The following is a 115343-nucleotide window of genomic DNA, read 5'->3' as shown; positions in this document are numbered from 1 at the left end:
CGCGCAGAGCGCTCGCGAACACGCCGGTGCCGCCGAGGCTCGAGAGCGGCTCGGTCGAGGTGTCGCCGTGCGTGGTGACGCGCACGATTTCGACCTCGACACCGGCCGAAGCCGCGATGCGGTTGACGATGGTCTGGGTCTGCGCGAGCGCCAGGGCGCTCGCGCGGGTGCCCACGCGGATCACGGTCATGGCGCCATTCCGGCGACGGCCGGCTTGAAGCCGAGGCGCACGTTCTCACAGCAACCGGGGCGACAAACGTCGTACCAGGGTCCGAGAGTGGTCTCGGCCGGGCGGTCTTCCACCGGGGTGTCGTTCAGGCGTTCCTCGATCAGGTCGACGAGGCCGCTGACGAAGTCGGGCGACACACCGGGGGTCGGCACACGCACCGCCGTGATGCCGAACTTCTCGCTCGTCTCCATCGCCTCGTTATCGAGGTCCCACATAACTTCCATGTGGTCGCTCACGAAACCGAGCGGCACGATGATGACGGCACGGATGCCGCGGGCCGGCAGCAGGGCGATCGCGTCGTTGATGTCGGGTTCGAGCCACGGCATGCTGGGCGGGCCGCTGCGGGACTGGTAGACAAGCTGCCACTGCGTCTTGAGCGGCACCGAGGAATCGTCCGGTTCCACGAGGGAGTCCATGACGACCTGGGCAACGGCGCGGTGCTGGGCCTCGTAGGCACCGCCCTCGCTGAAGCCGCGCTCGGGCGGGCCACTCTTGTTCGCATCGGTCATCGGGATGGAGTGGGTCGAGAACAGGATCTCGACCTCGGTGTCGACGTTTATGCCGGGGACAGCTGCCACGACGTCAGCCAGTCCCTGGGTCACGCCGGTGATGAACGGGGTCACGAAACCAGGGTGGTCGAAGAACTGGCGGATCTTGTCGATGTGCACCGTGTCGTTCAGGCCCTTGTCGGTCAGCGCGGCGGCGAAGTCTTCACGGTACTGGCGGCATCCGCTGTAGGAACTGTACGCACTGGTCGCGATGGCGAGCAGGCGATTCTGGCCGGCCTCGTGCGCCTCACTGATCGTGTCTTTCAAGTACGGCGCCCAGTTGCGGTTGCCCCAGATCACGGGCAGGTCGATGCCGCGCCGGTCGAGCTCCACCTGCAGTGCCGCCTTGAGCACGCGGTTCTGGTCGTTGATCGGGCTGATGCCGCCGAAGTGGCGATAGTGCGTGGCGACCTCTTCGAGGCGTTCCTCGGGGATGCCGCGGCCTCCGGTCACGTTGCGGAGGAATGGGATAACGTCGTCCTGCCCTTCGGGTCCGCCGAAACCGGCCAGCAGGACGGCGTCGTACTGTGCCATTACTGCAGCACCTCGACGAGCTCTGCGGTCGAGATTCGGCGTCCGGTGAAGAACGGGATCTCCTCCCGCACGTGGCGGCGGGCTTCAGTGTCGCGCAGGCCGCGCATCAGGTCGACGAGCTCGGTGAGTTCGTCGCTCTCGATCGGCAGCAGCCATTCGTAGTCGCCGAGGGCGAAGGCCGAGACAGTGTTGGCGATGGCTCCGCGGTAGGCGGCACCCTTGCGGCCGTGGTCGGCAAGCATGCGACTGCGGTCTTCCTCGGGAAGCAGGTACCACTCGAAGCTGCGCACGAAGGGATAGATGGTGAGCCAGGCCTTCGGCTCGATGCCGCGCAGAAAGCCGGGCACGTGGCTCTTGTTGAATTCGGCGTCGCGGTGCACGCCCATGGCATTCCAGGTGGGCAGCAGGCTCTTGAGCAGGCGGCTGCGGCGCAGTTCGCGGTTGGCCCATTGCAGGGTTTCAGCCTCGGGCGCATGGGTCCAGATCATGACGTCAGCGTCGGCCTTGAGGCCGGAGACATCGTAGAAGCCGCGCACGGTGACGCCCTCGGCTTCGATCAGGGCCAGCACATCGTCGAGCTCGTTCACGGCGTGCGGTACATCGCGGCCGTCGAGGTCGTCGGGATTGTGCGGATCTTTTCGCAGAACGGTAAAGAGGGTGAAGCCTTGCGGCGAAGCCGCGGGTACCTCGGAATCGGTGGGGGTGGTGGGCTGAACGCTGGGTACTGCCTCTCCGGCAGCCGGGTGAGTCATGGCTCTAGTTTGCTCTGTATTGCGCCCGGCACCAAAATGAGCCCACCGGTTCCTGTGAACCGACCGAGCGGGCCTGGTGGGAACTAGCGGTTCTTGGCCACCGCTGAGGCTCCGAACCAGACGATAACGCCCACGACGGTCGCCGCTCCGACGGCAATGCCCACGAGAGCGGCCGGACTGTCTTCGCCGAGCTGGCGCAGGGCGTGGGAGAGCTGACGCCGTTTGATGCGCAGCTGTTTGGGCAAGTTGAACTTGTACTCGATCGCGTCGAGCGTCGAGGCGAGTTCGGCCCGCGCGTGCCGCGCTTCGGCACGAAGATCGCCGATGCCGTGCTTCTCGGTTTGCGTGCCGCTATTTGGTGTCATATTCGCCAACTCCCTTGAATGCATCTGCGTCCAGGCGGATGCTCGCGTGCACGCCCTCGGGGTCTGGTTTCGTGGCTGCCTTCACCCGATTGACACCGATGAGCACGAGGATGACGGCGAGCAGCACGAGCGCCACCGCCACGATGAGGGTGGCCAGCCAGAGCGGCAACACCAGAGCCAGCGCGATCACCGCGAGGGCGACGAACACTCCGAGTGCAAAAAAGAGGATGGCTCCGGCCACGATGAAGAGGGCAGCACCAACCCCGAAGTTCTTGGCCTTCGTGGCGAACTCGGCCTTGAAGGCATCCAGTTCGGCTTTGACGAGGGCACTGATCTGGCCGGGCAGCTCCCCGATCAGGGCGAGCAACGGGCGTTTGCTCTTCGGGTTGAATCCACTGCTAGTCACGGATTGCCTTCCCTAGGTTCGGGTGTCGGTGTTTCGGGTGTCTGAGAATTCTACGAGTTACCGTCGGGCTTACTGCGCGTCGGAATCGTCTTCGACGGGCTTGGCTTTAGGGGTCGCTTTCGGCTTCGGCTTTGCGGCGGCCGTTCGACTCGTGGTCGTGCTCGCCTTGGCGGCTGGGGTGGTCACGGCGGGGGTGGAAGCCTGCTTTTTCTTCGCGACCGCCTGGTTGACCGCTTTCTTGCCGGCCTTATACAGGGTGGAGGGAACGTCTCCAACCAGATCGAGGGCGGCATCGCGCACCTCGGTCACCCGGCGCTGCACAGGTTTGGCGTTCCAGAGATCATTGGCAGCGGCGGCGATCTGGTCGTAGCGTTTGCGGCCGGCGCGTGCACCGAGCACGTAGCCGACGAGTCCGCCCGTGATGAACAGAAGCTTTCCGCGCATTGAGTCTCCACTTTCGTAAGGTCTCCCCAGAGTAACCCGGTTCGCCGTTTCGGTCTCGGGTGCGCCCGGGTATGTCACACCGCGCTCGTATCAATACAGGAAGTGCACAGTTTCGGCGTCCGCTAGAGGTCAGGGGCGGTGATGGTCAGGCCGAGGGCGGCGTGCCGAATGCGGTCGCCGGCCTCGAGGGCGTGCGGGATGACCGAGGCGAGGCCGGTTCCGGCCAGCCAAGCACCGGTGATCTCCAGTGCGGGCGTCGCGGCCACGGCCTCGTGCACCAGCTGGGCGCGTTCGGGCGCACCGAGAGTGGCCGGTGACAGCGCGTCACGCCACTCGGTGCGGGCGAAGGCGCGCACGCAGCCGGCCGGAAGCGGCACACCGAGCAGGGTGGCAGCATCGTGCAGGGCGAGCGCCTGCAGTTCAACATCGCTGAGGTCATCGGTCGGGTTGGGGTGACCCGCCCGGCCATAGGACAGCCGCACGACATGCCGGCCGGGGCCGGCCGCGTCGGCGACCCAGGCCCACTTTGCGGTGACGTGCGTGAGCGCCTTCGCGGTGACATCGGGGGCGTCGATCGAGACGAGCACGCCGGTGCCGCGCGGGTGAGCGTCGAGGGCGGGCGCATCGAGCACGAGCGAGGTGAGGGTCACCGCGGTCGGGGCCGGCCAGTCGAGTTCGGCGAGCGCATCGAACCGGGCGCCGAGCGGATTGACCAGTCGCAGCGCCTGGGCTCCCTGAGTCGCGATGATGACGTAGCGGGCGGTGATGGTCTGGGTCGTGGTGCCGACGTCGGCGGGGTCAGCTGAGTCGATCGGGTCAGCCGGGTCGGCGGGCGCGGCATCCGCGGGGCGCGTGACGGTGACGGACCAGGTCGGCGCATCGTCGGTACCGGAGCGAGCCAGGGTTTCGGCCGTCGTGCCGGTGAGGATGCTCACGTTGTGGCGCTCGAGGGCGGTCACGATGGCTGCGGGCAGGCTGGCCATGCCGCCGAGCAGCCCGCCGACGTTGGAGCCGGCGGGCGCGCCGGACCGCAGGGCTGAGACGGCGCCGGAGAGCGAGCCGGCGGTGGTGAGGGCGCGGTTGAGTCCGGGGGCGACGACGTCGATTTCGAGGTCGACGGCGCTCGTCGTGTAGACGCCGGAGGCAACCGGTTCGACCAGGCGGTCGAGTACTCGCGCGCCCATGCGCTTTTTCACGAGGTCGCCGAGGCTGTGCTCCCGGCCGATGGTGAGCACCGGCATGAGCCGGTCGAGGTAGGCGCGGAGCGACCCCTTCCAGCCGATCACGCGGCGCACGTCGTCGGCGAGTGGGGAACCGGGAATTCCGAGAACGCCGGCCTTGGGGAGCGGAACGCTCACCGAGGCATCCGCTGACGGGCGTTGCAGGGCGGTTCCGGCGGCGACCTTCTTTGCGCGGGCGCGGGCGCGGGCGCGGGACAGCGAGCCGGAGTCGAGCGCGGGCAGGTGCAGCCAGGCGCCGGCCACGTTGGGGGCGACGATTTGGTCGGTGAGGCCGAGGTCCTCGACGAAAGCGGCGACGGTTCCGCCGCGCACGGCGAAGCTCTCGGCTCCGCTGTCAAGACTGAGCCCGTCGAGAACGTGGCCGGCGACCGGGCCGCCGACGGCATCCGTTGCCTCGATGATGGTGACGGCCAGACCAACCTGAGCGCATTCACGGGCGGCCACCAGACCGGCTACTCCCCCGCCGATCACGAGAACGTCGATCATTCTGTTGCTCCTACTCGGCCGCGCTCACGTCGTGCACGAGGCTGACCAGGCGGGTCAGCACGTCGGGGTCGGTGTCGGGCGGAACGCCGTGGCCGAGGTTGAGTACGTGGGAGGGTGCGCTGCGGCCGCGTTCGAGTACGTCGCGCACGTGCGCTTCGAGCACCGGCCAGGGAGCTGCGAGCAGGGCCGGGTCGACGTTGCCCTGCACCGGAACCGCGCCGCCGAGCCGGCGGTTGGCCTCGTCGAGCGGTACGCGGTAGTCAACGCCAACGACGTCGGCTCCGATGTTGTGCATCTCTTTCAGTAGTTCGCCGGTGCCGACGCCGAAGTGCACGATCGGCACGTTGCGATCAACCGAGACGTCGTCGGCGCCGGGCACCGTGTAGGTGAGATCGCGCACGTGGGCGATCGCCGCAGCCGAGGCTGGAGCAACGGATGCCGCATAGTCGGCCAGCGAGAGCGCTCCGGCCCACGAGTCGAACAGTTGGGCCGCGCTCGCGCCGGCGACCACCTGGGCACGCAGGAACCGGCCGGTGACATCGGCGGTCCAGGCCATGAGCTTTGCCCAGGCCTCAGGCTCGGAGTGCATCAGGGTTCGTGCGTGGATGTGGTCTTTGGAGGGACCGCCCTCGACCAGGTAGGCGGCGAGGGTGAACGGGGCACCGGCGAAGCCGATCAGCGGGGTCGACCCGAGCTGCGAGACCGCCAGGGCCACGGCGCCCCGAATCGGCGCGAGGGCCTCCTCCAGAGTGGCGGGGTCGAGGGAGGTGAGTTCGTCGACATCCGCTCTGGTGCGCACGGCCTTGCCGAGAACGGGACCCTTGCCGGCCACGATCGACACGTCGACCCCGACGAGCTTCAGGGGAACGACGATGTCGCTGAAGAAGATTGCCGCGTCGACGTTGTGGCGGCGCACCGGCTGCAGCGAGATCTCACTCGCCAGTTCGGGGTCGAGGCACACGTCGAGCATGCGCGTTCCGACCCGCAATTCGCGGTATTCGGGCAGCGATCGCCCGGCCTGGCGCATGAACCACACCGGGGTCACGGCGGGCCGGGTGCCCTGGTAGGCCTGGATCAGGCGGGAGTCGGCGGTGAGGCCGGAGGAGAGTGGATGCTGCGCGTCGAGGATCATCACACCCATTCTCTCAAATATCCCTGACGGCGCGCGACGGAAGCGTACAGCAAGAAGTCGTAGAATCGGCTAGTGCTCATTCTTCTTTCCGCCAGCCACAAAAACTCCACCTTCGATGTGCTGGAGAAATTGTCTGTGGGCGGGGGCTCTTCGGCCACCCGCATGGTTGAGCAGCATGGGCCACTCAGCGGTGCCGTCGTCGTCGCGACCTGCAACCGCTTCGAGGCCTACCTCGACCTGGATGAGCCCTACGGCGTGTCGCCGCTGCCCGCCGTCTACGCCGCGATTGAGGCCGTGAGCGCCTCGAGCGGCCTCGATATCGACGTTCTGCGCGACAATCTCACCCTCGTGCACGGCAATGGCGTGGCCGAGCACCTGTTCGCGGTGACCAGCGGGCTCGAATCCGTCGTCGTCGGCGAGGTCGAAATCGCCGGCCAAGTGCGCCGCGCGCTCGAGCAGGCTCGCGCCGACGGCACCACGAGCCCCGAGCTCGAGCGTCTGTTTCAGCGGGCCTCGCAGACCTCGCGCGGCGTGAAGAACCGCACCGGCATCGGATCGGCCGGCCGCTCGATCGTGCGCCTCGCCCTCGAGCTGGCCGAAAGCCGGGTCAGCGACTGGTCCAGCGCTCGCGTGCTTTTGGTCGGCACCGGACGCTATGCCGGCGCCTCGCTGGCCGCCCTGCGTGACCGCGGAGCCGAGAACGTGCGCGTGTACTCGCCCTCTGGCCGGGCCGTCGGATTCGCCACCTCGCACGACATTGACGCCGTACCCGCCGAGGATTTCGCCGCCGAGGTGGCCCGTGCCGACGTCGTCGTCACCTGCACTCTGCGCGACGACCACGTGATCGATGCCGCCCTGATCGCCCGTGGTCGTGCCGAGATCGGCACGGACCCGTTCGCCATTGCTGGCGCCACCGCCGACGCTCCCGCCCGGCTGTGCCCGGCCGACTCAGGACCCGAAGCACCGCCGCAGCTCATCATCGACCTCGGCCTGCCCCGCAACGTCGCCCCCGATGTCACCCTGGTTCCCGGCGTCGAGCTTCTCGACCTCGAGACCATCAGCATCCACGCCCCGCTCGAAGAGCTCAACGCCACGACCGAGGCCCGCGAAATCGTCGGCAAGGCGGCCCGCAAGTTCTCCGATGTTGCCGAAGAACAGAGCCTCACCCCGGCCGTCGTCGCCCTGCGCAGCTACGTGTTCGAGCTGCGCGACGCCGAGATCGCCCGGGCTCGCAGCCGCGGCGACTCGAGTGAGGCCACCGAGTCGGCCCTGCGTCACTTGGCCGGCGTGCTGCTGCACACCCCCATGGTGCGCGCCCGCGACCTGGCCCGCGCCGGCGAGCAAGACGCCTACCTGACCGGCCTCGACGCCCTGTTCGGCATCGACGTCACACTGCCCGTCGCCGGTACAGCGGATGCCGCCGGCTCCATAGCTTCCTAGCTGACCTCCCCGGTTCAAGGGGCCGAAGGTGGCAGCGCGCGACGGTCAGGGGCGGGCAACCTCGACTAGCGTGACGCCGGCCGGCGCGCCGGGCGTGGACATGGCAGCGAGGGCCGCCGGTGCTTCGGCCAGGGAAATGCGGCGGCTGATCAGGTCCGCGGGGCGCAGTCGGCCGCTCAGTACGAGGTCGAGCAGCGCCGGGTAGTCGTGGGCCGGCATTCCGTGGCTGCCGAGCACGGTCAGTTCCCGCGCGATCACCGTGCCCAGCGGCATCCGCGGGTCGTCGGCCAGCAGGCCGATCTGCACGTGCCGCCCGCGAGTAGCCAGCGAGCGGATGCTGATAGCCACGGTATTCTCCCGGCCAAGCGCCTCGAGACTCACCTGCGCGCCGTCCACGGTAAGCGCCCGAATGCGTGCGACCACCTCGGCATCGAAGAGCCCGGTCGAGTTGACCACGTGGGCCGCACCGGCCCGAGTCGCCGCGTCGAGCGCATCGGCACTGATGTCGACGGCGATCACCGTGGCTCCCAGCGCCTGCCCAATCATGATCGCGCTCAGGCCCACTCCGCCACAGCCGACGACCACGAGAGTTTCGCCCGCCTGGAGGCGGGCTTGGTGCACGAGCCCGCGATACGAGGTGGCGAACCGGCAGCCGAGCAGCGCTGCGGCGCCGGCGTCGAGGTCGTCCGGAATCGCGATGAGGTTCACGTCGGCGTGGTGCAGCGCGACCCGCTCGGCGTAGGAGCCCCAGTGAGTGAAACCGGGCTGGGTCTGGTTGCGGCAGACCTGGCCGTTTCCGGCGTCGCACTCCGGGCACTCGCCGCAAGCGCAGACGAAGGGCACGGTCACCCGCTGGCCCGCTCGGAACCGGCGCACGAGCGGCCCGACCTCATCGATCACGCCGACCAGTTCGTGCCCGGGAACGTGCGGCAGGGAGATGTCGGCGTCATGGCCGAGCCAGCCGTGCCAGTCGCTGCGGCAAAGGCCCGTGGCCTCCACCCGCACGATCACGCCGGCCGCACTCAAACGCGGCTCCGGCACTTCGCGCAGCATCGGAAGAACACCGAACTCTTCGAAATAGACCGCTTTCATGGTCTCAGTCTGCACGACGGATGCCGGTGCATCCGCTTTCGAGGCCGGCTGGCGTTGGGCCATGGCGGTCTCGACCAGCGGATGGTGGCGGCCGACTCGGCCACCACCATCCGTTCACACGCTACGCGCCGCGGAGGCGCACGGCCAGGTAGGCCTCGAGCTCGGCGAGCGGAACGCGCTCCTGCGCCATGGTGTCGCGGTCGCGCACAGTCACCGCCTGGTCGTCGAGCGAGTCGAAGTCGACCGTGATGCAGTACGGCGTGCCGATCTCGTCCTGACGACGGTAGCGACGACCGATGGCTCCGGCGTCGTCGAAATCCACGTTCCAGAGCTGGCGCAGGTTCGAGGCAAGCTCGCGGGCCATCGGCGACAGCTTCTCGTTGCGCGACAGCGGCAGAATGGCGGCCTTCACCGGCGACAGGCGTGGGTCGAGCTTGAGTACGGTGCGCTTGTCGACGCCGCCCTTATTATTCGGAACCTCTTCTTCGACGTAGGCGTCAACCAGGAAGGCCATCAGCGAGCGGGTCAGGCCGGCGGCGGGCTCGATCACCCAGGGCGTCCAGCGCTCGTTCTTAGTCTGGTCGAAGTACGAGAGGTCTTTACCGGACGCCTTAGCGTGCGTTGACAGGTCGAAGTCACCACGGTTCGCCACGCCCTCGAGCTCACCGAATTCGGTGCCGGTGAAGCCGAAACGGTACTCGATATCGACGGTGCGCTTGGAGTAGTGCGAGAGCTTCTCTGCCGGGTGCTCGAACAGGCGCAGGTTCTCGGGGTTGATGCCGAGGTCGGTGTACCACTTCATGCGGGTGTCGATCCAGTACTGGTGCCAGGTCTCGTCAGTGCCGGGTTCTACGAAGAATTCCATCTCCATCTGCTCGAACTCGCGGGTGCGAAAGATGAAGTTTCCGGGGGTGATCTCGTTGCGAAAGCTCTTGCCGATCTGGCCGATGCCGAACGGAGGCTTCAAGCGCGACGCCTGCAGCACGTTGGCGAAGTTCACGAAGATGCCCTGCGCCGTTTCGGGGCGCAGGTAGTGCATGCCGGCCTCGTCATCGACCGGGCCGAGGTAGGTCTTGAGCAGTCCGGAGAAGGCGCGCGGCTCGGTCCAGATGTGACGGTTGCCGCAGTTGGGGCAGGCGATGTCATCGAGTCCGTTTTCGGGCGGGCGGCCCTTCTTCTCCTCATACTGCTCTTCGAGGTGGTCGGCGCGAAAACGCTTGTGGCAGCTGGTGCACTCGATCAGCGGGTCGCTGAAAACCTCGACGTGACCGGATGCTTCCCAGACCTGGCGAGGCAAAATCACGCTCGAGTCGAGGCCGACGACGTCGTCGCGGCTGGTGACCATCGAACGCCACCACTGCTTCTTGATGTTCTCCTTGAGCTCGACGCCGAGGGGCCCGTAGTCCCAGGCCGAGCGGGAACCGCCGTAAATCTCACCGGCCTGAAAAACAAAACCGCGGTGGCGGGCGAGGGCGATGACGGAATCAAGATGAGTGGGCGTCGCCACGGTGGCTCCAATGGTCGAAGGCGCAGAATGCGGGCGAGTGCCCGGTTACCCATTTTACGCGCTCGATCCGACCCGAGTTCCCGCTCTGGTTCGGAGCCTTTCTCGCGCGGATGTAACGTTAGTAGGCAGATTCACAGAATTTGCCTTGGCTCAAGGAGGAGAAATGGGCGCTTCGTCCAGCACGACCGAAGAATCGACCGCTCTGAAACGAATTCCGCACGACCTCGCGGTCGCCCTGGATCCCGAGGAGCTTGACGCCCACGATCGTCAGTGGACGCCTCTCAAAATCATCATCTGGTCGGCTATTTCACTGCTCGGTGGCCTCAGCTGGGTCATGCTCGCCGTCGTGCGCGGTGAAACCGTCAACGCCATCTGGTTCGTGTTCGCCGCGATCTGCACCTATCTCATTGGCTACCGCTTCTACTCGAAGTTCATCGAGAAGCACATCATTCGCCCCGATGACCGCCGGGCCACCCCGGCCGAGTACAAGGCCGATGGCAAGGACTTCGCCGCCACCGATCGCCGCGTCCTGTTCGGTCACCACTTCGCTGCCATCGCCGGCGCCGGCCCCCTCGTCGGCCCCGTACTGGCCGCACAAATGGGCTACTTGCCCGGAACCATCTGGATCATCGTCGGCGTCGTACTCGCCGGCGCGGTGCAGGACTACCTGATTCTGCACTTCTCTATGCGCCGCGGCGGTCGCTCTCTCGGCCAGATGGCCCGCGACGAACTCGGCGTGATCGGCGGCACCGCTGCCCTCATCGCGACCCTCGTGATCATGGTCATCATCGTCGCCATCCTCGCTCTCGTCGTCACCAATGCTCTCGCCGAAAGCCCGTGGGGCGTGTTCTCGGTGGGCATGACCATCCCGATCGCCCTGTTCATGGGCTGCTATCTGCGCTTCTTCCGCCCGGGCAAGATCACCGAGATCTCCATCATCGGCTTCGTACTGCTGATCGCCGCCATCGTCGGCGGCGGCATGGTGGCCGGCACCGATTTCGGCCAGACCTACCTGCTCCTCGATAAGGTCACCATCGCCTGGGGCATCATCATCTACGGCTTCATCGCCGCTATTCTGCCGGTCTGGCTGCTGCTGGCCCCGCGCGACTACCTCTCGACGTTCATGAAGATCGGCACGATCGGCATGCTCGCCGTCGCGATCGTCATTATCCGCCCCGAGATCAGCGTGCCGGCCGTGAGTGACTTCGCCACGAGCGGCACCGGCCCCGTGGTTGCCGGAACCCTCTTTCCGTTCCTGTTTGTGACGATCGCCTGCGGCGCCCTCTCTGGGTTCCACGCGCTGATCGCCTCTGGCACGACGCCCAAACTCATTCAGAAGGAACGCCAGACCCGGTTCATCGGCTACGGCGGCATGCTCATGGAATCGCTCGTGGCAATCATGGCCCTGGTCGCCGCGCTGTCGATCGACCGCGGAATCTACTTCGCCATGAACGCCTCGCCCGCTCTCACCGGCGGCACCGTGCAGGGCGCGGTCGCTTTCGTGAACAGCCTCGGTCTGACCGGCGTCAACCTCACACCGAGCATGCTGACCGACATGGCCACCAACGTCGGCGAAGAGTCGATCGTCTCCCGTACCGGCGGCGCCCCGACGCTCGCCGTCGGCCTGTCCCACATCATGCAGCAGCTCGTCGGCGGCGCGTCGATGATGAGCTTCTGGTACCACTTCGCCATCATGTTCGAAGCCCTGTTCATTCTCACCGCAGTGGATGCCGGCACCCGCGTCGCCCGTTTCATGCTGCAGGACAGCCTCGGTAACTTCTTCCCGAAGTTCAAGAACACTTCCTGGCGCCCCGGAGCCTGGGCCGCCACGGCCATCATGGTCGCCGCCTGGGGAGCCGTGCTCCTCATGGGAGTGACGGATCCGCTCGGCGGCATCAACACGCTGTTCCCGCTGTTCGGCATCGCCAACCAGCTGCTCGCGGCGATCGCCCTGGCCGTGTGCATGGCCATCGTCGCCAAGCGGGGCCTGTTTAAGTACCTCTGGGTCGTTGCACTGCCGCTCGGTTTCGCCGCTGTCGTCACGATTTCAGCGTCGTTTCTGAAGATCTTCTCGACTACCCCAGCCATCGGCTACTTCGCGCAGAACCGCGCGTTCTCCGATGCCCTCGCCGCTGGCGAGACGAGCTTCGGCACCGCCCCGAACGTTCTCGCCATGGAGGCTGTCGTGCGCAACACGATGGTGCAGGGCGTTCTCTCGATCGTCTTCGTCGTGCTCGCGATCATCGTGATCCTCACTGCGATTCAGGCCACCTGGAACGCCTACCGCAAGAACTCCAGTGCCACGAGTGAAGACGATGCCGTGCAGTCGCAAATCTTCGCGCCGGCCGGGTTCATCATGACCCCGCCCGAAAAGGTACTACAGGCCGAGTGGGATGCCCTTCCGGTGGAGAAAAAAATCAAGGTCAAGGGTCACTGATGACCGTTCTGGCGGGCGTCCGCAAGGGCGCCCGCGGCGTGGTCTGGTTCCTTAAGGGGATTCTCGGCGAGGACGCCTACGAGAAGTATGTGGCGCACCACGCGAGTGAATGCGAAACGGATGCCGCGGGCGCAGGCCGCGCGCCGCATCCGCTCATGACCGAGCGCGAATTCTGGCGCGACCAGACGGACCGGCAGGACAAGAACCCGCAGGGACGCTGCTGCTGACAGCTAGTCTGGACCGATGACGATCGGGGGTGGGGCAGAGCGGCTGCGCGCGCTCCGCACCCGCCTCGGCCGACTGCCGCCGTGGGGACTCGTGCTGCTGATCTGGGGTCTGTCGCGGCTCGTCACGACGGCGCTGCTCGGCACGCTGTTCGCCGTCGCCTCGCGGGCTGGCTGGACCTTCGCGAGCTACCGGCGCGACCCTAACTTCTTCACCTTCTCAGGGTCGTGGGACAGCTCGTTCTACCGACAAATTGCGCTGCGCGGGTATCCGACCGAGCTGCCGACGGATGCCGCCGGACACGTCGAGCCAAACGCCTGGGCGTTTCTGCCGGTGTTTCCCTGGCTGTCTCGCGGTCTGGCGCAGCTGACCGGCCTCGACTTCTACGTGGCCGGCGTGCTCGTGGCGACCCTGTTCGGCGCCCTGGCCGTGCTCGCGCTTCACCGCCTGCTGGAACCGCGAGTCGGGAGCCATTCGGCGCTGTGGGCGGTGGCCCTGTTCTGTTTCGGGCCGCTGTCGTTCATTCTGCAGGTGGCCTACGCCGAGAGCCTGTTTCTGTTCCTGGTGTTCGCGAGCCTCTGGGCGATGATGGAGCGGCGCTACCTGCTGATGATTCCGCTCGCCGCGGTGGCCGCGTTCACCCGACCGGGCGTGCTCGCGCTGTCGCTGGCCCTCGCTTTCATGCTGCTGCTGCGCTGGCGGGAACGCGAGCTCTTCCCCTGGCGCGAGCGCTGGGCGATCGTGGCCGCCGGGCTGAGCATTGCCGCGGCCGGGCTGGCCTGGCCGCTCGTGGCCGGCGCCGTCACGGGCGTGCACGATGCCTATCTCGCCACGGAGTTGTCGTGGTGGACCGGCTTTGTGGGCCGGACGTCGTTCGTGCCGCTCACGCCGTGGTTCCTGATGGCCGGCCGTTACCTCGGCGTGGCAGGCATCGTGCTGGTTCTGCTGCTCGTGGCCGGGTTCGGGTGGTGGTTGTCGCGGCGGGCGCTGCATCCGCTTCGGCCGGACGTCATCGCGTATGCGGCGAGCTACGCGCTCTACCTCGTGGCCGTGTTCCTGCCGCAGCAGAGCCTGTTTCGTCTGCTGCTGCCGCTGGCACCGCTGCTCGGCGACCCAATGATCGCCCGGTCGAAGCCGCTGCGTCGCGGCCTGCTCGTGGGCTCGATCGCCCTGCAGCCCGTCGCGATCTGGCTGCTCTGGTTCATCGGGTACCCCTAGTGTCAAACCCCGTAGATCAAGCCGCGCTGCTCGGCGTAGCGGGCGCGCACGTCGACGGCCCAGTCCCGGGCGGCTGAGGGCGTGAGTTCGGTCGCGATCTCGCGCTTCCACTCGGGAAACTCGCCGTCAAGGGCCCAGGCGGCCTGCCGGGCGGCGCCGAGAGCCACGTATTCGCCGGGGGCTGGCAGAAGGACCGGCACGCCGAAGACATCCGCTGCGATCTTCTGCACGGCAGGCGATTGTGAGCCGCCGCCGATCAGAATGACCTGGCGCACGGGCACGCCCTGGCTGCGCAGCGAGTCGAGTGCGTCGGCGAGGCTGCAGACCAGTCCCAAAACGGATGCCTGGGCCAGGTTTTCGGGGCGCATATTGCCCCGTTGCATGCCGGTCAGCGAGCCGGTGGCATCCGGCAGGTTCGGGGTGCGTTCGCCGTCGAGGTAGGGCAGCATGAGCAGACCGTCGGCGTCGATCGGGGCGCTCAGAGCGAGCGCGCCGAAGCGTTCGATGTTCACGTCGAGCATGCCGGCCGTGGCCACGAGCGTGCGGGCGCCATTGATGGTGGCGAGCAGGGGAAGCTGACCGCCTACGGCGTCGGCGAACCCGGCGACCGAGCCGGAGGCATCCGCTATCTGGGCAGCGGTGCTGGCGAACACGGTGCCGCTCGTGCCGATAGACACGATCACGTCGCCTTCTTCGGCCCCGAGGCCGAGTGCGGCTGAGGCGTTGTCGCCGGCGCCGGCCGAGACGATGACGCCGCCGCTGGTGACCCCGGCCCGCTCCGACGGGCCGAGCACCCGCGGCACACTGGCTGCGCGGCCGAGGGCGGACTCGAGCAGATCGAGGCGGTACTCGTTGCTGTGCACCGAGAAGTATCCGGTGCCGGAGGCGTCGCTGCGATCAGTCGTGGCCTCAACGGGCCGGCCGAGAATGTTCCAGGTGAGCCAGTCGTGCGGCAGCAGCACCTGTTCGACGCGGGCGGCGAGCTCGGGCCGGTTCTCGTGCATCCAGGCCAGCTTCGTGATGGTGAACGACGCGACCGGCACGACGCCGACCTCATCGGCCCACATCGAGGCACCGTACTGCTCGGTGAGCGCTCTGGCCTGCGGGGCACTGCGAACATCGTTCCAGAGCAGGGCGTCGTGCACGGGCGTGCCGGTGTCATCGAGGGCGACCATGCCGTGCTGCTGCGCGCTCACACCAAGAGCGAGCACGTTGCCGGCGCCAGCGGCCGCGTCGGCGCCTCCGGCTTGCTCGAAGGCGTCCCACCAACGCGCAGGGTTGATGCTCGTGCCGTCGGGGTGGGGTGCGCTCTGCAGCTGCAAAAGCTCACCGGTGTCGGCGTCGACGCTCACGACCTTGCAACTCTGGGTCGAGGAATCGACTCCGACCACCACTCGACGTTTCAGTGCCAACGCATCTCCTTTGAAACCTAGTTGTGATCAGCCTAATCGAGGGACTTCAGGAGATGTTCGAGGGTGCAACGGGCTCCGACCGTGTGCAGCAGGCCAAGCGCATGGTCGTAAGCCGCCACGAAGGCGTCGTCGTCGATCAGGTCACCGAACAGGTCCCGGTCGCGCAGGAAGGAGTGCGGGTCGCTCGCGTAACCGGTGGCGTTCTGCATGACGGTGCCTTTGACGCGGTCGACGACGTCGATCGGTTCACCGTGCTCGTCAATGCCCTCGGCGTAGCGGGCCCAGCTCGCCACGATCGCGGCGGAGAGGGCGAGCTCGCCGCCCCGGGCGGACTGCTCGCGGATCACCGGCAGCAGCCACTTGGGAATGCGGTCGCTCGACTCGGCGGCCAGGCGGGCAACGGTGTCGCGCACCCCCGGGTTGCTGAACCGTTCGATGAGCTGCGTCTTGTAGTCCTCGAGGTCGATGCCGGGTACCGGCTTGAGCGTCAATGATCCCTCGCGGTCCATGTAGGCGCGCAGGAACCCGGCGATGAGCGGGTCGGCCGCGGCGTCGTGCACGAGGCGGTAGCCCATCAAATGCGCAAAGTAGGCAAGCCCCTGGTGGCTCGCATTGAGCAGGCGCAGCTTCATGAGCTCGTACGGTTCGACGTCGCTCACGAGCTGGGCGGCCGACTTCTCGTACGGCGGGCGGCCGTCGGTGAACGCATCTTCGAGCACCCACTGCAGGAACGGCTCGCAGACGACGGGCCAGCGGTCGGCGAGACCGAAGGCCTTCGCGATCTGGGCTCGGTCGTCGTCGGTTGTGACCGGGGTGATGCGGTCGACCATAGAGTTCGGAAAGCTCACGGAGGCGTCAATCCAGGCGCCGAGGTCTGCGTCCTTGGCCGTGGCGAAGGCCACGAAGGAGCGGCGGGCGACGCGGCCGTTGTCCTGTAGGTTGTCGCAGGACATGACGGTGAACGGCGGGGTCGAGCGTTCGCGGCGACGACGCAGGGCCTCGACGACAAGGCCGAAGACCGTCGTGGGGGCGGCATCCGCTTGCAGGTCGGCGGCGACCTGCGGGTTGCTGAGGTCGAACCGGCCGCTGACCGGGTGGATGTTATAGCCGCCCTCGGTGACGGTGAGGGAGACGATTTTCACCTCGGGGCTCGCGAGGCGTTCGATCACGGCCTCGACGTCGTCGGGGGCGAACAAGTAGTCGATGATCGACCCGATCACGCGGGCGTCGAGCGTGCCGTCCGGGTGTTTCACGACGAGCGTGTACAGGCCGTCCTGCTCGAGCAGGGCGTCGCGCATGCGGGCGTCGGAGGGCATGACGCCGACACCGCAGATGGCATAGTTGCGGGCGAGGCCCTGCTCGAGCAGGTCGTCGATCATGAGGGCCTGGTGCGCGCGGTGAAAACCGCCAACGCCGAAGTGCACGATGCCGGCCGTGAGACCAGCGCGGTCGTAGCTGGGAACCTGCACGGTCGCGGGCAGCGACGACAGTGTCGCGTTGCGCAGCGGGGCCAGGGCGGGAGTCGTGGTGTCGGTCATGCGTTCCTCATTCATTCGGTGGGCGATTGCGTCGGTGCAGCGTAGGCAGGGTCGGCGCGCAACTGCACTGCGCCGCCCAGATACAGCTGGGTGCCGTCAAAGCGGATGCCGCCCAGGTCTGCTAAAACGAGGGTCGCCCTGGTGTCCAGTCCGCGCACGCCGATGCCGACGGTGAGGCCGATCTGGGCGGCCTGCGCCGACTCCACGCCGGCGTCGGCGTCTTCAAACACGACGGCTCGGCGCGGGTCGATGCCGAGCCGCTGCACCCCCAGGCGATACGGGTCAGGGGCGGGTTTGCCGCGCGTCACATCGTCGAAGGTGACGAGGCCCACCGGGCAGGGCAGCCCAGCAGCCCGCAGCCGGGCGCGGGCCACGACGGCCACGGCGCTCGTCACGATGGTGAACCGGGCGCTAGGCAGCGCCAGCAGCAGGTCGCGGGCGCCGGGCAGGGCTCGCACGAGCGGGGCCGTTTCGACCTCTTTCAGCATGAGCGCGTGGTCCGCGCGGTGCACGTCGACGGCCGGCACGAGTTCGGCGATTGTCTCCCTGGCCGGTCGGCCGTGGATGATGTCGCGGTTAAAGTCGAAGCCGGGAGCATACTCGACGGCCCATTCGTTCCAGGCTACGGCGGCGGCTTCGTCGGAGTTGACGAGCACCCCATCGCAGTCGAACAGCAGGCCGTCGATCGGGTAGCTGCCGATCTCCGACGCCAGGCTGGCCGCCGTCACTGTGTAATCTCCGATTCGAGCGCGCTCGCACGCAACACGGGCACACCGGCCTCGGCGGCCAGGGCGAGGATCGCGTCATTCACTTCCCCGTCGACGACGAGGTGGTCGACCTCGTCGAGCTGAGCGAACTTCACCAGGCCGTGCGCTTGGAACTGGTCATGGTCGGCGACGAGTACGACGGTGGTGGCGGCATCCATTGCGGCGCGCTTGATGCGGGCGGCTTTCGGGTTTGCAGCGAGCAGCTGGCCGCTCGGGGTGAGGCCGCTCACGCTGATGAACGCGAGGTCGATGCGAATGTGCTCGAGCGATTCTCGGGCCCACTGGCCGGATTGCGAGTCGTCGACCGGATCGACGGCACCGCCGAGGTTGTAGACCGAGAGTTCGGAGTTGCGGCTTGCCACGAGGGCCACCGGAATCGAGGTCGTCACCACCTGCAGCGCGGCGGAGTTCGGCAGGCACACCGACAGCGCCTCGGCAATCGGCCCGGCATCGAGAAAGAGGATGCCGCGCTCCGGCAGCAGGGTCGCCGCCAGGGTGGCGACCGGGTGGGCGACCGGCTCGGGCACCGTCAGCCGGTCGAGGTCGTTGACCGGGTCGGCGACGCTGATCGCACCGCCGTGGGCTCGACGCAGCCGTCCGTCGTCTTCGAGGGTGCGCAGGTCGCGGCGAATAGTCTCCTCCGCAACGGCGAGCGACTCGGCGAGCTCGTTCACCTCGACCCGGCCGGCACCGGCGAGCGCGAGCAGAATGCTCGCGCGACGGTCATCGGCGCTGCGACTGGTTGGATCCGGTTTCATCTGGGCTCCCCTGGTGTTCTCGACGACAGGTGTTCTTACAACTACTTGATCGCGCCCATGGCGAGGCCCGTGACGAGGCGCTTCTGCGCCAGCCAGCCAGCCAGGACCACGGGAAGAACCGCGAGAGTCGATGCTGCCGAGAGTACCGCGAGAAACTGCCCGCGCCCGTCGACGAAGCTGCCGAGGAACGGGGGAGTGGTGCGTGCCATGGTGGAGGTGAGCAGGCTGGCCAGGAAGTACTCGTTCCAGGCGAAGATGAAGCAGATCAGCGCGGCCGCAGCGATGCCGGGGGCGACGATGGGCATGACCACGCGCACGAGCTCGGTGAAGAAGTTGGCACCGTCGATCTGGGCCGCTTCGACGATCTCGAGCGGCACCTCGCTGAAGAACGAGCGCATCATCCACACCGCGAGCGGCAGGTTCATGCCCACGTAGAGAACGCTCAGGGCCGTGATGTTGTCGAGCATTCCGAGTCCCTGCAGCAGCAGATAGATGGGAATGATCGCGGCCGCGATCGGCATGAACCGGGTGGAAATGAAGAAGAACAGCGCGTCGGTCGACTTGATGATCGGGCGTATGGAGAGGCCGTACGCCGCCGGAATTGCCAGCAGCAGCACGATGACGGTGCTCATGACGCTCGCGGTGAGCGAGTTGAGCAGGTAGACGCCGAACCCGCGGTCGAGCACTTCACTAAAGCGGTCGAGGGAGAGTGCGGTGAAGATGGTCGGAGTTCGGGTCGCCGCCGCGGACTCGGTCTTGAAGGCGGTGAAGACCATCCAGGCCACCGGAAAGAAGAATCCGAGCGTGACGATCCACGTGAAAATGGTGAGCGCCGTGCTGGTAGCGCGGTGGCGCATCCGCTTGGCACGGCGGTGCGACGGGGCCGGGGCGCTTGCGCGAGGTACGGTGCCGGGCTTGGTGGCGGTGGCGGTACTCATGATTTGGCTCCTTCACTGGAGAAGATCTTGAAGAGAAGGCGAAGGGCGACGCTCGCCACGATGATGGTGAGCAGAACGGTGATCACGCCATAGGCGGCCGCTTCGCCGATTTCGAGGCCCACGAAGGCGCGTTCGTAAAGCAGGTAGGAAAGGGTCTTGGTGCCGCCCGTGCCGCGAGTCATGATGGCGATCGGGTCGAAGACCTGCAGCAGCATGATGCCGCCGAGCAGCACGGCCAGCTCGATGTACTGGCGCAGGTGCGGGAGGGTCATGTGCAGAAAGCTGCGAACTGGGCCGGCTCCATCAACGGATGCCGCCTCCAGCGTCTCCTTGCTCTGGCTCTGCAGCCCGGCGAGCAGGATGAGCATCATGAACGGCGTGTACTGCCAGGTGAGCACCATGATCACGGTGAGGGCGGGAAAGTCGGTGTTCCACTGCACGGGGTCGACGCCGAGCACCGAGAGGCCCCAGTTGACCATGCCGACGTTCGCGTCGAGCATGGACCATTTGAAGATGAGGGCTGCGGCGGCAGGCATCATGAGGAACGGCGTAATGACGAGGGTGCGGGCCAGGCCCTGGCCGAAGAACTTGCGGTTGAGCAGCAGGGCGATGCCGAGGCCGAAGAGAACGGAGAGCACGATCGACGAACCGGTGATGACCACGGTCGCCGACAGTGATTGCATGAACGCGCCGCCGGTGAAAACGGTCACGTAGTTGTCGAAGCCGGCGAAGCCGCGCGAGCCGGGACGCATCAGGTTCCAGTTTTGGAACGAGTAGTAGATGGTGACGAGGAAGGGAATCTGCGTCACGAGAATGGCGACGACGATGGCCGGCCAGACCAAGGTGCGTGCCAGGCGGAGGGCCTTCTTCTGGCCGGCGCTCAGCTCCGGCGTCGAGGGGCGGCGAAGCGTGCGTGATGCGGCGGGGGCCGGGTCGTGCGCGGGTTCAGCCACGATCAAATCTGGCGCGGTCATCTCTGAGTTCCTTCTCGTTCTCGGCGTTGAACTGACGAGGTTTGGGCGGCGCCTGATCGACGCCGCCCGCGTTTGTGTGCTGGTTACTTCTGGGCGTCTCCGGCTTGCTGGGCCAGCTCCTGGCCCTTGTTGAGAACGTTCTCAACGGTGTCGCGGCCGGCGAAGACGTCGGCGATGTCCTGCGAGACTTGGTTGCCGAGGTCCTGGAACTCCGGCACGGTGACGTACTGGATGCCGACCCACGGCTGCGGGTTCACTCCGGGCTGCGTCGGGTTGACCCCGAGCATGATGTCCTTGGTGATCGGTGCGAACGCCGAGGCTGCGGCGAGGTAGTCGGCGTTCTCGTAGGTCGAGGTGCGGGATCCCGGGGGAACGCGCTCCCAGCCGAGAGTGGTGCCGACGAGGTTGATGTACTCGGTGCTGGTCGCCCAGCTCACGAACTCCCACGCGGCGTCCTGGTTGTTGCTGGTCTTCGGAATGGCGAGGTTCCAGGCCCAGAGCCAGCCGGATTCCTCGGTTTCCTTGACCGGGGCGTGCACGTAGCCGATCTTGCCGGCGACGGCGGAACCATCGGCCTCGATGGGGCCGGCAGCGCTCGTGGCGTCGTACCACATGGCCGCGTTGCCCTGCGAGAACAGGTTGAGGCACTCGGTGAAGCCGGTCGAGACGGGGTCGGCTTCGCCGGCATCCTTCACGAGGTCGGTGTAGAACTGTACGGCTTCGGTGAACTCGGGCGAGTTGACCTCGGCGTTCCAGTCCTCATCGAACCAGCTGCCGCCGAAGGTCTGCACGACAGTGGTCAGCGGGGCGAACAGCTCGCCCCAGCCGGGCTTGCCGCGCAGGCAGATGCCGGCCACGTCGTCGGACTTGAGGGTGCGGGCGAAGCCGGCAACCTCGTCCCAGGTGGGGTTGGTCGGCATTTCGAGGCCGGCCGCGGCGAACATGTCCTTGTTGTACATCAGGAAGGACGACTCGCCGTAGAACGGAACGGCAAAGAGGCTGTCGTCGACGGTGAGGGCTTCGCGCACGGGCGGCAGCAGGTCGTTGACGTTGTAGGCGGTGTCGGCTTCGGCGAGCGGGCCGAGGTCGACGAGCCAGTCGTTCTGGCCCCAGATCGGCACCTCGTAGCTGCCGACGGTGACGATGTCGTACTGGCCGCCCTGGGTGGCGACGTCCTTGGTGACGGCGTCACGCAGGTCGTTTTCTTCCATCGCGACGAAGTTCACCGTGATGTCGGGGTGGGAATCTTCGAAGGCGCCCTTGAGCTCCTCCATGTCCTTCATCTGCGGGTTGTTCACCGTAGCCAGGGTCAGTGTCACCGGGCCGTCGGCCTGCTGTGCGCCGCCTCCGGCTCCGCTGCATCCGGCCAAAAGCACACCCACCGAAGAGAAGGCGATTGCGCTGAGGGCAAGCCTTTTCTTCATGGAATAAGACTTCGTCATCTCAAACCTCTTCATCGTCGACACGTCCTTGTGGACTGGTATGTAGTTACTGTGACCCGATTGAGTGGAAAACGCAACTTAAATTGTGGTTTTGTGATGTTTTTGTGACGACGAATTGCCCGAGTCTGCATTATTTTTGCTGCGAAACCACAAAAACGGATGCCATCGGCCGGCTTCCGCCCGTCGGATTGCTAGTCTGAGGCGACGGCTGCGCGCCGTCGACTGCGAGGAGGCAGGCATGTATCCAGCGGAACGACAGGCCGCAATCATCGCGCTCGCGCAGGGTGGCACCGGCGAGATCTCCGTGGCCGCTGCGAGCGTCGCGCTCGAGGTCACCGCCGAGACCATTCGCCGCGACCTCGTGGTGCTCGAACGCCAGGGCGTCATCCGGCGCCAGCACGGCGGTGCCCGCCTGGTGCAGAGCACGCCGTTCGAGATTGCCCTCGCGCAGCGGCGGTTGGAGAACGCGCCACAGAAACATCGCATCGCCCAGCGTGTGCTGCAGGAATTGCCGGAGGATGGCGTTGTGCTGCTGGATTCCGGCGCACTCACGCTGGTGATCGCATCCGTTTTTCCGGAGGACCGGCGATTGATCGTTGTGACCAACAATCTGCCCGCTGTGCGGCTGCTTTCGCGTAAACCGCTGCTCACGGTGCTCGCGCTGCCCGGTCGGGTGCGCAGTGTGTCGCAGGGAGCGGTCGACGAGTGGACTCGGGCACGCATCAGCCAGCTCAACGTGGACGTCGCGTTCGTCGGCGGCAACGGCCTGACCGCCGAGGCCGGGCTCACGACGACCATTCCCGACGAGGCCGAGGTGAAGCGTGCCATGATGCTGTCGGGGCGGCGGCGAGTGCTCGCCATGACCTCGAGCAAGATCGGTCAGAACTCGTTCTGCCACGTCGCCGACGCCAATGAGTTCGACCTCATCATCACCGACGACGGAATCGACCCGCGCCAGGCCCGCAAGCTGAGCGCCGCCGGGCCGGAGCTCGCGATCGTCTGAGCTGCGACCTAGCGCGCAACCGGCTCGCCGAACAGCGCGAACAGCCAGATCACGATCGATGCCATCACCATCGACCAGGTGACCAGGCCCAGAAATAGGCGGGTTGCGAGCGAGGGGCGTGATGCCGGCGTGACGCCCGGGTCGATGATGGGATCCTCCCGCAGGGAATGGCGTGCCTGGCTCCAGATCGCCGGAACGAGCACGAGCAGCGCCGAAATGATCACGACGGCCAGCGCGGGAACCGTGAAGAGAGTAGCAGCGGAGTCGATCGCGAGGTTCAGCCCGATGGGGAGGGCCAAGCCCAGCAGGACGGCGACCACGAACATCCAGGCCCGCGGGCGCACCCGCGCGAGCGACCGCAGGAACGTGGGCATCAGTACGGCGCCGACGATCACGATGACGAACATGGTGATGGTGGGCAGATCGACGCGCACCGCCTCCCCCTGCACGAGCGGCAGCGCCGACACCGTGAACCCGATGAGCCCCAGCACACCGAGACCGGCCCGCAGGCCCACCCCGTTCACCGCGCGTTGCGGCATGGTCGCCAGGCCGAGCTCGGCCGCGTAGTTCCTGGGGCTGCCGAAGCACTCTTCGGCGCTCGTTCCGGAGTCGGCCAGAAACTCCCGCGCACTGGCCAGCGCATCGCCGATGTCGATGCCCGGCACCGCGAGCAGTCGCAATTCGATCGTGAACTCGTCGAACCAGGTTGCGTCGTCCAGCTTCGCCGAGCGGATGTCCGCGCTGCCGTTTTCGAGATCACGCGGGTTGGTCGTCATGATTCGGCCCCTCTTGTTGGATCGGACATCAATTACTCGGGTAGAGGGCGAAGGTGAGCACGAAGCTGATGGCACCGTAGACGACCATGATCCAGTTGGCACCCACGGCCAGAAGGCGCACCCCGCGGGACGGGAGGGTCGCGGCACCGGTGCCCGGCTCGATGATGAGATCCTTTTGCAGGTTCTGACGCACCTGGTTCCAGATGGCCGGCGCCAGAAGCAGGATTCCGGCCCCGATGGCGACCGGCAATGCCGGAATGCTCAGTAGCACGGCCTGCCCCCACCACACGCTGAGCAGAACGGGACCGATACCGCCGAACGATACCCCTGCCACGATCAACCCCACCGTCAGCGGGCGGTTCCGCGCGCGCACGAGGACGGAAACGACTCTCGGCATCAGCCCCAACAGGAGCAGCGTCACCCCCAGGGACACGACCATCCACAGTCGCACGGCCAGACCGTCGTCACCGCCCGCGAGGGGGTAGGACGTTTGGCCGAGCACTACCAGCCCGATCAACCCGATTCCGTTGGTCAGCAGGACCTCCCGATTCGATGACTTGTCCTCGGGAAGGGTCGGCAAATCGAGCTCGACGGCGTAGCGGGCGGCGCTGCCAAACGACTCCTCGGCACGGGCACCGGAGTCGGAGAGAAACTCGCGGGCGCTGGCCACGGCATCGCCGATGGCGGCGCCGGGCACCTCGAGCAGGCGCAGTTCGATCGTGAAATCGTCGAGCCAGGCCGCGTTGTCGGTCTCCCGTGCGGCCTCAGCCAAGCGGATGCCGGCCGTATCGGAATCGCTGCTGTCGTGATCGATCGGGTTGCTGGTCATCATGATTCGGCCGGCCCTTTCTGCAGGTGGTCGTGCACGGTGGTGGAGAAAAGTTGCCAGTGGGCAGACTGGTCCGCAAGTTCCTGCTGCCCGTCATCGGTGAGCGAGAAGTACTTGCGCCCGGGTCCCCCGGCGCCCGGTCGCCATTCGGCGGCGATCCAGCCGGCCGCCTCAAAGCGGGTGAGCAGCGGATAGAGCGTGCCACCCTTGATGGCGCCGAACCCCGCCGCTTCGAGCGCGGTCGCGATCGCATACCCGTAGGTCGGGCCGGGCGCGAGCGTGCGAAGCACGCACAGGCTGAGGGCCGCGCGCATCCAATCGGCCGGCCAGGGTTTCGGTTGCATGACTACATAGTCTCACTAGTTAGTCAGACTGTCTACTTGAGCAGGGACCAGCGCGGGACTTCGCAGGGCTGCGAACCGGGCACGTCGAGCCGACCCGTAGCTTTTAATGACCGAGGTGTGAGTTTCAGGCGCTTGAAACGTTTAAATCGGATTCGAAACTCACACCTCAGCACGCGCAACTCAGTGCACGTACTCCAGGAGGTCCGCCCCGACGGCGCGCATACCAGCGAGCACCGCGAGCCGGGTCATCAGCTGGGCGTCGTCGAACACCATCGACACCGCGTAGGTCACGCCGGCACGCGGACCCCGCAGGACTCCCACCTCGCAGCGCACCCCCGCAGCCGTCCCGGTCTTGTTGACCATGAGCAGGCCGTGATCGCTCTCCCGGTGGGCCAGCGGATCAAGTCCGAATGCACTGGCCACGAGCGACAGGTCGGTGTTGAGCGATAGCCAGCCGATCACCCGCGCGCTCGTCTCGGCGTCGACGATCTCGCCGCGGGCGAGCGCGGTGAGCAGCCAGGTGAGTTCCTTGGCGCTGCCCACGGACAGCTGTGGGGCGTCGTCCGGGCCGCGCTTGTCACGCACCAGGTCGAGCAGCGCCGTGCGGCTGAGCCCGAGTTGCTCGGTGCGGGCGCGTACCGAGTGCAGCCCGACGGCGCGAATAAGCACGTTTGTCGCGAGGTTGTCGCTCGTCGCGCCGACCAGCGCGGCGAGATCAGCGACGCCGAGTCGTGAAATCTGCAGGTGCTGCCAGACACCGGAATCGCTCACGGCATCCGCGCCGGACCGCTCGAGCATCGTGGCCAGGCCGAATTCGGCGTCGTTCAGGCGTACAGCCACCTCGATCAGCAGCAGCACCTTGCCAACGCTCGCCGTCGGCATCGACACGTGATCGTCGACCGAGAACAGCACCCGTCCGGTCGCGAGGTCGGTCGCGCGCGCCGAGACCTGCACCCCGTTGAGGGCGAGATCTCCGAGAAACGCGAAGCCGCGGGTGAAATCCTCAGGCTTGTCCGCCGTGCGGTGCTTGCCACCGGAGAGCGCGGCGTGGCGGGAACGGGCCGGGACAGCATCCGCTCGGCTGGAGGTAGCGCTGTCGCCATCGCGCCTGGAATAGACCACTGGGTCGATCCTCTCTTCGGCAAACGCCCCGCGCTGGCCTCATCCCCGGCTCAGAAGAACCTGCTCCACACTAACCCCCGACAGGGGCCACCGGGCTACCAGATGGTGACGCGCTTCTCGGGAGCGAGGTAAAGGGCATCCGCTTCGCCCACCTGGAACGCCTCGTAGAACGCGGGAATGTTGCTGACGATCTGGTTGCAGCGAAACTCGTTCGGCGAGTGCGGGTCGATCGCCAGCAAGCGGATGGCCTCAGCGTCGCGTAATTTCATCTGCCACGCCTGGGCCCAGGAGAGGAAGAAGCGTTCAGCGCCGGTGAAGCCATCGATAACCGGCGATTCTTCACCGTTCAGCGAGAGCAGGTAGGCCTTCCAGGCGATGGAGAGCCCGCCGAGGTCGCCGATGTTTTCACCGATCGTGAGCGCGCCGTTGACGGTGTTGCCCGGGATGGCCAGCGGCGTAAGACCCTCGAACTGCGCGATGAGCGCGGTCGTGCGCAGCTCGAACGCGGCCTTGTCCTCGGCGGTCCACCAGTCGGTGAGCCGGCCGTCGCCGTCGTACTTGGAGCCCTGATCGTCGAAGCCGTGACCGATCTCGTGGCCGATGACCGCACCGATCGCACCGTAGTTGGCGGCTGGGTCGCGCGCGTCGTCGAAGAAGGGAAACTGCAAAATGGCAGCCGGAAAAACGATCTCGTTGAATCCGGGGTTGTAATAGGCGTTGATGGTCTGCGGGGTCATGAACCATTCGTCGCGGTCGAGCGGCTTGCCGATCTTGCCGAGCTCACGCTGAAACTCGAACTCGCCAGCGGCCTTGACGTTGCTGATCAGGTCGTCTGCGGTGATCTGGAGGCTGGAATAGTTGCGCCATTTCACGGGATAACCGATCTTCGGCGTGAACTTGCTGAGCTTCTCGAGCGCCCTGGTGCGGGTCTCTTCGGTCATCCACTCGAGGGTGCTGATGCTGTTCTCGTAGGCCGCGACGAGGTTGGCCACGAGCACGTCCATGCTCTCCTTGGCGCTCGGCTTGAAGTGGCGTTCCACGTAGATGCGGCCGACGGCCTCGCCGAGGGCGCCCTCCACGAGCGAGACGCCGCGCTTCCAGCGGTCGCGCAGCTGCGGGGTGCCGCTCAGGGTGCGGCCGTAGAAGTCGAAATTCGCCTCCACGAATTCACCAGACAGATACGCAGCACTCGAGCGGATGACCTGCCAGCGCAGCCAGTCCTGCCACGACTGAAGGCGGTCTTCGGTGAGGGTGGTGGCGAGGCCGGCGATGTAGCTGGGCTCCCGCACGACGACCTCTTCGAGAGCGCCGGCCGGGGCGTCGAGGCCCTCCAGCCAGAGGTCAACGTCCGCGCCGGCAGCGAGCGCGGAGACCTGGCCCCAGGTGCGCAGGTTGTAGGTCTTCTCGCTGTCGCGGGTTTCGACCTTGTCCCAGTGATGCGAGGCGAGTTCGGTTTCCAGGGCGAAAACGCGCGCTGCGCGGTCGGCGGCGTCTGCGAAGCCGGCGAGGGTGAACATCCGCTCGAGGAACTCGAGGTACTTGGCCCGAATGTCGGCGAACTTCTCTTCGCGGTAGTACGACTCGTCGGGCAGGCCGATGCCGCCCTGGGCGATGAAGACGAGGTAACGTTCGGGGTTGCCCGGGTCGTTGTCGACGTAGAGGTGGAAGGCGCCGGCGACGCCGCCCCGCTCGAGGCGGCCGAGGGTCGCGAGCAGTTCGGAAATGGTGGTGACGGCGTCAACCGCCTTCAGGTCACTCTCCAGCGGGGTGGCGCCGAGCGCTTCGATGCGTTCTTCGTCGAGGAAGCTCGTGTAGAGGTCGCCGAACTTGCGCTCGAGGGTGCCGGCGGGGGCGGTCTGTGCCTCGACGATGATCTCGCGCACGGCCTTCTCGGCGTCTTCGGCAAGCATCATGAACGAGCCCCAGCGGGCCTTGTCGGAGGGGATCTCGCTGCGCGCGATCCATTTGCCGTTGACGTGCCGAAAGAGGTCGTCTTGCGGGCGCACCTCCGGGTCAAGTTCGTGTCTGTTGATTCCGGATGCAGTCGCCAGTGAGGTCATGGGTTCAGCCTATCTGGGGCAGGTGACAGGTGGCCCAACGAGCGAGATGCGAGCGGCCGCTGTCCTGGTTTGGAGCAAGACCTCAGCAATAGGTGGGTGACGTCGTTCGAGAATCTGACCGTCTTCAGTCCTTGACGCACAACGACGACTCTCCCGGCTCCCGGGGCGCTGCATCTACTGCGATTCCAACGCTGTGCTGAGAGCACAGTCGGCCCAATTGTTCGCTGTCAGCGGGTACCTTAGGCTGCACGACGAAAGGTGCGTGATACCGCGAGATGGACGCCCTAACACCCCACGAAGTCGAGCAACTTGTCTCACTCAGACTGGCGCTGGAGAACGCTCTCCTGCAATGCAATCGAGCCACGAAATACCGGCGCGGAACGGCGCTGGTAGCACTAGATACGGTCGTTGAGCGGGCCAGCGCCATCGTGGCCGTCACCAGCGGTGTACCCGTGCCGAAAAGCGGCAATCTCGATGACCTGATTAGCAAACTAAAGGAGTCACTTGGCGAACGTTGGGTTCCCGGCGTCTTGCCGGACATCAGGCAGCTCAGGCGCCCTCGGAACGCGGCCCAGCACGAGGGCCTGGAACCGGATAGGGAGCAGATCCCGTCCTGGGCTAGTGCGGTTGCTGTCTACGTAACGACACTCATCGATACACAATGTGCTCGGCATCACCCCGTACTTTCTGTCGAAGACCTCGAACAAACGCTGCGCGACGTTGACCCAGTAGTGACAGAACAACTGGTAATTCAAACAGAGACAAGGATCGACGTCTCCTTCTGACGACGGTCGCACGAGACGTAGAAACCACGCTCGACAAATTAGCTGAAACCAAGTCAAATTAGACTCGGCCAAATGCTGCCCGACTTGAGTTGTCATCCAGGATCTATACGTCGTCGGTCACGAAGGGGATCATGACGGCGAGCGGATGCTGTACACAGTCAAACCGCGGTTCTGCGGCATCAGCATTGGAAAGTTCCGCTTCTTCAATCCGGCCTACCGCGCAGGACCGCTGCTTTTTTACGGGGTCGGCGTGGTTTTTTTCCGTCGTTGTGGGGCGGGAACGTCCAACGTCGGAACAGCCCGCAACATGAATTGGTCAAAGTCGGGGACAGTGAACGCGGCGTAGCCATGTTCCGGTGTATACAGGAGGCCCATTTCTATCAACTCCGCCCGAGTCGGACCGACCTGTGTCGATTCTCGTCCCATGATTCGCGCAACATCTGACGCCTTTTGTGCGCCCGGCCCCAGTTCAGCCATCGCCCTCATGTATGCAGCCTGAAGGGGCGTTGACCGATCGAGTCGGACTCGGAAGAAGGATCCGTCAAGCTTGGAATCGTAGGCTTCCTTTGCAATCGCAACATCGTCACGGGTGATCCGATGCGCGTTCGCCACCGTCCAGACCTGATACCCGAGCTCCTGGATGAAGTAGGGATACCCCCGAGTCATCTCCATTGCAAGGTCGACGGCATCCTCGTTAAAAATTGCGCCCTCATTGGCTGCGGGCTCGGTGAGCGCCTTTCGCGCGTCGTCGCCTTCGAGCGATCCAATCTTCGGAAATTTGAAGAGCCGTTCAGCATACGACTTGGCATCGCCCGCTAGTTCTGTGATTTGAGGAAGACCGGCCCCGACGAAAGTGACGGGCAACTTCTTCTGCACCGTCTTGTGTACGGCCTGAATCAGGGCTTCGAGTTGAGGGCTTCCCAGGAATTGCACTTCGTCAATTAGGATTACCAATCCCTTTTCTTGCTCCTTCGCGGCTTCACCAATCGCAACAAGTACGTCGGTCAGATCCATGCCAAGATCGCCATGGTCGGCAAAGCCTTCTGCTGGTGGAACATCCCACGAGAGTGACCTTGCGCCTTGGCCATCCACTGACACCGCGAATGCGCTAAGCACCTCGGCAGCGCGCTTGCCTCGAGCAGTCCATCGAGCTCTCGGTGCCAGCCGAAGTAGTGCGGACTTTAGCTGCGAGAACATTGCCTGACGAAAATGAGTGTTGTTGTGTTTGCTCGCCTCGAGCTCGATCACTTCCCATTTTGAAGCGATGGCTATTTCGACGAATCGATTGAGCAGTACCGTCTTGCCAACCCCCCGGAGCCCAGTGATAATCATCGATTGCTCGGACCTGCCGCGGGAAAGTCGCTTGAGCAGCGTCTCGAAGGCCTCCGTCTGAGCGTCTCGCCCGATGAGGATCTCAGGTGCGGCGCCGGCATTCGGTGTGTACGGGTTGTCAATGTTTTCCACGTGGACAGTTTAGGCACTTTAGTTTGGTTTATCTATTTTTCCTAAAGTTACCTAATCTCCCAAATCGGACATGTCGGAGCCGGCCACGCACCCTCTGGTCCCTAGACCGATCACGCGACACCGGCCACCCGGCGAGGCTTACCGCAACCGGGTAGCGCGCACCCGATACGGGTGGGCGCTACGGTAACGGGCGTAGCGACCACCGGTATCAGGCGCGGTCGTGCAACAAGAACGCTTACAGCGCCTTGAGCTCCTCGGTCACCTGGGCAACGGACTTCTTGGCGTCGCCGAAGAGCATGGTGGTGTTGGTCGCGAAGAACAGAGGGTTTTCGATGCCGGCGAAGCCCGAGCTCATCGAGCGTTTGAGCACGATCACCGACCGGGACTCGGTCACGTTCAGCACGGGCATGCCGAAGATGGGCGAGTTGGGGTCGTTGCGGGCCGCGGGGTTGGTGACATCGTTGGCGCCGATGACGATGGTGACGTCCGTGCGTGAGAACTCGCCGTTGATGTCGTCCATTTCCTTCATGGCGTCGTAGGAGACGTCGGCCTCGGCGAGGAGCACGTTCATGTGCCCCGGCATACGTCCGGCCACCGGGTGGATGGCGTACTTGACCTCGATGCCGCGGGCTTCGAGCACCTTGGCCATGTCTTTCACGGCGTGCTGGGCCTGGGCCACAGCCAGGCCGTAGCCGGGCACGACGATGACCTGGTTGGCGTAGGCGAGCTTGATCGCGGCATCCGCTGCTGAAGTGGACTTCGCGTGCTGGTCACCGGTGCTGGTTGCCGCAACGCCCGTGGAACCGCCGCCGAAGCCGCCGGCCACGATGGAAAGGATCGACCGGTTCATGGCCTTGGCCATGAGGTTGGTGAGGATCGTGCCCGACGCCCCGACGATCATACCGGCGACGATCATCGCGATGTTGTTCAGCGCGAGCCCGGCCGCTGCCGCCGAGAGACCGGTGAGCGCGTTGAGCAGGGAGATGACGACCGGCATGTCGGCGCCGCCGATCGGGAGCACGGTCATGACCCCGAGGATGCCGGCCAGGATCAGGATTACGCCGAACCAGATCGGATCTGCGCCGGTACTGGCCGAGCCGATCCCGACGATGACGGCCGCGAGCACGGAGCCGAGGAACAGGATCGCGTTGAGCGGCTGCTGCAGGCGGCCGACCGAGAGCGGATGCCCGGGCAAAATCTGCTGCAGTTTCATGAACGCCACGATCGAGCCCCAGAACGACAAGGAACCGATGATGGCCGCGAACAGGGAGGCGATGACGAGCGGAAGCACCGGGCCGGACGCGACGCGCAGGCCGGTGAAGCCGTCGCTTTCGATGAACTCGCCCCAAGCGATGAGGGCGACTGTTCCGCCGCCGACGCCGTTGAACAGGGCGACGAGCTGCGGCACCGCCGTCATCTTCACCTTGCGGGCGGGCGGGATGCCGACGATCACTCCCACCACGAGGGCGGCGATGATCACCAGCCAGCTGCTGGTTTCGCGGATGTGGATCAGGGTCGCGATGAATGCGACGCCCATGCCGGCCGCGGCGATCTTGTTGCCGCGCACGGCAGACCGGGGCGCGGTCAGCCCCGACAGCCCGAGAATGAACATGGCGAAGGCGACGATATAGAGGGCGTAGACGAGGATATCCATGGTCAGTTCTTCCCGTCGGTCGCGCCGCTGGTGGGGCGGGTTTTGAACATGGCGAGCATTCGGTCGGTCACGACGAAGCCGCCGATGACGTTGACGGTTCCGAACACGATCGCCACGAAGGAGATGATCTGCAGCGGAATGCTGGGGTTGTGCGCGGTGCCGAGAACGACCAGGGCGCCGAGCACGACGATGCCGTGGATGGCATTGGTGCCCGACATGAGCGGGGTGTGCAGGGTGTTGGGCACCTTGGAGATCACGGCGAAGCCGATGAAGCCCGAGAGTACGAGAATGGCGATATTCGCCAAAAAGCCGGTGTAGTCCATGGTCAGATCCTGTTCGAGACTGAAACGCGTGTGACGCAGGAGAGCGCCACCACGTCGTCGGAATAGTCCGGGTCGAGTCGGCCGTCACGCACGAGCAACTCGAGCAGCGCGGTGAGGTTCTTCGAGTACAGCTCGCTCGCATGCTCGGGCATTGTCGAGGGCAGGTTGAGCGGGGACGCAATCGTGACACCATTGATGACCACGGTCTCGCCGGGAACTGTGAGCTCGCAGTTGCCGCCGGTCTCGCCGGCCATGTCGATGACGACACTGCCCGGTTTCATACCGTGCACGGCCGCGGCGGTCACGAGCCGCGGCGCCGGACGCCCCGGAACAAGCGCGGTGGTGATCACGACATCGAAAGTGGAAATCGCAGTCTCGAGGGCGGTCTGCTGCTGGGCGCGCTCCCCGGCGGTAAGTTCGCGGGCATAGCCGCCGTCACCGGCCGCATCAATGCCAACGTCGAGCCACTGGGCTCCGACCGAATGCACCTGGTCGGCGACCTCCGGACGCACGTCATAGCCGGTGGCACGGCCGCCGAGCCTTTTGGCGGTCGCGAGCGCCTGCAGCCCCGCAACGCCGACACCGAGCACGAGCACGCTGGCCGGCTTGACCGTGCCCGCCGCGGTGGTGAGCATCGGGAAGAACCTGGTCGAGAGGGATGCGGCCAGGATGACGGACTTGTAGCCGGCGACGTTCGCCTGCGACGACAAGGCGTCCATGACCTGAGCCCGGGAGATGCGCGGGATCGCCTCGACCGCGTAACCGACGATGCCCGCGTTCTGCAGGGCGGCGATCTTGTTCTTGGTGTTTCGCGGTGCGAGGAACCCGATCAGCGTCGAGCCCGCCGTCAGCCGAGCGATCTCGGTGTCGGTGGGCGGAGCGACCTTGAGCACGATGTCCGCGCTCCAGGCGTCACCTATGGTGGCGCCGGCTGCGAGGTAGAGGTCGTCACCCATGAGGGCCTCCGCCCCCGCGCCGGACTCGACGACAACGTCAAGTCCCTTCGCAATGAGGGAGGCCACGGCGCGCGGCACGAGGGCGACGCGCCGCTCATCCGCCCCGCTCTCGCGGACGACGCCGATGCTCGGTGCCTCCTGGTGTGTTTGGTTATCAGGCACGGTGGAGCCTTTCGAAGCGGATGTTGGCACACTCGTCTGTGAGGCGGCAATCACCCTTGCGGATGGAAGGGGCACCTTGGGCCGGAATTGGTGTTGCCGGCGCAGCAGAGCGTGCCCGAAGCGTCCACGGTCGGCAGAAGCTTCTGCCACGAACCTATCCGGATGGGGCCAGCGATAGGCCGAATTCGCGTTCATCATTAGTGAAAGATTCGGCATTCTTAACAATTCCGCACGATGCTTGGCCTGACTGGAGCCGCCTTCGCACGGTGAGCCGTCGGCATCCGTTGTGCATTATTGGCATTCTTGGAAGCGGCCAGCGGATGACCGCGCCCGATACGGTAACGGGCATAGCGAGCACCGATATCGGGCGCGGCCGCGGGGGCGCGCGGTGCCGCCGTAGAGTCGAACCATCAACATTCTGCGGGCCCAGCCCATTGACCGGGACATTCTGCGCCTCGCCGTGCCCGCGCTCGGCGCCCTCGTGGCCGAACCGCTGTTTCTGCTGGCCGATTCGGCCATGGTCGGGCACCTCGGCACCACCCCGCTGGCCGGACTCGGCCTGGCCAGCGCGGTGCTGCAGACCATCATCGGCCTCATGGTCTTTCTGGCCTACAGCACCACCCCGGCGGTGGCCCGATGGCTCGGTGCCGGCGACACGCGCCGGGCCGTCTCGGTCGGCATCGACGGGCTCTGGCTCGCCCTCGGCCTCGGCGTCGTGCTCGCGGCCTTCGGCCTGCTCGCCACCCCGGCGCTGGTCGGCGCGTTCGGCGCCAAAACGACCGTGACAGCGGATGCCGCCACCTACCTCGGCATCTCCATGTTCGGCTTGCCCGCCATGCTGCTGGTGTTCGCGGCCACCGGACTGCTGCGCGGCCTGCAAGACACCCGCACCCCGCTCTACGTGGCCGGGATCGGTTTCGGCGCGAATATCGCGCTCAATTACGTGTTCATCTACCTGTTCGGCTGGGGCATCGCCGGCTCTGCCGTGGGCACCGTCGTGGCGCAGTGGGGCATGGTCGCCGTGTACCTCGTCGTGGTCGCCAGGCATGCCCGGCGCCACAGCGCGCCGCTACGTCCGCACCGAAAAGGCATGTTGATCGGCGTCCGAAGCGGCGGCTGGCTGTTCCTGCGCACCCTGAGCCTGCGCGCCGCCATGCTGCTCGCCGTGTTCGTTGCCGCCCAGCTCGGCTCCCCCGAACTCGCCGCTTTTCAGATCGCAATGACCCTGTTCGCGACGCTCGCCTTCGCCCTCGACGCCCTCGCGATCGCCGCCCAGGCCCTCGTCGGGCGCGGCCTCGGCGCCGGGGATGTGGCTCAGGTTCGCGCGGTGCTCCGCCGCTGCCTGGAGTGGGGCGTACTCGCCGGCCTCGTGCTCGCTGTCGTCGTCATCGGCACGAGCGGCGTGCTCGGACATGCGTTCACCAATGCCTCAGCCGTGACCTCCCTGCTGCCACTGACCCTGATCGTGCTGGGGGCGTCCGTTCCCCTCGGCGCAGTCGTATTCGTGCTCGACGGCGTGCTGATCGGAGCCGGCGATGCCCGCTATCTGGCACTGACCGGGCTGGTCAACCTCGCCGTGTTCGTGCCACTCGCCGGCGCGGTACTCGCCTGGGCGCCGGCGGGCGAGGCCGGGCTCGCGCTGCTCATGGCGGCGTTCGCGCTCGGCTACCTCGGTGCCCGCGCCGTGACACTGTCACTGCGAGCCCGCAGTATGGCCTGGATGGTCGTCGGCGCGCGCTGATCAGCTGAGCAGATGCGGTGCCGCATCCGTATCCGTTGCCGTTGCCGGTGCGTGGCTAGTGCGGATCGACCGGATGCTCAATGTAGCGCGGGCTCTTCGGGTTCATGACCGAGTTGCGGCGACCATAGAAGAAGTAGATGACCAGACCGATGACAAGCCAGATGCCGAAGCGCAGCCAGGTCTCCCAGTGCAGCTGCGTGATGAGGAAGGCAGAGGCGAGCACCCCGAACACGGGTACCCAGGGCATGAAAGGCAGCCTGAAGGTGCGCGGAACATCGGGGCGGGTGCGTCGCAGCACGATCACGGCGACGCAGACCACAACGAAGGCGGCAAGAATCCCGATGTTGGTGAGGTCTGCAATCAAACGGATCGGGAAGACCCCGGCCAGTACGGCCGCGGCCAGGCCGGCGATCCAAGTCACGCGGGCGGGGGTTCCCCTTTTATCGGTGCCGGAGAACCATTTCGGCAGCAAGCCATCGCGGCTCATCGAGAACCAGACCCGACTGACGCCGAGCAGGAAGGTCAGCATGACGGTGAGGATCGAGATGACAGCGAAGGCCGAGAGCACGGTCGCGACGACTGGAAGCCCAACGGACTGGAACGCGACGGCAAAGGCGGCGGTCGGGTCGATATCCTGCCAATTCTGCATGCCAGTGAGCACGAGAGTGGCGAGCACGTAGAGCACCATGGCGATGGCGAGCGAGAGCAAAATTGCCTTCGGCATGTGCTTCTTGCCATCTTTGGCCTCTTCGGCGGCGGTACTCATGGCGTCATAGCCGAAGACGGCGAAGAAGACAGTGGCTGCGCCGGTGAAGACCGCGCCGAACCCGTTCGGCAAGAATGGAACGTAATTCTGGGTGTTGATGTAGAAGAACCCCAGCGCGATGATGGCGAGGATCAACAGCACCTTGAGCCCTACGGCGACGAGCTCAAAGCGGCCGAAGGTCTGCGTTCCACGGCTGAGGATAAACGTCACGAGCACGCACACCACGATGGCGGGCAGGTTGATCAGGCCGCCGTCCAGGGTATCGGGGGTGCCCTGCATCCAGGTCGGAACGTCGATGCCGATGCCACTCATGAACTCGGTGAAGTACCCCGAGATGCCGATCGCGACGACGGCGACGATCGCGATGTACTCGAGCAGCAGATCCCAGCCGATGAACCAGCCGACGATCTCACCGAGGGCGACATAGCCGTAGGTGTACGCAGAGCCGGCGCGAGGAATCATTCCGGCGAACTCCGCGTAGCTGAGGGCCGCGGCGGCGCTCGCGAGTCCGGCGATCAAGAACGAGATAAGCACGGCCGGACCTGCGCCTTCGCCGTCCGGGCCGCCGTTCGCAACGAGTCCAGCGAGGGTGAAAATACCGATTCCAATGATGCCGCCGACGCCGATCGCGGTGAGCTGCCAGAGTCCGAGGCTCTTGAAGAGACCGTTCTTGGCGGCCTCATTGCCAATGTCGGTAATGGGTTTGCGCCTCATGACCGAATAGGGATTGCGCTCGTTCATCAGGCCTCCATTGGCTTGGCTACAACTGCATTAGGCGCGCGACCGAAACTTTATTTATTCCTAAGGGTGGCACATGCGCGAGCCGGCGCCGTGCGACTCTCTGAATGTGGGATTGTTCAGGTTTCCCGGTGTAGAGGTCAGCGGATGCGGCGGTGCACCGACTGCGGCACGAGATAGGCCTTCAGACCCTCCGGCCCGAACTCGGCGCCGAGGCCAGAATCGTGGCGCCCGGCGAACGGCGCCGCATGATTTGAGGCGAAGAAGCCGAGCCCCACCGAGCCGGTGTCGAGGCGCGAGGCGAGCGCGAACGCCCGGTCGGGGTCCGCGGAGAAGATCGTGCCGCCCAGCCCGAACGACGTGTTGTTGGCGAGCGCCACCCCCTCGTCGATCGAGGAGTAGCGCAGGATCGACAGCACCGGGCCGAAGATCTCCTCCCTGGCGATGCGCATGTCGGGCGTCACATCGGCGAACACCGTGGGCTTCACGAAGAATCCCTGATCAAAGTCGGATGGTACGTCGCCGCCGGTCGTTGCGCGGGCGCCTTCGGCCGCGCCGCTGCGCAGGTATTCGCGCACGGTCTGCTCCTGGGCGCGCGTGGCGGCCGGTCCGAAAACAGTGTCGGGCTGCATCGGATCGCCCTGTTTGGCGGCCGCGATGGTGGCGGTGACCATGTCGACGAGCTCGTCATAGCGCTCGGCCGGCGCGAGAATGCGGGTCGAGATGTAGCAGGTCTGCCCGGTGTTGCGCATGCAGGTGCGGATCAAAACTTTCGACAGCGCGTCGAGGTCGACGTCGGGCAGCACGAGCGCGGACGACTTTCCGCCCAGTTCGAGCGTGACCGGTCGCAGCAGTGTGCCGCAGGCCCCGGCGATCGTGCGCCCGACCGGGGTCGACCCGGTGAAGGCCACCTTGTCGATGCCGGGGTGCTTCACCAGCGCGTCGCCGAACGAGCCGGGCCCGGTGACGAGGTTGATCACCCCGGGCGGAATGCACGCGGCCACAGCTGCATCGACAATGAGCCGCACCGAGAGCGGGGTCGGCGAGGCCGGCTTGATCACGACGGTGCAGCCGGCCATCAGGGCCGGGGCGAGCTTGGCGACAACGAGGTTGATCGGAAAGTTCCACGGCGCGATCAGCGCACAGACGCCGATCGGGTCCTGCCGCACCACGGTCTCGCCCGACCCGTCGGGAAACGGGCGAACGTCCGGCGTTTCGAGCAGGCCGGCGAGCGAGGCGAAGTAGCGAAAGATCGAGGCGGCGTTGCCGGCGGCCCGGCTGGATTCCGCGACCGGCGACCCGTTCTCCCAGGTGTTGGTGTGCGAGATCGCCTCGGCGCGCTTCTCGACCTCGTCGGCCAGCCGCAGCAGAAAGCCAGCGCGGTCTGTGGGAGTCAGGGCACGCCATCCGCTGAAGGCATGACGCGCAGCCGCGACCGCCCGGTCAAGATCGGCGGCGGATGCCTGCGGCACCGACCCCCAGACCTCTTCCGTTGCCGGGTTGGTCACCAGGGTTCGACCGGTGCCGGTGGCCGGCGTCCAGTCGCCGTCAATGAACAGGTCGTCGGTGTGCCGGTAGGGCAGGTTGGCGGTCACCGGCTGAGCGTCAACCAGGCTGGTCACGCGCCGCTCCCGTCGAGGGCGGGCGCGTCGACGCCGCTGGCAAGGACATCCGTTTGCAGCAGGGCCTCGGCACGTTCGAGTTCGGCGAGCGCCATCTCATGAGCGGCCGCGGTGATCAGCTCGGGGATGATATCGGTGCGCAGGCGCCGGCAGTAAGCGGATGGCTCCTGGCCGAACCAACCCGAGGCGAGCGCGATTCCGGTGGTGGTGAAGCGCCACAGGCGGTCAGCGTCGCGCACCAGGGAATCCTCGATCGAATAGCTCTCCGGGCGGGTGTCGTGCCCGTCGATGATGTCGGTGACGCGGGCCACGAAGTCCAGGTCGTAGCCGAGGGCCGGCAGCACCTCGCGGGCGATCTCGCAGCCCTTGATCTCGTGCTCGTAGCGGATGTCCGCCTGCCGCCAGTTGGCGCCGAACCCCTCGGAGATGATTTTGGTCTCGTCCACCCGGGCCCAGCCGGTGTCATGCAGCAGGATGGCCACGCGCACTACGAGGGCATCCGCTTCGGGGTAGGCCAGGCAGAGACGCTCGGCGAACGCGAACGAGATGGGGATGTGGATGTCGTTCGAGCGTGAGCGCATTTCCGGCCGCACGGCCCTCCAGAGGGCGTTGAGGTCGATGGAGGTCACGCCGGCCGCGATGGGCGAGGTGTCGACGAGTTCTTCGGTCTGCAGTGTCATGGGGTCACTTTCCGATCAAAACGGGCACGGCAGGAAGGAACAGTTTCTTCAGCGGCAGCGACAGGTCGTCGGCGCGGTCTGCCGGCAGGTGCTGCCCCGAGTGCAGCATGGCGCGCACGGCGATGAAGTCGAGCGGCCGGTTCACGCAGTCGGCGGCGATGAGTTGCCCGGCGCGGTAGTACAGCACCGAGAACTTCTCCGTCTCGGGGTCACCGCGCAGTATGATCTGGTCGTGGCCGCCACTGAGGCCGGCGATCTGCAGTTTGAGGTCGGCCTGGTCGCTCCAGAACCACGGCACGGTGGAGTATTCGGCGGGCAGACCGAGCAGCGTCGCGGCGGCGACCTTGGCCTGTTCGACCGCGTTCTGCACGCTTTCCAGGCGCAGGCGCGGGATGCCGCCGGGCGTCAGCGAGGGGTTTGGCAGGTTGGCGCAGTCTCCCGCGGCGACGGTAAGGCCGTCGGAGCAGAGCGCGCTCGCGTCGACGACGACGCCGTTGTCGATGACGAGCCCGAGCTGTTCGGCGAGTTCGGTGCGTGGGATGACGCCGACGCCAATGAGTACGACGTCGGACGGGATCACGTCGCCGGAGCCCAGTTCAACCCCGGTCACCCGATCGTGCTGGCCGAGAAAGCGAACGACCTGGGCGTTCAACACCACCCGGGTGCCGCGCCGCCGATGCGCCGCGAGGTAGAACGCGCTCGTCGCTTCGGAGACGGCTCGGCCGACGAGTCGGGGAGCCGCCTCCAGCACGGTCACGGTCTTGCCTGCGGCGCGGACTCCGGCCGCTACCTCGAGGCCGATGAACCCGCCGCCGACCACGACCACGTCGGAAGCTGTGGCCAGTCTCTGTTCGAGCAGGGCGGCATCCGTTGCGGTGCGCAGGTAGCTGACGCCTTCGAGTTCGCTGCCCTCGAACGGAATCTGGCGCGGAACGGCGCCCGTGGTGAGCGCGAGCCGGGCGAATTCGAAACGGCGACCGGATTCGGCCGTGGCGACCCCGCCGGTCGCATCACGCTCGATCGACACGATGCGTTCCCGCGTGACAAGTTCAATGTTGTGCTCGGAGTAGAACTCGTGGGTGCGAAAGGTGAGCGAATCGGCCGTGGCCTCGCCCTTGAGGAACGCTTTCGACAGCGGCGGCCGCTGGTACGGCGCGTGCGGTTCTTCGCCGACGAGCACGATGGGCTCGGTGTCGCCGAGCTCGCGCAGGCTCGAGGCGAGCTGCACGCCGGCCTGGCAGGCGCCAATAATAAGAGTGCCTCGCGCTTGTGATGCGTGAGCGGATGTTCCGGTGCCGGTCATCGCTACACCTGCGTTTCGGGGGTGGTCACGCGAATATCGACGTCGCTCAGCTTGAGCTGGCAGGAGAGCCGGGAGTTAGCCTCGCGGTCGACGGCGGTGCCGTCGAGCATGTCGTCTTCGAGGTCTTCCATTGGAGGGAAGACGCTGTCGGCGCAGACGAAGACGTGGCAGGTGGCGCAGGAGAGGCTGCCGCCGCACTCGGCGACGATGCCGGGAACACCGTTGCGCACGGCGGTCTCCATGACAGAGTCGCCGGCGAATCCCGCGACGGCCGTTTCACTGCCGGCGGCGGATATGTAGGTTACGGAAGGCATTCTTATCTCCTTACAGAAACTGTCGGCCACCGTCGACCACGAGGGTCTGGCCGGTGATGTAGCGGGAGCCGGGGCCGGCCAAAAACAGGGCGGCCCCAACGATGTCGGCGGGCTCACTGGCCCGTTTGATCGAACCGCGGTCGACGCCGTACTCGGCGGCTCCCTCGATCAGGCCGTAGCTGGCCTCGGTGAGGGTGAAGCCGGGAGCGATCGCGTTCACGGTGATATTGCGGTCGCCGAGCTCCTTGGCGAGCACCCGGGTGAGGGCAATCACGCCGCCCTTCGACGCCACGTAGTGCGCCCACTGGGCGGATCCGCTGAGCACGGTCGCGCTCGACAGGTTGATCACCGCGGCTCCGTCGGCCAGGTAGGGGGAACAGGCGCGGGTGACCAGCCACGGGCCCTTGAGGTTCACGGCCATCACGCGATCCCACTCGTCCACGTCGATCTCCTCGAAGGGCGACCGGGTGATGGTGGCGTAGATCGCCGCGTTGTTGATGATGACGTCGATCTTGCCGTCGCTCGCGAAGGCTGAGGCATCCGCTGCGAGCTGGGTGACGGAGCCCAGCTGCGTCACGTTGGCCTGGAGGGCGAGGGCGGTGCCGCCGGCCGCTTCAAGGAGCGCCACGGTCTGCTGCGCGCCCTCCAAGTTGGTGTCAGCGACGACCACCCGGTCGCCCTGGGCTGCGAAGCCCAGGGCAAAGGCACGGCCCAGCCCGCCGGCGGCGCCGGTGATCAGCACCGTTCTCGCGCCCGCACTAGGAACGCGAGTGGCGGGCTGGTCCGTGCGCGGATCAGGCATGGCTGCCTTCGAGTGCGTCTTCCAGCTGGATCGCCGCGTCGCCGGCCAGGCTCAGGTCGTGCGCGTGGTCCTCAGCAACATGATCAAGCACGATGGTCACAGTTCCGTTATTGCCGTCGACACGCAGCCACTGCCCGGTCACGATCTGCGACGAGGCTGTGCCGGTTCCGGTGACGGCCGGCATGCCGTATTCCCGGCAGACGATGGCCGCGTGGCTCATCATGCCGCCGATGTCGGTGACCGTGGCACGAATCTTGCCGAAGATCGGACCCCACGACGGTGCTGTCACGGGGGCGACGAGAATGTCGCCCTCCTGCACCTCGGAGAGCTGGTCCGAGCTGCTAATGACGCGGGCCGGCCCTTCGGCCACACCACTCGAGGCCGCCATACCGCGGAACTCTCCCTCTGGCGCGTCGGAATCGCCGAGCCAGTTCTTGATCTGGTCGCTCGTGATGCCCCAGAGCATGAGGGTGAACGGTTCCGTAATGACGGCCGGCGGGGTGTTGAGGGCTGGCTGCGGGCGCTGCTGCTGCAGGGCATCCACTATGACGCGGCGACGCTCGACCTCCTCGGGCCAGTACGACGGGCCGATCGCGGGTGCGCCGACCGCCCAACCGGTGACGTAGTCGAACAGGGCCTCGCGCACCTCGTCGCGGCGGAGGAAGAACATCCCGTCGGCCGTTGGCCAGAAGCCCTGCTCCTGCAGCATCGCTGAGAGCTGGCGGGCCTTGCGCCAGAACACGCCCATGGTCCAGTGCTCGATGTAGAAGTTGTGGTTCTCGACGTAGGGGTAGACCTGGCGGGCCAGGCCGAGCTTGCCCTCGAACGCGGCGAGCTGTTCGGCGGTGAGCAGCTCCGAGTACTCCTCGGTGATGCGGTCGCGCTCGGCGACCAGCTCGGCGACCGGGCGGTCGATGGTCTGGCCAGCCTGCAACCGCCCGATGTAGTCGCTGATGTAGCCGAGCGGAAGTTCGAGGTGGTCCATCCAGTACTTGTCGTGGGCGTAGAAACCGTTGCCGACGGTGAAGTTGAACCACGGGTCCTTGGCCTCGTCGAAGGCGGCGATCCAGGCGGCACCGCCGGTGGCGGCCGCAATGCCAGCGAGGGTCTGTTCCGGGTTCGCGGTGTTGCCGAACAGGCCGGTCAGGCCCAGTTCGATGGCCAGCTTGGCGAGCTTCTTGAGCTCGTCGTCGGGTCGGAACAGTTCCATATCGACGCCCTGCACCATCTTGGCGACGGCCTGGTCGGGAATGCCTGGGAAGACCTCCTTGCAGAAGCTGAAGAAGTCGAGGTAGGCCACATAGCCGAGATTGAGAAACTCGAAGTGGTACTGCCAGGCGCGGTAGGTGAGCGCGATCAGCGCGTCGTACTGGGCGAGCAGGTCGTTGTTCGGGCCGGTGCCCTTGCCGCTCGTGACGTCATCGATGTCGACCTTGTCGGGAAGGGCGTCGAAGTTCAGTGCGCCGAGCTCGTCGATGGTGCCGCGAATCTTGCCCTGCCACTGCTCGAGCAGGGTCTCCCAGTTCTGAAAGTAGTGGCCGGCCCGCGCCATGAACTCGGGCACGCGGGGGGCGATCTCCGCCTCGGGCACGCCCACCGGCGACATGAAGACGTAGCCGTTGTGAATGCGAAACTCAATGCCGTTCGCCGGCGGAATGAGCAGGTGCCGGGTGTTGTACTGGCCGAGGCACGACACGGCGAACTCGAAACCGATGGTCTCGAACGGCTTGGTCACGGTGGGCCAGTGCTGGCTGTCGCAGAACCAGAACTTGGCCTCTTCGACCTCGCGGCGGTTCTCTTGGAACACCAGGTTGTAGGCGTACAGCTCTTTCCAGCCCTCGGCGCCCTGGGCCGGGGCCTGGTCATAGGGGCTGGGAAATGACTTCTCTGTCATAAGAAAACCGTTCTCGAAGGTGGTGCGCGGGTGAAATGACTTTCCAAGCGGATGGCGCAGGTCGGGTTTATATCGTTGGTTTGCCGGCCTGCACCAGAAGTGATCGGGTGATGCTCTCGATGCCGTACCCGGCGGTGGGGGCGACGGCAACGGCATCCGTTCGCGTATCTGAACTGCGCGAAGAATGCACGGTCTCGGGGCGGGACTGCAGCAGCAATAGGTTTTGGCCATCGGGCAGGTCGCGGTCGAGGGCCCACTCGATGTCCTGCGGGCATTTGAAGTGCTTCTCGGCCTTCTTGGCGATGGTCGCGATGGCGGTGATCTCGGTCTCGCTGATCGAGAGCACCCCGCGGCGAGCGGCCGACACCTCGAGTTCGACCAGTGCCCCGTTGGCCGCATCGGGCACGAGCTCGGCGTGCTTATCGCCGATCACGCGCTTGACGACCATGAGCATGATCTTGTCGACGGTGACGTTGTCGGGGGTGACCAGGCCGGAGACGACCAATTCGCCGAGGCCGTAGGAGGCCTCCATGACGATCTTGGAGCGGTCGCCGGTGGTCGGATCCATGGTGATGGCGACGCCGGCAGCGCGGGCGTTGACCATCTTCTGCACGGCGACGGCCATGGAGAGGCCCTCGCCCGGGATGTTGTTCTTGAGCCGGTAGGTGATCGCGCGGGAGGTGAACAGTGAGGCCCAGCAGCGACGGATGTGCTCGGTGACGTCGTCGATACCGTTCAGCCATAGATAGGTGTCCTGCTGGCCGGCGAAGCTCGCGTCTGGCAGGTCCTCGGCGGTCGCGGAGGAGCGCACGGCCACCGGAACCGGTTCGCTGAACCGCGCCTGAAGTGCGTGGTAGGCGGCAACGAAGTCGGCGCGCACGGCGGCGGGCACCGGACGGCTCTCGATCTCGTAGCGCAGCTGGGCCGAGACCCGATCGACCTCGGCCACGTCGTCGGCGTCGAGGCTGGCCAGCATCGAGTGGATGTCCTGTTCGATCCCGGCGGCGGCGATGAACGCGTCGTAGGAGGCGGTGGTGATGGCGAAGCCGGGCGGCACCGGCATGCCGGCCTGGGTGAGGGCGACCAGCGAGGCGCACTTGCCGCCGAGCAGGTCGTGGCGGGGAGCATCCGTGCCGTCGAAAAACTGAATGTACGGTGTGGTGGTCATTTATTTTCTCCCCAGGTGACGGGCACCGAGGTGGGCGCCCTGAACGACAGGTTGTCTCCGAACTCGATCTTTTCGGTGTCGATCAGGCGCAGCCCCGGTGCCGCTTTGAGGGTCTCTTCGACGACGATTTTGTCTTGCATCTTGGCGAGCATGTTGCCGAGGCAGTAGTGGATGCCAAAGCCGAACGACAGGTGGTTGCGGGCATTGACCCGGTTGATGTCGAAGGTTTCTGGCTGCTCGAAGGTGCCGGGGTCGCGGTTGGCCGAGCCCATCAGCAAGAGGATGTTCGACCCGGCCGGAATCTTTACGCCGCCGATCTCGGTGTCTTCGAGTGCCTTGCGCCGCCAGCCGACGATGCTCGGGGAGAAGCGCAGCGTCTCGTCGATCGCGGTCGGGATGCGGCTCGGGTCGTCGATCAGCTTCTGCCACTCGGCGGGGTGGGCGAGCAGTTCGCGGATGGTATTCGAGATCAGTGTTGTCGTGGTCTCGTGGCCGGCAAAGAGCAGGCTGTAACAGACCGAGGCGATCTCGTGGTCGGAGATCTCGGAGCCGGTGGACTGCGCCTGCACGAGGTCGAAGACGAGGTTGTCGCCGTTTTCGTTGTTCTCGAGTTGGTCGTGGGCGTTCTTCACGAGGCGCAGGCACTCGGTCCAGTAGTCCACGAGGTTGTGCGCGTGCGGAATTTGCTCGTCGTCCGTCAGGTCGCCCCAGGTCATGGCGGCGCGGGAGTCGGACCACTTCTTGTAGGTCGCGACCATCTCGGGGCCGACGCCGAGCAGTCCGAGGATGGTGATGGTGGGGATGTCCACCGCGACGTCTTTGAGGAAGTCGCCGCGGGCATCCGGGTGAGACAGCATTTGCGTGAGCAGGCGTGCCGTGTTCTCGCGAATGGTGGGTTCGAGCTTCTTGTAGCGGCGCGGCGTGAATTCCTTCTGCACGATGGCGCGCAAGCGGGTGTGCTCCGGGGGGATGCGGGCACTCAGGCCGGAGTAGGCGGTGAAGCCGCCATCGTTCATGATCGTGGTGGCCGCTGCGCCGCGGGGCCGCACCGGGGCCTGGGCATTCTCGCTGCTGAAGACCTGCCAGTTGTCGAAGGTGGCCTTGACGTCGTCGTAGCGGGACACGATGAAGTAGCCGAGCTCCTCATCGAACATGACCGGTTCGTTCTCGCGCAGGGCGGCGTAGGAGGGGAACGGGTCAGTCATCGCGAAGGGGGCATAGCCGTGGTTCTTCGTTGGGACACCGTGTTCTGAGGCACCGTGCGCGACCGGGCATTGGCCGGTCGCGGCGGCCGGATGGGCGAGGGCGAATTGCGCGGTCACGATGGCTCCTTGGTTTGCTTTTCTCAACTTTGAGGTCGACGAGATCTATCTAAGACGCGGCGGTAGCTTCGATCACCGGAGTGTCCCACTGGATGGAAGTGGCTTCACGGCTGAGTGGGTTTCGCCACGCTGGCCGGCAGGCGCAGGGTGGCCGGTGGCAGGTGCGCGATTCCGGCTTGGATGCGCTGCGCCGTGCCCTGCAGAACCGGCAGGTAGCGCTCCAACTGGTGCGCCCGCGAGGTGGGCAGCACAATGCCGAGCGCCCCGAAAATCTTGCCCGGCGCCTGAAACACCGGCACCGCGAGCGAGCACGAGCCCTGTCGTACTTCTTCGGAGGCGAGGGCGAAACCGATTTCGCTAATCTTGCCGAGCTCCCGGCGCAGCTCGGCCGGATCGGTCTTGGTCAGCGGCGTGCGGCGCACGAGTTCGCCGTCGAGCACGGCGTTCTGCACCCATTCCTCTTCGAAGGCCAGAATGGCCCGGCCCACCGCGGTGGCGTGCAGCGGCAGACGACCGCCGACCCGGCTGGCCTGCGGCACGCGCCGGCTGCCATAGACCCGGTCGATGTAGAGCACCTCGGCGCCGTCGCGAATGGCGAGGTGTACGGTCTCCTGGGTCAAGCCGAACAGGTCCTGCAGGTAGGGCCGGGCCACATCCCGCAGTTTGCGGCCGGCGTGCTGGCCGAGTTCCCAGAGGCGCAGGCCGATTTGGTAGCGGCCCTGGGCATCCCGCTGCACGGCGCCCCAGGTCTCGAGCTCGCCGAGCAGGCGGTGTGCGGTGCTCTGCGGCAGCCCGCTCTCGCGGCTGATCTCCGATAACGACCGAGCGGATGCGCTGTGTTCAAACGCCGCCAGAATGCTCAGCACCCGGCTGGTCACCGACTGCCCGGGGGCGTTCGTGTGGCCGGCCATGGTGCCTCGTTTCAAGTTTTTTGCGCGCTTTCATCGCGCTGGCAGGCTCACTCTAGTCAGCGGCGCTGTGTGGGAGCGAGGGTCGAAGGTCCCCCGTTCGGGGCTTCGGCTAGGCTGCTGGGTCACTGTGGCGGATTGCGGCACGCGCGCCCGTGCCCGTGCCCTGCCAGCGCTGCGTCGGGTGCGCTGCCCGTGCGACGGGCGCTACTTTTCCCAGGTGGGTTTCTCCGCGGGGGTGGCGGCGCGATTCTGGCCGGCGGGGCGCCAGATTTGGGTGGGGTCGAAGGCGAGGGGTCCGCGGATCCACGGGCGGCCGCCGCGCATCTGAATGTCCCAGCCGGATGTTTCGATACTGCTGTGGGCGGCGTTGCAGAGCAGCACGGCGTTATCGATATCGGTGAGGCCGCCCTGGCTCCACGGTGTGACGTGGTGGGCTTGGGTGAAGTGGGGCGGCACGGTGCAGCCAGGGATGACACAACCACCGTCCCGAGCCGCCAGGGCTCGGCGTTGTGTAGCGGTGAAGAATCGATTGCTGCGGCCGAGGTGCAGGATGGTGCCGGTGTGGCCGAACAGCACGGGCTGGTAGCCGCCGGCGCAGATCAACTCATCGACCTGGCCGGGGCTGAGCGCGCCGTCGATGCCGTCGATCCAGCCGGCGCCGCGGCCGTCGAGGAGGTCGGTGATGTTGATGTGCACGAGCACGGTCGGGGCGGCTCCGCCCATCGTCGGGGTGCCCGGGTGTCGGGCGGCGGCTTCAAACACGGCGCGGAGGATGCCGGCCTGCTTCTCACTACGGGAGCGGATGTCGTCGGGCTGCTGCGGACACGGACTGAGCGCAGCGGGACTGAGCGGGTCGGGCGGGTCGGGATTGAGCGGGTCGGGCGGGTCGGAGCCCCGTTCGACTCCTGCCTTGCCCGGCACGCAGGCTTCCCCTGCTCGGCCCGACGTGTTCACCGCGGTGCTGGTTCCCTTCGGTGGTGTGCCGCAGTTGTCGTGCCCATCGTGCTCGGTTTCACGGAACTCGACCCGGGCACACGGTGTCACATCGGGCGCCAGGGTGGCGTCGACGACTCGGGCGGTGTCGGGGGAGGGAGTGTCGGTGGCACCGGGGACCGGGTTCGCCGCTGCGGCGGAGAGATACGTGTCGAAGACGTTGCCGATGATGGCCCGGTCCAGGGTGGTGAACCAGCCGTTGAGGCTGTAGCCGCCGTTGGCCAGGGTGCCGAAGGTGAGCCAGCTGCGCCGCTCGGTCGGGGTCTCGCCGGGCGCCGAACCGTCGGGGGCGAGGCGTGCTTTCCACTGGATGCCCTGCTGCCGCAACAACTCCGGCGAGAACGCGATCCCCGCCCCCGGCAGCCCCTCAGTCTCCGGGGTGATCGCACCGGACCCACTCGCGACGAGGGAGCGTTCGACCCGGTCGAGGTCTGGGGCCAGCACCTCGGAGCGGAGCCCGTCGAGCACCTGAACGATCACCCGCGCCTGCTCCACCCCGAGCGCCCCGCCCTGCAGTGCGTCACCGAGAACAGGATAGGTGGCGGTGAGGGGGCGGCCGAGGAGCATCCGCTGGCCAACTTTCTCACCGAGCGTGGCCCGCTGCCGTACTTCACTGCGGGAGATGCGGGCGAGGGTGCAGACCAGCTCGGCCCCGCTGCGACAGCCCAGCCGCCGCGCCAGTGTCGGCGCCGCCAGCGCTGCCGCACCGCCGGCCACGCTCGAAACCACTGCCGAAGCTGGCGCAGCACTGTCCGGCGTCACGGAATCCGCGCCAGAATTCTCCCCGCCAGCGTTCCCCGCACCAGCAGTCTCGGCACCGGCATTCCGCGCGCTGGCATTCTGGGTGGCGGCGCTCCGATCAACCCCAGCCTGATCAACCCCAGCCTGGGCAACCGCAGCCTGGGCGGCAGCCTGTGCGGCCGCAGCGTCAAAGTACTCGGAGCGGCGCAGTACGTCGGTTGTGGAGAGCACTCGGGCACCGTCGACGACCCGGCCCACGCTCTCCAGTGCGAGCAGCATGCTCAACGACTCTTCATCGCCGAGCAGCCCGAACGACACCCCGTCCAACGCGTCCAGAAGAATGCCCCGTGCCTGTTCGACCGCCTCGATAACGGGGTTCGAACGGGTCTCACTCGGGTTCTCCATGAACATGGGCGCCAGTGCCTCCTTCACGGCAATTCTACCGCAAATCGAACACAAAAGCGAGTAAAACTCAGAAGCACATCGCGGACACACTTCACGAAAACATCCCCGTCGTCCCTTGCAGCGGCGCAGTAGCTAGTGAGTGCGCCGCTGACTACTCGTCACGAATCCTCGTAGCCTCGTAGCCTCGTAGCCTCGTAGTCTCGTAGCCTCGTGACGCCCTTACGTAATTTCGAAGAAATAATCGATTTCCAGTCCTAAAAGCGCGAGATCAGCAAACGACGGCGCGATACGTGCTCGGGTTACGCCAGCGGATAGGCGAGGGCGCTCTGGCGCACACCGGGGTTCCGTCGGCGGGAACGGATGCTACGCCCACGTCGCTCAAATTTGGCGTGCGCATCCAGCCCGCCGGCCATGGAGCCTCGTTTCGAGTTTTTTCCCGCCGCTTCGGGTGCGAGCAAGCTCACTCTAGTGAGCGGAGGCAGGGCGGCGGGAGGGTCGAAATGCATCGACCACGCCTAATGTGTCGATACCCATTTGCCTCGTCTGTAGTTTAAGGAGTCTGAGTCAAAAGACGAAGTTTCTCGGTACGGGTGCCGTTGCATTCCTTGCACGGTCATTGCTAGGTTGCACGCCCACAGGAGCCGTGGACCAAACCGCTGCCAGTGAGCTGGTCGGCGAAGCCGGTGCGGCGGGAGTCTGCCAGATTGACGGTGGCTCTACTTGGCGCGGTCAATTCATCGCACCGTTCTCTACTACCGGACCCATGACCTCCTTTTCCTCGACCACACTGCTGACGATGCCGAGTGGGGGCGGAGACATGACGGTGTCTTGCGCCGGAAATACTGCGACCCAGGTACTTCAGGTCGCCATATCGGCGCTCCGATTTGATTCAATCGTGTCGACCCTTTATTTCCCGGCCGCCTGACCCTGGGTCTACCAGCCGCCTCCGCAGGCCGGTTCTTTGCACAGTGAGCTACGCGAGCGGGTAGGCGAGGGCGTTCTGGCGCACGCCCAGGGTGACCCGGTCGCCGACGCGCGGCAGGTCGGGGGCAGCGACGCGGGCGCGCACGACGAGGCCGCCCGGGAGGGTGAAACTCACCAGGGCGTCGTGGCCGGCGTACGCGATGGCTGTGGTGACGGCATCCGTTTTCGAGTCGGCTGCGGGCTCGGCGAGGGTCAACCATTCGGGGCGAAGCAGCACGCGTACGCTCGGTCCGTCGGCGGGAGCGGATGCTGCGCCCACGTCGCTCGGTGCGCCCATCCAGTCCGCCGGGAGCGAGCCGAGCGCGCAGTCGACGCGGCCACCCCGCCAGATGCCGTCGAGCTCGACGGTGTCGCCGACGAACCCGGCGACCCAGGGGTCGACCGGGCGTTCGTAGACATCCGCTGGGGTGCCGAACTGCAAAATCTCGCCGCCGCGCATGACGGCCACGAAGTCGGCGAGCGAGAGCGCCTCTTCCTGGTCGTGGGTCACGAGCAGGCTCGTGTTGTGCTGGGCATGCAGCAGGGCCGCGACCTCGGTGCGCAGGGCCGAACGCAACAGCGGGTCGAGGGCCGCAAACGGTTCGTCGAGCAGCATGAGGTCGGGGCGGGGGGCCAGCGCTCGGGCCAGCGACACGCGTTGGGCCTGACCGCCGGAGAGCTGCGAGGGGGCACGGTCTACCAGGTCGGACAGGCCGACCAGGCTGGCGAGCTCAACGATGCGAGCGGCGCGGCTGTATTGGCGGCTGCGGTCGGGAGTGATCGGCGCCGGCGCGAGGTGGGTGTGCCCCGGTGTACCGGAGGCGGGGCCGCGCCCCGGCGCAGCAGGGACGGAACCCGGCCCGCCGATGAGCGGGCGGACGGGCGACGACGCCGGCCTTGCCCGGTTCGCACGCCCGCGCCGGGTGAAACCGGCGAACAGCCCGGCGACTCCCCCGGGAGCCTCGCCGGGTTCGCAATACAGGTCGTCGCTCTGCTTGGTGCGGGGCAGTCCGAAGCCGATGTTCTCGCCCACCGTGAGGTGCGGAAACAGCGAGGCGTCCTGCGGAACCCAACCCATTCCGCGTTTCTCCGGCGCGCGCTGCACGCCGGGGCCGGTGACGAGGCGTCCGCCAACCGTGATGGTGCCGGCGGTGACCGGCAACAAACCGGCGACCGCGCGCAGGAGGGTGGTCTTGCCGCATCCGCTCGGGCCGAGAACAGCGACGAGACTGCCGCGCGGTATGCGCAAACTGACGTCGTCGAGCACCCGCGTGTCACCGTAGGCGACGCGCAGCCCGTCGATCGCAACCCAGCCCATCAGTTCTCCCTTGCCGTACCGCGGATGCCGGAAAGCAGCATCGCGGGCACCATCGCCACGAGCACGAGCGCCGCCGCGTAGGGCGCTGCAGCGCCGAACTCGAACAGGGCCGTGCGACTCCACAACTCGGTGGCGAGCGTGGACGCGCCCGTCGGCCGCAGCAGCAGCGTCGCTGGCAATTCTTTCATGGCCGAGATAGCCACGAGCAGTGCACCGATCGCGATGCCGGGCAGCGCGAGGCGCGCGGTCACCCGCCACCAGGTCTGAAAGGGCGAGAGGCCGAGCATGCGCGACACGTCGCCGAGGCTCGCGGGCACCGCCGCGATCCCACTGCGCATGCTGCCGATGGCGCGCGGCATGAACAGAACGACGTAGGCGAAGACCAGCACAACGGAGGTTTGGTAGAACATTGGAACCGCGGCGAGCGCGAAGAACACGAGGGACAGGCCAACGACAATGCCGGGCAGGGCGTGGCCGAGAAAGCCGACGGCCTCGATCACGGCCACCAGGCGCCCCTGGTAACGGGCGGCGAGCGCGGCGATCGGCAGCGCGACGAACACGGCCACCACGGCGGCGGCGAGGGCGAGCCCCAGGGTCGCTCCGATGGCTTCGACCAGTCGTGGAACGTCGATGGCGCGCAGGGTTTCGGCTTCGAGCAGGCGGCTGAGCAAGCCGACCACCGGAACCACCACCCCGGCGATCGGTGCGGCGAGCAGCACCGCGGCGAAGAGCGGGCCCGTCTTGCCGGGGGCTCTGGCCGGCATGGTGCTGCGCCCGGGAATGCCGCCGACCTGACGGCGGCTGCGGCGTTCGCCGGCCACGACCACGAGCGCGAGCACGACAAGCACGAGGGCGAGCAGCGCGGCCTGGTTGCGGTCGAAACTCGCGCCGTAGGCGGCGTTGATTCCCCAGGTGAGCGTCTGAAACCGCAGCATCGAGACGAGTCCGAAGTCGCTCAGCGAGTAGAGGCAGACGAGCAGCGCCCCGGCGATCGCGGCCGGGCGAATCTGCGGCCAGGTCGCGGCCGCGAAGGCACGCAGCGGGCCGCGACCGAGCGTGCGGGCCACTGATTCCAGATCAGCGGATGCCCCGCGCAGCGCCGCCGCGACCGGCAGCGTCACGTAGGGGGTACAGACCATGGTCATGACGAACCAGCTGGCCCAGAACCCGTTGAGGTGCGGAAACCAGACCAGCCAGCCGTAGGCAGCCAGGTAACTCGGCACCGCGAGCGGCAGCGCCGAGGCCAGCAGCAGCGTGCGCTGAAACGGCAAGCGGATGCGCGTGAGAATCCAGGCGCAGATCGTGCCGAGCACGAGGCACGACAGGGTGACGGCCGCGGCGAGCAGCACCGTGTTGACCGTGAGCTGTAGCACCCTGGGGCGCACCAGGGTGTCGAGGAGGTCCGTGAGCCCCGCCTCAGTCGTGCGCACGACCAGGTAGACCAGCGGGATGGCAGCAGTCGCGGCGCACAGTGCGGCGAGCGCCAGCAGCCAGGGCGGCGCGCCGAAGTGGTACCGGGCGGGCGGGCGCGGCACGGCGGTTTCGGGCGGTGGAATGAGCAGCTCGGTCATGTGAGCGGCCCTGCGGGACGCGCGCTGAGCGGAGTGGGGGCATCCGCTGTGATGAGCAGTTGAGAGAAGGCGCTGGAGGGTAGGGCGCGGCTGCCGACCTGAGCCCGCACCCGCGCCTTCACTACTTCAATGCTAGATCAGGCCGTGCTTGCCGAGCAGGGCCTGGGTGTCTTCGAGGGTGTCGAGGTCGGCCAGATCGAGGTCGGGGTTGACCAGCGAGTCGAGCGCCGGCAGTCCGGCCGGGGCGTCGATGCCGGTGATCAGGGGGTACTCGTAGGTCTCGTCGACGAAGTACTGCTGCGCTTTGGCGCCCACGAGGTAGTCGATGAACTCGAGGGCGTCGGCATCGTCTGCTGCGCCGGCAAGCAGGCCGGCGCCGGTGACGTTGACGATGGATCCGGCGTCGCCGGCTTCGGGGTACGACAGCTGGGCGCGCATGTTGGCCTCGCCGGTTTCGGCGGCCTGGGCGAACCAGTAGTAGTGGTTAATGAGTCCGGCCTCGATGACCCCGTCGTTGACGGCGGCAAGGATAGCGCGGTTGTTGTCGAAGATGACCGGGTTGTTGGCGGCAACGGCCTTGACCCACTCGTCGGCGGCCTCTTCACCGTTCAGCACCCGGTAGGCGGTGACGAAGGCCTGGAAGCTCGCGTTGGTCGGCGCGATACCGAACTTTCCGGACCAGGCCGGGTCGGTGAACGCGTCAACGGATGTTGGCACGTCGGTTGCGGCGAGCGCTTCACTGTCGTAGGTGATCACGCGGGCACGGCCGGTGACGCCGACCCAGGTGTCGTCGGTCGAGGTGAAGCCGGCCGGAACGGCATCGGTCGTTGTTGCGGGCAGCGTCGCGAAGAGGTCGGCATTGGCGAGGGCGCCGAGCGCTCCGGCGTCCTGGGCGAGAAAGACCTGGGCGGGGGTGGCGTCGCCCTCTTCGAGCAGGAGTGCGCCGAGCTCGGCGGTGTTGCCGTAACGCACCTCGACGCTGATGCCGCTCTGCTCCTCGAACTGGTCGATGAGCGGCTGGATGAGCGCTTCGTCCCGACCCGAGTACAGGGTGAAGGCGCCGTCTGCGGTGCTTGCCGTCGACTCGGCGGCCTGCGTGCACCCGGCGAGGGCAAGAACGGTGGCGCCGGCAACGAGCGCGGCGACAGAGAGGGGGATGCGCATAGGACTCCAAGGACGGGGTTTTTGAACGACTAAGGTAAGGCTACGCTAAGTCGCTGTGGGGAGCGAATCGGCGGGGTCTTCCGGCGTCATGCGGTCGGGTGCGGGGAGGTCTCGAGGCGGAGCGGTCAGGGATGTCCTGAGACAGAAGCGTTAGCCAGGTCCTGGGCGAGAACCGCCAGGAGTGCACTCGATATGCCGTCTCACGCGAGCCTGATGGGGCAAGCTCTGGCACCTCACCCACGAGCCCAGCCCCCGCGCCAGGGGGCACCAGCCGGGCTCTCGCGCGCCGAGTGCCATTTCTCGTTCTGCGCGCGCTATTCGTTGTAGCGTTAAGACTTCCACCCACCCGCTGTCGAGGCGTCCGCCCGCCGCTTGAGAACCCGTGTGCCCGATGACCTCCTCTGAATTTCCCGTGACCACCACGCGCCCCGCTCTGATCGGCTGGCGCAACGCCGTCTTTGCCGCGTTCTTCGTGGCCGGGCTCGGCCTGGCCAGCTGGATGTCGCGGGTTCCCGCCGTGCGCGACGGCCTCGGGCTCGACACCATTCAGGTCGGCATCCTCATTTTCGGGCTCTCGGCGGGCTCAGTCATCGGGCTACTCATCGCTGCCGGGATGCTCGCTCGCCTCGGCGCCCGCCGGGCCATGCTGGTCAGCGTCTCCCTGTCGGCCACCGGGCTCGTGCTCATGGGCGTCGGCGTCAGCCTCGTACCCTCCGCCCCATTCGTGTTCGCGGCCCTCGCCGTGTTCGGCATCGGCGTGGGATCCCTCGACGTCATGATGAACGTCGAGGGCGCAGCGGCCGAGCGCGCCATCGGCCGCACGCTCATGCCGCTCATGCACGCCTGCTTCAGCCTCGGAACGGTGACCGGCGCGCTGGGCGGCGCCGCCGCATCCGCTCTGGATATCTCGGTGTTCTGGCACCTGCTGGTCATGGCCGTGCTGGTTCTCGGCACGATCGTCGTGGCCGTGCGGTTTCTTCCGGTGAGCGTCGAAAGCACCGAAAAAGCGGATGCCCCGCCACGCGCCTGGCGCGAGCGCCTACGGGACAGCCTCGCCGTCTGGCGCGACCGCAAACTGCTGCTGATCGGGGTTATCGTGCTCGGCATGACCTTCGCCGAGGGCTCGGCGAACGACTGGCTCGCCCTCGCCTCGGTCGATGGACACGGCTTCAGCAACACCGACGGGGCGATTGTCTTCGGCGTATTCGTGGCCGCGATGACCGTGGGTCGCGTCATCGGCGGGCCCGTGCTCGACCGGTTCGGCCGTGTTGTCGTGCTGCGCGCCTGCGCGGGAATCGGCATTACGGGGCTCGTGCTGTTCATCCTCGCGCCGAACACCCCGCTCGTGTTCGTCGGCACCGTGCTCTGGGGCCTCGGCGCCTCGCTCGGGTTTCCGGTGGGCATGTCCGCGGCCGCAGACGACACCAAAAACGCCGCGGCTCGGGTGAGCGCGGTGGCCATCATCGGCTACTTCGCGTTCCTGGTCGGGCCTCCCGTGCTCGGCCTGCTCGGCGAGTCCTGGGGCATCCTCAATGCCCTCTACCTGATCTTGGTACTGATGGTGCTGGCGGGGCTGGCGGCCCCGGCCGCCCGGCCGAAGGCATCCGCCCGAGATTGACCGCTCGTCCCCCAAGAAGCCGACTGGCAGCGGCGCGTGCGGGTTGCCAAGCTGGACCGATGGCCCGAAACCCTCACAGTCGAACCCTGATTCTGATCAGCGCCCTTGCGGCAACGCTGCTCCTGACGGCGTGCGCGGCGGAGGCCACCCCCGAACTCGCTCCGACCGAAATCGCCCCGACCCACTCGCCCGCCCCCACGCCGGATCCCATCGTCGACATCGGGGCGATGGAGGGTGCCATGGGCACGGTCGAGACGGATGCCGATGGCGTGCTGCGCTACACCGCGGTCGAGGGCGATGTGGGTGGTCTGGTCTGCGAGCGCTTCGGCCGGGCTTACTGGCAGCTGGAATCGAACCTCACCAGTGGCGGATTTAGCTGCAACTCCGTCATCTACGTCGGCGAGATCCTGACGCCGACCAACGACAAGAACCCGTAAACTCGACCGGTGCGCCTTGTAATTGCGAAATGCTCCGTTGACTATGCCGGGCGTCTCAGCGCCCACCTACCGCTGGCCACCCGCCTGCTCATGATCAAGTCGGACGGCAGTGTGCTCGTGCACTCCGACGGCGGCTCCTACAAGCCGCTCAACTGGATGAGCCCGCCTTGCTCGGTCACCATTTCCGAGCCCGACGACGACCAAGCGGATGCCGGAATCACCGCCCTCTGGACGGTCACCCACGCCAAAACCGCCGACCAGCTCATCGTCAGCGTCTACGAGGTGCAGCATGACAGCGCCCACGACCTCGGCATCGACCCCGGCCTGATCAAGGACGGCGCCGAGTCGCACCTGCAGAAGCTGCTGGCCGAGCACATCCATCTGCTCGGCGCGGGTTTCACCTTCGTGCGCCGCGAGTACATGACGGCGATCGGGCCGGTCGATATCCTCGCGCAAGACGCCGCCGGAAGTTCCGTCGCGGTAGAACTGAAGCGCAACGGCGATATCGACGGGGTCGAGCAGCTTACCCGTTACCTCGAGCTGATGAACCGCGACCCGCACCTGGCGCCTGTGACCGGGGTGTTCGCCGCGCAAACAATCAAGCCGCAGGCCCGCAAGCTGGCCGAGGATCGCGGCATCCGCTGCCTTCTGCTGGATTACGACGCCATGCGCGGCCTCGACGACACGGCCTCGAAGCTCTTCTAGAGCAGCGGCCGCCCGCGCGCCGCGATATACAGCGCGAACCATTCGTCGCGGGTCATCGCCGCAGCCTGCGCGGCGGCATCACCGCAGGCGCGAATGCGCGCCGGGTCGCTCGATCCGAGCACCGGGTCGATGTGCGCCGGGTGCCGCACTTCGTCTGGATCTCTATCCGCTCGCGCAGTCCCGGCGAGCGTTTCAGTACCTCGCCGAACGCCGTCTCAGCTTTGCCATGGCGGTAGATGTCGGCGTGGTCGAACACGGTCACGCCGATCGACAGCGCAGCCTCGACCGCGTTTAACCGTGGAAAGGCTGAGCAGAATGGGCAAATGGGGTACATTGCCTCCAGAACACCTAGGCTATGCCGAATGAACGCAACATTGACGCGCACCTGGAGCGCCATTCTCTTCGACCTCGACGGAACCATCACCGATTCCGCCCCGGCGATCACCAGCTCGCTGGCTCGCACTTTCACGCTGCTCGGGCGTCCGGTTCCGTCCGCTGCCGAACTGCTCGCCTACGTCGGACCGCCCATGTTCGACGCCTTCCAGGAATATGCGGGAATGACCGCAGACGAAGCCGTGGAGGCCATCGCGGTCTATCGGGCTGAGTATCACGGCGCTGCTGCCCTCGACACGGCTGTCTTTCCCGGCATCGCCGGTCTACTCGAGCGCATTCACGCGACGGGTATCCCGCTCGCCCTCGCCACCAGCAAGCCCGAGCTGAGTGCCATCGCCATTCTCACGCACTTCGACCTGGCGAAGTATTTCACGGCCACGGTCGGTGCCTCCGCCGATGATACCCGCAGCAAGAAAGCCGACATCGTCGCCGAGGCTCTCGCCCAGCTGGCCGCGACCGGCGTCGACACCAGCGGCGCCGTCATGGTCGGCGACCGCAGCTACGACGCCATCGGCGCCCAGGCCAACGGCATTCCGGCCATTCTGGTGGAATGGGGCTACGGCTCTCCGGCTGAGGCCGAGGCTGCTACGGCGGTCGTGCACTCGACCGACCAGCTCGGCCGGTTGCTGCTCGGCTGACGCCCTAGCGGCTAGGAGTCGAAGCCGAGGCCCAGCGCGTCGAGGGTTTTCAGCAAGGCATTGCGCTTGCCGCGGTTGTGGTCGGCCCGGTTGAGCGCCCAGCGCGTGGCCTGAATCCCAGCGGATGCGATCGGCTCCGGCGGAAACGGCAGCGGACGACCGCGCACCATGGCCAGTTCAGTGCGCTCGGTGGCGCGGCCAGCCAGCTGGTCGAGCATGACCTGAGCGGCGAAGTGCGTGGCGCCGACCCCGAGGCCGGTGAATCCAGCCGCGTAGCTGATGCGCCCGCCGCGCGCCTGGCCGAAGAACGCGCAGAACTGCGTGGAGGTGTCGATGGCGCCGGCCCACTTATGGCTGAAACGCACCCCGGCCAGCTGCGGAAACGTCGTGAAGAAGTGGCTCGCGAGCTTGGCGAAGGTCTCGGGGCGGTTCTCATACCCGCTACGCACCTTACGCCCGTAGTGATAGACGGCGTCGTAGCCCCCGAACAGAATGCGGTTGTCGGCGCTCAGCCGGTAGTAGTGAAACTGGTTAGCCAGGTCGCTGAGCCCCTGCCGGTGCTGCCAGCCGATCGCGGCGAGTTGGTCGGCATTCAGTGGTTCGGTCATGAGCACGTAGTCGTAGACCGGCACGGTTGCGAGTTTGTTGCGCTTGAGTAGCGACGGAAAGACGTTTGTGGCCAGAGCCGTCTTCTGGGCAGTCACGGAGCCGCCCGCCGTCACAACCCGGGTGCCCTGCGCCGCGGTCAGTCCGGTCGTGTCGAGGTTCTGCACGAGCGAGTTCTCGAAGATTTCGACCCCGCTGGAGGTGGCCACGCGAGCCAGCTCGGCGGCGAGCTTGCCCGGATGCACGAGGGCATTGCTGCGCTTGTGCCAGACCCCGGCCAGGTAGGTCGGAGACGCGACCTCGGCCTGCACGGCCGCCTGGTCGAGAAACACGGTGTTCTCGTCGGTCGTCTCCTCACGCAGCCACTCGATCTGGTGGTCCTCGATGGCGAGGTCGATGGCGCCGGTGCGCTCGAAATCGCAGTCCAGGCCGAGTGCGGCCACGGCTCGCTCGATTTCGTCGAGGTTCTCATTACCGAGCTCGGTCAGCCGGTCGATCTCCTGCGGCCAGCGCGTGCGCCCGTTCTCTTCGCCGTGGGTGAGGCTCGCCTCGCAGAAACCGCCGTTGCGACCGGATGCCGCCCAGCCGACCGTGCGCGCCTCCAGCAGCACCACGCGCGCCGCCGGATTCTGTTGCTTGGCCAGCACCGCGCTCCACAAGCCGAGGTAGCCGCCGCCGACGATCGCCAGGTCGCAGTTGAGGTTGCCGGAGAGCCGAGGGTAGTTCGCACGCGGCGCGAGGTCGTCGAGCCAGAAGGAGCCCTGCCGGGTGCCGACGAGTGAGGCTGCGACAACGGATGCCGCGGGCCGGGCTCGGTCGAAAATTGTGCTGGTCATGCGGGATGCGCGTCCTCTCGCGGCGACGGTGCCGCCACCTGGTCTGGGCGCCACCAGCCTAGCGGCGCCCACCGCACGGCGGCGCGTGGCGCGGGCATCCGCTTGATGCGACCGGGACGTTAACGCGAAAGTGCCGCCCCGCGCGAAGCGGAACGGCACCGAGAAGACGCGAATCTAGATGATCGCGGCGCGCAGGGCGGCAGCGGCGGCAGCCGGGTCATCGGCGCCGTAGATGGCTCCGCCGGCAACGGCAACGGATGCGCCGGCGCGCTGCACCGAGGCGATGGTCGCCAGGCTCACGCCACCGGCCAGCGAGAACGGAACCTTGGCGGTTTCGCCCTGGTTGAGCAGCTTCGCGAGCGAGAATCCGGGCTCGGCCTGCTCGTCGAGTCCGGCGTGCATTTCGACGAACTGGGCACCGAGCGCGGTGACCTCGCGGGCGCGGGTGACCTTGTCGGCAACGCCGATCAGGTCGACGACGATGCCCTTACCGTGCTTGGTCGCGGCGGCGGCGGCTCCGATGATGGTGCTGTCTCCGGCCGTGCCGAGCACCGTCACGAGGTCAGCGCCGGCGGCGAAGGCGATGTCGGCTTCGAGCTCGCCGGCATCCATCGTCTTGAGGTCGGCGAAGACGATCTTGTCGGGGTGCGCGGCCTTGATCGCGGTGACGGCGCGCAGGCCCTCAGCCTTGATCAGCGGGGTGCCGAGCTCGATGATGTCGACGTGCGGGGCGACCTGCGCGGCGAGCGCCAGCGCGGCGTCGGTGGTCAGTACGTCCATTGCTACCTGAAGCTTCATGGGGTTCTACTTTCTGTTGGGGTAAGCGGTCTGTGGTTTTCGGGACGGGGCCTGGGCCCTATCCGGTTTGTTACTCGAGGTTGGCGTGACGCGGCCAGAGCTCGGCGGCCGTCGCACCGCTTCGCTGCCAGAGCGTGTGGAATAGGGCGTCGCCCACCAGCAGCACGGACTGTTCGAACAGCCCGCCCGAGTACTGCGCCGACACCTGCCCGGCGTGGTCCTGCTTGGCGGCCGCGGGGATGACCACGGTCACCGCGGCGAGGTGCCCGAGCGGCGACTCCGGCGCCGTCGTCAGCGCGAGAATGTTCGCACCCACACCGTGAGCCGTCTCGGCGGCGCGCACGATGGCGCCCGTCGTTCCGGATCCACTCGCCACCAGCAGCAGGTCGCCCTGCGCAATCGCCGGGCTGGTTACCTCGCCGACCACGTGCACGTCAAGGCCCAGGTGCATGAGCCGCATCGCGGTCATCTTCAACGCCAGCCCGGAACGGCCGGCTCCCAGCACGAACACCCGCGGTGCCACAGCGAGCAGGCTCGCCGCGTCATCCAGCACCACAGAAGCGGATGCCGCCCGCAGCGCGTCCACGACGCGGCCATTCTCGGCGAAAATGAGACCGAGGGCATCCGCTGTGGTGGGGGTGGTTGTCGTTTCGGTCATAGGTCAATACTCCACTCCTTCGAGCGGGCGTGCGGCCCGCCAAACGAATGGTTTTACTACCCAAACGAATTGCTCCGGGCAGGCTCCACGGACGGTTCGGATAGGCTATTCGCATGACCTTCCTCGCCGATTCACCCGTGCAGACCGCGCGCAGCATGGCCGCCGAACGCTCCAAGCTCATCGCCGACCTCACCGACACGCACGCGACCACGCTGGAATCCCTGCTCGCCGTGCTGCGCTCGAGCAGCACGAGTGACACCGCTGCCCGCCAGAAGGCCACCGAACTCGCCGCCGCGGCGATGGTCGCCCTGCGCGCGGTGAGCGACCTCGACCGGAGCCTCACCGAAGAACCTGTTGCCCGCGCCTTCGAACGTCTCAAAAATGACCTGCGCCCGCTGGTGCGCTTCGGCGACCTCGACGTGCAGTTCATCGAGCCGCCGGTCAACGGCCGCGCACTGCCCGGCGAAGTCGCCCACGAGGCCAGGGCCATCGTGCGCGGCGCCGTGCTCGCCCTGGTCGAGCAGACCGGGGTCGCGCGGGTGCGCGTTCAGTGGGACTGCGACGGCAGCAACCTGCTGATTCGCATTCGCGACGACGGGCCGGGCGACCTCGACGCCGAGGTTCCGAGCGTTCGCCAGCTGGCCGCCCGCGTCGTGGCGCTCAGCGGAACGCTGGGTGTCGAGGCGACCGCCGGCTGGGGGTCGGAGATGGCGGTGTCGCTACCGCTCGACGCGCCCACGGCATCCGTTTCGGCGGCGGCAGCCTGGGGCCTCAGCCCGCGCGAGCGCGGCGTGCTCGAGCTTGTGGCGTCGGGCGCGCGCAACAAGGCGATTGCCGAGGCGCTGACCATCAGCGAGAACACCGTGAAGTTTCACGTGGCCAACCTGCTGCGCAAGGTCGGCGCCTCGACCCGCGCCGAACTCGCCTCCCTCGCCCGCTGAACGGATGCCCGGCGCGCCGCCAGCACGCCGGCCGCCGCGAGCATGGACAGGACTCACGCTAGGGTGAAGGAGTCAGAAGACACACAACCCACGGGAGCGCGCACCAGCGAGCTGAGAGGACGGCCAGGGCCGTCGACCGTTGAACCTGTCCGGGTAATGCCGGCGTAGGAAGTTCGAGAACATGCGCACAATTGACGAAATCTCCATGTCTGAAACCGTCACCACCGGCCCGATCCAGGGCAGCAGCAAACGCTACGAACCGGTGCCGGCCTGGCCAGGGCTCGAAATTCCGGTTCGCCGGGTGAACCTCAGCAACGGCGAACACTTCGACCTGTACGACACGTCCGGCCTATACACCGATGACACGGCCACGATCGACCTCGAGAAGGGGCTGCCGAAGACCCGGGCCGGGTGGGAACATCCGCTGCCCATCGACGGCGCTGCGACCCAGCTGGTCTGGGCCCGGGCCGGCATCGTCACCCCGGAGATGGCCTACATCGCCGCCCGCGAGGGCGTCTCTGTCGAGCTCGTGCGCGACGAGGTGGCCCGCGGCCGCGCTGTCATTCCGGCCAACCGCATGCACCCCGAGAGCGAGCCGATGATCATCGGCAAGGCCTTCACCGTGAAGATCAACGCGAACATCGGCAACTCCGCCGTGACCTCGTCGATCGCCGAAGAGGTCGAAAAAATGGTCTGGGCCGCCCGCTGGGGCGCCGACACCCTGATGGACCTCTCCACCGGCAAGGACATCCACCTCACCCGCGAGTGGATCATGCGCAACTCGCCCATTCCGGTAGGCACCGTTCCGCTCTACCAGGCCGTCGAAAAGGTCAACGGCGACCCGGCCCTGCTCACCTGGGAGATCTACCGCGACACCATTATCGAGCAGTGCGAGCAGGGCGTGGACTATATGACCGTGCACGCCGGAGTGCTGCTGCGCTACGTGCCGCTCACCGCCAACCGGGTGACCGGAATCGTCTCCCGCGGCGGCTCGATCATGGCCGCCTGGTGCCTCGCCCACCATCAGGAGAGCTTTCTCTACACCCACTTCGTGGAGCTGTGCGAGATTCTGCGCCGCTACGACGTGACCTTCTCGCTCGGCGATGGCCTGCGCCCCGGATCAATCGCCGACGCCAACGACGAGGCCCAGTTCGCCGAGCTTCGCACCCTGGGCGAACTCACCAAGGTCGCGAAATCTTATGGCGTGCAGGTGATGATCGAGGGTCCGGGCCACGTTCCGATGCACAAGATCGTCGAAAATGTGCGCCTCGAAGAGGAACTCTGTGAGGAGGCCCCCTTCTACACGCTCGGCCCGCTCGCCACCGACATCGCCCCGGCCTACGACCACATCACGAGCGCGATCGGCGCGGCCATCATCGCCCAGGCCGGCACCGCCATGCTCTGTTACGTCACCCCCAAGGAACACCTCGGCCTGCCCAACCGCGACGACGTGAAGACCGCAGTGATCACCTACAAGATCGCCGCACACTCCGCCGACCTGGCCAAGCAGCATCCGCGCGCGCAGGAACGCGACGACGCCCTCAGCCGGGCCCGCTTCGAGTTTCGTTGGACCGACCAGTTCGCGCTCTCGCTCGACCCCGACACCGCGCAAAGCTTTCACGACGAGACGCTGCCCGCCGGCCCGGCCAAAGCCGCCCATTTCTGCAGCATGTGCGGTCCCAAGTTCTGTTCCATGCGCATTTCAGCAGATGTTCGGGTGTATGCCGCAGAGAACGGCCTCACCAGCCTCGAGGCGATCGAGGCCGGGATGGCGGAGAAATCGGCTGAGTTCACCAGGATGGGTAGCTCGGTCTACCTACCGTTGCGCGTACTCGGAGCCGACGAGCACTGATCGCGGAAGCAGATGGCGCGGCCAGCGGCACGCGCCGGCGCGCTGGCCGAATTGTGCGTGCGGGCCAGCGCGATCGGCCGGCACGCACAGTTTGACGATGGACACCAATCCGTGAGTCCCGGGCCCGGCCTAGAATATGGGCCCAGTTTCCGGGACCGGGCCCGGTCAGGTCTGGCGCGCACCTGGGTACACTCCGTCTCATGGTTCTCGCCATTCTCGCCTCCGCCCCGCCGCCGCACCACTAACCCCCACTGCAACGTCCAACCCGTTCCCGGCCCGGAAACCATCAGTAGCTAAGCGGTGACCCAATCACCCCAGCAGGGTTTTCCCATGGTGCCGGCACCAAGATTCCGCCATGACTCCCACAAACGCGACGCTGCGTCTGGTTCGCCTCGACGACGGCGCGAAGCATCCCGAAACCACTCGGCAGACGCAGCCCCGCCGCGCCCTGTCCCCGCGCCGCCGGAAGATTCTGATCCCGCTGGCCGTCGTCTGGCTCGTGATGGCAGCGCTGGCCTGTGCTCTGCTTCTCACCGGCACGAAGCCGAGCACCGCGTTTGGCGACACGACCGCCGTCCCCGGCGGGCTCGCCCGCATCAGCGCGGTCATCCCGCTCGAATCCGACGGCTGGGTACCGCCTGGCTCAGCCGACCGGCTCGACAGCGCTGTGCAGCCCGGCGCTCACCGCGTGCGCATCCTGCTCGAACTGACCGCAGCGGATGCCGCCGGTCTGTCTTTCGACGCCGCCGACTACTCCCTGTCCGGTGTCGGATCCCATGCCACCGCGCTCTGGGTCGACCTGAGCCAGCGGGAGGCGGCGGCCGGGACATCCGTTCTGGCAACCCTGGTCTTTGAGATCCCGAATCAGGCCATCGCCCTGGTTCTGGACGGCCCGCAGGGCGCGCGGTTATCGCTCGGAACGGGGCACCACACCGCACCCTGAGAATATCCCCCGAAATTGGGGGTAAATGTCTACTCCACACGCGGCTACCCCCGCCTATCGGCAAGCGGGCAGCATGGTTGCATTCCAACAGTGGAGGTCAGCATGACAACTGGATTCGTCACCCGAGAACAGCCCACCGCGACACCCATAGCCCACTTGAGCGTGCACGTACTTGGAAACCTCAGCGTTCGACGGGGATCGACCGTGCTGCACGCCCATCAGCTGGGCGGGCCCAAGCCTCGCCAGATCCTCGAAATTCTGCTCGTGCACCTGGGACTGCCGGTCTCCAAAGACCGCCTCATTGAATTGCTCTGGGGCGCGAGCGCTCCGGTCGAGGCCCTGCCCACCCTGGAAAGTTACGTCAGCGTTCTCCGTCGCCATCTGCAGCCCGGCGCGGGAAAATTTGGCCCGCTGCAGACCACGACCGGCGGCTACGTGTTGGACCGTGAACTCGTCGACGTCGACCTTGACCAGTTCGACGTGCTGCTGAAGCGAGCGCAGAAGACCATTCCCGGCCTCGCGTATCCCCTGTTGCTGCGCGCTCTGGACCTCGCCGCCGCACCGCTGCTCGGCGACGAACTTCTGCCGGCCTGGGCAATGGAAGCCCGCGATCTGCACGCCGCCCGCCTCACCAGCGCCCGCATTCTCGCTTCGGAAACAGCTGCAGCCCTGCACCGCATCGATGACGCCCTCGATTTCGCGAACCTCGCACTGGCCGACGAGCCGTTGAACGAACGAGCCTGGACGGCCCTCATTCTCGGATTGGAGACCAGCGGGCGCCACGCCGAGGGCCTGCAAGCCTACGACCGGTGTCGCCGCTCGATGCAGAACGAGTTGGGCTGCGCTCCCGGCCCGATTCTGCACGCTGCCCAGCTTCGCCTGCTGCACGCTACGGCTGACGGCGACGGCGACCTGGCCGACGTGCTGTCCGCGCTGCTCATGCTGCACGACCAGCTTCGCCCGTCGCCGACGAGCGAGCCTGGGCGCCCTGCCACCACTTCTTCTTCGCGACCAGAGCCGGTCGCGGATTCCCTCCGGGAGGCTACTGATGTTGTCACGTCATTTCTGCGACGCGCCGTCACTCGTGCCTGAGCCGGCCCCGTCGGCCTCGTACCACATGGGGGGCCAAAGAGACAGGACTCGACAAAAACTCGGGTTGTCCTGATAATGGTCTCGCCAACCGGAACAGCACAGTGTGCTCCGGCAGCATCGAGGCTTAGTATCGGGCAGAGAGGTCCCCGCAGATGAGCGCGCAGATGTACCCGATCGAACCCAGCGTGCAGGGGACCAGCGCGACCGCGTCACTACCCGGCTCCGTCACGGTCGACACAACCCCGATGGGGCAAATTCGTATTCTCATCGTCGACGACCACACCACCTTCGCTGAACTGCTCACCGGTTCCCTGAACCGCGAACCCGATTTGTGCAGCGTCGGCTGGGCTAACAGCGTGGCCACCGGCATCGCCGCCTGCCAGGAATTGGTCCCCGACGTCGTGGTCATGGACTACCACCTACCCGACGGCAGCGGTCTCGTCGCGGCCACAGCCATCCTCGCCCGCGCTCCTCATACCCGAATTGTCATCCTCACCGGCGACCCGGCCCTCGAGGCTCTCGAGCAGGCCGCCGCGATCGGGGTCTGCGCGTTCCTACCCAAAGACGGCTCCCTCGCGACGGTGCTCGACACCCTGCGGCACGCGCGCATCGGCGGTTTCCTCGTGCATCCGTCCCTCGTTAGCCTATTGAGTGCCCGGCGGCGGCAGCGCAGCGAAGAGATCCCCTTTCCCGAGCTGACCAAGCGTGAGCTCGCCGTGCTTCGACTGATGGGCGAGGGCTCCGACGTGCGGGCCAACGCGAGGGTTCTCGGAATTTCCGAGAACACCTGCCGCGGCTACGTCAAAGCCATCCTCGGCAAGCTCGGCGCGCACTCGCAGCTCGAGGCCGTCGTGATTGCCACCCGACTCGGTCTGGTGCCGGCGCAGCATGTCTAGAAGGCGGCCGGGCTCGTCGTTCCAAAACCGGCACGACGAGCATCAGGCCGCCGAACGCTCCGAGGTGCGCGCTGCGGTGCAGCGTTTTCTGCTCATGGGACTCGTTGCCCTGGTGCTGGTCGCCGTGCCGGTCGCCCTCTGGGTGCGCGCGCAGTCCGAGGCCAACGCCATGGCCAACGCGGTGTTGCACACCCAGCGGCTGGCTGACTACTCGCTCGGTCCGCTGATCACTGACGGCGTCGTGGCCGGCGATCCGGGATCCACTCGGCGCCTCGACGAGCGGTTGGCCCCCCGCCTCGCCGATGGGTCGCTCGTGCGCATCAAGGTCTGGGACGCCAACGGAAAAATCGTCTACTCCGATCTGCCCCTGCTCGTCGGCCAAAATTTTGCCCTCCCCAATTGGGCACCGGAGCTACTGGCCGGCGGCCAGGGCCGCGCCACCCTCGAGACGCAAACAGCCCCCGACGACCTGTATGAAACCGATTCGGGTGAACTTGTCGAAGTCTACGTGCGCTCCATCGCGAGCAACGGCAACGCGTTCATCCTCGAGGCCTACTTCAACGACGATGCCCTGCGCCATGAGCAAGACACCGTACTTCTCGGCCTTATCCCGGCCTTCCTGCTGTCGCTCGGAGCTCTGCAGCTGGCGCAACTCATACCGGCCGTGCAACTGGCCCGGCGCATCCAAAATCACCAGTCCATCAAGCGCAAGCTGCTGCAACACGCTATCGATGCCTCCGACCTGGAGCGCCAGCGCATTGCGCGCGACCTGCACGACGAAGTCATTCAAGACCTTGCCGGGCTGTCCTATGCCCTCGAAGCCGAGGAACGGCACTCCGCACCGGAGAACCGGGCACTGTTCGGCCAGGCCAAAGCCATCCTGCAGAAGAACGTGCGCACGCTACGGGCGATGACCACCGAGCTGTACCCACCCGACCTCGAAGAGCTCGGGCTGCCGGCCGCCCTCACACGCCTCACCGCTCCGCTGCTCGAGCAGGGGATCGAGGTCAAACTTCACGTACCGGCCAACTGCGACCTCGATCGCGACCGTGCCGCCATGTTCTACCGGGTCGCCCGCGAGGTGCTCGCCAACACGGTGAAGCACGCCAAGGCCGGTGTTCTCGAGCTCACCCTCATGCAAGACGACGACCGCACCATTTTGCTCATTCACGACAACGGCTGCGGGTTCGATTTGAACGGGGGTGCCCCCGACAACCATCTGGGCCTGCGCATCATGCGCGACACCATCCACGTTGCCGGGGGCTCCCTTGAGGTACGCTCCTGGATGGGCGGTGGCACCTCCGTCATGGCTACTCTCGATCGCGTGGCTCCGGTTCGATCTCGCTAGCCGCCGACCGGCGCCGACCCGTCCAGATCATGATGCCGACGGACCCGATCAGCAGCACGGTGAGACCGATGCCGTAGACGCTCCAGGCGTTCACGGCCGGGCCCGGCGAGGTCGCGGCTGTCGCGGACACGCTGCCATCGTGCCCGTGGCTCGCATCGCTGTCGGCAATGACAACCGCGGCCGGCTCGGGCTCGGCGGCCATATCCACGCCGGCTCCACCCGGCGTTCCGGCCGCAACGCGCACCTGATCGGCGGTGATTCCGGCACTGCGGGCCATGCCGCCGCGTACGTCGGCCACCACGTCATCGCCGAGCAGCGCTCCAAGGTAGCTGACCTCCAGTGTGTTGGCACCGATCGCACTGCCATAGTTGCCGAGATCATCCGAGAGGATGCCTTCCCGTGCGACTGCATCGGCCAGGGCGGTCGGGTCGGCCGAGTCCACGACGAAACGCAGGTCGTGCACGAGCACACTGAGCACGAAGTACGAATCGATCGACTCCGGTCCATCGCTCGCGAGCAACGCTCGCGCCTCATCCCTGGTGGCGCCTGCCGACAGCAGTACGGTCAGCTGGGGCACGCCCTGTTCGAGCACCCCGGCCGGCAATACGTCGGGCGAGATGTCGGTCAGCGCGAGATGCGAAGCGGATGCCCGTTGCTCCAGCCGCGCGCGCAACGCGGGCAGGTCAGCATCCGCTTCAACGGCGAGCACCACGCGGCGCTGCACCAGGGGGCCGTCAAAGGACACGGTCGGGCGACCGTTGCCGATCTCGGACCCGTTTTCAGCATTGGTGACGCTGACCGTCGGCGTGACACCGGACGGCGGGACGGAAGCCCCGGCGGTGCAGCCGCTCAGAAATACACCCAGTAGTCCAGCACTGAGCAGAGCAAGCAGCACCGCTGGGCTCCGACGAGGCGCGTGCAGCATCAGGTGCCGGCTGGCGTCCCCGGCAGGTACGCCGGGGTGTAGAAGTCTGGCGGCATGGTGTCCGGGTAGGAAGGATCGGAGTTGATCGGGTCGTTCACCCGGTAGTCGCCGACCGCGAACTGCACCATCATGTCGTGGTCCTCGTGCACGAGGTTGTGGCAGTGGATCATGTAGCGGCCACCGGCATCCGCTCCGGTGTCGAACTGCATGAGCGCGGTGATCGATTCGTTTTCGCCGGCGTAGAAGACGTCTTTCGGGCCATTTTCCCAGGCGAACGGTTTGCCGCCGTTGGTGTTGCGCGCGATGATCTTGGCGTCGACCAGGTGGACGTGCAACGGGTGGAACCAGCCGCCGGAGGCATTAATAATGGTCCACTGTTCCACATCGTAGGGCTGCGGATTGGCGAACAACTTGGTGAACCGTGAGGCCGCGACGTCGTCCCAGGTGACGCCGTTGATCTTCCAGACGCCGTTGGCCTTCTCCACCCTCAGTTCACGCTTGGCCTTGGCCATGGCGGGGGTCAGGTCCATGGTCGCGATGCCGCCGCGGCTCAGATTAAGCGCGCCTCCGTCGTCCAGGGTGGCCGGGATCGCCGAAATACTGCCCGCACTCGAACCGGAATCGGCCACGACCTCGAACCGCATGATCTTGTCCGTGTTCACGAAATTGACATTGTTCTTATTGCTCAGGTTCTTCAGGTCGATGGTCTGCCCGACCCGGTACTTTCTGAAATCGATCAGAATCTCGTATCGCTCGGCCGTGCCCTGCCGCCACGAGGCGACCGCCTGCACGCGGGGTACCATGCCAGCGTCGGTGCCGACCACGTACATCGGGTCGCCAGTCGACAGTGTGGGCCGAAAGGAGCGGGAGATCGACGCGACCAGCACCCGAAAACGGTAAATACGTGGCTTGACTTTCATGGTCGGCCACGGAACCCCGTTGACCATCACGATGTCGCCCCACAGACCATTGTGGGAATTGTCGTTGTAGCCGAGCGACCCGTCGGCGTTGAACATGACGTCCGAGATCATGAGCGGCACATCGAATTCACCCTGCGGCAGCTGGGCCCGCTCGTGAGCGTCCGACAGTGGGTAAAACCCGGCCAGGCCGGAATACACGTTCTGTGCGGTGAGGTGGTGATTGTGGTCGTGGTACCACAGGGTGCGCGCGGTCTGCCAGTTCGGATAATGGTAGTTCTTCACATAACCGGGAGACGTGTAGTCGTTGGCATAGCCGTCGTACTGCGGCAGCGAGGCCGAGCCGTGCAGATGCGTGACCGTGCGGAAGGCGTTGGCGTGCAGCAGACCCTGAGCCGGGAGGGCATTGCGGATGCGTACCTCGCAGCGAGTGCCCTGCGCGGCCCGAATGGTGGGGCCGGGAAACATGCCGTTGTAACCGGCCACGGTGGTGGACAGGCCCGGTACGAACTGGGCCTGTCCGAGCTTCTCGGTGAGCGAGTAGTAGGCGAAGGGACGCGAAGGATCACCGTTGTCAAAACCGGTTTTATACGGTGCCAGCACAGGGGGCCGGCGAAAGACACCAGCGTAGGGCACCGGCATGTTCTGCGGGGCGAGCTGGCTCTGGGTGATCAGGGGGACGGTCGGAACTACGTTGTCATTTCCCTCCATTCCGACCAGACCGAGCGCCCCGAATGCGCCCAATTGCAAAACTTCCCTGCGTGATGTCATGACCTCTCCTCAAGGCTTTCTACTGATATTCGTTGTACGGCAAAATGTGGGGACAGCCGGCCGGCGACTGAGATCCAATCGCCGGCCGACTTCGTGTTGCTGGTGTTCGGTTAGAGCACAGTGCCGGTCGTGAAGGTCCACGTAGCCGTCACCAGCGGGTTGCCCGCCAGGTCTCGAACGCTCGTGTTGCCACCGATGATGGCCACCCGGTACTGAACGTTCGAGGCGAGGGTCACGGAGGGGTTGATGGTCAGCACGTTGGTGGTGGCGTTGAACGCCGCAACCGAGGTGATGACCGCTCCCGTGGAGACCCGGGTGATCCGAACCGTGGTGGCGCTGACTCCGGTGATGTCCTCACTGAAGGTCGCCGTCACGTTGGCGTTGCGGCGCACTCCGGTGGCTCCCGCTGCGGGAGTCCTCGTGAGGATCGTCGGGGCCGGTCCGGTGATGAAGGTCCAGGAACTGGCCACCATCGTGTTGCCCGCCACATCTTGGATACCCGAGAGGGTGGCCGTGTAGCTGCGGTCGGCGAGCAGGGTTGCGTTCGGGTTCAGCGTCGCGACACGAGTCGTGGCGTTGTACGACACCGTGGCGGGGATCACCGTGGTGCCGAGCCGCAGCACGAACGTCGTGCCGCTGACTCCCGTGACCGCTTCACTGAACGTTGCCGTCAGGTTGCCGGTCTGGCTGACCGAACGAGCGCCCGATGCCGGCGTGCGCGCCGTAACTGTCGGCAGCACGAACTCCGTGCGCGGCGTGACCGCGACCGATCGAGCGGATGCCGCTCCGGTGCCGACCGCATTGATAGCGGCGACATCGAAGGTGTATCCGGTGCCATTGGTCAGCGACCCGATGACCGCGGTGGTGACATTAGCCACCGTCGTGGTGCCCGTGGGCGTGGTGCCCGCACCGATGAAGGTGCGAACCACATAGCCCGTGATCGGTGCCGCATTGGCCACCGGCGCCGGGGCGGCCCAGTTCACCGTCACCTGCGCGTTACCGGCGACCGAAGTCCCGATCGTCGGAGCGCCCGCGACCACAGGTGCCGACGGTGTCACCGCATTGGACGAAGCCGAGAATGCGCTCGTTCCTTCCGCGTTGCTCGCCGACACCTGGAAGGTGTAAGTGGAGCCGTTGGTCAGCCCGGTGACAACCAGGTTGAATGCGGTTCCGACCGCGGTGCGCAGCGCACCGACCTGGGTTCCCGCCGCGTCAAGCACCTTCACCGAGAAGCCGGTGGGGATGCCGACGAGCGATGCGACCCAGTCCACGGTGGCCGTTGCATCACCGGCAACTGCGTTGACGGCCGTGGGGGCTCCCGGAGCTACGGTGTCGCTGAACTGCAGGCGTTCGATGTTGCGCAGGGTATCGGTACCATCGGTGCCGCGGTTGTCAAGCACCGTGGTAACCGTTCCGGCGGCTCCAAAGATGCCTGGAGTGCCGTCGGCATTCAGGGTGGTCACCTCGTAGTTACTGGTCAGGCCCGAGAACACTGCGGAGTCGATGTTGCCAGCCGACTGAGCAGCGGTGGGAGTGATAATTTCCCGAACCGCGACCAGGTTGCCCGGGTTCACCACTCCGGCAGCGACATCCTGTTCCAGGGTGTGGGTGCTGCCAGCCAGGTACGGGCGCTCCATCAGGTCGGTGCTGCCGATTTCGACACCGGCGTCATCACGCACGCTGATGCGAATCTGCAGGTACCGGTCGCCATCGATCACGTCGTTGGCGCCGCGCCCCTCGAGCGAGTCACTGCCGAGGCCGCCGAGGAGGATGTTGCCATCGCCCCAGACGTTGCCAACGAGCGGGCAGACACCCATCGGGGACAACGCTTCCACTCCCGCGAGCGGGACGGTCAACATCGACGACGAGACAAGGTCGCTCAGGCCGCTGATCCGGTCAATGCCGGTTTGGTCGAGCACGTCGCAGCCACTGAAGCCGGCACCACCTACGGTGCTGGGCACTGCGTTGTCACCACGGATCACGTCGTTGAACGCGGAACCCGAGTTGGCCTCCACTTCCTGCCAGCGGTCACGGTTGACCACGGCGGGCAGCGGAACTCCGATGAGGTTGTTGTTGATGTTCATGTCATCGTCGGCCGCCACCGTGTCGTATTGGTGGTTAGCCCAGTCGAACCCGGCTGAACCAGCGAACCGATCGATGGCTGCGTTGCTGGTCATGATGTCGTCGCCACCCTCGGCGTCGTAGTCGTTCTCGCCGACCTGGCCGACAAAGATGTCGTTGCCGGGAGCGGTTTGAGCGGGGTCGTTGAAGAAGGGCGCACTGTGATCACCGATCAGCAGGTCCTGGCCTGAACCACCCTGGATCCAGTCATCGCCACCGTCACCGAAGGTCGCGTCTGCACCATCACCACTTCTCACGAAGTCATTGCCGGGTCCGGCGAAGGTCTCGTTGTCGTTGGCTCCGCCGTTGGTGAAGTCCTGACCGTCACCGCCCATCATGATGTCGTTGCCGATACCGGTGTTGATGTAGTCGTTACCCGGACCACCCTTGGAAACGTCGGCTCCGGCAGAGTCCGTCAAGCGGTCGTTGCCGATGCCGCCCAGGGCGATATCGTCGCCGCCACTGCCTTCGATCACGTCATCGCCCTCGTTGCCAAGGAAGGTGTCGTTGTCGTTGCCGCCGGCGACCCGGTCGACGCCCGCGGTGCCGTTGTAGACCGACTGGCCGTTGATGCCGACCGGGTCGACCGAGTTGACCGCCTTGTACTGGATGGTCCCGTCCGGCTTGCGCAACAGCAATAGGTTCTCGTTGCAGTCCGTCGTGGCGGGGTCATCCGTCACGCTCGCACCCGTCGCCGCATAACCGGCAGGCGTGCCGGCCAGGTTGGCGAGCTGGAACTTGCAGTCTGCGGTGGCGAACGAGTCGGCCTTCAGGCTGGAAGCATCCGTGTTGCGCATCATCATCTCAGCGAAGGAGTTGCCCTCGAGCTGCGATCGCAGGTTCATTCCGGGGGTGCGGTTCAGGTAATAGAACCGGTCACCGTTCTGCAGGTCGGTCATCTGGTTCTCGAACACGTAGTTGAACGTGCTTCCCAGCAGACCACCGAACAGGTTGGTGTTTTCCGCGAGACCACCGACCCACAGGTCGACCATGTTCAGACCGGACTCCGCGGTTGCGTAGGCACCGGTGCTGTTCATGAAGTCGATGGCTTCGGCGCTCGGGGATATCCCGACGCCCGGGTCGACGACTGCCTTGGCCGCGGCACGCTTTCCAGCCATCGTGGTTTCGGCGGTGATGGTCGGGTAGGTGCCGTAGGCAGCCACGAAGTTGATGAGCGACTCCGGGTGCTTGAGGTGCTGACCGAAATCAGCCCAGCTCGTGTAGGGAGCCAGCTGACCGTCACCGGTTGCGTTGTGAATCTGGCGCCGCACCTCGTTCAACGCTGGCACACCCTCTGAGCGGGCACGCGTCATGTTGATCGTCGCCAGGTCGAGCGGCAGACCGAGCAGGTTGTTGCGCAGGGTGTCGGTGACGAACTCGTCGAGTTCGTTGCCCACCTGGTCACTCATGCCCATGATCACACTTCCCGCTGCCTGTTCAGAAGTCAGCGGCCCAGCAGGGCCACCGTCGGTATAGGCGATCGGGTTCAGGAAGCCCTTGAGCAGCGAGATGTCGTTGCCGGAGCCGTTCTCGTTGGTGCGCGCGATCGTCTCGGTCAGCATGGAGTGGCCGAAGCGGTACACCGCGTGGGCGAACTCCGCCTTGATGGCCGGGTCCAAATCGGTGTGGTAGACGTGGAACGGCTGAATGAGCGGCTGCACCTTGCGACCGAACTCCTCAAAGACGAGGTGCTGGTATTCCATCTCGGTGACGAACCGGGCGGCCTGGAACAGGCGCGAGCCGTTCCAGCTACCCACACCAGCACCCGCTCCCGCAGCCAGCTTCCACTCGGCCAGGGCGGCAACGCCCTTAACGGTGCCGTCGTTGGTGAGGGTGGTCTTGAATTCCTCGACCAGGCGGTCGTGTTCGGAGTGGAAGACCTGGTGAATGCTGGTCAGGCCGATGTTCTCGTTGACGCGACCGTCTCCGGCACAAAAGTGCAGGTCGAGCATCTCGTCATCGTAGGTTCCGGCCGGCTGGCTGGCGAAATCGGCGGTGGCCGTCGTGTTCACGTCGGGCGTCGGGGCAACCGGCGGTGTGGCCGGGTTGTGGTCCGTATCCTGCGGGCTCGGGTCGGCGTTATGCGCGATATCGGTCAGGAACGGGGTGTGGAAATAGATGGCGTTGGCTGGCACCGCGACAGCATTTGCGATGTCGCCCTCGACCATACCGGTCGGTGTGACGTACATGGGCAGGCCACGGGCCGGGCCGGGAATGAAGTTGCCGTAGGGGTCAACCGCCATCTGCGGGATGTTCAGCACGTCTTTGTCCTGAAGCAGCAGTCCGAGCAGGTCCTTGGCCTGCGTCTTGACCGTTGCCCAAGTCGCCATGCCACCGGCCGTGGGACCGGCCAGGCCACCGAGCAGCCGACCGGTGTTGACCGGCTTGCCTGCAGCGTTGTTGGTGTACTCGCGCAGGAGCAGCTGGTGTGACGGGTGCGAGGTGTAGGTCTGCGACTGGTCGACATAGGGCGAGTCGGTGTTGGCCGCGTCCTGCACGTCATCGGCGGTTCCGAGCACGCCGTCAACGCCGGGCTGGTTCTGCGCCCGGGTCAGCACCATGAAGCGCAGGTTCGGGTCGAGGTTGTCGGCCGTGGTGGCGAAATTATGGTCGGGTCCGGCAATGAGCGGGTCATCCGCCTGCAGCGGCACGAACACCGTACCGCCGCCCTTGACTGTCTGGTCGACGCCGTGGTCGAAGAACTGACCGAACAGCGTGAACAGCGAGTTGTACGGCGGCGACAGGCCAACATCGGTCGTCACGTTCGGAATGAACAGGGTCTCGTACTTGGGCACACAACCTGCAGGAACGCCCACGACCGGCGGATCAACGGTCAGGTCAGGGTCGGTCGTGCACGGGAACTTGCCGACCGCGTTCTGGGTACGCACCGGGAACCCGGCGGCAGCGACCGCTGCGGGATTGGTGGCGGTCTGATCCACGATCAGGTTGCTGATCTCGCGGGGCTGGGAGTCAACGACAGAGCCCGACTTCTGCTTGTAGCTAGTCGGACCAGGGGCACCGACGGGGAAGCTCGATGTGATCGGGTCAGCGTCGTTGAAGATCGGTGTCGTGAGGCGCGGAAACAACTGATCCGCTGCGCCATAGGTCTCGCGGCCGGCGATCAGGTTGTTGCACGATCCGTCGACGGTGCGCAGTCCGTAGGACGACAACCGGTCGGGAATCTGGTTGGGGCCGCTGCCGACCAGGGTTCCGCAGGGGTTCGCCGGCGTTGCCGTTGCGGCGTGAGCCTCAGCAATCTTGATCTGCTTGAGAATGTAGGCGAGGTCAGACGTGGTGACCGTGAACCCTTGGCCGACCGGCGCAACGGCCGCCGTGGCGGTGATCGCGGTGGACAGTCCGAGCACAGCATAGAGCACGACGGCCATACCGGCCGCGACCATGCGAGTGGTCCTGCGGAAGGCGCTCTTCGGTCTTCCAACGCCGTTGGGCGGTGGGCTACCTCGCATTCCGGTTGTATTTCTCGTGCTGCGAACGATTCCTTGACCTTCGAACCTGCTCATGACGCANGTATTTCTCGTGCTGCGAACGATTCCTTGACCTTCGAACCTGCTCATGACGCACCTATCTCTTCAGGGTGAGCGAATGCTGTAAGAGTGCGATGTAGGCCTTATGGAAACCTTGTGCATTCACCCGTCCCCCCGCCCGCCTTCCACTGGGACGGGGCCCAGGCCCGGTCCCGGGGCCCAGGCTATAAACTGGGCCCACGGACGGGGCCTGGGCCCCGTCCACTTTGGGCCGGCACTCCCCGGCGTCCGCCCACCTCATTCCGTGCTACTTTCGCCAGACCATGTCTGATCCGTCTGCACCCACCGCGTCCACAGATCGCGCGCGCGATTCGGCCCCCCACCAAACGGATGCCCGCGGCCGCGTGGCCGTCGCCGACATCGCTGTCAGCCTGTTTCAGGCCCAGGGCTACGAAGCCACCAGTACCGCGCAGATCGCCGCAGCCGCTGGCGTCTCCCGCAGCACCTTCTTTCGTCAGTTCCGCTCGAAAGACGATGTGATCTTCGCCGACCACGACGAGTTGCTCGAGCAGATCGACGAGTTTTTCGCCACAGAGCACCCCGACCCCTGGCTGGCCGTCTGCGATGCGGCCGCGCTCGTATTCGAGCGGTTTCGGGAGCGCCTCGAGATCGTGCGGGTGCGCGACCTGGTCGTGCGCCAGACATCCGTTCTGCGCGACCGCGAAACGGTGATGGTGTCCCGCTACGAGAAAACGTTCTCGGCCTATCTGCGCCGCTGTCTGCCGGGTGTCGACCCGGTGGTGGCGATTCAATTTGCGGCGGCCGTCACGGCCACGCACAACTTCGAGTTGCGGCGCATGATTCGCGCCATCGACGCCAGCGCGGTGCTCGATTCGGCCGGTCTGGCGGCGCAGCTGCACGCCGTGCGCAATCGCTTTGCACCCGTCGGCGAATCGGCCAGGGGCGCGAGCGAGCTGCTCGTCGCGGTCTTTTCCGCCTCTGCCCTGCCGGCAGACGTCGCCCGCGTGATCGAGAACCGACTTCGATCCACAGCAATTTGACACCAAGTGTCACTTGACGTGAGACTCAGTGTCAGATAGAACTGAAGTCACACCTGCTATTGCGAAAGGCAATGATGCCCGATTACGATGTCTCCGCCCCGCTCGACACCGACTACTACGGTGTTTTCGCCGATGTGCCCGAAGCTGATCGAGCGTTCTGGAGCCGGGCTCGCACCTTCGCGGTGGAGACCCTCGACGAGCTGAGCGAGGCCTGGGACAAGGCGGAGTACCCGTTGCACCTGGCTCGCCGCCTGGGCGAACTCGATCTGCTCACCGACGGAGTCGAGGGGCCGGGCCTCACCCCCATGTCCCCGCTCGCGGCCGGCCTGGTGAACATGGAGATCTCCCGCGGCGACGGCTCGATGGGCACCGTCGTGGCCGTGCAGGGCGGGCTCGCCCTGCGCAGTATCGCCATGTTCGGCAGCGACGAGCAAAAGGCCACCTGGCTGGTGCCGCTGGCCCGCGCCGAGAAGCTGGGTGCCTTTGCCCTGACCGAACCCGACCACGGCTCGGACTCGGTGGGCCTCGAGACCACCGCACACCGCGACGGCGACGAATGGGTTATCAACGGCGAGAAGAAGTGGATCGGCAACGGCTCGGTCGGCGACGTCACCGTGGTCTGGGCCCGCGACGACGACGGCAATGTACGCGGCTTCCTGGTCGACCAGGCCCTGCCCGGCTACCGCGGCGAGACGATGCTCGGCAAAGGTTCGCTGCGCGCGGTACACCAGGCGCGCATCACCCTGACCGATGTGCGGATTCCCCTCGACGCTGTTCTGCCCGGCACCCACACCTTCAAAGACACGGCAGTCGTTCTGTTCGCGACCCGGCTCGGGGTCGCCTGGTCGGCGCTCGGTCACGCCACAGCCGTGTTTGAGGCTGCCCTCAACTATGCGCAGCAGCGCGTGCAGTTCGGCAAGCCGATTGCCGGTTTTCAGATCGTTCAGGAGCGGCTCACCCTCATGCTCTCCGAGCTCACCTCGATGCAGCTGCACTGTATTCGGCTGGCCGAACTGGACGCCGCCGGCACCCTGCGGCCCATCCAGGCCAGCCTCGCCAAGTTCCACAACACCCGCGCTGCGCGTTCGCTCGCCTCCCTCGCCCGCGACATGCTCGGCGGCAACGGCATCCTGCTGGAGAACCACGTCATTCGGCACCTTGCCGACATCGAGTCCATCCACACCTACGAGGGCACCGAGAGCATCCAGTCGTTGCTCATCGGTCGCGACCTGACCGGGGTCAGCGCCTTCCACTAGGTTCGACCTGCACGAGCTTTCGCTTGCATCATCTTTTCGGACAAAGGAGTCCCGCATGATCGACCTGACCCTGAGAACCACAAACTCACCCAACGACTCACCGCTCACACCCATGCGGTTCCTGCAGCGCAGCGCTGAAGTATTCCCAAACAAGGATGCGATCATCTACGGATCTCGTCGCTACAGTTACCAGGAATTTTCGCAGGCTGCGGAGGAGCTGGCCCACGCCATCCGCTCGCGCATCACGCCTGGCGACCGGGTCATATTCCTCGCGCCGAATATACCCGAGATGCTCATCGCGCACTACGCCGTGCCCTTGGCCGGCGGCGTGCTCGTCGCGCTGAACTCACGGCTGGCCGGGCCGGAGGTGCACTACGTCCTCGAGCATTCAGAGGCCACCCTGCTGTTCATTGACGCCGAACTGGTCGCCGGTGTCGGTGACGCTTTCGCGGCATCCGCTGCCCTGAAGGGCGTGATCGAAATCGCCGACGGCGAGTTCGGCATCACCGAGAGCGGACTCGATGTGGGCCAGCAGACGCTGGAGTCCTTTCTGGCCGATGCCGACAACGACTCCGCCGAGCCGCTGGCCTGGGAGGTTTCCGACGAGCGATCGGTGATCTCGATCAACTACACCTCGGGCACGACGGGCAAGCCGAAGGGCGTCATGTACTCGCACCGCGGTGCATACCTCAACTCCTTCGGCGAGGTGTTCCACAACAAGTTTACGAGCGACTCCGTCTACCTGTGGACGCTGCCCATGTTCCACTGCAACGGCTGGTGCACACCCTGGGCGGTCACCGCGGCCGGTGCCACCCACGTCTGCCTGCGCACGGTGCGGGCCGAATCGGTCTGGTCGGCCATCGACACCCTCGGCGTGACCAACCTGTGTGGCGCCCCCACGGTGTGCGGCGTGATCGCCAACGCTCCCATGAAGCACGTGCTCGAGACGCCGCTCTCGATCACCACAGCTGGTGCCCCGCCGTCGCCGAGCGTGATCGAACAGCTCGACGCCCTCGGCATCACGGTCGTGCACGTCTACGGCCTCACCGAGGTCTACGGTCCGTACACGATCTGCGAATACCAGCGCGAGTGGGATGACCTGCCCGCCGACGAACGTGCCCGCAAGATCTCCCGCCAGGGAGTGGGCATGGTGCAGGCCGAATCGGCTCGCATCGTCGACTCGGCCATGACCGACGTTCCGGCCGACGCCGCGACCATCGGCGAAGTCGTGCTGCGCGGCAACAACATCATGCTCGGCTACTTCAAAGACCCGCAGGCCACAGCGGATGCCTTTCGCGGTGGCTGGTTCCACACCGGCGACCTCGGCGTCATGCACCCGGACGGCTACATCGAGATCAAGGACCGCGCCAAGGACATCATCATCTCCGGCGGCGAGAACATCTCGACGATCGAGGTCGAAAACGCCATGCTCACCCATCCGACTGTGCTCGACGTCGCCGTGGTCGGCATGCCGCATCCGAAGTGGGGCGAGCGGCCCAAGGCCTACGTCGTGCTCCGCCCGGACGCCCTCGTGACCGAGGTCGACCTGCTCACGCATACTCGCTACCTGATCGCGGCATTCAAGGTGCCCGACTACGTCACCTTCGTTGACGCCCTGCCGCGCACGGCCACCGGCAAGATCATGAAGGTCGTGCTGCGCGAACTGCCAGAAGAGGTCGTCGAACCCGTCGTGTCATAGGGCGAGTGTGCACAACTGCGGAGATTCGCCCCGATACAGGCCACCCCAGTCGGAATGCGCCGCTAACTCGAATTTCTCCGCGTTTACGCACGCACACCCGGACAGCCAAGGCCCGCAGCCCGGACGCGGTGCCCGTGCGCGACCGAAACGCGGCGGGCAGGCAGTTTGCCAGCATCCGTCTATAGCCTTATAAGCACAATGGAAGACCCTCCCTCGCATAAACCCTCGCCCACCACCACCGACATGCCTCTTTCACTGAGAGGACCTCAACATGTATGAGTGGATCATGGTGGGCGCAGGACTCCTCCTCACCGTCGGAACGGGAATTTTCGTAGCCTCCGAGTTTGCCCTCGTCACGCTCGACCGCAATGAGCTCGAAGCTCGGCGTGATCGTGGCGAGAAACGCCTCGGTCCGACCATCAAAGCGCTCAAGATCACCTCGACGCACCTATCGAGCGCCCAGCTGGGCATCACCCTCACCACGCTACTGACCGGGTTCACCTTCGAGCCGGCCATCCGCTCACTGCTCAGCGGGCCGCTGACGAGCGTCGGTGTGCCTACCGGCATCGTGCCGCTGGTGGGAACCATCGTGGCGATCTCGCTCGCGACGCTGTTCTCCATGGTGATCGGCGAACTCGTTCCCAAGAACTTCGCCCTCGCCGTACCGCTCGCGACGGCAAAGATCGTGGTGCCGGCCCAGGCCGCATTCACAGCGGTGTTCAAACCCGTCATTCTGCTCTTCAACAACACGGCCAACGCGATCATTCGTCGGTTCGGCATTGAGCCAAAAGAAGAACTCTCCGGTGCCCGCAGCGCCGAAGAGCTGAGCTTTCTGGTGCGCCGCTCCGCCCTCGAAGGCGTGCTGGACGACGACCACGCCGCTATGCTGCACCGTACCCTGCGCTTCTCCGAGCACTCCGCCGCCGATGTCATGACCCCGCGGGTGCGCATGGCTTCCGTCCGCGTCACCGACTCCGCCGAGAGCATTGTGCGCCTCGCGACGACCAGCGGCTACTCGAGGTTTCCGGTGATCGACAAGAACTCCGACGACATCGTCGGGGTGTTGCACGTGAAACAGGCCTTCGCTGTCGCGTTGAGTGAGCGTGCCACAGTCACCGCCTCCGACCTGAAGGTGGACGCCCTGCGCGTTCCCGAGACCATGGGCGTCGACTCCCTGCTTGCCGCTCTGCGCCAGCAGGGATTCCAGATCGCCGTCGTCGCCGACGAGTACGGCGGAACCGCCGGCATCGTCACCCTCGAGGACCTGGTCGAAGAACTAGTCGGTGAACTCGAAGACGAACACGACCGGGCCAAGGCCGGCGTCGTCCGCTCCGGCCGCTCGGTCGTCTTCGACGCCGCCTTGCGCCCCGACGAACTGTTCGACCGCGCCGGCGTCACCATCCCCGATGACGGGGGCTATGACACGGTCGGCGGATTCCTCGCCGACCAGCTCGACCGCATTCCCGAACTCGGCGACGAGGTCGCCATCGACGGCGGCGTGCTGCGCATCGACCGCGTCGACGGCGTGCGCGTGCACCGCATCCGCTATACGCCCGCTAATCCCGAGACCGATCCCAGCCTGACCACCACACACGACCGAATCGTGACTGAAATCAAGAAAGACCTGATCCATGAGTAGCGCCGATTTAACCGCGTACCTCCCCGGCCTGGCCTGGCTCGTCGTGCTGCTGGTCGTGAACGCGTTCTTCGTCGGTGCCGAGTTCGCTGTGATCTCGGCTCGGCGCTCCCAGATAGAGCCGCTGGCCGAACGGGGCAGCAAAGCGGCCAAGACCACCCTGTGGGCGATGGAACACGCGACCCTGATGCTCGCCACCAGCCAGCTCGGCATCACGGTGTGTTCGCTGCTTATCTTGAACGTCTCCGAGCCAGCCATCCACGGACTGCTCGAATTCCCGCTCGCGGGTACCGGCCTCTCTGAAGGCATGATCAGTACGATCGCGTTCACCTTCGCGCTCGTCCTGGTGACCTTTTTGCACGTGGTCTTCGGCGAAATGATTCCGAAGAATATCTCGTTCTCCGTTCCCGAAAGGGCCGCCCTGATTTTGGCGCCGCCGCTCGTGTTCGTCGCCCGCGTCTTCAACCCAATCATCTTCAGCCTCAACTGGCTGGCCAACGGGGTGTTGCGCCTGTGCAAGGTCGAGCCCAAGAACGAGGCGACAAGCGCGTTCACCCTCGACGAGGTCGCGAGCATCGTGGAGCAGTCCACCCGCGAGGGCATGCTGCAGGATGCCTCGGGCACACTCAGTGCAGCGTTTGAGTTCACGTCGAAGAAGGTGACCGACGTGCAGGTGACCATCGAATCCATGGTCTGCCTGCCATCGACCGCCTCCCCGGCCGACATCCAGCAGGCGGTCGGCCGCCACGGCTTCTCCCGCTACATTCTGACCGACGACGACGGGCAGCCAAGCGGTTACCTGCACCTGAAAGACGTCCTGGACCTCACCGGCGGCGACAGCTTCACCGAGCCGGTGCCGGGAAAACGGTTGCGCCGCCTCGCATCCGTTTCGTGTGACAGCGAACTCGAGGACGCACTCGCCTCGATGCGCCGCCTGGGCGCCCACGTCGCTACCGCGTTCGATGCGAACGGCACCGTGACCGGAGTGCTCTTTCTCGAGGACATCATCGAGGAGCTCGTCGGTCAGGTCGAGGACGCCACCTCGATCTGACCCGCCGGAAACCGGGCACCGCACACGCAAGCAACGTACTGTTGTTTGGGTGCTTAGCGACGATTCCAATCAGATGACCTCAGACCAGCCAGACAACCCCGCCGCACTCGGTGATGGGTTCGTGCGGGTGCGCGGTGCCCGCGAAAACAACCTGCGCAATGTCGACGTCGACGTGCCCCGGGACGCCATCGTCGCCTTCACCGGGGTGTCTGGTTCCGGCAAGTCCTCGCTGGCTTTCGGCACCATCTTCGCTGAGGCCCAACGACGATTCTTCGAATCGGTCGCGCCCTACGCCCGCCGCCTCATTCAGCAGGGACACACCCCGCACGTCGACGAGATCACCGGGCTGCCGCCGGCCGTTGCCCTGCAGCAGCGCCGCGGAACACCGAGTTCCCGCTCGAGTGTGGGTACGGTCACCACCCTCTCGAACTCGCTGCGCATGATGTATTCCCGTGCCGGCATATACCCAGCGGATGCCGCCGGTCGCCTCGAATCGGACTCCTTCAGCCCGAACACCGCGATGGGCGCCTGCCCGCGCTGCCACGGCCTCGGCATGGCGCACACCGTGAGCGAGGCGTCGATGGTGCAGGACGCCACCCTCAGCATTCGGGACGGCGCTATCGCCGCCTGGCCCGGCGCTTGGCAGGGCAAGAACCTGCGCGACATCGTCGCCGTGCTCGGCTACGACATTGACCGTCCCTGGCAGGAACTGTCCCGCGCCGACCGCGACTGGATTCTGTTCACCGAAGAACAACCGGTGGTCGAGGTTGTGCCGCAGCGTGACCGCATCGCCAAGCCGTATCAGGGCCGATTCTGGAGCGCGAAGAGTTTCGTGCTGCACACCCTGGCCGACAGCAAAAGCGCGAATGTAAGGCAGCGGGTGCTGCGGTATGTCGATACCGGCCCCTGCCCGGACTGCGCCGGCAGCGGCCTCAAGCCCGAAGCCCTCGCCGTAACCGTGGCCGGGCAGTCGATTGCCGCGCTCAACGCGCTGCCGATGACGGCTCTCGCCGAGGTGCTGCGGCCGATCGTTGCTGACGCCGCGTCGACGGAGGTAGCCGTCACCCTGGCCGGCGACCTGCTGCGCCGCATCGACGTGCTGCTTGAACTCGGCCTCGGCTATCTGGCCCTCGGCCGCTCCACCCCGACACTGTCTCCGGGCGAAATGCAGCGGCTGCGCATCGCCACCCAGCTGCGCTCTGGCTTGTTCGGGGTCATCTACGTGCTGGACGAGCCCTCGGCCGGCCTGCACCCGGCAGATGCCGAGCCGCTGTTGCTCGTGCTCGAGCAGCTCAAACTCTCGGGCAACTCGGTCTTCGTGGTCGAACACAATATGGATGTCGTACGGAGCGCCGACTGGGTCGTCGACGTCGGCCCCCGAGCCGGCGAGGGCGGTGGTGAGGTGCTCTACAGCGGGCCGACAGGCGGACTGGCCGAAGTCGAGATGTCAGTCACCCGCGAATACCTGTTTGCTGCGGAACGCGAGCCGGTGGCGCGCGGCGAGCTGCGGCATCCGCTTGGCTGGTTGGGACTGACCGACGTAACCCGGCACAACCTCAAGGGTATCGACGCGCAGATTCCGCTCGGGGTGTTGACGGCGGTCACCGGCGTCAGCGGGTCTGGCAAGTCGACCCTGGTCAGCCAGGTGCTCGCCGAAGCCGTCGGTCGTCACCTGCACCCAGACCCCGACGATGTGCCGGTGCTGGACCTCGGCGACCCCGACGCTGAGATCGAGCTGGCCGAGCGCTCCGACCTGCCCACGGTCACCGGGCTCGACGCCGTGGACCGGCTGGTGCAGGTGGACCAGAAGCCGATCGGGCGCACGCCGCGCTCCAACCTCGCCACCTACACCGGCCTGTTCGACGCCGTGCGGGCTACCTTCGCCGCCACCGACGAGGCCCGTTCTCGCGGCTTCACCACCTCCCGGTTCTCGTTTAACGTGGCTGGCGGCCGCTGTGAAACCTGCCTCGGCGAGGGTTTCGTGGCGGTCGGATTGCTCTTTCTGCCGGGCACTTACGCGCCTTGCCCCGACTGCGGCGGGTCGCGCTATAACCCCGAAACCCTCGAGGTCAGCTACCGCGGCAAGAACGTGGCCGAAGTTCTCGGCCTCACAGTGGATGCCGCACTCCTCTTTCTCGAAGACGTCACCGTCGCCGCACGCAGCCTCGACACCCTGCGTGAGGTGGGCCTTGGCTATCTGCGCCTCGGGCAGCCGGCCACCGAGCTCTCCGGCGGGGAGGCGCAGCGCATCAAGCTCGCCACGGAGCTGCAACGAGCGCGCCGCGGCCACACCCTCTACCTGCTCGATGAGCCGACGACCGGCCTGCACCCGGCCGACGTCGAGCTGCTCATGCAGCAGCTCGGGCGCCTCGTCGATGCCGGAAACACGGTCGTTGTGGTCGAACACGAGATGGACGTGGTCGCCGCCGCCGACTGGGTGATCGACCTCGGCCCTTCCGGTGGCGACCAGGGCGGCCAGATCATCGCCGCTGGCACCCCGGCGACAGTGGCCGCCCACCCCACGAGCCGCACCGCCCCCTATCTGAGGCTCCGCCTCCCATAACGCGAGAGCGGGATATTTGTTGCTTCACGGTACCGGACCGGCAGGTCGCGCCGGGCCGGCAATCACACCCTGAGCACGGGTTCGAGCAGTGCGAGGGCGACGGCCGCGACGTCGAGGCGGGCCAGGGACGGTCCGGCCACCCCGAGCTCGGGCGCGGCCACCCGAATGGCCGGAAACGCGCTCGCCCACAGCACGACAACGCCGAGGCCGGCCAGAAACACTCGAGGAGAACCCAGTCCTCGAGCACGGCCCGCTCCAGTGCGAATATGTATTTACTTTTACTGCCGCGTTACGTAAAAATGACATGGGTGTTAGACGTCAGAAAATTGCGGATGCTCGCCCAGCTTCACCGACTCGGCACCATCGCCGCCGTTGCTCGCGAACTGCACACCTCACGGCCCCGGGGCCTCGATGCAACTCGCCGCGCTCGAACGCGAGGTGGGGGCTCACCCTCACCGAACGACACGGTCGAACCCTCACCCTCACCCCGGCCGGCAACGACATCGTCGATCTGCTGTCGGTCGCCGAACTGGAGATGATCGCGTCGAGGGGCGGTTCGGCGGGTACCTATCGGGTCGCCGCTTTCCCGTCGATCGCCCGCACCGGGCTGGCCGACTTCAGCGGCCACGACTGGGTCGTGCCGCACGCGGCGTGGTCCTGCCACGAGATGGTGCAGCGCGCCTGCGGAGTGGCCGGCTTCGCGCCCAGGTCTGTCGCCGAGGCCACCGATTTCTCCGTGATCCTCGCTCTCGTCGGCGCTGGGGTTGGCGTCGCCCTCGTGCCGGAACTCACCGTCGGGCAGCTGCCCGACTCGGTCACGCTTCATCCGCTCGAGAATCCCGTCTACCGACTCGACTTCGTCGTCGTGCGGCAGTCCCTGAACGCGGATCCGGGCATCGGTCGACTGCGTGACCTGTTTGCGACCAGGGCGGGTCGCGTCGCGATGCGCGGCATCCCCACTAATTCTGTGACTCAGGAATAATTCACACCCTGCAAAACGCTGCACCTAGAGGCGCACACAGCGAGCTGGCCCGGGGGACCTACGGGGCGGGCGGCCGCTCATTTTCGCGTGACGTTTGTGGCACATCCCCTTTTCGCACGACCGTCAGGACCAGTAATGACCGCACCAGCCGCCACCGACACGATCACCGAGGCCGCACAACACCCCGACGCCAGGCGCAACCAGCTCGTGATTCGGCTGCTGTTGGTCTCGGCATTCGTCGTCATTTTGAACGAGACCATCATGGGCGTGGCGCTGCCGCACCTCATGAAGGACCTCAGTATCACGGCCACCGCCGCCCAGTGGCTGACGACGGCGTTCATGCTCACCATGGCCGTGGTCATTCCGATCACCGGTTTTCTCATCCAGCGCTTCGACACCCGGCCGGTCTTCATCGCCGCGATGACACTGTTCAGCACCGGCACCCTGATCGCCGCGCTCGCGCCCGGATTCGAGGTGCTGCTGGTCGGCCGCATCGTGCAGGCCAGCGGAACGGCCATCATGATGCCGCTGCTCATGACCACCGTAATGACCCTCGTCGCACCGGCCTCCCGCGGCAAAACCATGGGTAACATCTCCATCGTCATCTCGGTCGCCCCGGCCATCGGCCCGACCATCTCCGGCGTCATTCTCAGCGTGCTCGACTGGCGCTGGATGTTCATTCTCGTACTGCCGATCGCCATCGGCGCCCTCATCCTCGGTGCCTCGCGCATCCAGAACGTGACGACGCCGCGCAAGCTGCCGCTCGACGTGCTCTCCGTCATCCTCTCGGCCTTCGGCTTCGGCGGGTTCGTCTACGGCCTCAGCAACCTAGGTGGGGCATCCGCTGCCGGCTGGATTCCGCTCGGCATCGGCCTGGTCGCCCTGGCCCTGTTCGTGCTGCGCCAGCTTCAGCTGCAGCGCACCGATCGGGCCCTGCTCGACCTGCGCGTGTTCAGCTCGCCTACCTTCACCCTCTCGATCTCCATGCTCAGCATCAGCATGCTCGCCCTGTTCGGCACCATCATTCTGCTGCCGCTGTACATGCAGAACGTGCTCGGCCTGACGGCCCTCGAAACCGGCCTGATTCTGTTGCCCGGTGGCCTGACCATGGGGCTGCTTGCGCCGTTCGTCGGCCGCATCTACGACCGTCGCGGCCCGACCATCCTGCTGGTTCCCGGATCGATCATCGTCAGCGCCGCGTTCTGGGCGATGACCATGATGGGGCAGACCACCCCGCCGTGGATGCTCCTAATCGCCCACGTCGGCATGAGCGCCGGCCTCTCGCTGCTCTTCACGCCGCTGTTCACGTCGGGCCTCGGCTCTCTCAAGCCGAGCCTGTACTCGCACGGCAGCGCGGTCGTCGGTACCATCCAGCAACTCGCCGGCGCCGTCGGAACGGCACTGTTCATCGCCGTGATGACCGCGCAGTCGGCCGCCCTCATGGCTCAGGGCGTCTCCGAGATCTCGGCGACGGCCTCCGGAATTCGCGGTGCTTTCCTGTGCGGCGCGATCATCTCGCTGTTCGCCATTCCAGCTGCATTCCTCGTGCGGCGCCCGCCGCTCGGCGACGCGGTCGAGAGCGCTCCGGTCAGCGCTCACTGATTCAGCGGATGCGCTGGGCCAGCACCGCGGGATGATCCGCCGGCAGTCCGTGCCGCCGGCCGCCCTGCAGCAGCGCCACGTTCTTCTTCTCCCAGTCGAGCAGCGTCTGCCGGAGCGGGTCGATCGCGGCGCTCTCGTCGCAGCTGCCCGCCGTGCGGCCGCAGGAACACTTCTGCGCCGCCGCGTCGTGGTGCAGCGCTTCGATGCGCCAGATGCCGGCCATGGCCCAGTCGATCTGCCGCCGGGCCAGTTCGGTGTTGCGTTCAGCACGCTTGACCAGGTCATTCTGCAACAGGCTCCGCACCCCCTCGATCCCGGCCGTGAACTGGCCGGCAACGATGGCGCTGAGCTCGGCGACCTGGTCGCGAAGGGCGGTCAGGTCCTTGTCCCGGCCGACGAGTAAGGCATCCGTTTCGGCGATGTAGTCGGCGTGGGCGGTCTCGGAGGATGCCCAGCGCGCGGCCCACAATCGCACATGCTCAAGGTCCCGGCGCTCGGATTTCTCGGCCCCGATGTGGTGCACGCAGAGCGAGCAGACCACCTGGTCGCTCAGCGACGTGAAGTGAAACGGCTGCGGCGCGAGGCAGCACAGGCACGCTACTTCAACGTCGACGTGCAGCGGATGCGCGTGCGTCACTGTTGCCCCACCTCACTGTTGTTCCTTCGAGAATAACCGTGCCGCGTTCGTTCGCCGCGCCACCGTGTGCATTTCTGCACGTCGCCCCTGTGCGAATCGTCTTTGACAGCCACCAACGCGAAGCGCAAGCTAAGACCAGCCAGACGACGTGCACGCACGTTGTGTCAATGACGACACCAGGGGAAATCCTATGAGCACGACCAGATCCGATACCCGAAACGACGTGCAGACGTCCGGACTGAAAAAGGTCGTCGCGGCCTCCATGGCCGGCACGGTCGTTGAATGGTACGAATTCTTTCTCTACGCCTCCGCCGCCACCCTGGTCTTCGGCACCCTGTTCTTTCCGAACGCCGGCACCGAACTCGAGGGCATCATCGCGGCCTTCGCCACCTACGCCGTCGGCTTCCTGGCCCGCCCCATCGGCGGCATCGTCTTCGGACACTTTGGCGACAAGTTCGGCCGCAAACGCCTGCTCCAGTTCAGCCTCGTACTCGTCGGCGTCGCCACCTTCCTGATGGGCTGCTTGCCGACGTTCCAGCAGATCGGCTACCTCGCACCGGTGTTGCTCGTGCTCCTGCGTTTCATCCAGGGCTTCGCTGTCGGCGGCGAATGGGGCGGTGCGGTGCTGCTCGTCGCCGAGCACAGCCCGCCGAAGTCGCGCGGATTCTGGGCCAGCTGGCCGCAGTCCGCGGTGCCGATGGGAAACCTGCTGGCCACCGCCGTACTGTTCGTGCTCGCCTCCACCCTGTCCGATGAGGCCTTCCTGAGCTGGGGCTGGCGCGTCGCGTTCTGGCTCTCCGCCGTCATCGTGCTGGTCGGCTACTACATTCGTACCAAGGTCAGCGATGCCCCCATCTTTCTCAAGGCGCAGAAAGAGGTCGTCGCCGGCGACAAAGGTTACGGCATTGTCGAGGTCTTCCGCCGCTATCCGCGCGGGGTGTTCACCGCGATGGGCCTGCGCTTCGCCGAGAACATTCTCTATTACCTCGTCGTGGTCTTCTCGATCACCTATCTGAAGATCATCGTGCAGATGGACACCTCTCGAGTTCTGCTCCTTCTGCTCATCGCCCACGCGATTCACTTCGTCGTCATTCCGCTGGTCGGACACCTCTCCGACCGGGTCGGCCGGCGCCCGGTGTACTTCGTGGGCGCCCTGCTCGCCGGCACCTGGGGATTCTTCGCCTTTCCCTTGATGGACACCGCGAACGACTTCATCATCATTGTCGCGATCATGGTGGGCCTGCTCTTCCACGCCCTCATGTACGCCGGCCAGCCCGCCATCATGGCCGAAATGTTCCCCACCCGGATGCGCTACTCCGGCGTCTCCCTCGGCTACCAGGTCACCTCGGTCATCGCGGGCTCGATCGCCCCGATCATCGCCGTGAGCCTGCTCTCCACCTTCGAGTCCTCGGTGCCGGTAGCCATCTACCTCGCAGCCGCGTGCCTGATCACGGCCCTCGTGGTGCTCACCCTCAAGGAAACGCGCGGGCTCTCCCTGCACGACATTGACGCAGCGGATGCCGCCGAATCGGCCGATCGCGCCGCCCAGGCCGACCTCGCCGGGGTCGGTCGCCGGTAGCGCGTAGCGGGCGGTCCGATCCCACGGATCGGGCCGCCCTTTTTCGCTCCGGCGGGGCATCCGCTTGTAAGTCACTCGCTGAAGGCGGCCGGTCGATTCGCGATCTCCAGCGTGATTGCCTCGATGGCGGCGCGCACCACGGGCGAGCGCAGCGATTCGGCCCGCACGACGGCCCAGATGGGCAGTTGACGCTGAAAGTCTGCGCGCAACACAGGCACGAATTCCGGCCGGTCGTGCACGAGAAAGTTCGGCAGGAGTCCGATTCCGGCGCCGGCCTGCACCGCCTCCAACTGGGCGAACAGGCTGGTGGCCTGAAAGGTCGTGGCCGGTTCCGGCAGCTCGGAGGAGCGATAGCCCAGGTCGGTCACGAGCAGGGCACTCTCGACGTACGACACGAAACTGTGCAACGCAACGTCGTCGAGCGTGCGGGGCGCGCCGCGGCCAAGCAGATACTCGCGGCTGGCGTACAACCGCAGAAAATAGTTGGTCAGAAACATCGCCTGTGCGTTGTTGACATCGTTGCGGCCGGCCACGATCTCAAGGTCGACGCCCGACCGGTTCTGGCTCACCTTGCGGGTGGCGCTGAACATCTCGATATTGATTCGCGGGTGGCTCTGCTGCAGTTTCACGAGGGCTGGCGTGACGATCTCCGCCCCGAATCCGTCGATGGTGCTGATGCGCAGCAGCCCGGAGAGCGGGTCGGTCTGGCTGATAGCCGTGGCGAGCGCGCCCAGCCGGTCTTCGATCGCCTCGGCAGCACTGACCGCGTGCCGGCCCAGCTCGGTGAGCTCCCAGCCATGCGGGCTGCGCTCGAGCGTGCGGCCGCCCAGCTCCGCATCGAGTGCGAGGATGCGCCGCGAGATGGTCGTGTGGGTGGTGCCGAGCGCCTCGGCGACCGCGTTGAAGCGCCCCAGCCTGGCCACGGTGAGCAGCACGAGCAGATCGTTCGGGCTCGGAAGCTGGTGTGAACTCACGGATCGCATCCTTTCGAGCGTGTGCATCTGCGCACATACCCCCTGTGAAATATTGCCTTGATTGCACTCTATCCGGCTGCGAGGGTGGAGGGACACAAAGCAAAGGAGCTTCGAATGTCAGTAGTCGCATGGATCGGGTTGGGCAACATGGGCGGGCCCATGTCCGCCAATATGGTGGCCGCCGGCCATGAGGTGCGCGGGTTCGATTTGAATCCGGATGCCGTCGCCACGGCCGTCACAGCGGGGGTCACCGCCGTCGCGAGCATCAGCGAAGCCGTCGCGGGCGCCGACGTCGTCTTCACCATGCTGCCCAAGGGTGAACACGCCCGTGCTGTGTACTTCGGCGACGACGGCGTGCTGGCCACGGCCGATCCGGCCACCCTGCTGGTGGACTCGTCGACGATCGACATCGAGACCGCCCAGGCCCTGCACGATGCCGCAGCGGCGGCCGGCTTTCGCTTCGTCGACGCCCCGGTTTCCGGCGGCATGAGCGGCGCCACCGCCGGAACCCTCACCTTCATGATCGGAGGCGTTGCGGATGCCGTCGCTGACGCCAGCACGTTCATCGAGCCGATGGCGGCGAACATCATTCCGACTGGTGGCGCCACGACCGGCCAGGCCGCGAAAATCTGCAACAATCTCATGCTGTTCATCAACCTCGCCGCAACGGCGGAGGGCGCTGTTCTGGCCGAGCGGCTGGGACTGGACAAGCAGGTGTTCTGGGATATCGCATCCGTTTCGTCGGGTGACAGCTGGGCGCTGCGCACCTGGTATCCGATCAAGGATGTCGTCGCGACGGCCGCGTCCAACCGGGATTTCGCCCCGACCTTCACCGCAACGCTCGCGAGCAAGGACATCGGGCTGGCGATCGTCGCCGCCCGCGCCACCGACACGCCGCTCGAGATCGGCGAACACGTCGCCGAACTCTTTCAGCGCCTGATCGATGAGGGCGAGGGCGGCAAGGACTGCTCCATGATCGTCAAACTCGTCGACGGCTCCCTGCACGCCTGAACCATGTCATCCACCAGAGAGAGCTCTTCCATGCAAACAATTCCCCACTACATCAACGGGCAGCGAGTCGAGTCGTCCGAACGATTTGGCCCCGTATTCAATCCGGCCACCGGCGTGCAGGAGAAACAGGTCGTGCTGGCTTCCCGCGCGGTCGTGATCGACGCCATCGAATCGGCCCAGGCGGCCCTGCCCGAGTGGCGCACCAGCACGCTAGCCAAGCGCACGGCCATCTTCTTCAAGGTGCGCGAGCTGCTCGCCGAGCGCACGAGCGAGCTCGCCGCAATTCTGACGAGTGAGCACGGCAAGGTACTCTCCGACGCGGCCGGCGAGATCACCCGCGGGCTCGAGAACATCGAATTCGCCACCGGCCTCGCGCACATGCTCAAGGGCGACTTCTCCCAGCAGGTCTCCCACGGAATCGACGTGCACTCGGTGCGCCAGGCCGTCGGCGTCGTCGCCTGCGTCACCCCGTTCAACTTTCCGGCCATGGTGCCGCTGTGGATGATCGGCAGCGCCCTCGCCTGCGGCAACACGGTGCTCCTCAAGCCCAGTGAAAAAGACCCCTCATCCGCTATTTTCATCGCCGAGATCTTCACGGAGGCCGGCTTGCCGGCCGGCGTGCTCAACGTCGTGCAGGGCGACAAGGAGGCCGTCGACGAACTGCTCGACAACCCGGCGGTCAAGGCCATCAGCTTCGTCGGCTCCACCCCGATCGCCAAGTCCATCTACAACCGGGCTGCCGGCAACGGCAAGCGGGTACAGGCACTCGGCGGCGCCAAGAACCACATGGTCGTGCTGCCGGACGCCGACCTGGAGATGGCAGCGGATGCCGCAATCAACGCCGCGTACGGATCCGCCGGGGAGCGTTGCATGGCCGTGAGCGTGCTCGTGGCCGTCGGCGGCATCGCCGACGACCTCGTCGCCGCGATCAAGACGCGCATGACGACACTCCGGGTCGGCCCGGGAACCGATCCGACCTCGCAGATGGGCCCGCTGATCACCGGAGAACACCGCGATCGGGTCGCGTCCTACCTGGCCGGCGCCGAGGCGGCCGGCGCCACCATGGTCGTCGACGGCCGGGCACAGAAGTTCGACAGTGACGGGTTCTTTCTCGGTGTCAGCCTGATCGACCACGTCACGCCCGGGATGAAGGTCTACGACGATGAGATCTTCGGCCCGGTGCTGTCGATCGTGCGCGTTGACACCTTCGACGAGGCCGTGAAACTCGTCAACGAGCACGAGTTCGGCAACGGTGTGGCCCTGTTCACGCGGGACGGCGGGGCTGCTCGGCAGTTCGAGTTCGAGATCGAAGCCGGCATGGTCGGCATCAACGTGCCCATACCGGTACCGGTCGGATCGTTCTCGTTCGGCGGCTGGAAGAACTCGCTGTTCGGTGACGCGCATATGTATGGACCGGAGAGCATCCGTTTCTATACCCGCGGCAAGGTCGTCACGACCCGCTGGCCCGACCCGGCCACCTCGGAGATCGACCTCGGTTTTCCGCAGATGGCCTGAGTGAGGCGGGTCCCCGGTTTCGCGGGGACCCGACACCGGCGGGTTAGGGTGTGGGGGTGCCGCCTTCAACCCGTCCCACCGCCACCCGCGAGTTCTTCGTCGGGGCCGGTTTTCTCGGCCGCGGCCTCAGAATGTGGGGAACCTCACCGCGCCTCATGCTGCTCGGCGCCCTGCCGGCCTTTATCGTCGGCATCGTCTACCTCGCCGGCATCGTGCTGCTCCTCGTCAATCTCCAGGCCATCGCCGTGGCGATCAGTCCGTTCGCGAGCGGCTGGGGGGAGCCCTGGCGCACCGGCATGCGGGTCGTGGCCGGTGCGACCGTCGCGGCTGCCGGTATTCTCCTCTTGGCATATACCTTCGTGGCGGTAACGCTCACTGTCGGCGACCCCTTCTATGCGCGAATCTGGCGCGAGGTCGAGACCAGCCTCGGCGACGCGCCCGTCGAACCCGCACGCGGCCTGCTGCGCAGCATTCTGCGCGCGGTGGCCGACGCCCTGCGCCTGGTTGGCCTGGCCGTCGGGGTCGCTCTGCTGCTTCTGGTCTGCGGCCTGATACCCGGCCTCGGCCAGCTGCTCGCCCTCGTCCTCGGCGCGCTGTTCGGCGGCTGGATTCTCACTCTCGAACTCACCGGCTTCGCTTTCGACGCCCGCGGCTTCACGCTCACCCAACGCAAGCGGATGCTGCGCGCGCGCCGCCCGCGCAGCCTAGGTTTCGGCGTGCTCACCTACCTGTTGTTCCTGATTCCGGGCGCGGCCGTCATCGTCATGCCGGCGGCTGTGGCTGGCGCAGCCATGCTCAGCCGAGACGTACTCGCGTCGAGAGTGGAACCGGTTTAGCGCTTGCGGTGAATGATGCGGCCGCTTCGCGCCGCGATCGCACGCACGACGGCGGGACGCGCGCCGACCCAGATTGCGGCCGTGACCAGCAGTGCGCTGACGAAGATCCAGACGCCGAGCCAGCCCGTGTCGTTGCGCGCCGCATACATGTGGTTGAGGTTGGCGCGAGCGCCGGTGCTGAGCACGAGGGTCACGTGCACGACGATGAATGCCACGAAGAAGATCAACACCGCGAAGTGCAGCTTGCGAGCCACGGGCAGGGGAAAGACGTGGTCGAGCCTGCGAAACCGCGCAGACAGGCCCGGTGACATGCGCAGGCCGGTCACCAGTGCGATCGGTGCCGCGATGAAGACCACGACGAAGTAGCTGAGCAGTTGCAGGGCGTTGTAGTGCACCCAGCCGGAGTCAGTCGGCCAGTCGAGCGAGGCATACTGCAGCCCGGCCGATATCGCGTTGGGGAAAATGTCCCAGTTCGTGGGCACGACGCGCAGCCATTGACCGGTCACGAACAACAAAACGTAGAAGAGGATGCCGTTGATCACCCACAGGGTGTCGAAGACGATGTGCTGCCAGAGGTCGAGGGTGATCCGAATCGGCGGATTTCTGGTGCGGAGCAGCCCGGTGTTCGTGCGCGTCCAGAAGATGGACGGGCGTTTGGTCGTGCGCACCTGCCATCCGGTGCGAATGACGAACAAAATGAAGAAGGCGTTGAGCCCGTGTTGCCAGGCCAGCCAGGCCGGAACTCCTACCGGCGTGGCTGCCGCGTGGGTGGAGACGCCGGGGTAGTTGCGCAGGAAGGACTCGACCGCCGGCAGGGCGCGCACCCCGTTCGCCGCCAGCACGATCAGGGCCACGACGATGAGACCGGCGGGAACGATCCAGGCCAGTCGGAGCCGCCGTTTCGGCCGAGTTTCTCCCGGCCGGGAGCCACCCGTCGTCATCGTTATCCGTTCCCGCGATGGCACAGTGCCGCAGCGTCTTCGTAAGAATACTGGCCCGGCCCCGACCCGGGTGGCGGCAGCTGACGCGGCAGGTCACATAGCCGGTCCTGTCTTATCGCGGGTCAGGATGCTTTGCGCATTCACTCTGTCTTTATCTGTCTCGGTCGGCGATCAAGCGGCTCGAACCGCATCGACGAAGGCTCGCATGAGGACAGGATCTTTGACCCCACGGCTCGACTCGACGCCGCTGGACACATCCAACCTCGACTAGCTCCCCGCCCCCATCGTGACCTCATGCCGGAGTGACGTCCGAGACCCCTTTGCTGCCAGCCCCCTAGGCCGTGCCCGTGACAGCGTCGTCGGAACTGCGCTCGAGAGTGTCGATACGTTGTCGAGCGTGGCGGTAGGCAGCCACGCTGTAGTCCTCTTTAAGAATCTGCAGATGGAGCCATGTTGAGAGGGAAGTAACCCAGGGCTCACGACGAAGCACCTCCACGAAATCGTTCGCCTCTCGCACCGTGCTGAACACCGCCGTGGCGATGATGCCGAAATCGCCGGTCGTTGAGGCCATGAACTCCACGCCGAGTCGGCGCAGGGCGTCCAGACCCGTGCGGGAACCGCCGGAGTGCCGGATTCCCAGTCCGAGAGCCAGCGTGTGCGCGCGCCCGAACTCGCGCCGCGGAACAGCGACGACACGGATGATCTCCCCCTCGATGAGCCGTGTCATCCGGTGGCGCACGGAGCTTTCGGGAAGACCGAGGGCCTCAGCGAGCACCCTTACCGGAGCGCGGCCGTCGCGTTCAAGCGTCTCGACCAACTGAATGTCCGTCTCATCAAGAGCGTATTCGTCTTCCGTCTGCAGGGTGGGCGCATAAACGTTGTGGGTGATGGCTTGATAATGGTGCACCTGGATGGACAGCACCTCCGGGTGTTCGCGGATTCCGGCCAGCAGCTCGACGAGTTCCGTGTCGACGCGACAGCGCACCTGAATGCACAGCCCGGCGTCTCCGGTCGTCGTGGAGACGTACGTTGTCAAGGATGAGGCGATCATCTCTTCATAGAGCGATGACGCGTCTCCGCGGAGTGCAACGTGCAGATGACCCTCGAGCCGAAAACCGAACATGCGTGGATTGGCGCTCGCTGTGAATCGCAGTTGACCGCGATCAACCACCGATTTCGCGATTTCAGAAACACGATTTCTGGTGAGACCGAGTTCTTCCGCAATGGATGAGTACGATGCACGACCGTCTCGTCGTAGGCAGTCGACGACACGATCCTCTTCAACGGAAGGTCCGTCACTGTTCGACACTGTCACCTCATCTCCCTGTCGGGTCTCTCGAATACTGCCACACCGACGCACAATTTCGCGATCAGATCGGGGATTCTTGGGAATATGCACACACTTCAACCGGTTTCAGATACTCTTTTTCATTATTGACGCCGTAAAGGTGCAAACAGTATCAACGATGAAGTTGAACGTCACTCAGCGCAGAAGCTGGGCCTCGTGCCACAAACTGATGGGGAATCGTGAAGGTTATAGTAATTGGCGCTGGGCTCGCGGGCCTCACCGCCGCATGGAAACTGCGCCAGCAAGGTCATGATCCAGTGGTTCTTGAGGCCCGCAATAGGGTCGGTGGGCGCACGTGGTCCCAGACGCTCAGCAACGGTCAGCTCACCGAGCGCGGCGGCGAGTACGTCTTTCCGACTGAGTTCGCCATTCGACGTCTAGCGGCGGAGGTCGAGGTGCCCATCCTCACGCACAACGTGCGCTACGCCCGACGAACGGTCGACGGCGCACACTTGACCGTCGCTGAGCTCAATGCCGTGGGGGAACGGCTGAACGCCACGCTCACGGCGATGCTCGCATCCGGTATGGACCGAATCTCAGTCGACACCGTGTTCCAGGCGACCTTGGGAGTGGATTTTCAGCGCCACCCGGCATATCGGCGAATTGCAACGTCGCTGGCCGGAGACCCTCAGTGCATCAGCGCAGAAGCTGCGCTGATGCACGAGTCTTCCGCCTCCGGAGGCTACGTCGAGGACGGGGGAAGATTCCTGAGGGGCAACCAGTCACTCGCCGTTGAAGTGGCCCGATTACTGGGCGCGGCCATCAGGCTGGAGTCCCCGATCGCCGCCATCGATCAGTCTGCCTCCGGCGTGCAGGCGACCCTTCGCGATGGCACCACGGTCGATGCCCGCGCGGCTGTACTCGCCGTACCGCTCCCGATTCTGCGCGAGATCACTCTCGGGTTCACACTTCCTGTTGCACAGCAATCTGCTCTTGACCATCGTTCGATGGGCACGGCGGCGAAGCTGGGCGTCCCCCTGTCGGCTGTCGATGGCGACGTGGCACTTCAGAATGCTGACCAGACCTGGTGGTCGTGGCGTTCAATGTCGGTCGACGGGGAGAATCGCGTTCCGGCGCTCTCCTGCTTCGCGGGAGGATCCGCCGCCCTGGCTGCACTCGATACGGCAAACGGGCCCGAACGTTGGATTACCGAGCTCAAGAGGATGCGTCCGGAACTGGTCATCGACGGAGACGTCATGCTCACTGACTGGACCAACGACGAGTGGACCAGGGGGTCCTACTCCGCACCGGCCCTCGATTGGAGGCCGGAGGACGCGTCTGCCTTCGACTCCGCTGCGGGGTTGGTCGCAATTGCCGGTGAGCATACCGGGCTCCAGCAGTCCCTGAACGGTGCTGTCGTGTCGGGCTACCGGGCAGCCCACGCCATCGTGGACCTGGCCCGACAACGGGACCTGTGAGGGGCGGCAGCGTGGAAACAACAGACGTTATCGTCATCGGCGCCGGATTCGCCGGGCTGGTGGCCGCTCGAGAGCTTGGCCGCTCGGGTCACGCAGTGATCGTGCTCGAAGCGCGAGACCGGGTGGGGGGTCGCACCTGGACCGACCATGTCCTCGGACACGACCTCGAACTCGGTGGAACGTGGGTGCACTGGATACAACCCCACGTGTGGGCAGAAATAGCCCGATACGGCCGGCGCATCGTTCGCAGCCCGGTCGCTGAGGAAGCGTACTGGCTCGGTGCCGGGGACGCGCCCAGAAAGGGCACGCTCGACGATTTTCTGTCACTTATCGACGACGGTCAACGACGAATAGTTGAGGATGCCCTCACCGCGATTCCGCGCGCGATCGATCCAACGGTCGGCTCGATCACTGAGCTCGACGGCCAGTCACTGCAGCAGCGAATAGACGACTTGAACCTAGACGATGAGGCCCGCTCGGCAAACGAATCCGTGTGGGTCGGGCACGTGAACGCACCGCTGAAGTCGGTTGGGCTCTCCAGTGCCCTGCGCTGGGCGAGTGCGACCGGCGGCCACTGGCCGCTGATGCACGAAGCCTCGGCGACCTATCGCGTGGCGGGAGGCATGTCCGCGTTCAGCGCGGCCATTGCGGCCGACGTGAGCGGCGACATCCGCCTGAATTCGACGGTCACCGCCATCGACCACCATAAGAATGGTGCCACCGTCACTCTTTCCGATGGCGGTGAAATTCGGGCACGGCGCGTGGTCATGACCCTGCCCGTCAACGCAGTCGACACCATTGCGGTGACACCGGCACTCCCCGGTGTTTGGCGGCAAGCCAACCGTGAGCGGGTGGCCTCGCAGGGAATCAAGGTCTGGATCAAGGTGCGTGGTCGCTTGCCGCGGTTTTTCGCCTACGCGTCTCAGCATCACCCGATCTCGGTCCTCAAGAGCGAATTCATCGAGGAGGATCATTCGATTCTGGTCGGCTTCGGCCCGGATCACGCGGCTATCGATGTGACCAGTATCGAACAGGTTCAGGCCGCCCTGAGCGTGTGGCGCGACGACCTTGAAGTACTCGGTGTTGCTGCCCATGATTGGATGAAGGATCCCCTGTCGCAGAATACGTGGATGACCCACCGCCCGGGACAGCTCACTCGCGACCTCCCGCAATTGCAGCTGGCGGATGGTGTGCTCCACTTCGCGGGTTGCGACACTGCCGATCTCTGGGGCGGGTTCATCGACGGCGCCATCGAGAGCGGCTTGCGCGAGGCCCGACTGGTATCGGCCGCTCTGGCAGGCTGAAGCGGCCGGGCGCCCAATCGGGGCCCGGCCGCTTCCACCTCGTTCACCCGCGCGTCGCGCGCTCGGTGAAGGGCTAGGTGAGCGACACTCCCTCGTCGCCGGTGTCCTCGAGGAGCACACCCGCATCGATATTCCACCGCATCAGGGCACGAGTGCCCGGCTCACGCACCGCGGCGGAGTGTGCTTCGCGAACGGTTCCGACGCTGCCGTCGGGCAATTCCACCTCACAGCGCCAGGCCGAACCGAGATAATTGGCGTCCAGAACGGTGACCGGCAGCGTATTCATGTCTGACGACCCCGGCTCGGTGCCCTCTTCGTACAGGGTGATGTTCTCCGGGCGAATGAGAATTGCCAGAGAACTCGACTTCTTCTGGCCGGGAACGCGGATTGCATGTCCGGAAATATCCAGTGTCGATATTCCATCGACCGTGCCGACCATCGAGCCGGACAACACCGTGGATTCACCGAGAAACCGGCCCACAAACAGTGTTTCCGGTTTTTGGTAGAGTTCGGCCGGACTGCCGACCTGCTCGATCCGACCGTTGTTGAACACCGCGATCCGGTCAGAAAGCGACAACGCCTCCTCCTGGTCGTGTGTCACATACACGAAGGTTGATCCAACCTCTCGGTGGATTCGTTTTATCTCCTTCTGAAGCCATTCGCGCAATTTCTTATCGAGTGCGCCGAGCGGCTCGTCCATGAGCAAAACACGGGGCTTGTAGACGAGCGCGCGAGCGAGCGCCACACGCTGCTGCTGACCGCCCGACAGGTCGGCGGGGTAACGATCACCGAACTCTCCCATGCGCACCATATCGAGCGCGCCCGCGATCATCGTTTTTTGTTCGGCCTTTCCGATCTTGCGTCGCTCCAACGGATAGGCGATGTTCTCGGCAACGGTCTTGTGCGGAAACAATGCGTAGTTTTGAAACACCATTCCGATGTCTCGTTTATGTGCCGGCAGCTTGGCGACGGGTTTGCCATAGATATGGAGCAGCCCCTCCGTGGCGGTAACGAACCCGGCGATCATGTTGAGTGTCGTCGTCTTGCCCGATCCGGACGGGCCCAGAAAGGTCATGAATTCGCCCGGTTCGATCACGAGATTGATCGCATCGACGACGGCCTTCTTGCCATAGCGCTTCGTTACATCGCGCAGGCTGATCCCCGCATCGTTGATCACACTGATGACTTCGGTGTTGAGGTGCAATTGCCGGAGTTCTCGTTCGTTGTGATCCAGTGTGGACGTAGTTGTTTCCGGTTTCATGCCGAAACTCGCTTTCTCTTGCGGGTAGCAAATTGTGCGGTGAGCATGACCAGCACAGATGTGAACATCGCTATCACGGCGACAGCTGCGACCGTGGGATCACTCGCCTGTGTGACGCTGTTGTAGATCTTCACCGGCAGCGTCTGCAACTGCGGACTCTGAATAAAGAGCGACAGAATGATTTCGTCAAAGGACGTGACGAAAGCGAACAGTGCTCCCGCGGTCACTCCGGGCATTATCAGCGGGAGCGTGATGCTGAAGAAGGTGCGCAGCCGTCCGGCGCCCAGAGTCGCCGAGGCCTGCTCCAATCGCGGGTCCACGCCTTGCAACGAGGCGGTCACGTTGATGATCACGAGCGGCAGTGCCACGACCGTGTGCGCCAGCACGAATCCGGGCAATGTACCGAGCAGATTGAATCGCAGGAAGAGCGAGTAGAGCCCGATAGCGATAACAATGCCCGGGACGATCAAGGGTGTCAGGAAGTAGCTCTCCAGCAGGGCCTTTCCGCGGAATCTGACTTTGGACAGTCCGATCGCCGCCATGATCCCCACTGAGGTCGCGACCACCATCGTGACCAGCGCCACCTGCAGCGATGAGCCCAAGGCGCGCAACCAGGCCGGGTCGGTGAAGAAGTTCTCGTACCACTGCAGGGAAAATCCCTGCGGCGGAAAGTTGAACGACGCCGCGGAGTTGAACGACATGGGAATGATGACCAGAGTTGGCAGCAGCAACCACAGAATGATGAGGGCGGCCAGTGCGCCCAGTGCACGTTTCAGCGTCATTTCACCCTCCCCGCAAACAGGCTCGTACCCTTGGCCAAACGGCCGACGAGTACAAGCACCACAATTGTCGCGGTCAGCATGAAGATCCCGAGCGCCGTGCCCTGGCCCCACATGAGGAACCCGCTGATCTGCTGGTACATCAGGGCAGACATCATGATTTCCTTTGACGAGCCCAGCAGCGCGGGAATGATGTAGAAGCCGAGTCCCAGGATGAAGACCGTCACGGAACCTGCAAATATCCCTGGTCGAGACAGCGGCAGATAAACCGTGAAGAATGCCGTCACCGGTCGCGCCCCTAGATTGGCCGCAGCGGGCAGTAACCGCTTGTCAATCTTGGCCAGCGCCGAGTAGATCGGCAAGACCATGAACGGGAGCAGCACCTGGGACATCCCGAGCGCCACGCCAAAGGTGCTGCGGATCAAGGGCAGCGGGCCGATGCCGAACAACGACTGGAGAAGACCGTTGATCGGGCCGGTGTCCTGCAGCAGCACCAACCAGGCGAGGGTGCGCACCAGAATACTCGTCCATAGCGGCAGCATGATGAACAACTGCAACATGTTGCGAGTGCGATCACTCACGATCGTCATCAAATATGCGTACGGGTACGCGATAAGCAAGCAGACGATCGTCACGAGGAAGGATGTTCCGAATGTACGCAGGGCAACCACCATGTTGGTGGGCGTGGTGAACAGCCAGACGTAGTTCTGGATTCCCAACACCGGATCGCTGATGCTTCGGATGAAGACATCAACGAGCGGCGCGAGAAAGAAGAACGAGACGATCACGAAGGCGGGGATCAGAAGGAGAAACGGGCGCCAGTTCTTTGGCTCTCGAGCCAGTCTCGCCGGGTCACCGCCATCACCAGAGCGCTTGCCCCGATTGTGAGTGGACGTTGCATGAACCATGCGGGTTAGCTACCGGTGACCCAGCCGGCCCATGCCGCCGACAGAGCATCGTAGTTCTCCACCCAGAAATCGATGTTCGGAGCGTGACCGGACTTGAGGTGTTCCGTGGTGAGCCACGTGTTCAACAACGCGTCAACCTTGGGCGTCGCGTCGACGTTGACCGGCCCGTACGAGGTCAGCTCCGTCATGCGTGACTGCTGGTCTGCGCCGAGGTAGAAATTGACCGCGGCGAACGCCGCCTGCGGGTCCTTCACGCCCTTGGGAATCGCAGTCGAATCGACCATGATCATCCACTCGTCCCACATGGGTGCGATCGGGGCACCAGCCGCAGCCGCACCGTATCCGCGACCTGACCAAACCAGCCCCATGACGGCTTCGCCGGATTCGAGCTGCTGCTGTGCTTGAGCACCGGAGGTCCAGCCGATCACGTCGTCGCCCAAGGCACGGTACTTGTCGAAGGCGGTCTCGATGTCGGAAACTTTCACATCATTGATGTCTTTTCCGTCGGCGGCCAGGGCGAACTCCACCGTCTGAGGATCGACGTATGGAGACTGGCTGACCGTGCGCTTGCCCGGAAACTTCTCGGTGTCGAAGAAGTCAGCGGCGCTCGTTGGTGGATTGTCACCGAACGCATCAGTGTTGTACGCCACAACGAGACCGTAGAGAATATTGGGCACCATGCACTTGTCCGTGATCGTTCCCTCGGGAACCTTGGAAATATCCACCTGCGAGTAGTCGTACTCCTCGTACAGCGTTCCGCAGCCGCGAGCCGTGTCGAACTGCGTCGCGTTGGTGACATCCCAGGTCACGTTGCCGCTGTCGACCATTGCCTTGAGCTTGCCGGCGTCGAATGCGTCCTGCAGGAAAGTCGCGCCCGAGATCTTCGCAAACGGATCCCACGCAGCGTCTCGTTGACCATCCTGAAAAATTCCACCGGAAGCCGCATAGGTCAACGTCACACCGTCAAAGACTCCTTCGGGAACAACGCCCGCCACTGGCGTGCCGAGGTCTCGCTCGACCACTGGTGCAGCCGCACCGCCCCCCGCGCAGCCGGCGATGAGCAGAGTCACTACTCCACCCAACGCGAGAGCGCCCAGCTGGCGCTTAAATTTCGGATTTCGCATGGTCATCCTTCTTTCTTCACTCCGTTGTGAACCCCCAGAGACCAACACAGCCACTGGCTGCACCGCACGCTCCTGGAATCGATAGCCCCCAACGTAGCAATTCAAATCCGCAAGCGCGACTAATTCTCCATAATTGAGCAATTTATTTGCGAATATTTGAATGGTTCCCGGTGTACAACACTCAAATTGGCAAGTCGTTACGCATTTGTGACGAAATATGCGCGAGTTCGATGCGCTGCACGCCCGAATTGCGGTGCAGGCCGAGTGGGCCACCACTCGCCCCATAGTTGGACAAAAGGCAAGTTTTGTTGCATATTAGTAAAACTAAATACCGATTCACACGAAAGCAGGATGCTGATGTCCAACGATGAGCAGCCAATCGGCCCCCTGGACGCCAGCCTGACTCCGCGCTACGCCGGAATCGCCACCTTCGCCCGCCTGCCGCGGCTCGAGGATGTTCGTCGGGCCGATATCGCCGTTGTGGGCGTGCCCTTCGACAGCGGGGTGAGCTACCGCCCCGGCGCCCGCTTCGGCCCGGCTCACGTGCGCGAGGCCTCCCGACTGCTCCGTCCGTACAACCCCGTGCAGGACGTGGAACCGTTCTCCACTCAGCAGGTTGTTGACGCCGGAGACATCGCCGCGAACCCGTTCAACCTGACCGAGGCTGTGGCCCAAATTCAGCAGGCAGCCTCCGAACTGTCGGCCGACGGCAAACGTCTGGTCGTCATCGGCGGTGACCACACCATCGCGCTTCCCCTGCTTCGGGTTGTTGCCGAGCGCCACGGCCCCGTCGCCGTGCTGCACTTCGATGCCCATCTCGACACCTGGGACACATATTTCGGGGCGCCGGTCACGCACGGTACGCCGTTTCGGCGTGCCTCGGAGGAAGGCCTGATCGATATGCAGGCCAGCATGCACGTGGGCATCCGCGGCCCGCTCTATTCCCGCGACGATCTCCGCGACGATGAACGTCTCGGCTTCGCGATCATCGCCAGTCATGAGTTCGAAACCGAGGGACTCGCCCGCGCAATCGAGCGGATGCTCGCCAGGCTCGGTGACCGCCCCGTGTATCTCTCCGTCGACATCGACGTGCTCGATCCCGCCCACGCTCCCGGCACCGGCACCCCCGAAGCCGGCGGAATGACCAGCCGGGAACTGCTGGCCATGATTCGTGCCCTGCGAGCCGTGAACCTGGTCGGGGCCGATGTGGTTGAAGTTGCCCCGGCCTACGACCACGCGCAGATCACGGCCGTGGCTGCCTCGCACGTGGCCTACGAGATCATCTCAGCCATGACTCCTTCCGCGTAGCACTCGCCCTACCTCCCGCAGTCTCCGCACACCAATAAGGACAATGATGTCGACCAACATGACGAACCCCGCTTCGCCTCCCAGCACTGACTCCGAGCGGCGGGGTACTGTCATCGAGCAGCGCTCGATCGACTACGTGCCGAGGTCCGAGCGGCACGGAAAAGTATGGCATCAGGGGCCGTTCTGGTTCACCGGCAATTTCGTGCTGCCGACCATGGTGATCGGCTTCATCGGACCGGTCATCGGGCTCAGCGTCTGGTGGACCGTTATTGCGGTCATCACCGGCGCCTGCTTCGGAACCTTCTTCATGGCCTTTCATGCCAATCAGGGGCCACGCACCGGCCTGCCGCAGATGATCCAGTCCCGCGCCCAGTTCGGCAGCCGCGGTGCCATCGTGCCGTTCGCGGCGAGCGTCTTCGTCTACATCGGCTTCATGGTTTTCGACACGATCCTGGCCACCCAGGGCCTCCTGCTGGCCTTTCCGGGCGACAAGCTGTTCTGGTATCCGTTCCTGATTGCGCTCTCGATCCTGATCGCCGTCGTGGGCCACGATCTGCTCCACTTCATCCAGCGCTGGCTCACCGGCCTGCTCGTCGTCGTCTTCGTCATCATCACGGTGCTGGCCATCGTTCACTTCGACTCCACGACGGTCACCGAAACCGCGAGCACCGCAGGCTGGGATGGAGCGTCCTTCCTGGTGATGTTCTCGCTGGCCGCCGGTTACAACATCAGCTACGCGATTTATGTCTCCGACTACAGCCGCTACCTCCCGCAGAACGCTTCGGCCCCCAAACTCATCGGTTGGACCTACCTCGGCGCGGCGCTGTCGGCATCCTGGCTCATGTCGCTCGGTGCCCTCCTCGGCAGCCATATTCCCGACGCCGACGCGATCGGCGCCATCAAGACCGTCGGTGACATGCTCTTCCCCGGGTTCGGCACCTTTGCCGTGCTGGTCTCAACGGTGGCCTTGATTTCGATCATGGGTGTCAATGCCTATGGGGCCATGCTCACTGGAACAACCGCCGTCGACGGGTTTCGCAAAGTCTCCGCGACCGTGCGCCTGCGCGTGATCGGGCTCACCGTTGTCGGTCTGGTCACCCTCGCGATCGCCCTGCTCATCCCCGACGACTACCTGAGCAGCTTCAACAACTTCGTGCTTCTCATGCTGTACTTCCTCGTGCCGTGGACCGCCGTCAACCTGGTCGACTTCTACCTCGTGCGACGCGGCAAGTACGCAATCGCCGAGATCTTCAACCCGCGGGGCATCTACGGTCGCTGGGCCTGGCGGGGAATGGTCGCCTACCTCATCGGTTTCGTTGCCATGATCCCGTTCTTCTACACGTCGTTCTACGTCGGACCGGTCTCAGCGGCGCTGGGCGGGGCTGACATCTCCTTCGTCGTTGGCCTGATCGTCTCCGGCGGGCTCTATCTGTTATTCTCACGAAACCTCGACCACGCGGCCGAGGCCGAAGCTCGCGTCCGCAGCGAACTCGAGCTGGAAGGAGCCGCCGATTAGCGACACCACAGTGGCTGGTTCCCCGGTGCGCGTGGGCTGCTGCCAAATCTCCATGACCGTGGGCGAGACTCTCGGCAACCGCGCCAGGGTGCGGGCTGCCATCGAGGCGGCGGTGAATGCTGGAGCGCGCGTCATCGTGCTGCCGGAGCTGGCGAACTCGGGCTACATGTTCGCCGATCTGGCGGAACTGCGAACCGTGGCGGAATCCGCGACCGGGCCATCCGTTCGGGAATGGGAGCTGCTGGCCCAGGAGCACGATCTGGTGATCGTGGCCGGTTTCGCCGAGGCCGGCGACGACGGTCTGATCTACAACTCCGCGGTGCTGGTCGACAAGACCGGGCTTCGTGCCGTTTACCGCAAGGTTCACCTGTGGGACCATGAAAAAGGCAACCTGTTCACCGCCGGATCTGCCGCACCGCCGGTCGTTGATACCGCGTGGGGTCGCATCGGTGTGGCCATCTGCTACGACCTCGAATTTCCGGAGTGGGTGCGCTCAGCAGCCCTCGATGGTGCCGAGCTGCTCTGCTGCCCCGTCAACTGGCCGCTGTATCCGCGCCCGGCTGGTGAGCGTCCGAGCGAAATCGTCAAGGTGCAGGCCAATGCTGCAGTCAACCGCATGTTCATCGCCGTCGCCGACCGCACCGGGCTAGAACGCGGGCAGCACTGGCTCGGTGGCAGCGTCATCGTCGACGCCGATGGGTTTCCCCTCACGCGCATCACACTCGGCGATGAAACGATGCTGCTGGCAGATATCAACCTCGCCAAAGCCCGCGCCAAGGGAATCAGTGCGCGCAACGACGTGCATGCCGATCGGCGCCCGTCGCTCTATACCCGGGTCACCGATAGCTGATCCCCGCCCATCGCCTCGCTGACGCGCTGGCGAATGGCTGCCTGGCGGGCATGTCTCGCTGCTGCACACAAGACGGTGTTGCCAACCCTGACAGAATGGTGATCTGTTCCGCCCACGTCCCACTGGAGTGATCATGCGCCCGATGCCTGTCGATCCCACGAACCAGCGGGCGGCGATCGGCAGCAGATTGCGCGCCGCTCGGCGTTCTCAGCAGCTCACCATTGATCAGTTGGCCACGGTCACCGACCTCACCAAAGGCTTCATCAGTCGCATCGAACGCGACATGACCTCGCCGAGCGTCTCGACGCTGGTTGCCCTCTGTGAGGTGCTCCATGTCAATATCGGCGACCTGTTCGCATCGTCTGATGTTGAACTTGTGACCGCCGCGGGCGCGCCGCGCATCAACCTCGGAGGTGAGGGTGCCAACGAGAGGCTGCTCACCCCCCGGCGCGAGAGTCGTCTGCAGGTCGTTCGTTCCACCGTGAGCCCCGGGGGGTCCGGTGGGAGAAAGCTCTACACGATCAACTCGCCCGTCGACGTCGTGCACGTGTTGGCCGGTTCCATAACGGTGCAATTCAGCGACCGCACGTTGACCCTCGCTGCGGGTGATTCGCTGACTTTCGACGGCCGCGAGCCCCATAATTGGCAGGCCGACCTCGAGGTCGAGACCGAGCTCCTGTGGATCCTGGCGCCGGCCGCCTGGGAGGGCACGGTCTAGCATCTGTGCCCTCCATCGGCTCGGGGCGGGGTTGCATCGCATTAAGCGAATGCGATGCCAAGCGCTTCTTCACGATCTCATCAGCGGTGAGCAGGTAGTCGAAGTCGATGAGGTCGGATTTGTCGGTCATGAGCGGTCCTTGGGGGCGAAGGAGGAAGGAACCGGAAGGAGAAGAACACCATCAATGCGGCAGGGAATCTTCCACGGGTTTTCTGTGGCAAGGAACACTGGGAGGGTTTGCAGGTCCGGGTTTTGCAGCGCGACGGGGCGCACGAACCGGGCTAGGGCTCCCCCGCCCACGCTGGTGGCCTCGGGCCGGCTCGTGGCAGGCCAGGGGCCGCCGTGTTGCTGGGACCACGTGTTGGCCACCCCGGTGGGCCAGGCGTTGAGCGTGACCCGTCCGACGTTCGGGAGCATTCGTGCTACCACAGTGGCTGTTTCCGAGTCATCGGGGCCGCCAGTGAAGACGGATGCCGCAAGGGAGCCCTGCAGACCGGCCAGAACATCCATTACCTCGCCGGCATAGTCGTATTCACAAACAAGAGCTACAGGGCCGAAGCATTCCTCGAGCAGCCGCGACCCTGGCATGAGATCGGCCAGAGCCACGCGGAAGACGTGTGCAGCAGCGGCATAACCGTCGCCGCCGTCGGACGGGGCCGCGACCATCACCCCGGCGACAGCCGAAAGCTCAGCAATCCCGCTTGTGAATCCGGCTTCGATGCCCGCCGTCAGCAGCGGCGCGGGCGCAACCTCCCCCACCAGGCGGGCTACGGCGTCGAACATGCCGGAGCCGGCCGGGACGAAAATAAGGCCTGGTTTCGTGCAGAACTGGCCTGCCCCAAGCGTGAATGAGGCAACGAACCCGGCAGCGATGTTTTCGGCCGCGGCCGGTGACTCGGCGGCCGCGGACGTAACGAACGCAGGGTTTATGGTGCCCATCTCGGCAAACACAGGCACCCCCCGCGCCGCCGCACGGTCCCGCAGGGCCATCCCGCCGCGCTGGCTTCCGGTGAACGAAATTGTCTTCACAGCGAGGGAATCGACGAGTTGCAGTCCAGCGTTGAAGCCAGTAACGCAGTCATACGTTCCTTCAGGGGCGCCCGCTGCGCGGAGTGCGTCCCGGGCAATCGAGGCAACCTTGACACTCAAGCGTGGGTGCGCGGGATGGGCCTTCACAATGACAGGACAGCCAGCCGCGAGCGCGGATGCAACGTCGTGACCGAACACCCCGAAACCAAAGGGAAAGTTGCTCGCACCGAACACGGCGACCGGTCCGACCGGAACATTCCAGCGCGCCAGGGTGACCGTGTCGCTAACCACGTCCATACTCGCGGCGAGGTAGCTACCCTCGACCGCGACACTGGCATAGAAGAGCAGGCTCTGCCCCGCTCCCGCGATCTCACCCCGAAGGCGCGGCAGACCGAGCCCGGTCTCCTCGTCACCGAGAACGGCGAGTTCTTGCTGGTGCGCACTCAGTGCATCGGCCACGGCAGCCAGCCAGCGGGCACGGACTGCCGGGGCGGTCGCTGCGAGCAAGGGGGCCGCATTCACGGCGCGCAGCAGCACGCGGTCGACCATGCTCGGCGACGTGTGTTTAACGCTCCCGCGCTGCAGTCCGGTGTGCGGGTCGAAGCTGGCGTCAACGCCGGCAACAGCATGCGGCGCAGTCGTGCTCACGCGGCGACATCTTCCCGGGTTGCGGTCTCGCGCGCGGCGGCATCCACCTGTACGACAACGTCCCGAAGAACCGTGAGGCCGTCACGTAGCAACGCTTCCTCAATCACGAGCGGGGGCAGCAGGCGAATCACGTTCGAATAGGTTCCGCAGACCAGCACCAGCAGCCCTTGCGCGTGACACCGGGCAGCGATCTCTTTGGCAAGCTCGGCACGGGGCGCCAAGGTGTCCCGGTCGGCGAATTCCACGGCCAGCATCGCTCCCCGGCCGCGAACATCAACAACAATGCCCGCAGCGGAGAGCAGCGGGTCCAGCATTTCGCGGGCGACGGCCTCGATCCAGCAGGCATTGGCAACGAGTGCACCGTCTTCAAACGCCTCGAAGACCCCAAGCGCCGCCGCGCAGGCGAGCGGGTTTCCCGCGTAGGTGCCGCCGAGACCGCCGGCGTGCACCGCGTTCATTAGTTCGACACGGCCGGTGACCGCGCTCAACGGCAGGCCGCCAGCTAGGGCCTTAGCGGTCACGGTGAGGTCTCCCGCGACCTGTTCATGGTTGCTCGCGAAGAGCAGGCCCGTGCGTCCCATGCCAGCCTGAATTTCATCGAGCACGAACACGATGCCGTGCCGGGTCGCAATTTCGCGTAGCCCGGGAAGGAAGCCAGGCGACGGAACGATGAAGCCACCCTCACCTTGGATCGGCTCGATCACCATGGCGGCAAACGTCTCCGGCCCTTCGGCGTCCAGAATGCGCTCCACAGCGGCGAGCGCTTCCGCAGTGGCGTTCTCTGCCCCGGTCGGCCAGCGCAGCGGCGCTGCGAACGGGGCTCGAATCACCTCGGTCGGGAATGGCCCGAAGTTGAGCTTGTAGGGATTCTCCTTGGCTGTCATCGCCATCGTCAGCAGCGACCGACCGTGATAGGCGTCGTCGAAAACGAGAACCTTCTGTCGACCGGTGGCCGACCGGGCAATTTTGATGGCATTCTCAATGGCCTCCGCTCCCGTGGAGAACAGCGCCGTGCGCTTCTCGAACTCACCGGGAGTGTGCTCGTTCAACCACCGGCAGACAGCGGTGAACGAGTCGTATTCGGTCACCATGAAGCAGGTGTGGGTGAATCTGGCCAGCTGATCCCCGACATGCGCCTGCACGTTCGGGTTGCTGGCGCCCACGCTCGTCACCGCGATCCCCGAGGCGAAGTCGATGATGCGGTTGCCGTCCACGTCCTGGAGGATTGCACCGTCAGCGCGGTCGATGAATACCGGCAGGGTAATACCGAATCCGCTCGTGACGTGCTTCAGCCGCTCGGCATGCAATTCAACAGAGCGTGGGCCAGGAATTGCCGTGGCGAGAAGACGGGACTGGGGAACGGGTACTGGTGTCATGGGCTCAAATTAGCAACGCGCAGACTCTGAAACATCAGATGGATTGCCCAATTATTGTCATTTCTTGGTTAGAATATCCAACAATTGTCGCCTACTCCGTAAGAACGGATCTTGCCTCGTGATCAGCCTGACTCAGCTCTGTGAGAAGTTGGGCAATGCCCTCCGCACGGTCGACGGAGATCCGGTCGCCAGGATCAACCTCACCGGCGTGCATATCTCCGAGCTCACAGACCCGACACCGTATTTGGAAGGCGGGGAACTCCTGCTGACCACAGGCATTCCTCTGGCCGGTGAGCCCGACAGCCTTCGCGACTACGTCACTCGGCTCGCGTCTCGCGGCGTACTTGCCCTGGGGCTAGGCCTCGGTGCTGGTACTGACGATGTGCCCGCCCAACTTGAAAGTGCGTGTGCGGGAGCCGGAGTAACACTCCTCATCGTGCCTGCGAGCATCCCGTTTATGCACATTTCCCGCACCTACTGGGACCTGGTGGGCAAAACAGAACAGGCCGACCTCGCGGCCAGCCTCACTCTTCAGACTTCACTGACGCAGGCTGCGACACGGCCCGAGGCCGTCGCCGCGGTGGTGAAGGTTCTGAGCAATGCCCTGGGCGGCTGGGCCGTGTATCTTCCCGCCGATGGTTCAGCGGAAACGTACTGGCCACCGAAGGAGAACCGCGTCCTGCCTCAGCTCCGGGAAGAAACGGCCCGCCTCGGCCTCGCCGGAACGCACTCGGCGGCCACCTTCCCGCTGGACGGGATGGACGTCGTTGAGTACTCCATTATTGCTGACCGGCGCACGGCGGGTTTCCTGGCTGTCTGTGCGGGTCGGCCCCTGCGAAAGGCGGATCGGCAGTTGATGCTCACGGGATGCATGCTCCTCGCCGTGGCTGCCCAGCGAGAGTGGCAGCTCACTCGGGCGAACTCGGTTCTCGGCACCACGGCAACGACGCTGGCGTTGAACGGTTTCGTCGATGCTGCGCGTCTTGTAGCTGGAGATCTGATCGGTTCCCCGCTGGCTGAACGGGTCCGGCTCCTGGCCATCCGGGGAGACAACCTTGAGGCGCTCACCACCTCAGAACTCGCCGATCAGGTCTCAGCCATGCTGTCTGGTGAGCCGGCGATGCGATTAGGCGACAGCATCCGCCGATGCCGCCTTCGCTCAATGGAAGACGGCGTCTGTTACCTCATTCTGGAGACCCGGACAGACCCTGACCCTGCCGAAGAATCCGGGAACCCGGTTGAGGCAGCAGTGTCGCGCCGACGCGCCCAACCTGTTCCGTTCGCGGCGGCGCTCAGCCGGCCCATGCCGCTCAGCCAGTTACCGGGCAGCGCCGACGACCTGCGTCGGTCTTGCCTGCTCGCAAGGGTGGGACAGATCTCCACGGGCCCGGGCCTACGTGATCCTCGTGCCGTCGAGTGGGTGGCCCGGCTCACGGCATACTCCCGGGCCGATCTCGTGGCAACCGTGAAAAGTTACATTCGGAATCAGGGCCAGTGGGAGGTCGCTGCCCGGGAGTTGAAGCTCCATCGCAATTCCCTGCGGCACCGAATCGGCATTGCAGCGAAACTACTGGACGCCGATCTCGACGACCCTGACGTGTCGGCGAATCTCTGGCTAGAGCTCCGCAGAGTCGGGGCCGGCAGCGCTGACTGAGGCCAGCCAGTGTCGAACGGCGTCGCAAAGAAGCCACCGGAACACCGCTGAGCGCCCACAGCGCCCTGCCGGCGCACCTCCGGAAATCGCTGACGTGGGATCAAGGATCGGAGAAGGTCGAGTACCTTCAGTTCAAGGAGGAAACGACGATCTCGGTCTACTTCTGCGATCCACATTCGCCGTGGCAACGAGGCTCGAACGAGAACACAAACGGGCTCATTCGCCAGTACTTCCCCAAGGGCACAAACCTGAATCTCCATAGCCCCGAACGACTGGCTGAAGTCGCGGCCAAGATCAACGCTCGACAAGGAAACAGCCCACATTTGATCGAGTGTTGCGACGTTGGCTAGAAAACACCCAGCTTGTCATGGCCACCGACACTCGCCCACGCCTCGGGCGGTAGTGAAGCCGACGAGGATGCGTTCGCGAATCAAGTCACGTTCAGTAAACGCGGAGCCCTGGCCAGGCGGGGAATTGGCGATGATGACGCCGCATAAGTGACATGGAGAGTCGGGCGGACGGACGGTCGACTGGTGAAAATTGGCTCGTCGAGCACTGTGGGTGATACCGTGCACGAGTAGCGATCAAAGGAGATCAGCCATGTCGTCGTACACACAAGTGACCTCAGACCTGCCCCTGCTGGAATGCACCATCGGTGATCATTTTGAGGGCATCGTTGAACGATTCGCCCACCGTGACGCCCTGATCGAGGTAGCAACCGGACGACACTGGTCCTATTCCGAACTCAATTCAGCAATCGACGACTTTGCGCTCGGCCTTATGGGGTTGGGCGTCGAACGCGGAGACCGAGTCGGTATCTGGTCGCCCAACTGCGCCGAATGGACGATCGTTCAATACGCCACGGCCAAGATCGGTGCGATTTTAGTGAACGTGAATCCCGCGTTTCGCATCGCTGAGTTGGAATACGTTATCAGGCAGTGCGGAATGCGGATGCTCATCTCCGCCCCATCCGACAAAAACAGTGACTATACAGCCATGGCCCGAGACGCTTTCATCAGCTGTTCAGATCTGCACGAACTCGTCTTTATCGGCACCGATACCGACCCGACCCTATCGGGCGAATTCGACTATACCGCCCTCATCACAGCCGGCCATACCGTGTCACTCCTGGACCTGCGCCACCGTATGAACGAACTGACAGCGAACGACCCGATAAACCTGCAGTACACCTCGGGTACGACCGGATTTCCTAAGGGTGCCACCCTCACCCACCGCAACATTCTCAACAACGGCTTCTTCATCGGCGAACTCCTCAACTACACCGAACACGACCGGGTCGTCCTCCCCGTGCCCTTCTACCATTGCTTTGGCATGGTCATCGGCAACCTCAACATCTACTCACACGGTGCCGCCGCTATTCTTCCCGGGCGCAGCTTCACCGCAACAGCTGCCTTACAAGCCGTGCACGATCACGGCGGCACCTCACTCTACGGAGTACCCACGATGTTTATGGCCGAACTAGCCCTCCCGGAATTCACCACCTTCAACCTCTCCACACTGCGCACCGGAGTGATGGCTGGGTCAACCTGTCCGGAAGCAGTGATGAACCGAGTGATCGACGAAATGAACATGATCGACGTGGCTATTTGCTACGGCATGACCGAAACCGCACCCGTGTCGACAATGACCAGAAGCGAAGACACCATCACCCAACGCACCTCAACTGTCGGTCGTACGATGCCACACCTGGAAAACAAGATCATCAACATCACCACCGGCGAAACGGTAGAGCGCGGCAAGATCGGCGAATTATGCACACGCGGCTACAGCGTCATCTCCGGCTACTGGAACGAACCAGACAAAACTCGAGATGCAATCGACCAGGAGGATTGGATACACACCGGTGACCTCGCCAGCATGGACACGCACGGCTACATCACCGTAGAAGGACGCATCAAGGACATGGTTATCCGCGGAGGCGAAAACATCTACCCACGCGAAATCGAAGAATTCCTCCTGCACCATCCATCAATTCACGACGTGCAAGTCATCGGAGTACCCGACGAAAAATACGGAGAAGAACTCATGGCCTGCATCATCCTCAAACCGGGCGTCGACCCGATAACCGCCCAAGACCTCGCCGCCTTCTGCCACGGACGCCTAGCCCACTTCAAAATCCCCCGGTACACCGACGTTCGAGACAATTTTCCCCTCACAGTATCCGGCAAGATACGCAAAATCGACATGCGCAACGAAGCAATAGCCCGACTGTCAACCACTTCATGACCTGACCCCAAGCTGCACCCGATAGTTAGGCGGCGTCCCCGAGGTACTGCCAGCGATTCTCCGGGCTCAACACCCCCAGATCCACCAGCTCCCGCGCGGAACGGTGATCACCACGCTGGTCATGGAGTTCCCGTCATGTCCTGTCTCATCTAAGTCAAGTCAGTCTCATTTTTGACATCTATGCTGCTTGACGCCAGGGACAGCTTGGACCGAGCCGCTACTGCTGCATCTGGACCTCGCAGCGTAAACACGTCAGGGTTTCGGACCCGGAGCTGAGTGAATCGGCAAGTTGACGTCAACGCCGTAAACAAAATCTAAGTCGGGGAAACTGACGCAAACGAGGCGACCGCCGACTCGAAATGATCAAACATGACGTGCCGTCGCGGCGCCTCTATATTCATGACTTCAAAAGCAGAACCACGTTTTTCGATGTAACCGAGCACCTTCTTGGGTGACCTTTCGTGGCAGCGGCGGTCGCCGACACGCCATTCATGATCGGACAGACTGCGGACCTCGAGATCTCCCGTTGCGCACGGTTCATGATCCTGATTCGACATTGAATCTCCTTCGTGATGAGCAGCCCGGACCGGCGGTACCTCAACCAACTCCGATGCCGCTTGCATCTCCCACCCAACATAGCCCCCTCCTATGGCGGCATGCCGTTGCCAGCACATGTCGGCGGACATGAGAAGCTGCCCGTAGGCGGCCACGGAATTGCCCGCTGACGGCCAGGAGATCTGCCCGTTGGTGGCC

At 65.4% G+C, this 115343-nt stretch carries 97 protein-coding genes, 3 pseudogenes and 1 riboswitch (1 of these 101 running past the window's edge); of the genes and pseudogenes, 38 read left to right on the top strand and 62 right to left on the bottom strand.

Annotated features, from left to right (window positions below; genetic code table 11):
- From hemC to hemE, 8 genes are all read right to left on the bottom strand, one after another.
- On the bottom strand, nucleotides 1-190 hold the 5' end (the start) of the coding sequence (hemC, locus tag CXY77_RS04195; protein WP_104129741.1) for a hydroxymethylbilane synthase. 764 nt of this gene lie to the left of the window's left edge; only the first 190 of its 954 coding nucleotides appear in the window; its start codon is at nucleotides 188-190; its stop codon lies off the left edge, out of view.
- Nucleotides 187-1311: a ferrochelatase gene (locus CXY77_RS04190; protein WP_092338608.1), complete on the bottom strand. Its 1125-nt coding sequence runs from the start codon at nucleotides 1309-1311 to the stop codon at nucleotides 187-189. Before CXY77_RS04190 ends, hemC begins: the two co-directional genes overlap by 4 nt.
- Nucleotides 1311-2063: a hydrogen peroxide-dependent heme synthase gene (gene hemQ, locus CXY77_RS04185; protein ID WP_092338606.1), complete on the bottom strand. Its 753-nt coding sequence runs from the start codon at nucleotides 2061-2063 to the stop codon at nucleotides 1311-1313. The genes CXY77_RS04190 and hemQ overlap by 1 nt, the downstream gene beginning before the upstream one ends.
- A gap of 83 nt (nucleotides 2064-2146) precedes the next feature.
- The gene (locus CXY77_RS04180) at nucleotides 2147-2428 is read right to left on the bottom strand and encodes a hypothetical protein (RefSeq protein WP_233197216.1); all 282 of its coding nucleotides are present in this window, start codon (nucleotides 2426-2428) and stop codon (nucleotides 2147-2149) included.
- A complete protein-coding gene (locus CXY77_RS04175) occupies nucleotides 2415-2834 on the bottom strand; it encodes a phage holin family protein (protein WP_092338604.1) in 420 nt (139 codons plus the stop codon). The genes CXY77_RS04180 and CXY77_RS04175 overlap by 14 nt, the downstream gene beginning before the upstream one ends.
- 69 nt (nucleotides 2835-2903) lie before the next feature.
- Nucleotides 2904-3278: a hypothetical protein gene (locus CXY77_RS04170; protein WP_174774965.1), complete on the bottom strand. Its 375-nt coding sequence runs from the start codon at nucleotides 3276-3278 to the stop codon at nucleotides 2904-2906.
- Nucleotides 3279-3400: 122 nt separating this feature from the next.
- Nucleotides 3401-5005: an NAD(P)/FAD-dependent oxidoreductase gene (locus CXY77_RS04165; RefSeq protein WP_104089869.1), complete on the bottom strand. Its 1605-nt coding sequence runs from the start codon at nucleotides 5003-5005 to the stop codon at nucleotides 3401-3403.
- A 10-nt stretch (nucleotides 5006-5015) separates the two neighbouring features.
- A complete protein-coding gene (gene hemE / locus CXY77_RS04160; protein WP_092338601.1) occupies nucleotides 5016-6137 on the bottom strand; it encodes a uroporphyrinogen decarboxylase in 1122 nt (373 codons plus the stop codon).
- 72 nt (nucleotides 6138-6209) lie between these two features.
- Between hemE and CXY77_RS04155 the strand changes: the two genes are divergently transcribed.
- Entirely contained in the window at nucleotides 6210-7577 is a 1368-nt protein-coding gene (locus CXY77_RS04155; RefSeq protein ID WP_104089871.1) for a glutamyl-tRNA reductase, read from the top strand.
- 45 nt (nucleotides 7578-7622) lie between these two features.
- Here CXY77_RS04155 and CXY77_RS04150 read toward each other — a convergent pair whose 3' ends face one another.
- Together CXY77_RS04150 and CXY77_RS04145 are read right to left on the bottom strand one after the other, a co-directional pair.
- On the bottom strand, nucleotides 7623-8669 hold the full coding sequence (locus CXY77_RS04150) for an alcohol dehydrogenase catalytic domain-containing protein (RefSeq protein WP_104129748.1): 1047 nt from the start codon (nucleotides 8667-8669) through the stop codon (nucleotides 7623-7625).
- Between the two features lie 121 nt (nucleotides 8670-8790).
- The gene (locus CXY77_RS04145) at nucleotides 8791-10176 is read right to left on the bottom strand and encodes a glycine--tRNA ligase (RefSeq protein WP_104129740.1); all 1386 of its coding nucleotides are present in this window, start codon (nucleotides 10174-10176) and stop codon (nucleotides 8791-8793) included.
- 163 nt (nucleotides 10177-10339) lie between these two features.
- On the opposite strand from CXY77_RS04145, the gene CXY77_RS04140 reads away from it, so the two are divergent.
- From CXY77_RS04140 to CXY77_RS04130, 3 genes are read left to right on the top strand one after another with little or no spacing between them, the layout of a single operon-like run.
- Complete coding sequence (locus CXY77_RS04140; RefSeq protein WP_092338595.1) at nucleotides 10340-12613, top strand: carbon starvation CstA family protein; 2274 nt, start codon at nucleotides 10340-10342, stop codon at nucleotides 12611-12613.
- Entirely contained in the window at nucleotides 12610-12840 is a 231-nt protein-coding gene (locus CXY77_RS04135; RefSeq protein WP_369831287.1) for a YbdD/YjiX family protein, read from the top strand. The genes CXY77_RS04140 and CXY77_RS04135 overlap by 4 nt, the downstream gene beginning before the upstream one ends.
- 16 nt (nucleotides 12841-12856) lie before the next feature.
- Nucleotides 12857-14056 (top strand): hypothetical protein, encoded by a 1200-nt coding sequence (locus CXY77_RS04130; RefSeq protein ID WP_104129739.1) that lies wholly within the window; start codon nucleotides 12857-12859, stop codon nucleotides 14054-14056.
- A gap of 2 nt (nucleotides 14057-14058) precedes the next feature.
- On the opposite strand, the gene xylB is transcribed toward CXY77_RS04130, so the two are convergent.
- The 7 genes from xylB to CXY77_RS04095 form a co-directional block, all read right to left on the bottom strand.
- On the bottom strand, nucleotides 14059-15468 hold the full coding sequence (gene xylB / locus CXY77_RS04125) for a xylulokinase (protein ID WP_233197215.1): 1410 nt from the start codon (nucleotides 15466-15468) through the stop codon (nucleotides 14059-14061).
- 32 nt (nucleotides 15469-15500) lie between these two features.
- Nucleotides 15501-17006: a mannitol dehydrogenase family protein gene (locus CXY77_RS04120; RefSeq protein WP_104129738.1), complete on the bottom strand. Its 1506-nt coding sequence runs from the start codon at nucleotides 17004-17006 to the stop codon at nucleotides 15501-15503.
- Between the two features lie 11 nt (nucleotides 17007-17017).
- Complete coding sequence (locus tag CXY77_RS04115; RefSeq protein WP_199181876.1) at nucleotides 17018-17734, bottom strand: HAD-IA family hydrolase; 717 nt, start codon at nucleotides 17732-17734, stop codon at nucleotides 17018-17020.
- Nucleotides 17731-18531 carry a DeoR/GlpR family DNA-binding transcription regulator gene (locus tag CXY77_RS20905; RefSeq protein WP_092338587.1) on the bottom strand — a complete coding sequence of 267 codons (801 nt, stop codon included), beginning with the start codon at nucleotides 18529-18531 and terminating at the stop codon, nucleotides 17731-17733. Before CXY77_RS20905 ends, CXY77_RS04115 begins: the two co-directional genes overlap by 4 nt.
- Before the next feature lie 41 nt (nucleotides 18532-18572).
- Nucleotides 18573-19469 (bottom strand): carbohydrate ABC transporter permease, encoded by an 897-nt coding sequence (locus CXY77_RS04105; RefSeq protein WP_092338585.1) that lies wholly within the window; start codon nucleotides 19467-19469, stop codon nucleotides 18573-18575.
- On the bottom strand, nucleotides 19466-20443 hold the full coding sequence (locus tag CXY77_RS04100; protein ID WP_104129737.1) for a carbohydrate ABC transporter permease: 978 nt from the start codon (nucleotides 20441-20443) through the stop codon (nucleotides 19466-19468). Before CXY77_RS04100 ends, CXY77_RS04105 begins: the two co-directional genes overlap by 4 nt.
- 83 nt (nucleotides 20444-20526) lie before the next feature.
- Nucleotides 20527-21867, bottom strand: a complete 1341-nt coding sequence (locus CXY77_RS04095; RefSeq protein ID WP_233197214.1) for an ABC transporter substrate-binding protein — start codon at nucleotides 21865-21867, stop codon at nucleotides 20527-20529.
- Between the two features lie 256 nt (nucleotides 21868-22123).
- Here CXY77_RS04095 and CXY77_RS04090 point away from each other — a divergent pair, with 256 nt between their 5' ends.
- Nucleotides 22124-22888, top strand: coding sequence for a DeoR/GlpR family DNA-binding transcription regulator (locus CXY77_RS04090; RefSeq protein WP_092338580.1), 765 nt, complete (start codon nucleotides 22124-22126; stop codon nucleotides 22886-22888).
- Nucleotides 22889-22896: 8 nt separating this feature from the next.
- On the opposite strand, the gene CXY77_RS04085 is transcribed toward CXY77_RS04090, so the two are convergent.
- From CXY77_RS04085 to CXY77_RS04065, 5 genes are all read right to left on the bottom strand, one after another.
- Nucleotides 22897-23664, bottom strand: coding sequence for a hypothetical protein (locus CXY77_RS04085; RefSeq protein ID WP_104089883.1), 768 nt, complete (start codon nucleotides 23662-23664; stop codon nucleotides 22897-22899).
- A gap of 28 nt (nucleotides 23665-23692) precedes the next feature.
- Nucleotides 23693-24496 (bottom strand): hypothetical protein, encoded by an 804-nt coding sequence (locus CXY77_RS04080; protein WP_134505226.1) that lies wholly within the window; start codon nucleotides 24494-24496, stop codon nucleotides 23693-23695.
- A complete protein-coding gene (locus tag CXY77_RS04075) occupies nucleotides 24493-24837 on the bottom strand; it encodes a PadR family transcriptional regulator (protein WP_092338574.1) in 345 nt (114 codons plus the stop codon). Before CXY77_RS04075 ends, CXY77_RS04080 begins: the two co-directional genes overlap by 4 nt.
- Nucleotides 24838-25017: 180 nt before the next feature.
- On the bottom strand, nucleotides 25018-25959 hold the full coding sequence (locus CXY77_RS04070) for a serine hydrolase (protein WP_104129736.1): 942 nt from the start codon (nucleotides 25957-25959) through the stop codon (nucleotides 25018-25020).
- 95 nt (nucleotides 25960-26054) lie between these two features.
- Nucleotides 26055-28019: a M13 family metallopeptidase gene (locus CXY77_RS04065; protein WP_104129735.1), complete on the bottom strand. Its 1965-nt coding sequence runs from the start codon at nucleotides 28017-28019 to the stop codon at nucleotides 26055-26057.
- 275 nt (nucleotides 28020-28294) lie between these two features.
- Here CXY77_RS04065 and CXY77_RS04060 point away from each other — a divergent pair, with 275 nt between their 5' ends.
- Nucleotides 28295-28804 carry a hypothetical protein gene (locus CXY77_RS04060; RefSeq protein ID WP_104129734.1) on the top strand — a complete coding sequence of 170 codons (510 nt, stop codon included), beginning with the start codon at nucleotides 28295-28297 and terminating at the stop codon, nucleotides 28802-28804.
- A 237-nt stretch (nucleotides 28805-29041) separates the two neighbouring features.
- On the opposite strand, the gene CXY77_RS04055 is transcribed toward CXY77_RS04060, so the two are convergent.
- From CXY77_RS04055 to CXY77_RS04040, 4 genes are all read right to left on the bottom strand, one after another.
- A complete protein-coding gene (locus CXY77_RS04055; protein ID WP_104129733.1) occupies nucleotides 29042-30268 on the bottom strand; it encodes an ATP-binding protein in 1227 nt (408 codons plus the stop codon).
- Between the two features lie 235 nt (nucleotides 30269-30503).
- The gene (locus CXY77_RS04050; protein ID WP_104089891.1) at nucleotides 30504-31922 is read right to left on the bottom strand and encodes an NAD(P)(+) transhydrogenase (Re/Si-specific) subunit beta; all 1419 of its coding nucleotides are present in this window, start codon (nucleotides 31920-31922) and stop codon (nucleotides 30504-30506) included.
- Between the two features lie 2 nt (nucleotides 31923-31924).
- A complete protein-coding gene (locus CXY77_RS04045; RefSeq protein WP_092338562.1) occupies nucleotides 31925-32245 on the bottom strand; it encodes an NAD(P) transhydrogenase subunit alpha in 321 nt (106 codons plus the stop codon).
- Nucleotides 32246-32247: 2 nt separating this feature from the next.
- Complete coding sequence (locus CXY77_RS04040) at nucleotides 32248-33363, bottom strand: NAD(P) transhydrogenase subunit alpha (protein ID WP_104129732.1); 1116 nt, start codon at nucleotides 33361-33363, stop codon at nucleotides 32248-32250.
- 418 nt (nucleotides 33364-33781) lie between these two features.
- Between CXY77_RS04040 and CXY77_RS04035 the strand changes: the two genes are divergently transcribed.
- On the top strand, nucleotides 33782-35104 hold the full coding sequence (locus tag CXY77_RS04035; protein ID WP_104129731.1) for an MATE family efflux transporter: 1323 nt from the start codon (nucleotides 33782-33784) through the stop codon (nucleotides 35102-35104).
- A gap of 55 nt (nucleotides 35105-35159) precedes the next feature.
- On the opposite strand, the gene CXY77_RS04030 is transcribed toward CXY77_RS04035, so the two are convergent.
- The 14 genes from CXY77_RS04030 to CXY77_RS03965 form a co-directional block, all read right to left on the bottom strand.
- Nucleotides 35160-36611, bottom strand: a complete 1452-nt coding sequence (locus tag CXY77_RS04030) for an amino acid permease (protein ID WP_092338556.1) — start codon at nucleotides 36609-36611, stop codon at nucleotides 35160-35162.
- Between the two features lie 137 nt (nucleotides 36612-36748).
- Nucleotides 36749-38230: an aldehyde dehydrogenase family protein gene (locus tag CXY77_RS04025; protein WP_199181875.1), complete on the bottom strand. Its 1482-nt coding sequence runs from the start codon at nucleotides 38228-38230 to the stop codon at nucleotides 36749-36751.
- Complete coding sequence (locus CXY77_RS04020) at nucleotides 38227-38910, bottom strand: HD domain-containing protein (protein ID WP_092338554.1); 684 nt, start codon at nucleotides 38908-38910, stop codon at nucleotides 38227-38229. The genes CXY77_RS04025 and CXY77_RS04020 overlap by 4 nt, the downstream gene beginning before the upstream one ends.
- Nucleotides 38911-38914: 4 nt before the next feature.
- Nucleotides 38915-40213, bottom strand: coding sequence for an NAD(P)/FAD-dependent oxidoreductase (locus CXY77_RS04015; protein ID WP_092338551.1), 1299 nt, complete (start codon nucleotides 40211-40213; stop codon nucleotides 38915-38917).
- 2 nt (nucleotides 40214-40215) lie between these two features.
- Nucleotides 40216-40527, bottom strand: coding sequence for a 2Fe-2S iron-sulfur cluster-binding protein (locus CXY77_RS04010; RefSeq protein WP_092338549.1), 312 nt, complete (start codon nucleotides 40525-40527; stop codon nucleotides 40216-40218).
- A gap of 10 nt (nucleotides 40528-40537) precedes the next feature.
- The gene (locus CXY77_RS04005; protein ID WP_092338547.1) at nucleotides 40538-41329 is read right to left on the bottom strand and encodes an SDR family NAD(P)-dependent oxidoreductase; all 792 of its coding nucleotides are present in this window, start codon (nucleotides 41327-41329) and stop codon (nucleotides 40538-40540) included.
- Nucleotides 41322-43223 (bottom strand): PEP-utilizing enzyme, encoded by a 1902-nt coding sequence (locus CXY77_RS04000; protein WP_092338545.1) that lies wholly within the window; start codon nucleotides 43221-43223, stop codon nucleotides 41322-41324. Before CXY77_RS04000 ends, CXY77_RS04005 begins: the two co-directional genes overlap by 8 nt.
- A 67-nt stretch (nucleotides 43224-43290) precedes the next feature.
- Nucleotides 43291-44391: a PEP/pyruvate-binding domain-containing protein gene (locus CXY77_RS03995; RefSeq protein WP_104129730.1), complete on the bottom strand. Its 1101-nt coding sequence runs from the start codon at nucleotides 44389-44391 to the stop codon at nucleotides 43291-43293.
- Nucleotides 44388-45713 (bottom strand): cytochrome P450, encoded by a 1326-nt coding sequence (locus tag CXY77_RS03990; protein ID WP_233197213.1) that lies wholly within the window; start codon nucleotides 45711-45713, stop codon nucleotides 44388-44390. The genes CXY77_RS03995 and CXY77_RS03990 overlap by 4 nt, the downstream gene beginning before the upstream one ends.
- Nucleotides 45714-45817: 104 nt before the next feature.
- Entirely contained in the window at nucleotides 45818-46624 is an 807-nt protein-coding gene (locus CXY77_RS03985) for an IclR family transcriptional regulator (protein WP_092338541.1), read from the bottom strand.
- 204 nt (nucleotides 46625-46828) lie between these two features.
- Nucleotides 46829-48790 (bottom strand): HNH endonuclease signature motif containing protein, encoded by a 1962-nt coding sequence (locus tag CXY77_RS03980; RefSeq protein WP_140425481.1) that lies wholly within the window; start codon nucleotides 48788-48790, stop codon nucleotides 46829-46831.
- Nucleotides 48791-49736: 946 nt separating this feature from the next.
- Nucleotides 49737-51044 (bottom strand): ABC transporter ATP-binding protein, encoded by a 1308-nt coding sequence (locus CXY77_RS03975; protein ID WP_092338537.1) that lies wholly within the window; start codon nucleotides 51042-51044, stop codon nucleotides 49737-49739.
- Nucleotides 51044-52615, bottom strand: a complete 1572-nt coding sequence (locus tag CXY77_RS03970) for an iron ABC transporter permease (RefSeq protein ID WP_104089900.1) — start codon at nucleotides 52613-52615, stop codon at nucleotides 51044-51046. The genes CXY77_RS03975 and CXY77_RS03970 overlap by 1 nt, the downstream gene beginning before the upstream one ends.
- 132 nt (nucleotides 52616-52747) lie before the next feature.
- A complete protein-coding gene (locus CXY77_RS03965; protein WP_104129728.1) occupies nucleotides 52748-53779 on the bottom strand; it encodes an extracellular solute-binding protein in 1032 nt (343 codons plus the stop codon).
- A gap of 412 nt (nucleotides 53780-54191) precedes the next feature.
- Between CXY77_RS03965 and CXY77_RS03960 the strand changes: the two genes are divergently transcribed.
- The 3 genes from CXY77_RS03960 to nucS are packed head-to-tail and all read left to right on the top strand — an operon-like array spanning nucleotide 54192 to nucleotide 56539.
- Nucleotides 54192-55397: an MFS transporter gene (locus CXY77_RS03960; RefSeq protein ID WP_233197212.1), complete on the top strand. Its 1206-nt coding sequence runs from the start codon at nucleotides 54192-54194 to the stop codon at nucleotides 55395-55397.
- A 59-nt stretch (nucleotides 55398-55456) separates the two neighbouring features.
- Complete coding sequence (locus CXY77_RS03955) at nucleotides 55457-55834, top strand: hypothetical protein (RefSeq protein WP_104129727.1); 378 nt, start codon at nucleotides 55457-55459, stop codon at nucleotides 55832-55834.
- Between the two features lie 9 nt (nucleotides 55835-55843).
- Nucleotides 55844-56539, top strand: a complete 696-nt coding sequence (gene nucS / locus CXY77_RS03950; protein ID WP_092338527.1) for an endonuclease NucS — start codon at nucleotides 55844-55846, stop codon at nucleotides 56537-56539.
- Here nucS and CXY77_RS20530 read toward each other — a convergent pair.
- A complete protein-coding gene (locus CXY77_RS20530) occupies nucleotides 56536-56688 on the bottom strand; it encodes a hypothetical protein (RefSeq protein WP_233197221.1) in 153 nt (50 codons plus the stop codon). The genes nucS and CXY77_RS20530 overlap by 4 nt on opposite strands.
- A pseudogene (locus CXY77_RS20525) lies at nucleotides 56676-56828 on the bottom strand (aldo/keto reductase); the annotation flags it as partial. The pseudogene CXY77_RS20525 and the gene CXY77_RS20530, both read right to left, overlap by 13 nt.
- 73 nt (nucleotides 56829-56901) lie before the next feature.
- On the opposite strand from CXY77_RS20525, the gene CXY77_RS03940 reads away from it, so the two are divergent.
- Nucleotides 56902-57570 (top strand): HAD hydrolase-like protein, encoded by a 669-nt coding sequence (locus CXY77_RS03940; RefSeq protein ID WP_092338525.1) that lies wholly within the window; start codon nucleotides 56902-56904, stop codon nucleotides 57568-57570.
- Nucleotides 57571-57581: 11 nt separating this feature from the next.
- Here CXY77_RS03940 and CXY77_RS03935 read toward each other — a convergent pair whose 3' ends face one another.
- The 3 genes from CXY77_RS03935 to hxlB all read right to left on the bottom strand — a co-directional run bounded on the left by CXY77_RS03935 (nucleotide 57582) and on the right by hxlB (nucleotide 60468).
- Complete coding sequence (locus CXY77_RS03935; protein WP_104089907.1) at nucleotides 57582-59012, bottom strand: FAD-binding oxidoreductase; 1431 nt, start codon at nucleotides 59010-59012, stop codon at nucleotides 57582-57584.
- A gap of 174 nt (nucleotides 59013-59186) precedes the next feature.
- Entirely contained in the window at nucleotides 59187-59810 is a 624-nt protein-coding gene (gene hxlA / locus CXY77_RS03930; protein WP_104129726.1) for a 3-hexulose-6-phosphate synthase, read from the bottom strand.
- A gap of 70 nt (nucleotides 59811-59880) precedes the next feature.
- Complete coding sequence (hxlB, locus tag CXY77_RS03925) at nucleotides 59881-60468, bottom strand: 6-phospho-3-hexuloisomerase (RefSeq protein WP_092338519.1); 588 nt, start codon at nucleotides 60466-60468, stop codon at nucleotides 59881-59883.
- A gap of 113 nt (nucleotides 60469-60581) precedes the next feature.
- On the opposite strand from hxlB, the gene CXY77_RS03920 reads away from it, so the two are divergent.
- From CXY77_RS03920 to CXY77_RS03895, 6 genes are all read left to right on the top strand, one after another.
- Nucleotides 60582-61409: a LuxR C-terminal-related transcriptional regulator gene (locus tag CXY77_RS03920; RefSeq protein WP_092338517.1), complete on the top strand. Its 828-nt coding sequence runs from the start codon at nucleotides 60582-60584 to the stop codon at nucleotides 61407-61409.
- 79 nt (nucleotides 61410-61488) lie between these two features.
- Nucleotides 61489-61597: riboswitch (TPP riboswitch) on the top strand.
- Nucleotides 61591-63261 (top strand): phosphomethylpyrimidine synthase ThiC, encoded by a 1671-nt coding sequence (gene thiC, locus CXY77_RS03915; protein WP_104089908.1) that lies wholly within the window; start codon nucleotides 61591-61593, stop codon nucleotides 63259-63261. It overlaps the preceding riboswitch by 7 nt.
- 355 nt (nucleotides 63262-63616) lie before the next feature.
- A complete protein-coding gene (locus CXY77_RS03910) occupies nucleotides 63617-64204 on the top strand; it encodes a hypothetical protein (protein WP_092338515.1) in 588 nt (195 codons plus the stop codon).
- Between the two features lie 102 nt (nucleotides 64205-64306).
- Nucleotides 64307-65296, top strand: a complete 990-nt coding sequence (locus tag CXY77_RS03905) for a BTAD domain-containing putative transcriptional regulator (protein WP_104089910.1) — start codon at nucleotides 64307-64309, stop codon at nucleotides 65294-65296.
- 152 nt (nucleotides 65297-65448) lie between these two features.
- Nucleotides 65449-66192, top strand: a complete 744-nt coding sequence (locus CXY77_RS03900; protein ID WP_104089911.1) for a response regulator transcription factor — start codon at nucleotides 65449-65451, stop codon at nucleotides 66190-66192.
- Nucleotides 66185-67540, top strand: coding sequence for a sensor histidine kinase (locus CXY77_RS03895; protein WP_092338508.1), 1356 nt, complete (start codon nucleotides 66185-66187; stop codon nucleotides 67538-67540). The genes CXY77_RS03900 and CXY77_RS03895 overlap by 8 nt, the downstream gene beginning before the upstream one ends.
- On the opposite strand, the gene CXY77_RS03890 is transcribed toward CXY77_RS03895, so the two are convergent.
- The 3 genes from CXY77_RS03890 to CXY77_RS03880 all read right to left on the bottom strand — a co-directional run bounded on the left by CXY77_RS03890 (nucleotide 67503) and on the right by CXY77_RS03880 (nucleotide 75675).
- Nucleotides 67503-68435 (bottom strand): hypothetical protein, encoded by a 933-nt coding sequence (locus CXY77_RS03890; RefSeq protein ID WP_104089913.1) that lies wholly within the window; start codon nucleotides 68433-68435, stop codon nucleotides 67503-67505. The genes CXY77_RS03895 and CXY77_RS03890 overlap by 38 nt on opposite strands.
- Nucleotides 68436-68464: 29 nt before the next feature.
- The gene (locus CXY77_RS03885) at nucleotides 68465-70153 is read right to left on the bottom strand and encodes a multicopper oxidase family protein (protein ID WP_104089914.1); all 1689 of its coding nucleotides are present in this window, start codon (nucleotides 70151-70153) and stop codon (nucleotides 68465-68467) included.
- Nucleotides 70154-70263: 110 nt separating this feature from the next.
- A complete protein-coding gene (locus CXY77_RS03880) occupies nucleotides 70264-75675 on the bottom strand; it encodes a peroxidase family protein (protein WP_104089916.1) in 5412 nt (1803 codons plus the stop codon).
- Nucleotides 75676-76082: 407 nt separating this feature from the next.
- Between CXY77_RS03880 and CXY77_RS03875 the strand changes: the two genes are divergently transcribed.
- From CXY77_RS03875 to CXY77_RS03850, 6 genes are all read left to right on the top strand, one after another.
- Nucleotides 76083-76820, top strand: coding sequence for a TetR/AcrR family transcriptional regulator (locus CXY77_RS03875; protein WP_092338500.1), 738 nt, complete (start codon nucleotides 76083-76085; stop codon nucleotides 76818-76820).
- Between the two features lie 71 nt (nucleotides 76821-76891).
- A complete protein-coding gene (locus tag CXY77_RS03870; protein WP_104089917.1) occupies nucleotides 76892-78076 on the top strand; it encodes an acyl-CoA dehydrogenase family protein in 1185 nt (394 codons plus the stop codon).
- Between the two features lie 55 nt (nucleotides 78077-78131).
- Nucleotides 78132-79775: an AMP-binding protein gene (locus CXY77_RS03865; protein ID WP_092338496.1), complete on the top strand. Its 1644-nt coding sequence runs from the start codon at nucleotides 78132-78134 to the stop codon at nucleotides 79773-79775.
- Between the two features lie 271 nt (nucleotides 79776-80046).
- Nucleotides 80047-81414, top strand: a complete 1368-nt coding sequence (locus CXY77_RS03860) for a hemolysin family protein (RefSeq protein ID WP_104089919.1) — start codon at nucleotides 80047-80049, stop codon at nucleotides 81412-81414.
- Nucleotides 81407-82462 carry a hemolysin family protein gene (locus CXY77_RS03855; RefSeq protein WP_092338492.1) on the top strand — a complete coding sequence of 352 codons (1056 nt, stop codon included), beginning with the start codon at nucleotides 81407-81409 and terminating at the stop codon, nucleotides 82460-82462. The genes CXY77_RS03860 and CXY77_RS03855 overlap by 8 nt, the downstream gene beginning before the upstream one ends.
- Before the next feature lie 73 nt (nucleotides 82463-82535).
- On the top strand, nucleotides 82536-85025 hold the full coding sequence (locus tag CXY77_RS03850; RefSeq protein ID WP_104089921.1) for an excinuclease ABC subunit UvrA: 2490 nt from the start codon (nucleotides 82536-82538) through the stop codon (nucleotides 85023-85025).
- Between the two features lie 62 nt (nucleotides 85026-85087).
- On the opposite strand, the gene CXY77_RS03845 is transcribed toward CXY77_RS03850, so the two are convergent.
- Nucleotides 85088-85246 carry a hypothetical protein gene (locus tag CXY77_RS03845; RefSeq protein ID WP_233197211.1) on the bottom strand — a complete coding sequence of 53 codons (159 nt, stop codon included), beginning with the start codon at nucleotides 85244-85246 and terminating at the stop codon, nucleotides 85088-85090.
- Between the two features lie 83 nt (nucleotides 85247-85329).
- On the opposite strand from CXY77_RS03845, the gene CXY77_RS03840 reads away from it, so the two are divergent.
- Both CXY77_RS03840 and CXY77_RS03835 read left to right on the top strand, forming a co-directional pair.
- Nucleotides 85330-86007, top strand: coding sequence for a LysR substrate-binding domain-containing protein (locus tag CXY77_RS03840; RefSeq protein WP_104089923.1), 678 nt, complete (start codon nucleotides 85330-85332; stop codon nucleotides 86005-86007).
- A gap of 135 nt (nucleotides 86008-86142) precedes the next feature.
- The gene (locus CXY77_RS03835; protein WP_104089924.1) at nucleotides 86143-87609 is read left to right on the top strand and encodes an MDR family MFS transporter; all 1467 of its coding nucleotides are present in this window, start codon (nucleotides 86143-86145) and stop codon (nucleotides 87607-87609) included.
- A 1-nt stretch (nucleotide 87610) separates the two neighbouring features.
- On the opposite strand, the gene CXY77_RS03830 is transcribed toward CXY77_RS03835, so the two are convergent.
- A complete protein-coding gene (locus tag CXY77_RS03830; protein WP_092338484.1) occupies nucleotides 87611-88246 on the bottom strand; it encodes a hypothetical protein in 636 nt (211 codons plus the stop codon).
- Between the two features lie 190 nt (nucleotides 88247-88436).
- Between CXY77_RS03830 and CXY77_RS03825 the strand changes: the two genes are divergently transcribed.
- Nucleotides 88437-89825: an MFS transporter gene (locus CXY77_RS03825; protein ID WP_104089926.1), complete on the top strand. Its 1389-nt coding sequence runs from the start codon at nucleotides 88437-88439 to the stop codon at nucleotides 89823-89825.
- Nucleotides 89826-89896: 71 nt separating this feature from the next.
- On the opposite strand, the gene CXY77_RS03820 is transcribed toward CXY77_RS03825, so the two are convergent.
- Nucleotides 89897-90808 (bottom strand): LysR family transcriptional regulator, encoded by a 912-nt coding sequence (locus CXY77_RS03820; RefSeq protein WP_092338787.1) that lies wholly within the window; start codon nucleotides 90806-90808, stop codon nucleotides 89897-89899.
- Between the two features lie 105 nt (nucleotides 90809-90913).
- On the opposite strand from CXY77_RS03820, the gene mmsB reads away from it, so the two are divergent.
- From mmsB to CXY77_RS03805, 3 genes are read left to right on the top strand one after another with little or no spacing between them, the layout of a single operon-like run.
- Complete coding sequence (gene mmsB, locus CXY77_RS03815) at nucleotides 90914-91810, top strand: 3-hydroxyisobutyrate dehydrogenase (RefSeq protein ID WP_092338481.1); 897 nt, start codon at nucleotides 90914-90916, stop codon at nucleotides 91808-91810.
- A 30-nt stretch (nucleotides 91811-91840) separates the two neighbouring features.
- Nucleotides 91841-93325, top strand: coding sequence for a CoA-acylating methylmalonate-semialdehyde dehydrogenase (locus tag CXY77_RS03810; RefSeq protein WP_104089928.1), 1485 nt, complete (start codon nucleotides 91841-91843; stop codon nucleotides 93323-93325).
- A gap of 56 nt (nucleotides 93326-93381) precedes the next feature.
- On the top strand, nucleotides 93382-94161 hold the full coding sequence (locus tag CXY77_RS03805; protein WP_092338478.1) for an EI24 domain-containing protein: 780 nt from the start codon (nucleotides 93382-93384) through the stop codon (nucleotides 94159-94161).
- Here CXY77_RS03805 and CXY77_RS03800 read toward each other — a convergent pair.
- From CXY77_RS03800 to CXY77_RS21020, 4 genes and pseudogenes are all read right to left on the bottom strand, one after another.
- On the bottom strand, nucleotides 94158-95102 hold the full coding sequence (locus CXY77_RS03800; protein ID WP_092338476.1) for a cytochrome b/b6 domain-containing protein: 945 nt from the start codon (nucleotides 95100-95102) through the stop codon (nucleotides 94158-94160). The two genes, CXY77_RS03805 and CXY77_RS03800, sit on opposite strands and share 4 nt — an antisense overlap.
- A 171-nt stretch (nucleotides 95103-95273) precedes the next feature.
- The gene (locus tag CXY77_RS03795) at nucleotides 95274-95357 is read right to left on the bottom strand and encodes a hypothetical protein (protein WP_233197219.1); all 84 of its coding nucleotides are present in this window, start codon (nucleotides 95355-95357) and stop codon (nucleotides 95274-95276) included.
- Between the two features lie 79 nt (nucleotides 95358-95436).
- Nucleotides 95437-96225 (bottom strand): Lrp/AsnC family transcriptional regulator, encoded by a 789-nt coding sequence (locus CXY77_RS03790; protein WP_092338474.1) that lies wholly within the window; start codon nucleotides 96223-96225, stop codon nucleotides 95437-95439.
- A 45-nt stretch (nucleotides 96226-96270) separates the two neighbouring features.
- Nucleotides 96271-96411, bottom strand: a pseudogene (locus CXY77_RS21020) (AsnC family protein); the annotation flags it as partial.
- Nucleotides 96412-96629: 218 nt separating this feature from the next.
- Here CXY77_RS21020 and CXY77_RS03785 point away from each other — a divergent pair.
- Nucleotides 96630-97868 (top strand): NAD(P)/FAD-dependent oxidoreductase, encoded by a 1239-nt coding sequence (locus CXY77_RS03785; protein WP_104089931.1) that lies wholly within the window; start codon nucleotides 96630-96632, stop codon nucleotides 97866-97868.
- Between the two features lie 11 nt (nucleotides 97869-97879).
- Complete coding sequence (locus CXY77_RS03780; RefSeq protein WP_092338470.1) at nucleotides 97880-99172, top strand: NAD(P)/FAD-dependent oxidoreductase; 1293 nt, start codon at nucleotides 97880-97882, stop codon at nucleotides 99170-99172.
- A 73-nt stretch (nucleotides 99173-99245) separates the two neighbouring features.
- On the opposite strand, the gene CXY77_RS03775 is transcribed toward CXY77_RS03780, so the two are convergent.
- From CXY77_RS03775 to CXY77_RS03760, 4 genes are all read right to left on the bottom strand, one after another.
- Nucleotides 99246-100433 carry an ABC transporter ATP-binding protein gene (locus tag CXY77_RS03775; RefSeq protein ID WP_092338468.1) on the bottom strand — a complete coding sequence of 396 codons (1188 nt, stop codon included), beginning with the start codon at nucleotides 100431-100433 and terminating at the stop codon, nucleotides 99246-99248.
- Nucleotides 100430-101215, bottom strand: a complete 786-nt coding sequence (locus CXY77_RS03770; RefSeq protein WP_092338466.1) for an ABC transporter permease — start codon at nucleotides 101213-101215, stop codon at nucleotides 100430-100432. Before CXY77_RS03770 ends, CXY77_RS03775 begins: the two co-directional genes overlap by 4 nt.
- Nucleotides 101212-102000, bottom strand: coding sequence for an ABC transporter permease (locus CXY77_RS03765; RefSeq protein ID WP_233197209.1), 789 nt, complete (start codon nucleotides 101998-102000; stop codon nucleotides 101212-101214). Before CXY77_RS03765 ends, CXY77_RS03770 begins: the two co-directional genes overlap by 4 nt.
- Nucleotides 102001-102125: 125 nt before the next feature.
- Nucleotides 102126-103244: an extracellular solute-binding protein gene (locus tag CXY77_RS03760; RefSeq protein WP_092338785.1), complete on the bottom strand. Its 1119-nt coding sequence runs from the start codon at nucleotides 103242-103244 to the stop codon at nucleotides 102126-102128.
- A gap of 357 nt (nucleotides 103245-103601) precedes the next feature.
- Here CXY77_RS03760 and speB point away from each other — a divergent pair, with 357 nt between their 5' ends.
- The 4 genes from speB to CXY77_RS03740 all read left to right on the top strand — a co-directional run bounded on the left by speB (nucleotide 103602) and on the right by CXY77_RS03740 (nucleotide 107636).
- Entirely contained in the window at nucleotides 103602-104552 is a 951-nt protein-coding gene (gene speB, locus CXY77_RS03755) for an agmatinase (protein WP_092338783.1), read from the top strand.
- 58 nt (nucleotides 104553-104610) lie between these two features.
- The gene (locus tag CXY77_RS03750) at nucleotides 104611-106068 is read left to right on the top strand and encodes a cytosine permease (RefSeq protein WP_199181874.1); all 1458 of its coding nucleotides are present in this window, start codon (nucleotides 104611-104613) and stop codon (nucleotides 106066-106068) included.
- Nucleotides 106069-106078: 10 nt separating this feature from the next.
- Nucleotides 106079-106918, top strand: a complete 840-nt coding sequence (locus tag CXY77_RS03745) for a nitrilase-related carbon-nitrogen hydrolase (RefSeq protein WP_199181873.1) — start codon at nucleotides 106079-106081, stop codon at nucleotides 106916-106918.
- Between the two features lie 133 nt (nucleotides 106919-107051).
- Complete coding sequence (locus CXY77_RS03740) at nucleotides 107052-107636, top strand: helix-turn-helix domain-containing protein (RefSeq protein ID WP_104090185.1); 585 nt, start codon at nucleotides 107052-107054, stop codon at nucleotides 107634-107636.
- A 126-nt stretch (nucleotides 107637-107762) separates the two neighbouring features.
- On the opposite strand, the gene CXY77_RS03735 is transcribed toward CXY77_RS03740, so the two are convergent.
- Together CXY77_RS03735 and CXY77_RS03730 are read right to left on the bottom strand one after the other, a co-directional pair.
- On the bottom strand, nucleotides 107763-109313 hold the full coding sequence (locus CXY77_RS03735) for an aldehyde dehydrogenase family protein (protein ID WP_104089935.1): 1551 nt from the start codon (nucleotides 109311-109313) through the stop codon (nucleotides 107763-107765).
- Entirely contained in the window at nucleotides 109310-110689 is a 1380-nt protein-coding gene (locus CXY77_RS03730) for an aminotransferase class III-fold pyridoxal phosphate-dependent enzyme (protein ID WP_104089937.1), read from the bottom strand. Before CXY77_RS03730 ends, CXY77_RS03735 begins: the two co-directional genes overlap by 4 nt.
- A 118-nt stretch (nucleotides 110690-110807) precedes the next feature.
- On the opposite strand from CXY77_RS03730, the gene CXY77_RS03725 reads away from it, so the two are divergent.
- From CXY77_RS03725 to CXY77_RS03720, 3 genes and pseudogenes are all read left to right on the top strand, one after another.
- Nucleotides 110808-112343 (top strand): PucR family transcriptional regulator ligand-binding domain-containing protein, encoded by a 1536-nt coding sequence (locus tag CXY77_RS03725; RefSeq protein WP_158252773.1) that lies wholly within the window; start codon nucleotides 110808-110810, stop codon nucleotides 112341-112343.
- A gap of 59 nt (nucleotides 112344-112402) precedes the next feature.
- Nucleotides 112403-112693 (top strand): annotated as a pseudogene (locus tag CXY77_RS19885) (IS30 family transposase); the annotation flags it as partial.
- Nucleotides 112694-112943: 250 nt separating this feature from the next.
- Nucleotides 112944-114590 (top strand): AMP-binding protein, encoded by a 1647-nt coding sequence (locus CXY77_RS03720; RefSeq protein ID WP_104129725.1) that lies wholly within the window; start codon nucleotides 112944-112946, stop codon nucleotides 114588-114590.
- A 314-nt stretch (nucleotides 114591-114904) separates the two neighbouring features.
- On the opposite strand, the gene CXY77_RS20520 is transcribed toward CXY77_RS03720, so the two are convergent.
- A partial coding sequence (locus CXY77_RS20520) for a hypothetical protein (protein WP_233197208.1) occupies nucleotides 114905-115343 on the bottom strand: 439 nt, incomplete at its 5' end.

This window comes from Cryobacterium sp. N21 (assembly GCF_002929575.1).
In the GTDB taxonomy this organism is placed as follows: domain Bacteria; phylum Actinomycetota; class Actinomycetes; order Actinomycetales; family Microbacteriaceae; genus Cryobacterium; species Cryobacterium flavum.
Note: the sequence above shows the minus strand (reverse complement) of the source record. Positions and strands in the feature narration are given on the sequence as shown.

Excerpts from the sequence above, each read along its gene's own strand:
- CXY77_RS04150 (WP_104129748.1), bottom strand. The coding sequence starts at position 8,669 with ATGAAAGCGGTCTATTTCGAAGAGTTCGGTGTTCTTCCGATGCTGCGC.
- CXY77_RS04180 (WP_233197216.1), bottom strand. The coding sequence starts at position 2,428 with ATGACACCAAATAGCGGCACGCAAACCGAGAAGCACGGCATCGGCGAT.
- CXY77_RS03855 (WP_092338492.1), top strand. The coding sequence starts at position 81,407 with ATGAGTAGCGCCGATTTAACCGCGTACCTCCCCGGCCTGGCCTGGCTC.
- hxlB (WP_092338519.1), bottom strand. The coding sequence starts at position 60,468 with ATGACCGAAACGACAACCACCCCCACCACAGCGGATGCCCTCGGTCTC.
- hemE (WP_092338601.1), bottom strand. The coding sequence starts at position 6,137 with ATGATCCTCGACGCGCAGCATCCACTCTCCTCCGGCCTCACCGCCGAC.
- CXY77_RS03940 (WP_092338525.1), top strand. The coding sequence starts at position 56,902 with ATGAACGCAACATTGACGCGCACCTGGAGCGCCATTCTCTTCGACCTC.
- CXY77_RS04075 (WP_092338574.1), bottom strand. The coding sequence starts at position 24,837 with ATGCAACCGAAACCCTGGCCGGCCGATTGGATGCGCGCGGCCCTCAGC.
- CXY77_RS03775 (WP_092338468.1), bottom strand. The coding sequence starts at position 100,433 with ATGAAACCGGAAACAACTACGTCCACACTGGATCACAACGAACGAGAA.
- CXY77_RS04010 (WP_092338549.1), bottom strand. The coding sequence starts at position 40,527 with ATGCCTTCCGTAACCTACATATCCGCCGCCGGCAGTGAAACGGCCGTC.
- CXY77_RS03910 (WP_092338515.1), top strand. The coding sequence starts at position 63,617 with ATGACTCCCACAAACGCGACGCTGCGTCTGGTTCGCCTCGACGACGGC.
- CXY77_RS03810 (WP_104089928.1), top strand. The coding sequence starts at position 91,841 with ATGCAAACAATTCCCCACTACATCAACGGGCAGCGAGTCGAGTCGTCC.
- CXY77_RS03800 (WP_092338476.1), bottom strand. The coding sequence starts at position 95,102 with ATGACGACGGGTGGCTCCCGGCCGGGAGAAACTCGGCCGAAACGGCGG.
- CXY77_RS04005 (WP_092338547.1), bottom strand. The coding sequence starts at position 41,329 with ATGCCTGATCCGCGCACGGACCAGCCCGCCACTCGCGTTCCTAGTGCG.
- CXY77_RS04050 (WP_104089891.1), bottom strand. The coding sequence starts at position 31,922 with ATGGATATCCTCGTCTACGCCCTCTATATCGTCGCCTTCGCCATGTTC.
- mmsB (WP_092338481.1), top strand. The coding sequence starts at position 90,914 with ATGTCAGTAGTCGCATGGATCGGGTTGGGCAACATGGGCGGGCCCATG.
- CXY77_RS04165 (WP_104089869.1), bottom strand. The coding sequence starts at position 5,005 with ATGATCGACGTTCTCGTGATCGGCGGGGGAGTAGCCGGTCTGGTGGCC.
- CXY77_RS03900 (WP_104089911.1), top strand. The coding sequence starts at position 65,449 with ATGAGCGCGCAGATGTACCCGATCGAACCCAGCGTGCAGGGGACCAGC.
- CXY77_RS04085 (WP_104089883.1), bottom strand. The coding sequence starts at position 23,664 with ATGACGACCAACCCGCGTGATCTCGAAAACGGCAGCGCGGACATCCGC.
- CXY77_RS03875 (WP_092338500.1), top strand. The coding sequence starts at position 76,083 with ATGTCTGATCCGTCTGCACCCACCGCGTCCACAGATCGCGCGCGCGAT.
- CXY77_RS03985 (WP_092338541.1), bottom strand. The coding sequence starts at position 46,624 with ATGGCCGGCCACACGAACGCCCCCGGGCAGTCGGTGACCAGCCGGGTG.
- CXY77_RS03720 (WP_104129725.1), top strand. The coding sequence starts at position 112,944 with ATGTCGTCGTACACACAAGTGACCTCAGACCTGCCCCTGCTGGAATGC.
- CXY77_RS04000 (WP_092338545.1), bottom strand. The coding sequence starts at position 43,223 with ATGACAGAGAAGTCATTTCCCAGCCCCTATGACCAGGCCCCGGCCCAG.
- CXY77_RS04090 (WP_092338580.1), top strand. The coding sequence starts at position 22,124 with ATGTATCCAGCGGAACGACAGGCCGCAATCATCGCGCTCGCGCAGGGT.
- speB (WP_092338783.1), top strand. The coding sequence starts at position 103,602 with ATGTCCAACGATGAGCAGCCAATCGGCCCCCTGGACGCCAGCCTGACT.
- CXY77_RS03965 (WP_104129728.1), bottom strand. The coding sequence starts at position 53,779 with ATGCGCATCCCCCTCTCTGTCGCCGCGCTCGTTGCCGGCGCCACCGTT.
- CXY77_RS20905 (WP_092338587.1), bottom strand. The coding sequence starts at position 18,531 with ATGAAACCGGATCCAACCAGTCGCAGCGCCGATGACCGTCGCGCGAGC.
- CXY77_RS03885 (WP_104089914.1), bottom strand. The coding sequence starts at position 70,153 with ATGACATCACGCAGGGAAGTTTTGCAATTGGGCGCATTCGGGGCGCTC.
- CXY77_RS03975 (WP_092338537.1), bottom strand. The coding sequence starts at position 51,044 with ATGGGCTGGGTTGCGATCGACGGGCTGCGCGTCGCCTACGGTGACACG.
- CXY77_RS03835 (WP_104089924.1), top strand. The coding sequence starts at position 86,143 with ATGACCGCACCAGCCGCCACCGACACGATCACCGAGGCCGCACAACAC.
- CXY77_RS04030 (WP_092338556.1), bottom strand. The coding sequence starts at position 36,611 with ATGAACGAGCGCAATCCCTATTCGGTCATGAGGCGCAAACCCATTACC.
- CXY77_RS03920 (WP_092338517.1), top strand. The coding sequence starts at position 60,582 with ATGACCTTCCTCGCCGATTCACCCGTGCAGACCGCGCGCAGCATGGCC.
- CXY77_RS03955 (WP_104129727.1), top strand. The coding sequence starts at position 55,457 with ATGGCCCGAAACCCTCACAGTCGAACCCTGATTCTGATCAGCGCCCTT.
- CXY77_RS04045 (WP_092338562.1), bottom strand. The coding sequence starts at position 32,245 with ATGGACTACACCGGCTTTTTGGCGAATATCGCCATTCTCGTACTCTCG.
- CXY77_RS04060 (WP_104129734.1), top strand. The coding sequence starts at position 28,295 with ATGGACGCCCTAACACCCCACGAAGTCGAGCAACTTGTCTCACTCAGA.
- hemQ (WP_092338606.1), bottom strand. The coding sequence starts at position 2,063 with ATGACTCACCCGGCTGCCGGAGAGGCAGTACCCAGCGTTCAGCCCACC.
- CXY77_RS03870 (WP_104089917.1), top strand. The coding sequence starts at position 76,892 with ATGATGCCCGATTACGATGTCTCCGCCCCGCTCGACACCGACTACTAC.
- CXY77_RS04080 (WP_134505226.1), bottom strand. The coding sequence starts at position 24,496 with ATGATGACCAGCAACCCGATCGATCACGACAGCAGCGATTCCGATACG.
- CXY77_RS04120 (WP_104129738.1), bottom strand. The coding sequence starts at position 17,006 with ATGACCGACACCACGACTCCCGCCCTGGCCCCGCTGCGCAACGCGACA.
- CXY77_RS03740 (WP_104090185.1), top strand. The coding sequence starts at position 107,052 with ATGCGCCCGATGCCTGTCGATCCCACGAACCAGCGGGCGGCGATCGGC.
- CXY77_RS03770 (WP_092338466.1), bottom strand. The coding sequence starts at position 101,215 with ATGACGCTGAAACGTGCACTGGGCGCACTGGCCGCCCTCATCATTCTG.
- CXY77_RS03970 (WP_104089900.1), bottom strand. The coding sequence starts at position 52,615 with ATGACCGAGCTGCTCATTCCACCGCCCGAAACCGCCGTGCCGCGCCCG.
- CXY77_RS03820 (WP_092338787.1), bottom strand. The coding sequence starts at position 90,808 with ATGCGATCCGTGAGTTCACACCAGCTTCCGAGCCCGAACGATCTGCTC.
- CXY77_RS03935 (WP_104089907.1), bottom strand. The coding sequence starts at position 59,012 with ATGACCAGCACAATTTTCGACCGAGCCCGGCCCGCGGCATCCGTTGTC.
- CXY77_RS03850 (WP_104089921.1), top strand. The coding sequence starts at position 82,536 with ATGACCTCAGACCAGCCAGACAACCCCGCCGCACTCGGTGATGGGTTC.
- CXY77_RS03750 (WP_199181874.1), top strand. The coding sequence starts at position 104,611 with ATGACGAACCCCGCTTCGCCTCCCAGCACTGACTCCGAGCGGCGGGGT.
- CXY77_RS03825 (WP_104089926.1), top strand. The coding sequence starts at position 88,437 with ATGAGCACGACCAGATCCGATACCCGAAACGACGTGCAGACGTCCGGA.
- CXY77_RS04100 (WP_104129737.1), bottom strand. The coding sequence starts at position 20,443 with ATGACCGCGCCAGATTTGATCGTGGCTGAACCCGCGCACGACCCGGCC.
- CXY77_RS03760 (WP_092338785.1), bottom strand. The coding sequence starts at position 103,244 with ATGCGAAATCCGAAATTTAAGCGCCAGCTGGGCGCTCTCGCGTTGGGT.
- thiC (WP_104089908.1), top strand. The coding sequence starts at position 61,591 with ATGCGCACAATTGACGAAATCTCCATGTCTGAAACCGTCACCACCGGC.
- CXY77_RS04190 (WP_092338608.1), bottom strand. The coding sequence starts at position 1,311 with ATGGCACAGTACGACGCCGTCCTGCTGGCCGGTTTCGGCGGACCCGAA.
- CXY77_RS03865 (WP_092338496.1), top strand. The coding sequence starts at position 78,132 with ATGATCGACCTGACCCTGAGAACCACAAACTCACCCAACGACTCACCG.
- CXY77_RS04095 (WP_233197214.1), bottom strand. The coding sequence starts at position 21,867 with ATGAAGAAAAGGCTTGCCCTCAGCGCAATCGCCTTCTCTTCGGTGGGT.
- CXY77_RS03840 (WP_104089923.1), top strand. The coding sequence starts at position 85,330 with ATGGGTGTTAGACGTCAGAAAATTGCGGATGCTCGCCCAGCTTCACCG.
- CXY77_RS03880 (WP_104089916.1), bottom strand. The coding sequence starts at position 75,675 with ATGGTCGCGGCCGGTATGGCCGTCGTGCTCTATGCTGTGCTCGGACTG.
- CXY77_RS03730 (WP_104089937.1), bottom strand. The coding sequence starts at position 110,689 with ATGACACCAGTACCCGTTCCCCAGTCCCGTCTTCTCGCCACGGCAATT.
- CXY77_RS03790 (WP_092338474.1), bottom strand. The coding sequence starts at position 96,225 with ATGTTCGGTTTTCGGCTCGAGGGTCATCTGCACGTTGCACTCCGCGGA.
- CXY77_RS03995 (WP_104129730.1), bottom strand. The coding sequence starts at position 44,391 with ATGACCACCACACCGTACATTCAGTTTTTCGACGGCACGGATGCTCCC.
- CXY77_RS04170 (WP_174774965.1), bottom strand. The coding sequence starts at position 3,278 with ATGCGCGGAAAGCTTCTGTTCATCACGGGCGGACTCGTCGGCTACGTG.
- hxlA (WP_104129726.1), bottom strand. The coding sequence starts at position 59,810 with ATGAAGCTTCAGGTAGCAATGGACGTACTGACCACCGACGCCGCGCTG.
- CXY77_RS04130 (WP_104129739.1), top strand. The coding sequence starts at position 12,857 with ATGACGATCGGGGGTGGGGCAGAGCGGCTGCGCGCGCTCCGCACCCGC.
- CXY77_RS03895 (WP_092338508.1), top strand. The coding sequence starts at position 66,185 with ATGTCTAGAAGGCGGCCGGGCTCGTCGTTCCAAAACCGGCACGACGAG.
- CXY77_RS03860 (WP_104089919.1), top strand. The coding sequence starts at position 80,047 with ATGTATGAGTGGATCATGGTGGGCGCAGGACTCCTCCTCACCGTCGGA.
- CXY77_RS04015 (WP_092338551.1), bottom strand. The coding sequence starts at position 40,213 with ATGACCGGCACCGGAACATCCGCTCACGCATCACAAGCGCGAGGCACT.
- CXY77_RS03905 (WP_104089910.1), top strand. The coding sequence starts at position 64,307 with ATGACAACTGGATTCGTCACCCGAGAACAGCCCACCGCGACACCCATA.
- CXY77_RS04065 (WP_104129735.1), bottom strand. The coding sequence starts at position 28,019 with ATGACCTCACTGGCGACTGCATCCGGAATCAACAGACACGAACTTGAC.
- CXY77_RS04105 (WP_092338585.1), bottom strand. The coding sequence starts at position 19,469 with ATGAGTACCGCCACCGCCACCAAGCCCGGCACCGTACCTCGCGCAAGC.
- CXY77_RS04020 (WP_092338554.1), bottom strand. The coding sequence starts at position 38,910 with ATGACACTGCAGACCGAAGAACTCGTCGACACCTCGCCCATCGCGGCC.
- CXY77_RS04140 (WP_092338595.1), top strand. The coding sequence starts at position 10,340 with ATGGGCGCTTCGTCCAGCACGACCGAAGAATCGACCGCTCTGAAACGA.